Raw genomic sequence first — 111,848 nt, 5'->3', positions numbered from 1 at the left:
GGTGCCGAGCGCCTCGATGCGGAACCTGCCGTCCGCATCGACAAGATCGGGGATACGCTCGGGCGGTAGCGCCGGCGGCACCTCTGCAAGCGCGATGTGCAGTCCCACGCCAAGCGTCGGCATCGTGCGCGCCCGCGCGACCGCGTCGGCGCACGCCTCGCCCGTCACCATCAGGCTGGTCGTGGTGAGGATGCCGTTACGATGCGCCTGCTCGACCGCTTCGTTGACCGGGATCGACACGCCGAAATCGTCGGCGTTGATGATGACCGTGCGCACGTTCGCGCCTCAGACCGGATCGAAGCCGTAGAATGCCGGGTCAGCGAGAACGACATCGGCTACGCGCGGCGCATTCGGTATGCCGATCCGCCGCAACAGCAACGTCATGGTCGCGCGGTCTTCCCCGCGCACCGCGCGCTCCCAATCCTCGAACAGCCCGCGTGCCGCGAGCCGTTCGTTCACCGTCATTTCCGCAGCACTCATAGCGATACCAGACCCTTACGCGGCCTCTTTGCGACGGCGCAGGAAGTCGAAGAACTCGACACCTTCACGCAGACGACGCTTCATCATATCCCAGTCGCGCAGCATTTCCCACACGATCGAGCCGATCTTGGATGGGCGGAAGTAGAACCGCTTGTAGAACTCCTCCACCTTCTCGAAGATCACCTTCGCATGCAGGTGCGGGTAGGACAATTGCGCGATCTGGTTGCCGTCGTCGGTCAATAGGCTGTTGCTGTTGTCGAACCAGCCGTTCTCGGTCGCCTGCTTGTAGAGGAAAGTGCCTGGATAGGGTGCCGCCAGCGACACCTGGATGGTGTGCGGGTTGATCTCCTTGGCGTAGTTAATCGTCTCCTCGATCGTTTCCTCCGTCTCGCCGGGCAGGCCGAGGATGAAGGTGCCGTGGATGACAATGCCGAGTTCGTGACAATCCTTGGTGAATTGCTTGGCCACGTCGACGCGCAGGCCCTTCTTGATGTTATGGAGGATCTGCTGGTTGCCGCTCTCGTAACCGACGAGCAGCAGGCGCAGTCCGTTCGCCTTGAGGATTTCCAGTGTCTTGCGCGGCACATTTGCCTTGGCATTGCAGCTCCACGTCATCGGAAAGCCGGGCTTGCCGAAGCCCAGCTCGCCGAGCGCAATGGCGATTTCCTCGACGCGCGAGTGGATGTCGGTCAACGTGTCATCGTCGAAGAAGATCTCCTTGGTCTCGGGGATGTTCTCCATGATGTACTTCACTTCCTCGACCACCTTGGCGACCGAACGGCCACGGTAGTTATGACCACCGATGGTCTGCGGCCAAAGGCAGAAGGTGCAGCGGCTCTTGCAGCCACGGCCGGTGTAGAAGCTGACGTACGGATGCTTGAGGTAGCCGCCGAAATATTTCTCGATCTGAAGGTCGCGCTTATAGATCGGCGAAACCATCGGCAGGACATCCATGTCCTCGATCATCGCGCGGTTCTTATTGTGGACGAACGAACCGTCCGGCGCGCGCCAGGTGATCCCGTCGACCTCGGCGAGCGGCTTGCCCTGCGCGATTTCGAGGATCGTGAAATCGTACTCCTCACGCGCAACGAAGTCCACGGCAGCGGTGGCGGCAAGGCTCTTGTCCGGCTCGACCGCGACCTTCGCCCCGACCAGCCCGATCAGCGCCTGCGGGTTGCGTGCGCGGATCAGTTCGGCGCACTTCACGTCCTGCGCAAAGCTCGGCGTCGAGGTGTGGAGGACGATCAGCTCCATGCCGTCGACCTCGTGCTTGATGTCGTCCCACGACTGGTCGTGCGCGGGCGCGTCGATCAGCTTCGAACCGGGCACCATCGCGGCTGGCTGCGCGAGCCAGGTCGGGTACCAGAACGACTTGACCTCGCGCTTCATCTGATAGCGCGCACCGGCGCCGCCGTCGTAACCGTCGAACGAGGGGCCTTGCAGGAAAAGCGAACGCATCATGGTGAAGTCTCCGGGGCCGCAGCGATGTGGCCGTTTGGTCTTATTCTAAGCGTAGCGCCGCGCCAATCAACCGAGCGGACGAAGAAGCTGGCGCAAAACACCGCGAATCCGAAGATGTCGCGCAACGGCAACACCCAGAGCGGCGCGGGCCGCGCACCGGCGACCCGTTCGGCCGAAATTGCGGCAAAAAGGCGGACGGCGAGCGCGGCTATGGCGAAAATGATGCCGGCTACCGGCCACCACAATGCGGCAAACAGCGCCATCGGGAGGGGAAATCCGACGATCATGCCAAGATAGGAGCAAAACGCGAGATCGCGCACCGTTACCCCCCAGCGCAACTCGTGCCGCCACAGCGCGCGCGCCGAGCGTTCGTCGAACGCGTGGCTGACCAACAGCGGCGGCATCACTACGGACAAGCCGACGCCGCGCACCGCCGCGCCGATCGCATAATCGTCCGCCAGGACGTCGGCGAAACGGGCGAAGCCACCGATCAGCGCCAGCGTGTCGCGACGCATCGCGATGGTCGAACCCATACACGGGCTGGCCAGTTGGTTGACGACACCGAAGGTCAGCCCTGGGAGGAACTGCCAGTCGGTACCGGCAGCGCCAAGGCGCGACCAGAAACCGGCATCCCCCCGCCCGTGATAGGCACAGGTGGCGATCCCGACTCCGGGCGGATCGAGCGCGGCAAGCAGTTGCGCGACATAATCCCGCCCGACCGCGATGTCGCTGTCGCTGAGCATCACCACCGGGTGGCGGATGTGCGGCTCCATGTTGACGAGGTTGGAGATCTTGCCACTCGATCCGTGGCGAGTGCCGTCCAGGATCAGGTCGATCGTCGCGTTGGGAAAGCGGCGGCGCAGCGCCTCGACCACGGCGATCGCCGGATCGTCAGCGCGTTGCACGCCGCACACCATCTGCACCGGCCCGCCGTGCGATTGCATCAGGAAGCTGGCGAGATTGTCGAACAGACGCGGCTCCGCGCCGTGGAGCGGTTTGAGGATCGTGACGCCGCCCCGCGTCGCGGCAGGCGGTACGGGACGCGCGAAGTAGCGGCGGAGCACGATCGTCGCGGCGAACGTCCAGACGATGCCGACGCCCGCCAGCGTGAGCGCCACCGATCCGACCAGTTTCGCGAGCATCGCCATGCCTGCGCCCATAGAGCCGTTTCGGATCGGTTGAAACAGCGCGAAGCGGACGTGTCGAAAACGTCATCTCTCCGTCAGGCACGGTTCACCGCCCGGGCCGTCGCCAGACCTGCCTTCCTTCCGCCACGACTTTCGGTAAAGGGGCGCGGATGGACAGCAGCGATCTGGTTCTCGTCACGGGCGTGTCGGGGTTCGTCGGCTCGGCCGTCGCGCGGCGGCTCGCGGCCGACGGGCGTCAGGTGCGCGGGCTGGTGCGCGCGAGCAGCCCGCGCGCCAATCTCGTCGATTTTCCGGGCGAGCTGGTCGAGGGTGACGCGCGCGACCTCGCAGCGATGCGCCGCGCGATGACAGGCGTGCGCCACCTATTCCACGTCGCCGCCGACTACCGCATCTGGGCGCCGGACCCGGAGGAGATCGTGCGCAACAACCTCGCCAGCACACGCAACGTGATGGAGGCGGCACGGGATGCCGGGGTGGAGCGGATCGTCTACACCAGCAGCGTCGCCACCCTCCTGCCCGACCGCGCCCGCCCGTCCGACGAAACCCGCCCGGCCACGCCCGAACAGGCGGTCGGCGCGTACAAGCGCAGCAAGGTGGTGGCGGAACGGCTGGTCGAGGCGATGGCCGCGGAGGGGCTGCCGGTGGTGATCGTCAATCCTTCCACGCCAATCGGTCCGCGCGACGTGCGGCCGACACCGACCGGGCGGATCATCGTCGAGGCGGCATCGGGCAAGATGCCGGCCTATGTCGATAGCGGGCTCAACCTCGTCCATGTCGATGACGTGGCGGACGGGCATCTGCGCGCGATGGCGAAGGGTCGCACGGCCGAGCGCTACATCCTCGGCGGGCAGGACGTGTCGCTCGGCATGATGCTGGGCGAGATCGCCGCGTTGTTCGGGCGTAAGGCCCCAACCGTGGCGCTGCCGCGTGGGCCGCTGTATCCGCTGGCGTGGGCGAACGAACAGCTTGCGCGGGTGACCGGCAAGGAACCGTTCCTGACGATCGACTCGCTCAAGATGGCCGGCCACGCGATGTATTATTCCAGCGCGAAGGCCGAAGCCGAACTCGGCTACCGCGCGCGGCCGCACGTCGAAGCGCTGCGCGACGCGATCGACTGGTTCCGTCATGCCGGGATGATCCGGTGATCTGGCTGGGGTTGCTGACAGTAGCGATCTGGCTGGGTATCGCTCTCGGCCGCGACGGGTTCTGGCTGGCGCGCGAGCGGGACACTGTGCCGCTTGCCGAGCCGGCGCGCTGGCCCTCGGTAGTGGCGGTGGTGCCGGCGCGCGACGAGGCGGAAGTGATCGCGCAGTCGATCGGCAGCCTCGTTACGCAGGACTATCCCGGCGACTTCCGTATCATTCTGGTCGATGACGGCAGCAGCGACAACACCGCCAACATCGCGCGCGCCGCCGCGACGCGGCCGGGGCGGCTGACGATCCTGCCCGGTGCGCCGCTCGCAAGCGGCTGGACGGGCAAATTATGGGCGGTGTCGCAAGGCATCGCGGCAGCGGGCGAAGCCGATTACCTGCTGCTGACCGACGCGGATATCGCGCATGACGCGGACACGCTGCGCAGCCTCGTCGCGCGCGCGACCGGAGACCGCCGCGTGCTGGTGTCGCTGATGGCGCGGCTGCGCTGCGTCAGCCTGGCCGAGCGTGCGCTGATCCCGGCCTTCGTGTGGTTCTTCCAGATGCTGTACCCGTTCAGCACGGTGAACCGGCGTGGCCGTGGCCTCGGCGGGGCGGCGGGCGGCGTGATGCTGGTCGAGCGTGCCGCGCTGGAGGCCGCCGGCGGGATCGCGGCGGTGCGAGGCGCGCTGATCGACGATTGCGCATTCGGTGCGCTAATGAAGCGGCATGGCGACATCTGGCTCGGGTTGACCAGCCGGTCGCGCAGCGTGCGGGTGTACGACACGACCGCATCGGTCGCCGCGATGATCTCGCGATCGGCCTATGCGCAGTTGCGCTATTCGCCGGTGTTGCTCGTCGGCACCACACTTGCCCTTGCGCTCACCTATCTCGCGCCGCCATTGCTTGCGGTGTTCGCACGCGGCTATGCGCAGGCGCTTGGGTTAACCGCTTGGATTTCGATGGCGATCCTGTTTCAACCAATGCTGCGTTTCTACCGCCGTTCGCCCGCATGGGGATTGACGCTGCCAGCGATCGCGAGCTTCTACGCGGCCTGCACCCTGCTCTCGGCGTGGCAGCACGCGCGTGGACGTGGCGGCATGTGGAAGGGCCGCGCACAGGCGGATCTGCACGCATGACTGCGGCCGCCGAACTCGCCTCAGGCAAGGGGCATAAGGACGAGAACTTCCCCGTCGCCTCCGTGCTGCTCAAGAAGGAACATCGCGCGCCGATCATGGCGTTCTACCGTTTCGCCCGCGCCGCCGACGACGTGGCCGACAATCCGAGCGCGAGCGCCGACGAGAAGCTGACGCTGCTCGCCGCGATGCGGGCGACCGTGACGGGGACGAGCGATGCCGATGCGCCGTCGGCAGCCCTGCGTGACGTCATGGCGGCGCGCGGACTCGATCCGGTCCATGCGCTCGATCTGCTCACCGCGTTCGAACGCGACTGCACGATCGAACGCTACCAGACGTGGGACGATCTGATCGACTATTGCCGCTATTCGGCGATGCCGGTCGGTCGCTACGTGCTCGACGTGCATGGCGAAGATCGCAGCCTGTGGCCAGCGAACGACGCGCTGTGTGCAGCCTTGCAGATCATCAATCACCTGCAGGATTGCGGAAAGGACTATCGCACGATCGGACGGGTGTACGTACCGCTCGCCGCGTTGTCCGGGCGCGGCGGCGATGTGACCGATCTCGGGCGGGACGCCTCTACCCCTGCCCTGCATGGCACGATCGTCGATCTTGGCGACAGAACGCTAGACCTGCTGGCGCGATCCGCGCCGTTCGCGCGCGGCATCCGCGACCGGCGGCTCGGCATGGAGGTGGCGATCATCCAGCGGCTCGCGGAGGACCTCACACGGCGTGTGAAGACGCGCGATCCGCTTGCCGAACGCGTGCACCACACCAAAAGCGAGGCGGCGCGGCTCGCCGCCAGCGCGGCGATCGGCTATTGGATCAAGCGCGCATGAACGCCAAGAACACTCCCGCTTCGCTGCAATCGCAAGTGTCCGGCAGCAGCTTCTACGCCGGCATGCGCGTGCTGCCCAAGTCCGAGCGCGAGGCGATGTACGCGGTCTATGCCTTCTGCCGCGCGGTCGACGATATCGCCGACGACCAGCAGGGCGACCGCGCCAGCCGCGCCGTCGCTCTGGAGCAATGGCGCGCGGATATCGCCGCGCTCTATGCCGGGCGCGACCCCGGGCAGGCGGTGATCGTGGCGGAGGCGGTGCGCCGGTTCGACTTGCAACAGGCCGACTTCCTCGCGGTGATCGACGGCATGGCGATGGATGTCGAAGCCGACCTGCGCTGGGTACCGTTCGAGACGCTCGATCTCTATTGCGACCGGGTGGCCTCGGCGGTGGGGCGGCTGTCGGTCAACATCTTCGGGATGGAGCGGGAAACCGGCGTAAAGCTGTCGCACCATCTCGGCCGGGCGCTGCAATTTACCAACATTCTGCGTGATATAGACGAGGATGCCGCCATCGGTCGCGTCTATCTGGCGGGCGAGCATCTCACCGCCGCCGGCATCCCTTTCACCACCCCGCTGCAGGTGGTGAACGATGCTCACATCGACGCCGCGTGCCGGCCGCTAGCGACGCTCGCGCACGGCCATTATACGGAGGCGAACGCGATCCTTGCCAAGCGCCCGCGCGGACACCTGATCGCACCGCGCCTGATGGCGGCGGTCTACGCCCCGATGCTGACGCGGATGGAGCAGACCGGTTGGACGCCGCCGCGCACGCGCATCCGCACCAACAAGCCCGCGCTGATCCTCACCGCGTTGCGGCTTTGGATGTTCCGGTGAGCCGCCGCGCCCGCGTGATCGGCGCCGGCATGGCGGGGCTGTCGGCGGCGGTCGAGCTGACGCGCGCCGGGTTCGACGTGACGGTGTCGGACGGCGCGGCGCAGGCAGGCGGGCGTTGCCGCAGTTACCACGACCCACAACTCGACCGGGTGATCGACAACGGCAACCACCTCGTCCTGTCGGGCAACGCGGCGGTGTCGGGTTACCTCGGCACGATCGGCGCGAGCGAGCGGCTGGCCGGGCCGGACCAGGCCGAATTCGCCTTTGCCGACCGCCGCACCGGCGAGCGATGGCGCTTCCGTCCAAGCAAAGGGCGGCTGCCGTGGTGGATCTTTTCAAAGGCACGGCGTGTGCCCGGCACGCGCGCGACCGACTATTTGCGTCTCGCCGCGCTGACCCGGGCAGCCCCGGGCCAGACCGTCGCCGACCGTACCGACACGCATGGCGTGCTGTGGGATCGGCTGCTCGAACCGGTGCTGCTTGCCGCGCTCAACACCGCGCCCGCGGAGGGCGACGCGACGCTGACCGCCGCGATCATCAACCAGACGCTCGGGCGCGGTGGCCACGCAATGCGCCCGCGGATCGCCGAGCCGACGCTTGCCGCCGCCTTCGTCGATCCCGCGCTCGATTGGCTCGCGCGTAACCACACCAGCGTCACGCTGAAGCAGCGCCTGCGTACGCTCCGTTTCGAGAACGATCGCGTGGTCGCGCTCGATTTCGGCGGCGGCGCGGAGGCGGTCGCATCGGACGAGACGGTCATCCTGGCGGTGCCACCGTGGATCGCGGAAATGCTCGTGCCGGGCCTGAGCGTGCCCGACGATTACCGTGCGATCGTCAACGCGCACTTCGCCTATGTGCCACCCGCCGGCGCGACGCCGATGATCGGCGTGATCGGCGGCGCGGCGGAGTGGATTTTTGCCTTTTCGGACCGCCTGTCGGTGACGGTGAGTGCGGCCGATCACATGATCGACACCGATCGCGCCGAACTCGCCGCCGCGTTCTGGGCAGACATCGCCGCGATCCATCACCTTCCGCCCGAACTGCCCCGGTGGCAGATCGTGAAGGAAAAACGCGCCACCTTCGCCGCGACACCGCAGCAGGAACGCCGCCGCCCACCTGCGGCGACACGCTGGCGTAACCTGTTCCTCGCCGGCGACTGGACGCAGACCGGCCTGCCCTCCACCATCGAGGGCGCGCTGCAATCCGGCGTGACTGCCGCGCGCTTGGCGCAAGCCGCGCGGCTGATATAGGCGCACATCATGGCTACCATGTTAGAAACGCCCGACCTCGTAACGCTTGCGGACCGCGCCACCAACCGCGCGGCGGAGGCACTTGCCGCCGCGCAGAAGCCGGACGGGCATTGGGTATTCGAGCTTGAGGCCGACGCGACGATCCCGGCCGAATACGTGCTGCTGCGCCACTATCTCGGCGAGCCGCGCGCGGTCGATCTCGAGGCGAAGATCGGCCGTTACCTGCGCCGTATCCAGGGGGCGCATCACGGCTGGCCACTGTTCCACGGCGGCGCGTTCGACGTCAGCGCGACCATCAAGGCCTATTACGCGCTGAAGATGATCGGCGACGACGTTGACGCGCCGCATATGGCGTCGGCGCGGGCCGCGATCCTGGCGGCGGGCGGTGCGGAGGCGGCCAACGTATTCACGCGCATTCAGCTTGCGCTGTTCGGGGCCGGACCGTGGTCGGCGGTTCCTACCCTGCCGGTCGAACTGATCCTGCTGCCACGCTGGTTTCCGGTGCATCTGTCAAAGATGTCGTACTGGGCGCGCACCGTTATCGTTCCCCTGCTGGTCCTGTCGGTGAAGCGGCCGCTGGCGCGCAACCCGCGCGGTATAAAGGTCGACGAACTCTACACCGGCACGCCAAAGCCCCCGGAGAGCAAGGCCGCCGAGACCAAGCGGGTATGGACGGCGTTCTTCAACGGGCTCGACGTGGTGCTGAAGGGTGTCGACCGGCTCTGGCCGAAGCGCACGCGCGAGCGCGCCATCCAGACCTGTGTCGATTTCACCGTCGAGCGGCTGAACGGTGAGGATGGTCTCGGCGCGATCTACCCGGCGATGGCGAACAGCGTCATGATGTTCGATTGCCTCGGCTATCCGGAGGACCATCCGCACCGTGCAATCGCGCGGCAGTCGGTCGAGAAGCTGCTCGTGGTGAAGGACGACGAGGCGTATTGCCAGCCGTGCGTCTCCCCGGTGTGGGATACGGCACTTGCCGCGCACGCGATGCTGGAGGCGGGCGGCGTGGAGAACGAGGCGCGTGCCGATGCGGCGCTGGAATGGCTGCGGCCGTTACAGGTGCTCGACGTGAAGGGCGATTGGGCGGATGTGCGGCCGGACGTCCGTCCGGGCGGCTGGGCGTTCCAGTACAACAACGCGCATTACCCCGATCTCGACGATACCGCCGTGGTGGTGATGGCGATGGACCGGGCCGCTGCGCGTTCCGGCGCGGATTACCGCATGGCGGTGGATCGCGCCGTCGAGTGGACGGTCGGCTTGCAAAGCAAGGGTGGCGGCTGGGGCGCGTTCGACGCCGACAACCACCATCATTATCTCAACAACATCCCCTTTGCGGATCACGGCGCGCTGCTCGACCCGCCGACCAGCGACGTGTCGGCGCGGGTGGTGTCGATGCTCGGCCAGCTGGGTGAACCGCTCGACACGCCACGCATGGCCGAGGCGCTCGACTTTCTGGAGCGCGAACAGATGCCGGACGGGAGCTGGTTCGGGCGCTGGGGGGTGAACTACATCTACGGCACATGGTCGGTGCTGTGCGCGCTCAATGCCGCCGGCGTGGACCCGCAATCGGCGATGGTGCGCAAGGCGGTGGCGTGGCTGGTCGCGATCCAGAACGGGGATGGCGGCTGGGGCGAGGACTGCGACAGTTACGATCTTGCCTACCGGGGCCACAGCCCTGCCCCGTCCACCGCATCGCAGACCGGCTGGGCATTGCTCGCGCTGATGGCGGCGGGTGAGGTCGACGGTGCAGCGGTGGATCGCGGCGTGCGCTACCTCGCGGAGACGCAGGACGCGGACGGTCTGTGGGGACAGGAGATGTATACCGGCGGTGGTTTCCCGCGCGTGTTTTACCTGCGCTACCACGGCTACCCCAAGTATTTCCCGCTGTGGGCGCTGGCGCGGTACCGCAATCTGAAGCGCTCCAACCAACGGCGCGTGTCGGTGGGGATGTGACGCTGCTCGTCGCCTGCGGGCTGACGCGCGAGGCGGCGATCATCCGACGGGTCGGTGTGATCCCGATCGCAGGTGGCGGCGATCCCGCGCGGCTTGAGGCGCTACTCGAAGACGCGATCGCCACCTTTGGGCCATTCTCAGGCGTGGTGTCGAGCGGGGTTGCGGGCGGGCTCGACCCGGCGTTGCGGCCGGGGGACGTGGTGATCGGTACGCTCGCCGCCTCCGGATCCGGCGATGACCGGGAGAGCACGTTGGTGCAAGCGCTATGCGCGCGTCTGCCCGGGGCGCATTTCGGCACGATTGCAGGTAGCGACACGATCGCCGCCACGCTCGACCAGAAGCGCGCACTTCGTAGCAGCACCGGGGCGATCGCCGTCGATATGGAATCGCACATCGCCGCGCGCGTGGCGGCGCGTCATGCGCTGCCGTTCGCGATCATCCGCGCGATCTCCGACGGTGCCGACCATGTCCTGCCGCCCGCCGCGCTGGTGGGCATGAAGCCCGATGGCGGCATGGCGCTTGGCAAGGTGCTGGCGTCGCTTGCGCGGCGCCCCACGCAGTTGCGCGCGCTGATCCGTACCGGACGAGATGCCGGGCGGTCGTTCAGCGCGCTATCGCGGAGCTGGGCGGCGCTGGGTGATGTCGAAGGAGAAGAGCGGGATCGGGCTTAGCGCCGCCCCGTCATCGTTCGGCACTTTTGGGAACCGGCCAATCCCAACCGATCGGCAAGACGGCGGCCCGCCCCCTGAAGGGGCGGGCCGTCGCTATCAGGCGACCTTCTGCACCCGCTTGAAGCCGGTCGGGTCCGCCGCCTGGATCTTCGCCAACTCACGCTCGACGTGGCTCGAGTGGACGTCCTCGGCAGGACGGGCACGCGACAGATCGATATCGGGCGCCATCGGGCCTTCGGTGCGGATGCCCTTGCGGCCGACGTTGAACATCGCGAGCGGATTGCGGATCGATTCGCTTGCCGCCGTGCCCTCGAAGCCGCAGTGCACCATGCAGTTCGAGCATTTTTCGTACTTGCCGACGCCGTACTGATCCCAGTCGGTACCTTCCATCAGCTCCGAGAAGGTCGGCACATAGCCTTCGCCGACGAGGTAGCAGGGCTTCTGCCAGCCGAACACGGTGCGCAGCGGCATCGACCACGGCGTGCATTCGTAGGAGCGGTTGCCGGCAAGGAAATCGAGGAACAGCGGCGAGTTGGTGAAGGTCCAAGCCTTGCCGCCGTCACCGCGCCGAAACACGTCACGGAAGAAGGTCTTGGTGCGTTCGCGGGTCAGGAAGTGCTCCTGGTCCGCAGCGCGCTCGTAGGAATATCCAGGCGACAGCGTGATCTCGACGCCACGCTTTTCCATCTCGTCGAAGAACGACGCGAGTCGTGCCGGGTCGGCGCCGTCGAACACCGTGCAGTTGACCTGCACGCGGAAGCCCTTCGATTTCGCCAGTTCGATCGCCTCGACCGCGACCTCGTAGGTGCCATCCTGATCGACCGCGTGATCGTGCATGCCCTTGTCGCCATCAAGATGGATCGACCAGGTAAAGAAGTTTGACGGCTTGTAGTCGTTGATCTTCTTCTTGAGCAGCAGTGCGTTAGTGCACAGGATCACGAACTTTTTCTTCGCGATATAGCCTTCGACGATGCGCGGCATGTCGCGATGCAGCAGCGGCTCGCCGCCGGCGATCGAGACGGCGGGCGCACCGCAGTCGTCGATCGCCTCCATGCACTGCTCGTAGCTCAGGCGCTGGTTGAGGATCGCGTCAGGATAGTCGATCTTGCCGCAGCCGGGGCAGGCAAGGTTGCAGCGCAGCAGCGGCTCCAGCATCAGCACGAGCGGATATTTACCCCCGCCAATGTGCTTGCGCAGCGTATAGCTGCCGATGCGGGCGAGCGCGGGAAGCGGAAGGCTCATATATCGTGTCCTAGTTCGCCATCGCGGGGCGGCTGGCGGTAGTCTTCGGCCCTCTTAGCTCACGCGGCAGGGCAAATTCCAGTGTCTCTTCGATCCCGTCGAGCTGGCTGACCTCGACCGGGCCGATCCGGCGCAGCGCGGCGATCACATCGTCGACCAGTTCGTCGGGCGCGGACGCACCGGCGGTGAGGCCGATCGTCTGCACGCCATCGAACCACGCCGGGTCAATCGCGCTGCCATCCGCGACGAGATAACTCGGCAGGCCTTCATCCATGCCGAGATCGCGCAGTCGGCTGGAGTTAGAGCTGTTCTCCGCCCCCACCACCAGCAGCAGATCGACCACACGGCACAGATCGCGCACCGCAGTCTGCCGATTCTGCGTGGCGTAGCAGATCTCCGACACATCGGGGCCGATCAGGTTGCGGAAGCGCGCCTTCAACGCCGCGATGATCGAGCGGGTGTCATCCACGCTCAGCGTCGTCTGGGTAATATAGGCGATCTCGGCATCGTCGGGCAGATCCAGATCCGCTACCGCCGCCGCCGAGGATACGAGGTGCACCGGCGCATCGACCTGCCCGACGGTGCCGACCACCTCGGCATGGCCCTCGTGCCCGATAAGGACGAGCGTGCGGCCGGATTTGGCATAGCGCCTGCCCTGCATGTGAACTTTGGTGACGAGCGGGCACGTCGCATCAAGCACCGGCAAACCGCGCGCGGCTGCCTCCTCCTCGACCGTTCGCGCGACGCCGTGCGCGCTGAACACCGTCATCGCGCCGGCGGGAACCTCCGACAGTTCCTCGACGAACACCGCGCCCTTGCGGCGCAACGTGTCGACGACATGCTTGTTGTGCACGATTTCGTGACGCACGTAGATCGGTGCGCCGAACCGGTCGATCGCCCGTTCGACGATCTCGATCGCCCGTACTACGCCCGCACAAAATCCGCGCGGGTTCGCCAAGATTACGCGCAAGGCGCCGTCCTTTCCGTATCGATCGGTTCCGACAAGGCCGTGCCCAAACTGTGACCCGGTGTCGTTGCCGCCGTTAGTGATTGCATATGTGTACGTGTGGTCGAAAATTGAAGCGGAAAAAGGGCAGGCCCGTAACGACCGGGCGCCGTGTGGCCGTTCAGCCACGCGTCAGCGGTTTGTGCTAATGGCCTGTCGCTGATAACGGCGGCCCTTACGATCGGCCACCGCGGCCCTATCTAATTCCCCGAACGTGATGGAGTTTCCGATGCTTGCCACGACCCGCCTCCTTGGCCTGGCGGCGCTGCTCGCCGTAGCCCCGCTTGCCGCGCCCGCGGCTGCGCAGACCGCCGATCCGGCCGGCGCACCGATCCAGGCGCTCGATGACGGGCTGCTCGCGATCATGAAAGGCGGCAAGGCGATGGGCTTCGCCGGCCGTGCGGCAAAGATCGGCCCGGTGGTGGACCGCGCGTTCGATATCCCGCTGATGACCCGGCTGTCGATCGGTTCAGCGTGGACGACGACCGCACCTGCCGATCAGGCGGCGCTGGTCGCGGCGATCCGCAAGCTGACGATCGCGCAATATGCCGGCAATTTCGACGGCTGGTCGGGCGAAAGCTTCAAAATCGCGCCGGCCGTCGAGACGCGCGGCAGCGACAAGCTGGTGCGCACCACCTTGGAGCCGAAGACGGGCAGTCCGACCGCGATCGCCTACCGCTTGCGCCAGAGCGGCGGCCAGTGGAAGATCATCGACGTGTATTACCAGAACTCGGTAAGCCAGCTCGCCACCCGCCGGTCCGATTTCGCCAGCGTGCTCGCCCGTGGCGGCGCAAAGGCGTTGGTTGCGCACCTCGACCAGCTTTCCGCCAAAGCGGCACGCTGATCCGCATGCGGGGTTTCGGGGGGGCGAGCGCGTTTGCGCTCGCGGCATCGTTGATGATGCCGACGATGGTGATGGCACAACAACAGGCGGCGGCACCGGTCGCGCGGATGATCGCGCCCACGCCGCTGGCGCCGGCGGCGGCATCCGCGACGGTCAAGCCCGCCGGTAGCGGGCATTTCAAGGGCGATCCGCTCGAGAAGCTCAACCGCAAGCTGTTCTCGGTGCATCAGTTTTTCGACCATTTGCTGTTTCGCCCGCTCGCCATGGCGTACAAGACGATCATCCCCAAGATCATGCGCAGCGGCATCCGTCACGTCTTCTCGAACATCGGCGAGCCGGTGGTGTTCGTGAACGACGTGCTGCAATTAAAGCCTAAGCGCGCGGTGCGGACGCTGGGTCGGTTCGCGATCAACTCTACGATGGGTGTCGGCGGGCTGGTCGATGTTGCCAAGACCAAAGGCTTCGACCTGCCACATCATTCCAACGGCTTCGGCAACACGCTGGGCCGCTATGGGGTCGGCCCGGGGCCGTATCTGTTCCTGCCCTTCATCGGGCCGAGCGACTTCCGCGACATCGGCAGCGCGCCGGTGGACGGCGCCGTACTGCCGCTGGCGATTGGTTTCCCGTTCGATCGGGCGGAATATCAGATCCCGGCCGGCGTAGTGGTCGGGCTTGATATGCGCGCAGAGGCGGACGGAGACCTGAAGGCGCTGCTCGGCGGTGCGGTCGACCCCTATGCGACGCTGCGGTCCGCGTTCCTCCAGACGCGTGCGGCGGAGGTGTATGCGATCCGGCATGGCGACGGCGCAGGCGCGACACCGCTAGAAGATCCGCTGGCCGATCCCGCCGGCGCGGCCGCGCAACCTTCCGCGGCGATGAGCGACCCGCTGACAGACCCCGCCGCCCCGGCCCCGGTTGGCGAGACGCAACCATCCACCGCGTCGCAGTTGAGCGATCCGCTCGCCGATCCGGCAGCCGCACCCGCGCCGACCACCACTCCCGAGCCCAAAGCGGCCCCGGCGACCGCGCTGGACGACCCATTAACTGATCCGGCGGCGGCTTCGGCAAAGCCATAGCGGCGAGCCGACCGGCATGGGTGGCGTGCTACACCCGCTGCCGCACCACCTTGCGGGGCGGTCCCAGCAAGGCCGGCTCGAAGATCAGCGCGCACACCAAGGTCCAGGCGAGTGAGATCATCAGGATCTTGCCCATGCTCGCGGTGCCGGGATGGTGCGACAGCCACAGGCTGCCGAACGCGCTGCCGGTGGCGAGCGCGCTGAACAGCACCGCCCGCGCCAGGCTCGATTGCAGCAGGTCGGTCGCGCCTGCCCGCCACGCCATCACGAAATAGATGTGAAACGCAACGCCGACGCCGAACAGCAGCGGAAAGGCGATGATGTTGGCAAAGTTGATCGGCTGACCAATCAGCACGCAACTGCCGAGCGTGAGAAAGCCGGACAGCACCACCGGGGCGAGCGTGAACGCCACCTCGCGCACATCGCGCAGCACGACGAACAGCAGGCCGCTGACCAGCACCAGCGCGAGGATACCCGCCTCCACGAACGCCCATGCCACCGTGCCCGCCGCCTCCTGCGTCGCGACCGGCAGGCCCGAGGCGGACGGGGCGACCGCACGCACCGCCTTGGTGAAACGACGCAGCACGGCGTTGTCGTTGCTGTCGCCGCGCGGGAACACCTGGATCAGCGCACGGCCATCCTTGGCGATCCAGTTGCCGGCGATCTCCGGCGGCAAGGTCGCGCGTGTGACGGGTTCCGCCTGAAGCAGCGCGCGCACCTGATCGAGCATGACGTTGAGCGGCGTCACCAGCACCTCGCGCGCACGCGCGCGGGCCGGCGCAGCGGCACTTGCGAGCAGCGCGAAGGCATTGGCGAGGTGTCGCGCGTCCTGCGCCGGTCGATCGGCCGCCGTACCCGCAACCTTGCGCAACTGCGCGGCAGTGGCGTCGAGCGCGGCGACGTTCTCCGCATCGGACGGCGCCGGCGCCATGTCGAACGGGTTGATCGTCGGATCGAGCAACAGCGACGCATCCTGAATCGCGGCGAGCTTCTGCGGCTGATCCTCCGGCACGAAGCCGTCGACCGTCACGGCCTCCGCCACCTCCGGCAGCTTGGACAGCTTAGCCGTCATCGCCTTCGCCGCATCGGGGTTGGGCGCGAGCAGGTTGATCGTGTTGGGCGTGCGCAGCGGATCATGCATCAAATCCGCGAGCGCCCGCATCGCTGGGCCGTTGGGATCGCGCAGGTGGAGCGGGTTGAAGTCAAACCGGACGAACGGCAGCAGCGCGATGCTCACCAGCATCGACACTGCAAACGCCCACAACACCGCCTTGCGATGCGTGTGGAGCCAGCGGTCCAGCGGTGCTGCCTCGCGGAAGCCGACCTCACGGCGCGGTGCACCGGGCTTCATCACCGTGAGCAACGCCGGCAGCAGGGTAATCGCCAGCACCAGCGCGATGATCATGCCGATCCCGGCGATGATACCGAGTTCGGAAATGCCGATGTAATCGGTCGGCAGGAACGCCCCGAAGCCGAGGAACACCGCCCCTGCCGCCAGCGCGAGCGGCGCAGCGAGCGCGGTCGCGGCGCGGCGCAGCGCCTCGGGCGTGTCATGCCCATCGAGCCGTTCGGCATTGAAACGCACGCTGATCTGGATGCCGAAATCCACCCCCAGCCCGACGAACAGCGGGATGAACGCGACCGAGATCAGGTTGAGCGTGCCGACCGCGAGCAAACCGGCGGCGGTGGTGATGACCAGGCCGGCAATGATCGTCACCACGATCGCCGCGACGATCTTCACCGATCGCGTCGCCAGCCACAGCGTCAGCAGCATCGCGACGCCCATGACAAGGCCGACGAAGCCGATATTCTCCTCCAGCGTGGCGAACTCCTCATCCGCCAGCGGCACCTCACCGGTGGTGCGCACCGATACGCCGTGCGCGGCGTCGAGGCCGAGCTTTGCCGCCTGCTGCTCGATCGCGGCGACCGCATCCTCGCCCGGCTGAAGCGCGCCATAGTCGAGCTTCGGTTGTGCGAGGATTAGGCGACGACGCGGGGCCGCCGTGCCGCCCATCATGTCCTGCCAGGAGAAATACGCGGGTTTGCCGGCGAGCGTTCTGTCCAACGCATCGGCCAGCGTCCGCATCGGCGTGTCGAAATCGGCGAGCTTGGCGCTACCCTGCTCCACGCCCAGCAATGCTGTCGAGAACGCACCCGCGATGCCACGCAGTGAGGGGTCGCGCGCCAGCGGGCCAAGCAGCGGTTGCGCCTTGATGAGTGAGTCGGTCGTGCCCTTCACCTCGGCGACCGAGCCGAACATCAGCCCTTCCTTGGCGAAATAGGGGCCGCCGTCCGGGCGCTGTACACGGCGGAAATGGGTGTTGTCCGCAGCCAGCGCATCCGACAGCTTCGCCGCGCCCGCCTCGGCGAGTTCGGGAGTCTTGCCGTCGACAATCACCAGCAGCACGTCGGTCAGGTTCGGGAAGGCGGCGTCGACCGCCTTTTCGTTCTGCCGCCATTGCACCTTGGGCGAGATCAACGCCGCCGTGTCGGTCGTCATTGAGAACCCGCCCGCCGCATAGGCAAGCGCAACGGCGGTCAGCACCAGACATGCCAAAGCGGCGACGATCGGCCGCCGCACGCTGGCCGAAACCAGCCGCAGGATGAACGCCGCGATCAACGCCGTGCGTCGCCGCCGATGAAGTACCGCAGATTGAACTTGATAGTCTGGTCAGCGCCGGTCGCATCGAACACCGCGTCGCTCCATTTCGGCGGAGCAAGCTTGATCCGCGCATCGTTCGAAAAACCGACTCCCTCCTTAGGCACGCCGAACAGCGCACGGTCGAGCTTGCCATTGCCGTTCTCGTCAAGGAATGCCTGAACCGCATAGCGGCCGGCCGGCAGCCCGTTGACCGTCACCACCGTCATGCCGGGCCGGGCCGGCGCCTCGGCTTTAAGCGGGCAGGTCTTCAGAAACTGCGCCTCGGTGCAGACGTAGATGTGCACGCGACCCTGCGCGGTGCGGACGTTGCCGACCTCGACGCGCAGCGTGCCCGTTGTGGTCGCGGTCGCGCCACCACGCGCCAAGACCGGGGCGCTTGCCAGTGCCGCCATCATCATCACCGCCGCGATACGCAGCGGCGCACTTGCCAAAAACGGGGTCACGTTCAATCCTGTTCCACGTGTATGTCAAAGCGCTCGCGCCTGGCGCATCCGCGATGAACCGGTCGTGTATCGTCGCGAGCCCAGCGGTCCAGCAATTTCGACCAATCTGGCGCAGGCGCACGGAAAACCTTGGTTTCCTGAGCGAGCCTGCGGATGTTCAGCGCTCTGCCTGATCAGACCTTAACCGTTAACTCACCTTTTTTTGGTTTGGTGCGCGCAACTTGGGGAGATACCGATGCGCGACCTGCCAGCGACCACGATCATGTCCCACCCTATCGATCTGCGAGTCCACGACTTCGCACGCGACACCGGCGCGGCAATCGCAATTGAATCGACGGCTGGCGCACTCAGCTACGCCGAACTCGATGCGCGCGCGACCAGACTGGCGGGCGCGCTTGCGGCGCACGGTGTGGTTGCGGGTGATACGGTCGCGGTGTGCCTGCCGCGATCGGCGGATCAGATCATTGCGTTGCTGGCGGCATGGTATGCCGGGGCGGCGTATCTCCCGCTCGATCCAGCGTGGCCCGAGGCGCGGCTTGCCAGCTTTGTCGAGCGTGCCGGCTGCGCGGCGGTGATCGGCTCGGCAATCGGTACGATCGCGCCGGATGCGGCGGCCGACTTCTCGCCGCTGCCGGCGGGCGACCTCGCCTATGTGATCTTCACCTCCGGCTCGACCGGCGAACCGAAAGCGGTCGAGGTCGGACACGACAACCTTGCCGCCCTGGTCGACTGGCATCACGATGCCTTCGCGATTCGCGCGGGGACGCGCACCGCGCACCTCGCCGGCCTCGGCTTCGACGCAGCGGCCTGGGAGGTGTGGCCCACGCTGGCGGTGGGCGGTACGCTCTGTCTTGCGGATGATGCGGTGCGGCTCGATCCCCATGCTCTGCGCGACTGGCTGGTGCGCGAGCGGGTTGAGGTCGCGTTCGCGCCGACCGCGCTTGCCGAGCCGCTGGTCGGCATGGATTGGCCCGCCGACACGCGCTTGCGCATGCTGCTGACCGGCGCGGACAAGCTGACGGTGCGGCCGAAGCCGGGCCAGCCGTTCACGTTCGTCAACAACTATGGCCCGACTGAATGCACCGTCGTGGCCACTTCGGGCGTGGTCTTGCCGGACGGCGAAGGCCTGCCATCGATCGGCAAGGCGATCGCCGGCACCACCATCCACCTGCTCGATCCAGGCGGTGAGGATGTGATGCCGGGTTCACCGGGCGAAGTCTGCATCGGCGGCGCGCAGGTCGCGCGCGGCTATCGCGGCGACGTGGCGATGACCGAGGCGCGCTTCGTCGAGCATTCGCATTACGGCCGGCTCTACCGCACCGGCGATCTCGCGCTTCAGCTTGAGAACGGCGAATATGCCTTCCTCGGCCGGGTCGACGGTCAGGTGAAGGTGCGCGGTCACCGCATTGAACCCGCCGAAGTCGCCGCCGCGCTGCATCGCCTGCCCGAGGTCGCCGCCGCTCACGTGGTGGTGCGCGAGGGCGAACTGGTCGCTTACGTCACCCTCAACGGTGACAGCACGGGCGGCGCCCTGCGCGCCGCACTGGGCGAAACCTTGCCGGATTACATGGTGCCCGCACACTTCGCCCGGCTCGACGCAATGCCGCTCACGCCAAACGGCAAGATCGACGTACGCGCCCTGCCCGATCCCAGCACCGTCGCTCTGGCGGAAAGCGCAGGTGGCCGCGCACCAGAGACGCCGACCGAACTGCGCCTGTTCGAGATCGTCAGCATCGTGCTCGGCCACCGCGATTTCGGCGTGGACGACGATTTCTTCCTGCTCGGCGGGCATTCGTTGCTCGGCACGCAGGTCATCATCCGCGCGCGCGACGCGTTCGGCATCGACCTGTCGCTGTTCCACCTGTTCGAGGCAGCGACCGTCGCCAAGCTGTCGCACGTGGTCGAGACGCTGATCTTCGCCAAGATCGAAGCGATGAGCGACGACGAAATCCAGAGGCTGTCGGCCTGATGGCGACGCGCCCCGTCTCCGATCCGTCGCTCAGCCTGTTCCGGCTGCTCGATCCGGCCGTGCTGGCCGATCCCTATCCGCTGTACGCGCGGTTGCGGACCGAGGACCCGGTCTATTGGGATCCGTATCTGCATAGCTGGGTGGTGACGCGCTACAGCGACGTGCATGCGGTGCTGCACAAATTCTCGGCGGATCGCACGCCCTCGCCCGACATGATGCGCGCGCTCGGGCTCGGCTCGATCGAGCCGATCGCGGCGGTGATGGTCAAGCAGATGCTGTTCCTCGATCCGCCGAACCACACCATCCTGCGCAAACTGTGCTCGACCGCGTTCACGCCGCGCCGGGTGGAAGCGCTGGAGGAGCGCGTGCTGTCGGTCGCCAACCGGCTGATCGACGCGGCTCTGGCGAAGGGCGAGATGGACGTGATGGCCGATTTCGCCGAGCCGTTTCCCTCAATCGTTTTCGCGCATCTGATGGGCGTGCCGGAGGAGGACCACCTTCAACTGAAACGCTGGTCGGCAGACTACGCGCAGATGCTCGGCAATTTCTCGCACAATCCTGACGGGATCGCGCAGGTGTTGAAAAGCACCGCTGACATGATCGCCTATTTCCAGCACGCGATCCATTCGGGCAGCCTCAACGACGGACTCGTCAAGTCGCTGGTCGAGGCGGAGATCGACGGTCAGAAGCTGACCGAGGAGGAGGTGATCGCCAATGCCATCGTCACGATGGTGGGGGGCCAGGAAACCACCACCAACCTGATCGGTTGCGGTCTGCTCACACTGCTACGGCAGCCGGGGAAGCTCGCCGAACTGCGCGACCGGCCCGAGATCATGGACAGCGCGGTCGAGGAACTGCTGCGCTATGAAAGCCCGTCGCAGCACACCTCGCGCATCGTTACCGAGGACACGCTGATGGGTGGCAAGCTCCTTCGCAAGGGCCAGCCGGTGATGGCGGTGATGGCCGCCGCCAACCGCGATCCCGAACGCTTCGCCGATCCCGACGCGCTGGATTTCGAGCGTAAGGACAACCGCCACATGGCGTTCGGTTGGGCGGCGCACTTCTGCTTCGGCGCGCCGCTCGCGCGAATGGAGGGGCGGATTGCATTTCGCCTGCTGCTCGACCGCCTGACCGACCTGTCGTTGCCCGAGCAAAAGCTCGCCTGGCGCGAGAACCTTGGCCTGCGCGGCCTAAAGTCACTGGGGGTGACATTCGGATGAACATGCTCGTCAAACTCGATGCCGCCCAGGCGCGCCGCGACCTGCTCGCGCAGATGCTTGCGGGACGCGCCGCACAGTCGCACGCGCCCGAGCCGATCCGCCCGCGTGATCCGGCCCGTACCATTCCGCTCACCGCCGAGCAGAACCAGCTGTGGCTTCACGCGCAGATGGCGCCGGAGATGCCGCTCTACAACGAGTCGATCACGATTCATCGGTTTGGGCGGTACGATCACACCGCAATGGAACGCGCGCTGACCGAGGTGGTGCGGCGCCATGCGATCTGGCGCTCGGCGATCGTTGAGATCGACGGGGATTACGTGATGCAGGTCGCTCCATCGGAGCATATCAGCCTCGCGATCCTAGACATCAGCCATTTTCCCGAAGCTGAACGTGAAGGGGAGGCCGTACGCCTTGCGACGGAAGACGCGCGCGCGCCGATCGCGTCCGACCAGGCGCCACTGTTCCGCGCCCGCGTGGTGAAGCTGAGCGAGGCCGAACACCGGCTTTACCTGACGCTGCACCACGTCATCTTCGATGGCGTATCGATCTACAAGACCCTGGTGCCCGAACTCGCCGCGCTGGTCGACGCATATGAGGCTGGCCTCCCCTCGCCGCTAGCCGAACCGACGTTGCAGTATGCCGACTATGCGGTGTGGCAGGCGGATCGCGAGCAGGGCGAGGACTACAAACGCCAGCTCGATTTCTGGCGCACGCAACTTGCCGCACCGATACCGCGCCTCGAAGTCGTCGGCGACCGTCCCCGCGCGGCGCTGCCGACGCACGCCGGTTCGATGGAGGTGTTCGAACTCGACACGCCGCTGGTCGAACGACTCAAGGAGATCGCGAGAGCGGAGAACGCGACGCTCTATTCGGTGCTGCTCGCCGGCTACAAGGCGATGCTGTTCCGCTATACGGGCGACGAGGACATCATCGTCGGCGGCGTCACCGACACGCGGCGGCGGCCCGAGTTGCAGCCGCTGATGGGCTATTTCCTCAACACCATGGCGATCCGCAGCCACCCGCTCGGGTCCACGCCGTTCCGCGCGTACCTCGCCGAAGTGAAGCGCAGCGTGATCGGCGCGCTCGGGGCGAGCGACATCCCGTTCGACAAACTGGTCCGCGCACTCGACATCAAGCGTGGCACCGGTACGCATCCGCTGTTCAACACCTTGTTCTCGATCGAGCCACCGGTCGATCCGTTTCCGACCGGCTGGGACCTGACGCAGATGGACGTGACCGTCGGCGCGGCGAAGTACGATCTGTACCTCGAACTCGACGAGCGCCCCGAAGGGGGCATGGCCGGGCGCTTCCTCTATTCGAGCGAATTGTTCGAACCCGCCACGATCCGCCGCATGGCCGATCATTGGATCCGCCTGCTCGAAGGTGTCGCTGCCGATCCGGAGACGCCGCTCGCGAAGCTGCCGATGCTGGCGGCGGACGAGCAGGACCGCCTCGCCGCAGACTGGAACCAGACGACGCGCGATCTGCCGTACGCGAGCGTGGTGGGTTGGGTCACCGCCAGAGCCGCCGCCGAACCCGACACGGTGGTGATCGAACAGTCTGGCGAAGGCTGGACCTACGCCGAACTCGCCGCGCGTTCCGACGCGATCGCGGCAGAGCTCATCTCGCGCGGCGTGAAGCCGGGTGCGCTGGTCGGACTGTCGCTCGAACGCACGCCGTACATGATCGCGGCGATGCTCGGCGTGCTGAAAGCGGGCGTGGCGTATTTGCCGCTCGATCCCGGCTTCCCGCAGGCACGTCTCGCGATGATCGTGGAGAGTGCCGAACCGGTGCTGATCCTGGTCGAACCCAGCACCGAACACGCGCTGCCGCAGGGTGCGGTGCCGCTGGTCCGTCTCGATCGCCACTGGCCGCACCGCGCTTACACCGCTCCCGCGATTGACGCGGAGGCGCCTGCCTATGTGCTGTACACTTCGGGATCGACCGGCAAGCCCAAGGGGGTCGAGATCCCGCACGCCGCGCTCGTCAACTTCCTTGTCGGCATGGAGGACAGCCTCGGCCTGCCGCCGCGCCAGTCGATCCTCGCCATCACCACCTTGTCGTTCGACATCGCCGAACTGGAAATCTGGCTGCCGCTCGTCACCGGTGGCAAGGTCCATCTCGCCACGCGCGAAACCGCCAGCGACATGATCGCACTCGCCGAGGACGTCGCGCGTTTGAACCCCGACGTTCTTCAGGCCACCCCCGCCACCTGGCGCGGGTTGATCGAGGCGGGCTGGCGAGGGTCGCCCACGCTGACCGCACTGTGTGGCGGCGAGAAGCTGCCCCGTTCGCTCGCCGACCAACTGCTGCCGCGCGTCGGCGCATTGTGGAACATGTATGGCCCGACCGAGACGACGATCTGGTCGACCGTGGCCAAGGTCGCGCGTGCCGGTCCGATCACGATCGGCCGACCAATCGCCAACACCACGATTCGCATCCTCGACCAGAACGGCAACGACCGTCCGCTTGGCGCGGTTGGCGAATTGTGCATCGGCGGGCGCGGCGTCGCGATCGGCTATCGCGGCCGGCCTGACCTCACCGCGGCCAAGTTTATCGATCATGATGGTGAACGGCTTTACAAGACCGGTGACCTTGCGCGCTGGCGCCCGGACGGAGCGCTGGAATGTCTCGGCCGCACCGATAACGAGGAAAAAATCCGCGGCTTCCGCATCGCCATCGAGGAGGTCGAGGGTGCGCTCGCGGCGCTGCCCGGCATCGCGGCGGCGGTGGTAAAGGCATGGCCAGATCCGAGCGGCGAACGGGCTTTGTGCGGCTATCTGGTCGGCACGGGCGAGGTGGCGGAATGGCGCGAGCAGCTATCCGCCACCCTGCCCGATTATATGATCCCCACTCGCTTCATGGTGTTGCCGGAACTGCCGCAAACCCCGAACGGCAAAGTCGACCGTCACGCGCTGCCCGAACCGGGCAAGGCATCGGTGACCGATCATGCCCCGCTCGAGACGCCCGCGCAGGAGAAGCTCGCCGCGATCTGGAGCGACGTACTCAAGGCCGAGGTCACCTCGCGCAATGCGGACTTCTTCGATCTCGGCGGCCATTCGCTGCTGATCGCGCGGCTGATCCGCCGCATCGACAAGGATTATGGCGTCAAGCTGCCGATGGCGGCGCTGTTCCAGGCACCGCGCCTTGCCGACATGGCGGAGATCATCGCGAGCGGTAAAGGTGTCGACAATCCGGCCGTCGCACCGATTCAGCCGAACGGCACGCAACCGCCGATCCTGTGGCTGGACGGCGGCTCGACCTTCCGTCCACTCGCCGAGCGGCTCGGGCCTGACCAGCCGTTCTACGGCGTGTCGACGGCGGCGGTGATCGAGGCGGCCGGCGGCACCCCCGAGAAGGATTTCCGCAAGACCGCCGATCTCATCATCGCGGCGCTGCGCCAGATCCAGCCGAGCGGACCGTACCGGATCGGCGGCTGGTGCACCTCGGGCATTCTCGCCTATGCGGTGGCGACGCAGCTCGAGGCGGCGGGTGACGAGGTGCGGCTGCTGATGCTCGCCCACCCGTTCCACCCGGTACGTGCGCGGCAACTGGGCGCGACACGGTTCTTTCTCAGCAAGTTCAAATACCACCTCGACAAGACCTTCGCGCAGCCCAAGGGCGAGCGCTGGCACTATTTCGTCGATCGCCTGCGCGGCCTGTCCGACGCGGCGGCGCTGGCGGGCGGGCGCGAGGCGGTGTTGCAGCCGAAGATCCAGTCCGCGCTCGATCACTCCGCCAGCCATTACACGCCGCCGGCGTACAACGGCGACGTGATCCTGTTCCAGCCCGACGATCACCCCGGCGTGCTCGATTTCGTCGAGGACTGGCGCGCGCAGGTGCGTGGCCAGTTCGACGCGCACATCGTGCCCGGCGGGCACCGCACCATGCTGGAGGGCACCAACGTCGACGTGTTCGCCGATCTGCTGCGCGCCCGCCTTGCCCGCGCCAATGCAGAGGCAGCACGTCAGCGCAGCGCCTGACGCGGGTGACGGCGGCAGAGGTCTACGTCGGCAGCCTCGACCTGCCAGACACGGAGGTCGAGCAGCTTACGCTGTTGCTCTCACCCGAAGAGCGCGCCCGCGCCGCCCGCTTCGCCTTCGCGCGAGACCGGCGGCGCTTCGTGGTGCGCCGCGCGCGCCTGCGGCAGACACTGGCGCGCGAGACCGGCGTCGCGGCGGAGCGGATCAGGTACATCGAGAACGGCTATGGCAAGCCGGCGCTACCCGGCGGCGGCCCCTACTTCAGCACCTCACATTCGCACGAGCTATGGGCTGTTGCCGTGTCGGGGCAAGACCTCGGCGTTGATCTGGAACGTCATCAACCCGGTCTCGACTGGCGCGATCTCGCCGCCGGGCTGTTCCGCGCCGACGAACGCGCCGCGCTCGACGCGCTCGCGCCGGGCGAACGACTGCGCGGCTTCTTCGACTGCTGGTCGCGCAAGGAGGCCTTTGTGAAGGCCATCGGCAAGGGCCTCTCCTACCCGCTCGATGCGTTCGCCGTCTCGGTCATGCGCGAGGCGCGGTTGCTGTTCGGGGCGGAGGGATGGAGCGTCGCGGACTTGACGCTGGCGGAAGGCTATTCAGCGGCGCTTGTGGTCGCAGGCGAGGTAACCGTGAACGTCACGATCCAGGCTTGACGGCAGGTCTGCCGTAAACGCGGGTGCCGTCATGCCACTGCCCCGCGTCGCGCGATCAGGTTGGCGAACTCCCCGATGATCGGACGTGCCACCACCAGCACTAGGCCGCCGTAGACCGCCACGCCGACCGCAACCAGGATCGCGAGTGTCGGCAGCGGCGCAATCCCCGCGATCAGTTCCGACACCGCCAGCACCGCCGCCGCCATGCCCGCCGAGGCGATCGCCGCCGGCATCACTGCACGCAGCAGCGCCCGCGCCGACGTCCCGATCACCGGCATCGAAAACGCCGCCGTCAACATCATGTGGATGGGGGCACCGATCACCCAACTCCACGCCATGCCGACCGCGCCATAGCGCACGCCGATGGCGAAACCGATCGGCATGATGAGCGCCCCCACCGCAGCACCCCACACCTGCAGGCGCGGATGGCCAAGCGCGGTGGTCGCCGGCGCGAACAGCACCTGCACCGTCAGGAACGGCATCGCTACCGCCAGCAAACGCACAATCGGCGTGGCGTCATCCCACTTCGGCCCGAGCACGACATCGACAAACGGCCCCGCCACCAGCGCCAGCCCGACGTAGAACGGCAGCGCACCGAACATGATGAGCCGCACCGATTTCACGAATGCGTGACCGGTCGTCTCGCGATCCCCTTGGAGTCGCGCATAGGCCGAGAACGCGACGTCGTTAAGCGGCGGCACGAACTTGCTCGTGACGATCTGCGCGAGGAACAGCGCCTCCGCGTATAGCCCAAGGTGGCGCGCATCGAGCGAGCGGCCGCCAATCACGATGTCACTCTGCGTCTGGAACAGCCATAAAAGCGAGCTCAGCAACATCGCGCCGCCAAACCACACCACGCCGCCCGCGCCCTTCAGCCGGAACGTCGGCAAAACCCCCAGCCGCGCCGCCAGCGTCATGCCGAGCGCGCGCGACCAGATCACGCACATCGGCGCGATCACCAGCGTCCACACCCCAAACCCTGCCAGCGCACACCCCAATGATGTGCCCGCGCCGATCAGCGCCGAGACGAGGTTCACCTTCGCCTGCACCTTGTAGTTGAGCTGCCGACTCAGCAGCGCACTCGGCAACGCCACGAACGGCGTGGCGAGGTACAGCGCGGCCTGCGCGGTCAGCAGCTGCGCCACCATGGGGGTGTGGAAATATTGTGCAGCCAGCGGCGCGATCAGCACCTGCGCCAGCGCGATGCCGCCGTTCAGCAGCACCAGGATGCCGAACACCTGCCGAATCAGCGTTTTGGTGAGTTCGGGCGTGCGGATCAGCGAGGCGGTGAATTCCTGCCCATTGAGTAGACTGAGGAACACCAGCACGCTCTGCGTCATCGCGAACAGGCCGTAATCGCGCGGATCGAGGATGCGGATGACGAAGAACGTCGCCGCCCACATGATAAGCTGCGCGATCACCTGACTGCCCGACCGCCAGGCTATCGCCTGCACGATCTGCGTCGCGAAGCTCTTTTCCACCGTTATCTCGGACATAGAATTCATCGGCTTAAGGCTCGCATGCGTAACGATGCGACCGTAGCGCCGGGGAAGTGGAGGAAGGATGAAGGAACTGCGGCAGAACCACATTTTTCGCTCGCAGCAGAGCCACTTGCGGCGAATGGTCGGGGAGACAGGATTCGAACCTGCGACATCCTGCTCCCAAAGCAGGCGCGCTACCAGACTGCGCCACTCCCCGACGCGAAGCGCGTCCTTAGGGATGCGCTTCGTCAAGGGCAAGTGTTGATCGTAGCGATCAGAACGGCAGCTTGAAGCCCGGCGGCAGCGGAATGCCGCTTGTCATCTTCGACATCGCTTCGCCGGAGGCGGCATCGGCCTTCGCGCGCGCATCGTTGAAGGCGGCGACGACGAGATCCTCAAGCATCTGCTTTTCCGCCGGCACGAGCAGCGAATCGTCGATCGACAAGCCCATGATGCGGCCCTTGGCGGAGGCACGCACCTTGACCAGACCGCCGCCGGCGGCACCTTCCACCTCGACCTGGTCGAGGCCAGCCTGCGCTTTTTCGAGTTCGGCCTGAACGTTTTGCGCCATGGCCATGATGTCTTCGAGATTGTTCATGCTTCGCTCCGTTGCAGGGATATGATGCGGTCGAGCTCCTCTTCGGGAAACTCGGCACCGGGGAAGGCTTCAAACGCGGCGGCCACGACCGGGGTTGCGAGGATCGCGGCGCGACGCGCTTCCTTGGCTGCGAGGTCCCGCTCCTTCAACGTCGGCGCGCCGGGCACGTTGTCGGTGGTGATCTTCCATACTTTGCCGGTCAGCCGCTTCAGTTCGACATTGAGGTCGCGCACGAAATCGGCCGAAATCGGGCGGGCGGAACTCAGCACCACCTCCGGCGCGGCATACAGTACCACGCTGGCGTGCGCATAGACGCCGTAGCCGAGCGCCTGCTGCCCGTTGTCGTCGAGATAGTGGCGTAGCGCGGCGATCGTCGCCGGCAGTGCGTCTTCCGCCACCGGGGCCGCGATAGCAGCGGGTGCCGGCGCCGGTAGAGGCGTCGCCGAAACGCGGCCCTCTGCCAGCATCTTCGCCAGTTCGCCCGGATCGGGCAGCGTGGAGGCATGGACGAGTCGCAGCAACGCCATTTCGCACGCCTCGATCGGCAGCGCGGCGCGACCGACCTCCTCATGCGCCTTGAGCAGCAATTGCCACAGCCGGTGCAGCGCCGCGAACGACAGCCTGCTCGCCCAGTCGGCAAGTGCTGCGCGTTCTTCGACCGACTGCCCGGCGTCTACGGAGGCGCCGAGCTTCACCAATGTCGTGCCGTGCACCGTCTCGAGGAGGGCACGTAGCACGCTGAGCGGGTCGACGCCGAGATCGTACTGGCGGCGTAAGGCGGCAAGCGCGCCTGCCCCGTCGCTCGCCAGCAGCAGCGCGAACAGACTGCGGGTGGCACCACGATCGGACAGGCCGAGCATGTCGCGCACGGCATCGGCGCGGACACCGCCGCCCTCCTGTCCGGCATGCGCGATCGCCTGATCGAGAATCGACAAACCGTCGCGCGCCGACCCCTCCGCCGCGCGCGCGATCAGCCCGAGCGCCTCCGGCTCCGCCTCGAACCCTTCGGCCTGCGTGACATAGGCGAAGTGCTCGGCCAGCTTCTCGGCCGGGATGCGGCGCAAGTCGAAACGCTGGCAGCGCGACAGCACCGTCACCGGCACCTTGTTCACCTCGGTGGTGGCGAACAGGAACTTCACATGCGCGGGCGGCTCCTCCAGCGTCTTCAACAGCGCGTTGAAGGCGTTCTTGGACAGCATGTGCACTTCGTCGACGATGTAGATCTTGAACCGCGCCGACACCGCCGCATAGCGCGCCGCGTCGATGATCTCGCGCACGTCGTCCACGCCGGTGTGGCTGGCAGCGTCCATCTCGATCACGTCGATGTGGCGCCCCTCCGCAATCGCGCGGCACGGCTCGCACACCCCGCAGGGGTCGATGGTCGGGCCGCCCTGCCCGTCCGGGCCGATGCAGTTGAGCGCCTTGGCGATCAGCCGCGCGGTCGAGGTCTTGCCCACTCCGCGCACACCGGTCATCAGGAAGGCGTGTGCGAGCCGGTCACGCTTGATCGCGTTGCCGAGCGTCTGCACCATCGCGTCCTGGCCGATCAGCTCGGCGAACGTCTGCGGCCGGTATTTGCGCGCGAGCACGCGGTATGCCTCGGGCTTGGGCGTGGCTTGCGGCTGCGGCGGTTCACCGAGATCGAAGGAGTCGGACATCGGCTCTATTTAGGGGCGGCCGCGCGTGTTGTCGAAGGAATGGTTCACCGGTGCGTTGTGCTGAGCGAGACCGGCGGAGTGAGAACATAGTTCGCTCACGAGCATGAACCCGGGAAGCCTTGAAGCCGGAAGACAATCGCGAGGATCTGGTAGCGGACAAAGCCACTGTCGTCGTTCGGCGCTTTAGCGCCGCCGACCGGGCGCGCCGCGATTGTGCGCCACAGCTTTACTGCGACTTGTGCAGTGCGAGGTGGGAGCCGGAACGACCCGTAGCGAAATCGTTGTGGCTGCTGCCTTCCGGCCCTGACCAAGTTGGCGACGACCACGTCCGCCCGACTCCCGCGGCGCATATGCCGGGGTCGGGCGGAGAGATCAAGCCCGCGTCAGCGGCGGACGCGCACCATCTTGCAGACGCGCTTGACATGGTGGCCCTGACGAACCGTTTTGCAGACCTTTTTGGAATGCCAGCCGTGGGGAGCGGCAAGCGCGGGCAGCGGGGCGAGCGAGGCAGCCGCGACGCACACGGCGGCAGCGAGGGCAGTGATCTTCATATCGGTTCCTTATTTTCGAGCCGTGCGGCGGAGCACTCCTGGATCGCCGAGCTTGCGCTCAGACGATCCAAGCCGGGCGCCGCTGTGTTACCAGCGAACCGTGCGGCAGACGCGGACCTTGTGGTGACCACGCCACTTCCAGTTGCACACGCGGCGGGTATGATGTCGGTTCCAACCGTGATGGCGTTCGCTGTGGCGCACGACGGTACGCGTCACGACGCGGTCGTGATGCTGCGCGGACGCAGCGACCGGGGCGAGCGTCGCGGCGGCGGCGAGGCATGCCGAGAGGATCAGCTTCATTTTCACAGGGTTCGCTCCTTTAATACCTTGAGGGCACGGGAGCGTAATGATCACCGACCCTGCATGTTCCGCGATTGCGCCGGAATTCTGATCGTGATGGCACGTTCGAGTCGGATTTGACAGGCGAGCCGACTGTGGCGCGTGGCGCCACTGGCTAGGTCCAGCAAATCCTCTTCGTTCTCACTCGCCGGTGGTAAGTTGGCAAAATCGGCGGCATCGACGATGACGTGGCAAGTCGAGCACGCCATCTGCCCCTCGCACGTCCCTTCGAGCGGCTGACCGGCATTTTGCGCGACTTCGAGCAACCGGTCGCCCGGCTGCGCCTGCGCCGTACTACGCGAATTGTCGGCGGCGATGAACGTAACGCAGATCATGCCGCGACGCTTTGCGCGTCGGCGGCGGCGATGATGCGATCGGTGGCGTCGATCAGGTCGGCCTCCTTGGTATAGCGGCCGAAGCCGATGCGGATACTGGTACGAGCCTGCGTGTCCGTAAGGCCGATCGCGCGCAGCACGTGGCTTGACCGGCCCGATCCGCTTGCGCAGGCCGAGCCGGCGGAAAAGGCGATGTCACGCAGCTGAGACATCAGTCGCGCCACGTCCAGCCCGTCTCGTCGCACGTTGAGGTTGCCCTTGTAGCGATGCTCAGCCGAGCCGTTGAGTGTCCACCCTCCGGCGGCGAATCGATCGAGCGCGACGTCGAACAGCCGACCGGCATGGGCGGTGTCCTGCGCATACCGGTCCTGCGCAAGCCGCGCGGCGACGCCAAAGCCGACACATAACGCCGGGGAGAGCGTACCGGATCGCCCGCCTTCCTCCTGGCCGCCGCCGTGCAGCAGCGGCGTCAGCACGATGCCATCGCGAATCCACAAGGCGCCGACCCCTTTCGGACCATGTAGCTTGTGCGCCGATATCGCGATCAGATCGCAGCCATGGGGTAACGGGACACGCCCGAAGCCCTGCACCGCATCGCACAGCATGACCGCACCCGCCGCCTTTGCCCGCGCGGCAAGAGCGGCGATCGGCTGGATGGTGCCGATCTCGTTATTGACCAGCATCGCCGCTACCAGTCCGGTCCCGGATGCGGCCACATGATCAGGTTCCACTCGCCCGTCGCGGTTCACCGGCAGCACCAACGCCTCGCGTCCGCCGCAGCGTACCGCCTCCACCGTATCCAGCACCGCCGCATGCTCGCTCGCCAGCGTGACGATGCCACCGCATGTGCCCTTGATCGCCCAATTGAGCGCCTCGGTCGCACCGCTGGTGAAGACGACGCGCCCGCCCGGCGGCAGCAGAGCGGCCACCTGCGCGCGCGCGACTTCCACCGCCGCCTTGGCCCTGCGTCCGCCCGCGTGCGCGGAGTGCGGATTGGCAAAGTCGTCGCGCAGCCACGGCACCATCGCCTCGAACGCTTCGGGCGCAAGCGGTGTGGTCGCCTGATAATCGAGGTAGATCACGCCGCGAACCTGCCCATGCCGCGCGCGATGCTGCGCCACTCCGCAATAAAGCGGTCGACATCCGCCTCCGTCGCTGCCCGACCGAAGCTGACGCGGATCACCTCACGGCTCGCATCCGTATCCCAGCCCATCGCGGTCAGAACGTGGCTTGGCTTCATGCTGCCCGACGAGCACGCGCTCCCCGCCGACACTGCAATGCCGGCCATGTCGAAGCGTATCAACTGGGTCGCCGCCGCCGCGCCATGCATCCGGTACGATCCGATTGCGGGATGTCTGACCGCGCCAGCCGCGACGATTTCGCCACCGGAGCGCGCGATCGCATCGTCCAGCCGGGAGCGCAGGGCAGCAAGCCGCCCGACCGGTTCCGGCACTGCCAGCGCCGCCGCATAGCCAAGTGCGCCCGGCAGATTCTCCGTCCCGGCGCGATAGCCCCGCTCCTGCCCGCCGACCGGGGACAGTGTGGCCAAGTCGCGAACCAGCAACGCGCCGATCCCCGGCGGACCGCCACGCTTGTGCGCCGAGATCGCGATGAAGTCGGCCAAGCCCGCGAGGTCCGGATCGACGCCCGCAGGCATTTGCGCCGCGTCGACCAGCAGCAGCCCGCCCGCTGCATGAACGATTGAGGCGATCTCGGCGAGGGGCTGGCGCACGCCGGTTTCGCTGTTGGCCCATTGCACCGCCACCAGCCCCGGCGTCGCCAGCGACATCGCCAGCGCGGCGCAGTCGATGACGCCATCGGGTCCGACCGGCACAAATTCCGCACACGGCGCGGCGCGGATCGCTGCGTCATGCTCGGTCGCGCCGATCACCCGTCGCTCGATCACCGAGCGGCCGAGCGCGATCGCCAGTGATTCGCTTGCACCGCTGGTCAACAGCACCTCGCCGCGCCAGTCATAGGCGGCCGCGATCTCACGGCGTGCCCGCTCTAGCGCCGCCCGCGCCGCGCGGCCCTCGGCATGCGGAGACGACGGGTTCGCCCAATGCGCCATGCCGGCGGCGACAGCGTCCCGCGCCTCCGGCAGCATCGGCGTAGTGGCGGCATGATCAAGATAGAGACGGTCGGCCAATCGGGCTCCGGTTCACAATGATTGCGCCTGCGCGCGCTGTGCCTATATAGCGCGCAACTTCCGCGTGTCCTTACGCGCCCCAATTATTTGTCAGCAGGTTCGATGCCAGAAGTCATTTTCCCCGGCCCCGATGGTCGTCTCGAAGGCCGTTTCTCCCCTGCGCCGCGTCCTCGCGCGCCGGTCGCGATGATCCTGCATCCGCACCCGACGGCGGGCGGCACGATGAACAATCGCATTGTGCAGGAACTATACAAGACGTTCCAGCGGCGCGGCTTTGCGACACTGCGGTTCAATTTTCGCGGCGTCGGGAAGAGCCAGGGGACGTTCGACAACGGCGTCGGCGAACTGTCCGACGCGGCGAGCGCGCTCGATTGGGTGCAGAGCTTCCACCCCGAAGCCTCGACCACCTGGATCGCCGGCTTCAGCTTCGGCGCGTGGATCGGCATGCAATTGCTGATGCGCCGTCCAGAGATCCGCGGCTTTATTTCGGTGGCACCGCCGGCCAACATGTATGACTTCACGTTCCTGGCGCCGTGCCCGGCCAGTGGCATCATCATTCAGGGCGAGAACGACGAGGTCTCGCCGCCGGCCGCCACGCAGAAGCTGGTCGACAAGCTGCGCACGCAGAAGCACATCACCATCCACCACGACACCATCCCGAAGGCGAACCACTTCTTCGAACATGAGATGCCCGACCTGATGGGCAGCGTGGACAAATATCTCGATATGCGGCTCGACCCTAACTCACCCATAAGGTGAGTTAGGAGCAGCGGATTAGCGAAGCTGATCCGCGCCCGCGCCGTCGAGCCGGCCGGCGGCGCTCCAGCGCCGACCGACGGCAGGGGCTTCGCCCAGGCCGCGCCACTCTGGTCAATCGCGCCCCGCCAGCACGCGCCCATATGCCGCCAGATCCACGTTCCCGCCGGACAGCACCACCAGCATCCCCGCCACCGGCGTCACCCTGCCGGCAAGCAGCGCCGCCAGCGCCACCGCGCCGCCCGGCTCCACCACCAGCCGCAGCCGCTCCGCTGCCCAGCGTTGCGCGACCCGGATCTCCGCCTCACTCACCGCCAGCCCCTCGACGCCGCGCCCGGACAGGACGTCGAACGTCAGCGGCGACACGCGCAGCGTCTGAAGCGAATCGCACGCGGTCGGCGGCGGCGCTTTGCCGACCGGCTCGATCCACCCCGCCTCCAGACTGCGCCGCATATCGTCCCAGCCCTCCGGCTCGACAACGGTGATCTCGGCATCGGGCAGCGCGAGCGTGATGCCCGCCGCCAGCCCGCCGCCTCCGCACGGCACGACCGCCTGTGTTACCGCTCCGAGCCCATGTTCCGCCATCTGCGCCGCAGCCTCGATACCCGCGCTGCCCTGCCCTTCGATAATCCACGGATCGTCGAAACTCGGCACCAGTACCGCCCCTCGTGCTTCGGCGAGTCGTGCCGCGATCGTCTCGCGACTCTCGCTCGCGCGGTCGTAGCTGACAATCTCCGCCCCGAGCGCGAGCGTACCCTCGCGCTTAGACCTGGGTGCATCGGCGGGCATCACGATCGTCGCCGGCATGCCGAGCCGTTTCGCCGCCCACGCCACGCCCTGCGCATGGTTGCCCGAGGAAAACGCCACCACCCCGCGCAGACGCTGATCCGCATCGATCGCGGTCAGTCGGTGCCATGCGCCGCGCACTTTGAACGCACCCACCGGCTGCAGCGATTCGGCTTTGAAAGCGATCGGAACACCCTGAAAATCCGCTATAAAGAGGGGCGTCGGCGGCACGATCGCCGCCATCTTCGCTGCGGCATCTCGCACCCCTGCGCGGGTCGGTTGTCGTAAAATCGTCACACTCTGTCTCCGACCAATCAAAACCGCTTTACATCCGAAAACGTCGATCCTATCTCGCGCTTCCGCTGCCCCATGGGACTTCCAACCGCAAGGCAGCTTTTTTCGTCTTGTCTCACGACATTGGAGGTCCCTTGAGTTGCACAAGCATCATCGCGCGCTGGGGTTAGCGACCACCATTTCGACCACCGTCACCGGTGTCGATATCGCTAAGCACGGGCCGGTTCAGCCGGTCACGCTCGTTCGTCCGCACGCCGCATCGCGTGCCGCTCGCTTCTTCGTCGAGAAGTTTCCGGGTCGCTCTATGTATGCGGTGAAGGCGAACCCTTCGCCCGAACTCCTGCAGATTCTGTGGGACAGTGGCATCACGCAGTACGACGTTGCCTCGATCGCCGAGGTCCGGCTCGTCGCGCGTACGCTTCCGGAAGCGACCCTGTGCTTCATGCACCCGGTCAAGGCCGAGGAAGGGATTGCGGAGGCGTATTTCACGCACGGCGTCCGCACCTTCTCGCTCGATTCGACCGAGGAATTGGACAAGATCGTCCGCGCGACACGAGGGGCGGAAGACCTCACGTTGTGCGTTCGGTTGCGCGTGTCGTCGGAACATTCGAAGCTTAGCCTCGCGTCCAAATTCGGTGCCGCTCCTGGCGAGACGAAGGAACTGCTGTTCCGCACCCGTCAGGTCGCCGACGCGCTCGGCATCTGCTTCCACGTCGGCAGCCAGGCGATGACCCCGGAAGCCTATGCCAATGCGATGGAGCGCGTGCGCGCGGCGATCGTCGAGGCGGCGGTGACGGTCGACGTGATCGACGTTGGTGGTGGTTTTCCCTCGTCCTATCCGGGCATGGAACCGCCGCCGCTGGAGCGTTATTTCGAGACGATCCACCGCGCGTTCGAATCGCTGCCGGTCAGTTATTCGGCCGAACTGTGGGCGGAGCCGGGCCGTGCGTTGTGCGCGGAGTACAGCTCGATTCTGGTGCGCGTCGAAAAGCGCCGTGGTGACGAACTGTACATCAACGACGGCGCCTATGGCGCGCTGTTCGATGCGGCGCATATCGACTGGCGTTTCCCGACCCAGCTCCTGCGCGAGCCGGATAGCCATGCCAAGCTGATGCCGTTCAGCTTCTACGGGCCGACCTGCGACGACATGGATTACATGGCGGGGCCGTTCTACTTGCCCGCCGATACCAAGGCGGGCGATTACTTCGAGATCGGCATGCTCGGCGCGTATGGCTCGGCGATGCGGACCGCGTTCAACGGGTTCGGATCGGACGAGACGGTGATCGTCGGGGATGAACCGATGGTGTCGCTGTACGGCGAGGACGAAGCAGAGGTCGCCTCGAACGTCGTGAAGCTGTAACAGGCTTTTCATAGACTTAATCGGTTAGGGGCGGCGCGCTTCGGCGTGCCGCCTCCACATGGGTTTCCGCGTCCCCTTACAACGACGGCGGTGCATGAGACGATTGGGAGTCCCCATGACCGAACCACTCAACACCAACCGCAAGGCCGAGCTGCTTTCGACCACGGTCGAGCATATCGACATCACCAAGTTCGACGCGCGTCCGATCGTCGATGCGATGAAAAAGATGAGCTTCACCAGCCGCGACCTCGGCCGCGCGACCGACATCTACAACCAGATGCTGGCCGATCCGGATTGCTCGATCTTCCTCGTCATCGCCGGTTCGACGTCGGCGGGCGGCTGCATGGACCTGTACGCGGAACTGCTGCGCAACAACATGATCGACGGCATCGTCGCGACCGGCGCGTCGATCGTCGACATGGATTTCTTCGAGGGCCTCGGTCACAAGCATTACCAGGCGCTGGAAGTGCCGGACGACGACACGCTGCGTTCGTTGCTGATCGACCGCATCTACGACACGTACATCGACGAGGAACAGCTCCAGCACGTCGACCACACGATTTTCGAAATCGCCGAGACGCTGGAGCCGCGCCCGTATTCGAGCCGCGAGTTCATCCGTGAGATGGGCAAGTACCTTGTCGAGAACGGCAAGAAGGACAACAGCCTCGTCAAGCTCGCCTATGAGCATGACGTGCCGATCTTTTGCCCGGCGTTCGTCGACTCCTCGGCTGGCTTCGGTCTCGTCAAGCATCAGGTCGACTCGGTGAAAGCCGGCAAGCCGTACATGGTGCTCGACGCGATCGCCGACTTTCGCGAGCTGACCGAGATCAAGATCAAGGCGGGTGTCACCGGCCTGCTGATGATTGGCGGCGGCGTGCCGAAGAACTTCATCCAGGACACAGTGGTGTGCGCCGAGATCCTCGGTCACGACGACGTGCAGGTCCACAAATATGCGGTGCAGATCACCGTCGCGGACGTGCGTGACGGTGCGTGTTCTTCCTCGACGCTTCAGGAAGCCGCCTCGTGGGGCAAGGTCAACACCGCAATCGAGCAGATGGTGTTCGCCGAAGCCGGTTCGGTGATGCCGCTGCTGGCGTCCGACGCCTATCATCGCGGGCTGTGGAAGGATCGCGTAAAGCGGCGCTGGGGCGCATCCTTCGATTAACAGGAACGCCATGTTCGGTTAATCTGCATTGCTTCATGAAACCTAAGACGGCTGCGGACGTTTCGCAGCCGTCATTAGTTTCTAGGGAGCAGTAAACATGCGTAAGATCGTCCTCTCGCTGACCACCGCGTCGATCCTGGCGTCGGCCGCCATCGTGCCGACCGCAGCGGATGCGCGCCGGTATCATCACCGCCGTACCTATTATCAGGATTGCCGCCGTTCGTCGGGCACGACCGGCGCGCTGGCCGGCGGTGCTGGCGGCGCAGTGCTGGGCAACGTGCTCGGCGGTGGCGTGCTTGGCACGGTGGCCGGCGGTGTCGGCGGTGCGCTGCTCGGCCGTCACCTCGACAAGAAGCACGACGCCGCGCAGAACCGCCGCAACGGCTGCTGAGTCCAGCGGACTGGCCGGCGCAAAACATCGTCGGCGTCCGACATCATGGGCTTTGCCCATGATGTCGGACTAGCGGCCTTCTACCCGAACAGCCGAGCCATGCTGCGTTCGAGCATCACCAGCTGCCATAACGTCCGGCCGTGTTCCGCCCGGCCCGCGCGATGATCCGCCGCAATCTTCTCGATCGCCCGCGCGTCGAACCATCCACTACCGATTAACGTGCGCGAGCGTGACAGCGCCGCCGCTTCATTCGCCAGCGCACCCCTGAACCACGCGCTGATTGGCGTGACGAACCCCATCTTCGGCCGGTACAACGTATCCTTCGGCAAATACCGCTCCATCGCCTTTTTCATCAGCCATTTGCCCTGCCCGCCCCGCAGCCGCATGTCCACCGGCAAGGTTGCGGCGAACTCAACCAGTTTGTAGTCGAGCAGCGGTTCGCGCGCCTCCAGGCTGACCGCCATGCTGGTGCGGTCCGCCTTGGTCAGGATGTCACCCGGCAACCAATGTTGGAAATCGGCATATTGCGCCCTATCCAACGCGTCGCGCGCCGGTGCGTCACGCATCGAGCGGACGTAACGATCCTCCGCGCGGTGCCCACCCAGCGCAAGGCGCGCCGCGTTGGTCAGCAGCGCCGCGCGCAATGCCGGCGCCGTCACGCCAACCGAACGCGCGTAGCCTTCTGCGCCATCCTCGGCGAGTGCGAGCAGCGTCGTCTTGGCGCGCAACTGGCGCGGCGCCCAGTCCGCCTTGGGGTAATGCCGCCCGAGCGTCCCGAATACACGCGACCGCAGCGACGCCGGCAACAGCGCGCGCACGCGTTCCTCCGCCGCCTGGAACTTGTAGCGTCGATAGCCCGCAAACGCCTCATCCGCGCCGTCACCCGATAACGCCACAGTCACCGTCTCCCGCGCCAGTTCGCACACCCGGTAGGTGGCGAGCGCGGAAGCATCCGCGAACGGCTCGTCGAACGAGGCAACCAGCGTATCGATCAGCGAGAAGTCCTGCGGCGATACGATCCGTTCGCGATGTTCGGTGGCGAACCGCCTGGCGATCACATCCGCGTAAGACCGCTCGTCCAGCCCCGCCTCGTCAAAGCCGATCGTGCAGGTTTTCACCGCACGCGGCGAGGCTTCCGCCATCAACGCGACCACCGCCGAACTGTCTACTCCCCCCGACAGGAACGCGCCGAGCGGCACGTCGGCGACCATCCGCATCGTCACAGCGGCACGCATCCGCTCGACCAATTCCTCCTCCAGCGCCTTACGGCTGCCGGTGGCGCGGCGCGTAAAGTCCACATCCCACCAGCGCGACGGCGCGTGGACCGGCTTGCCACGCTCGAGCAACAGGAAATGACCAGCCGGCAGCTTCTTCACGCCCGCGACCAGACAGGTGTCGTCCGGGACGTAGCCGAACGCGAGATAATCCTCGATCGCGGTAATCTGCGGCACGCGCCGCAGCAGCGGATGCGCAAGCAGCCCCTTCAGCTCGGACGCGAACGCCACCGCGCCGTCGGGCAGCTCGACATAATGGAGCGGCTTAACGCCCATGCGGTCGCGCGCCATGAACAGGGTCTGGCGCGCGGCATCGTGGATCGCGAACGCAAACATGCCGTTCAGCCGGTCCAGCATCGCCGGGCCCCACGCTGCCCAGCCGTGCAGCAGCACCTCGGTATCGCCGGAGGTGAGGAACCGCGCGCCCTTTGCCTGCAACTCTGCGCGCAGTTCGGCGAAGTTGTAGATTTCGCCGTTATAGGTGACGGTGAGCGCGCCGTCCGCGCTGCGCATCGGCTGCGGACTGCCGGCGATGTCGATGATCGAGAGCCGGCGATGGCCCAGCCCGACACCGGGCGCGGTCCACACCTCGCCGCCGTCCGGCCCACGATGCGCCTGCACGTCGGTCATCGCGCGCACCCGCGCCGGATCGACCGGCTTGGGCATAGTGGCGTAGAAGATGCCGGCGATCCCGCACATCTAGCGTGGCATCCCGGCGGCGCGATCCGCCACCGCGTCGATCGGACCAAGCGCGGCCAGGAACCGCGCCATCGCCGCCCGAGCGTCTCGCCCCGGTAGCACTTCGGCCGAGACATGCACCGCCACCGCGCGCTGCGGCCCGCCGAGCAGTTTGGCCTGCAGCGTCGCCAGCTTCTGCCGGGCGCCGCTGTGCGTGACGATATCACCGACCCGGTACCAGGTTGCGATCAACCGCTCGACCGGGCCGGGCGCGGTGACGTGGATCATCGAGCCACCATCCAGATCGGGCAGGTTCTCGATCCGCACCCACACGTCATCCTCGCGCAATGCGCCGACGCCGAACGAGACGATTTCCTTGCCCTCATGCTGCGACCCATACACGGCTATCGCAAGATCGACAGCGTCGCCGCTCGCATCGGCGTAACGCCCGATCAGATAATGGTCCGCACCCGGATAGTTCGGTGCCCAGGGCGCCCGCACGCTCATCGATACGCGGTGCCAGCCCGGCACGTCGGGCAGCGCAATCCGCGCGGGCAGGACTTGCGCACGATTGGCGATGGCCGCGCTCCACGCCGGGAACACCGCGACCGACACCAGCACCAACGCCGCCGCAAGCCAAGCATCCAACCGAAAGCGTGGCACCGCTTGCAGCGTGCCCGCATCGAACACGGGCGCATCGGGCGCACGATCGAACCAGCGCCAACCGATGGCGATCACCGCCGCCATCACCAGCCCGAAAAAGATCCAGCCATACATGATATGATCGAACCCCGTCGCGCGTTCGACCGAGGTCAGGTACGCGGCGTAGATCGTCCCGAACGCGCGCAGGCCGTTGGCGATCACCGGCACGATCAGCGCAACGACCATGAACACCGCGCGCCTGCTCCACGACACGAAGCAGACGTTGGCGACCAGCGTACCGTAAGCGATCATCGCGATCACGAACTTCGCGCCCGAGCACGCCTCCGCCACCTCGAAATACCCGTTCGGGATGGTGATGAGCACGCCATCGACCTGCGCCGGCACGCCGAACAGGTGCAGCATCGGCATCGTCATCGCGACCGTCACGGTCTGGAGCGGCCCCTCCATCCCCTCGCCGAACGGCACGAGGAATACCGCATAGCACAGCGGAAACAGTAGCCCGCGCGCCACATTCGGCCCGAGCAGCGTCACCACCGCCCCTTGCAACATCATCACCAGTCCAAGCTGCCGCGCCAGTGCGACGCCGCCGGCATCGCCGAGCAACCAGCCGATCCCGCCACATGCGACGATCACCAGCCCAGGCGCCCAGCCGACCGGAGTCAGCTTCGCAAGATCGCCGCGCCGCGCCCAGACGAGCCAAGCGAGTACGGGTGCGATGAACAGGCAATGGCCGAACGTCGTGCTGGTCCACCACAGATGCACCAGCGTCAGCACATCGTGCCAGAACGTCGCGACGATCACCACCGCCACGCCGGCCAGCACCGCGAGGTGACGGCGCCACGCCGCCTGCACCGGGCTAGCGGCCGGCGCAAAGCCGGTGGAGGGAACAACGTATGTCACGCCGCCTGCCGCGCCCCACCCGCAACGACGGTGTCGAGCGGAGCGAGGCATGCCGCCCAGCTATAGCGTCGCTGAACCTGCGCGCGCGCCGCCTGGCCCAGCGCGGCGGCGGCGTCGCGATCGGCTAGCAGCGCGCTCACCGCTCCGGCGATCGCGCTCGCGTCCGAGCCGACCCGGATCGTGCCGGCATGTGCGATACCCTCCGCGGCGGGCACCGAGGCGACCACGGGCCGCGCCATCGCCATCGCCTCCAGCACCTTGTTCTGGATGCCGCGCGCGAGTTTCAGCGGCGCGACCACCACGCTCGAGGCGGCAAGCCAGCCGCGCACGTCCGCCACCTCCCCCGTCACGATCACGCCGGGGAGTTTGGCAAGCGCCTTCACAGCCTGAGCCGGCGCACGACCAACGATCGCGAAATGTGCCTGCGGGTGCTGGGCGCGGATCTGCGGCAGGATCGCCTGAGCGAACCACGTGACTGCTTCGATATTCGGGCGGTAATCCATCTGGCCGGTGAAGACGATCACCTCGTCCGGAGCGTCCGCCCGCGCGAAATCGGCTGCCGGATCGAATACCTGCGTGTTGATGCCGTTCTCGATCGCCATCACGCGGTCCGCTCCGGTTTCGGTCCGGAACAGCGCGGCTTCGGCGGTGCTGACGAACAGGCTGGCATCGACGCGCTCCGCGATGCTGCGCTCGAACGCCTGCAGCATTTTGGCTTCACGCGCCATCATCCAACGTGAGGGGCCACGCGCGGCGGCAGCGTAATCGGCGAACTTCGCCGAATCCATATCGACGAAATCCATCACCACGCGCCGGGGCAACGCCGGCGGCAGATACTGCGCCATCTGACCCGAGAACACGTAGATCGTGTCAACCGCATGCCGCGCCATAATGTCCGCCACCGCGTCGCGTATGCCAGCATCGTCGAACGCGGTCAGCGACACCGGGCGATGCTGGAGCAGCGCTTCGCCTACCGCGCGCCAGCGGGGTTTGCCGCGCCATAGCACCTTGCATTCACCCGTCAGCCACGCGGGCGGCCCCGCCTCCAGGTCACGCGCGTCGTCTGCGAACGCGACGAGGTGGACGCGCGCATGGCCGCACAGATGCTGGAGGACGTGGAAAGCCCGGATCTTGTCACCACGATCCGGCGGATACGGCACACGGTGTGCTAAAAACAGGATGTCGCTCATACGTCAGCCCACCGCTCAGCCAAGCCCCTTGGCAATATGCGGACCGATCATGTTCGCAAGTCGCAAGGGGAGCTTCTTCCATAGGTCGACTTGCAGCCGGTATTTCGGGCTGAGCGGGTTGATCTCGCGCGGAGTCTCGCCAGGTTTCACACGCTTCGCATAGCGCAGCGGCACGCCCTCAAAACCCCAATTCTTCTTGAACGCAGCCGGCCCGGTGCCGACCTTCGATCGCCCGAAGTCGAACGTGGCGCACCCACGTGCGCGGGCATGGCTCATCAGCGCGAAGTACATCCGGTCGTTGGCCCGCAGCGCGCGGGCTTCGACCGTGCCGCCGCCCCAATAAGGATAGACGATACCCCCATGATATAGCGACAGCACGCTCGCCACCGGCTTACCGGCGGAGCGGATCGTCAGAATATCCGCATCATCGCCGAACGCGTCCAGCACGCACGCGAACAGCTTTGCCGGGAACACCGGCGTGCCTAGATTGCGGACCGACTCCGCGTAGACCGCATAATGCGCCTCGCGGTCGGCCTTGCCGCTCCCGACCGACACGTCGAGATCGGGCGCAAGCGCCTTGCGCACCTCGGCCCGCTGTTTGCGCGGGATGGCCATCAGTTCGGCCTCGTCCGACACCGCGAGTGGGCGGGTGAAGCCGAGATACGCGCCTTCCTCCGCAATCCAGTCGCCGCCCGGCACAACGCCGCCGCGCAGTTCGAGGCTCGAAACGCCAAGCTTCAGCGCCAGCGCCCAGCCGGCTTCCGCCAGCACACCTGCCGCCGTATCGTTGCTGGCGAGGATGCCGCCACCCACAGCGAAGCCGTTCGAGACCAACGCCCGCCCGAACAGACGCGAACGGATTTCGGTCATCGGCAGCACGCCCTCGATCCCGCCGTCGGCACGTTCGACGATCAGCGTGTGGCTGCGCTGCCCGCACCCTCGCGCCACCGCAAGGCTCCACGCCGGCAGGTGGAATGGCGTACCGCCCGCCTGCCCGCGTACGAATTCGCTGATCCGCTCACAGTCGCCGGCGATGCTCAGATCGGCGGCGCGCAGCCCGAGCGGGGGCGACAACAACGGCACGGTCACGCAGGCACCGTCAGATCCGCCACGACACGGTCCATCCGGTCCCAGCGATGCGCACGGATCAGCCCGCGCAGCTTGCCCGCCATCGCGCCGAGCCGGCTGTAATGCCGCAACCGAGACTTGAGTGGCGCCGCCGCGACGCGCGGCTGACCGGTGTCAATCTCCCACGGGTGGAAGTAGAACACCGCCGGCTGGCCGTCGGCCGACACTTGCCGCACTGCATGGTTGGTCAACGCCGCCGGGAACAACCGGAAGAAGCCACCGCCGGTCGCCATCCGCCGCTGGCCGAACTCGGCCACCGTCACCGGCACCTCGACCAACCCCGCGTCCGCGACCGGCCGGAAGGCGTAGCGCGGCGCTTCGGGCCATCCGTAATGATCGTGCCTGAGCGGCGCAACGCTCGACGAGTAAGCATAGCCTTCCTCGGCAAGGATCGGGTGCGCCCAGGGCGTGCGCTTGTCGATCGAGAAGCTCGGCGCGCGGTAGCCGGTGATGGCGACACCCCCGGCATCCTCCAGCGTCTTCTGTGCGCGCACGATATCGGCGCGGAACTGATCGGCGGTCATCGTGAACACGCGGGTGTGCGCCCAGCCGTGGCTGGCGAGTTCATGCCCGCCCGCGACGATCCGGCGGATCAACGCGGGGTGCCGCTCCGCCACCCAGCCGAGCGTGAAGAAGGTGGCCTTCACCCCGCTTTCGGCGAACAGCGCCAGCACCGCATCGGTATTGTATTCGACCCGCGATTCCAGCCGGTCCCAGTCGGCGGGCGCGATGACTCGCTCGAACGCGCCGACCTGGAACCACTCCTCGATATCGACCGACAGCGCGTGCCGCATGACGTCAGCGCAAATCGCGGCGGAGGCCGGCCATGTCATGCGAGCCTTCGCCTTCCACCCAATCAACCAGCAGCGTCAGGACGCGCCGCAACGCCGCGTCCTGCTCCTCCACGCGCGCCTCCAGCGATGCGATGCGCGCGCGGCCGGCGGGGTCGCCCGCCGATGAAGCCTCCAGCGCCTCCTCGACCTGCGTCTCCAGAACGGCAAGTCGCGCCTTTGTCGCAGGCGGAAGATCGCTCGGGCGCGCGGCGAGTTGCGCCATCGCCGCTTCAAGCGATCCGAGATGATCCGTCACCGCGGGATCGGTTTGCACCGGCCGGCCCGCCACCTCGTCAAGCCGCGCCTCCAGCGCGGCAAGCTGCGCCTCGGTTGCCGGATCGACCTCCGGCCGACGCGCGGCAAGCGCCTCGAACCGTTCCTCCAACGACCCAAGCCGCGCCTCGATCGCCGGGATCGCCATGTCAGCGGCAAGCTGTTCAAACCGAGCTTCCAGCACTCCCAACCGCTCGCGGGCGGCGTTGTCAGCCTCCGGGATGCGGGCGGCGGTCTGCTCGATCGCCGTGCCCAGCGTGATGAGATCCTCGCGGAACATCTGGTCGACATCCGCAACCACGCCGGCGATCTGATCGGTCCGCGCCTCGACCGAGGCAATTCGCTCAGGCAAGGCCGGATCCAGCTTCGGTACCTGCTCGACCCGCGCCTCCAGCGAGGTCAACCGTGCGAGGATGCCACGATCGACACGCGGCCCGGCCGACACGTTATCCAGCCGCGACTCGATGGAGGCGATCGCCTGCATCAGCGACTGGTCCGCACCGGGCTCGTCAGCACGCGATTCAAGCGATTCGATCCGCGCCAGCAAGGCTGGATCGGGTAACGCGTCCATCGGTCGGATCGGGCGAACCACAGCCGATTGCGGCTGCGCAGATGCTTTCTGGGCGACTGGCGCCGGCGCAGGCGTTTCAGCCGGCGTGTCGTTGGAAATATCGGCCAGCACCGTATTCACCACCTCTGCGTCAATCGTATCGAGCTGCTCGATCGCACCGAACATCAGCACCCGACCGGCCAACTGATTGAGCCGGCGCGGCACGCCGTCCGAGCCGGCGTACAGCGCGGCAAACGCATTATCGGTGAAATGCGGGCGCCCGGTCCACCCCACCACACCGAGCCGGTGGATCATGTACGGCGCGACTTCCTCGCGCTCCATCGGGTCGAGGTGATGCGTCGCGATCACGCGCTGGCGGAGCTGTTCAAGCCGGTCCGAGCCATGCAACCGTTCACGGAACTCGGGTTGGCCGAGCAGGAAGATCTGCAGCAGCGCGTGCCCTCCCGCCTGGAAGTTCGACAGCATCCGCAATTCTTCAAGCGCGGACACCGGCAGCGCCTGCGCCTCGTCGACGATCAGCAGCGTGCGCCGTCCGCTACGCGCGGTCGCGTGCAGGCCGCGTTCAATCGCGGTGAGCAACTGCGCCTTTGTCATGCCGTCGGTGTGCAGATCGAGTCCGTTGCCGACCATGCGGAGCAGATCGTCCGCCTCGATCTGGGTGGAGACAATCTTGATCGCCTGCAAGCGGTCGCGATCGACCGTTGCCATCAGGTGGCCGACCAAAGTCGTCTTGCCCGCGCCGACATCGCCAGTGATGACGATGAAGCCTTCGCCCTGACTGAGGCCATAGCCGAGATACGCCATCGCCTTGCGGTGCGTGGCGGTCTCGTACCAGAAACGCGGATCGGGCGTGAGCTGGAACGGTCGCCCGTTCAGTCCGTAATGGTCGTCGTACATGCCACTCGTCCTCAGAAACTGTACCGCATGCCGACCTGACCCTGCGCGGAGGTCTGGTCGCGAAGGCCCTGCTGGCTGAAATTGTAGAGCCCGGCGGTCGCGCTCGCGCCCAACCGTCCGAAGCTGCGGTAGTAACTTACGGTTGCGCCCTCGCTGTAGATGCCGCGCGAGCCGACGATCCCCGACTTATAGTAGTTCGCGATGATATCCGCGTTGATGCTCGACACCGGATCGAGCGTCAGGCCGACATAGGCTTGCGCGTAATAGCTGTCGTCCTCGACGCCGTCGACGGTGAAGCCCTCACCCTCGGGGGCGTAGAAACGGCGGTTGGCATAGCCCGCGCCGACGCCGTAGCTGATCGGGCCGCGGCTGGCCGACAGGATCGCATCGACGCCGCGTGCGCGATACGCAGAGGTCGAAATCGACTGGAGCGCACCGTTCAGGCAGCCACCCGCCGAGTTGCCGGTGCTGAAGGTACAGCCGCCGAACTGCTGGCCGAACGCATCGCGCTGCGTGATGAACGTCGTCGGCAAGCGGCCGATCCCGTCCTGAAGCTGGCGCCCGAACGTGGTGACGCCGTCGTACACCCCGATCTGCAGGCTGACCGAACGCGTCGGCGCGTAGGAGAACGATCCGGTGTAGATCGTGCCGCCATAGCGGCGGCCGACATTCGCGGTCAGCAGCGTGCGCGGCGATGGCCGCCAGATCACGCCCGCGTCGTAAATCAGCCCGTCCGTCTCGTACGCGATCCGGCGCGGCGAGGCTTCGTTGGTGACGAAGCGCCCGTTGCGATCGGTCACGACGTTGCCCGCCGCGTCCAGCAACGCATCCTTCTGCGTGACCTTGATGTTTTCGTATCCTGCGCCGGCGCGTACCGCCAGCGTCCGCGTGACCGGCAGAACCACGTCACCGCGCGCGTATTTGCCCTCGTAACGCTGACGAAGCTGGTTCTGCGTGTCGCGTTCGTATGCACCGCTGACCGTCACGCCGACCGGCAGGACCTCACCCGCCTTGACGCCAGCGGAGGCGGTGACGACGTGGCTCTGCTCGCTATCGAAGGTGTCGAGCTTCGGCGCACCCGGTGCGACCAACGTCGCACCCGGCGTCTCCACCTTGGTATAGCCGTAGCGATAGGCCGCGTTGAGCTGCACCGGGCCGGCATTGGTGGCCACGGTCGGCCCGGCATAAACCGAATAGACTTGGCTGATGTTGTCGTTATCGGCGGCGAGGTTGATCGGCGCGGCACCACGGATGTCGTTCCGCGTCCGCACCGCCAGCGCGCCGCCCTCGAGGCTCACCCCCGGCGCCACCCGCACGTTGGCGCGAGCAAGGCCGCTGTGGACGTCATTATCGCCGATGTCCTTGTTCCAGGCGATGCGCCGTTCGTAGCGGTAGCTCACCTGCACGTCGGTGCGCGTGGTGTGGATGTTGGCATCCACACCGGCCGCGATCGTGGAATAGGTCAGCACGTCGTTGTTGGTGAGATCGGCGTCGACCGTCTGCGCAAGCTCGATATACGGCGTGATAGATTTCGACCGCTGCGCCTGTGCAGGGATCGCGATGAGCGCGGCGCAGGCCGCGCCGCTCAGCAGCAGAGCCTTCATTTGCTTTCCTCCTGCCCGTAATAGCTGCCGAAACGGCGGCCGCCGGGCGCATAGCTGACCGCATTGAGCAACAGCTGAATTTCCTCGCACCCGTCGAGCAGCGCGACCGCCTCACGCAAGTCGCTTTCCACCGTCCTGTCGGCGCGCACCACCATCACCGTCTGTCCGACATGATGCGCCAGCACGGCGGCGGGCGACGCCGCCAGCACTGGCGGCGAATCGAAGATCAGCACGCGGCGCGGATCGGCGGCAAGCAGCCGGGCGATCAGCTTGGCGGTTCGTGCGCTGCCGAGCAGTTCGGTGTCGTTATGCGATTTGGTGCCGGCGGGCAGCACGCTTAACTGCGCGATATCAGTGCGCACCACGCAGTCTTCGATATCTACTGCCGGATCAGCGAGCGCGTCGAGTAGACCCATGCTCTCGGCAATGCCGAGCCGCGCCATCACGTCGGGCTTGGCGAAGTCCGCGTCAACGAGGATCACCTCGACCTCACGCTCCGCCGCCATCGAAATCGCGAGGTTGACCGCGCAATAGGTCTTGCCGTCGTTCGGCTTTGCCGAACAGACGAGGATCGTGCGCGATTTGTCCGCATCGGCGGCGCGAAGGCTGCGCGCGGTGACCATCAACTGCCGCTTGACCAGCCGGAACTCCTCGGCGAGCGCGCCGACCGGCGCGTCCGGTACTAGCAGCCCCTTGGCGGCAAGCATTGCGCGGTCGATCACCGCGACAGCACCCCTAACGGCCGGGGGCGTGAACACCGGTGTTTCCGCCACGACCGGCTCGACCACCTTCAGCGGCACCGGCGCGGGCGCGTCGTCCACCGGCGGCAGCGGGTTTCGTGCGCGCAGTTCGGCGTTGAAATCGTACACCTTGGCGGCACGCTCGATCAGCGAACCGCCCGTCTTGCGAGGCGTAAGGTCGTTCATGCCGCAAGTCCTCGCTGGAGCATCTCGACGCCGAGCAACGCCACCCAGGCGACCACCAGGGCCGCCGCACCGCCGCCAAAATAGCCAAGCTGTCGCCGCCGCTGTGCGATCTGCGCCTTTGTCACCGCTTCGCCGATCGACCCGATCACAGTGAGGCCGGTCGCCGCCTCCAGCCGCTTCGCGGTCGGGAAGGTGGTCTGCACCTGCGTCATCGCGAACGCCGCACCGCCACCCACCGCCAGCGCCGCGATCAGCACACCGGTCAGCAACAGCGGACGATTGGGCGAGGTCGGCACGCGCGGTGCGCTCGGCTGGTCGAGCACGCTGAACTTGATCTGATCGGTCTGCGACTGCGCCTGCCCGCGTAAGCGCACGTCCTCGCGGTCGGAGAGCAGCTTGTCGTAGCTGTCTTTCAGCACCTGATAGTCACGCTCGATCTGCGACTGTTCCTGCATTTGCGAAGAGTCACCGGTCAGCTTCGCGCTGATCGCGTCGATATCACCCTGCAACTGCCGCTTGCGGCTGAGCGCAGCGGCGACCTGCGCCTGCTTGTCAGCCTGATTGGACTTCAACTGAAGATACAGCGGGTTGGATGCACCTGCGCCCGCGCCCGTGCCGCCGACCAGCGGCTCGTTGCGCGCCGCCGCCTGCGCCGCCGCCAACTGGCTTTTCAGCGCGACCACGTCCGGGTGCTGTTCGGTATAACCCCGCGCCCGCGCATCGGCGAGTTGGCCCTGGATCGCCGCCAGTCGGGCGCGCGCCGGCCCGGCGCTACCCGCGCTCGCCGCCGCGCCGGGCACGCTCGCCGGCGTGCCCGCCATCTGGCCATTCACCACCGCGAGGCTCGACTGCGCCGCTGCCAGATCGCTGTCGACCTGCGACATCTGCGCACGCGCCGCCGCCAGCCGGTCCGCGATCGATCCGGTACCGGGCAGCGAACCGAGGAACTGGTTCTGGAACGCCTCGCGCTTTGTCTCGGCATCCTGAAGCTGCTTCTGCTTCTGCGCGAGCTGCTGGTCGAGGAATTGCAGGGTCGAGGTGGTCTCGGCCTTGTCACCGGAAAGGTTCTGTTCGACGAACAGGTCGAGCAGCTTCTGCACCACCTGCCGTGCGATCCTGGGGCTGCGCTGCGCGACCGAAATGGTAAAGGTATTGTCCTGCTCAGAGGTGATCTTCACCGCCTGCTGGAGCGCCGCCACCCTGTCCGCCACATCCTTGTCGGTCGCGACGGTGTTGGCGAGATCGGTGCCGCGCACGACCTTTTCGAGATTGTCGGCAGAGGTCAGCGTCTGGCGAACCGTGTCGAGGTCCTTCTGCTGGTCGGCGGGCGTGATGCCCACCGCCGCCGGCAGGATCGTCTGCATCTGAGCGAACACGCGCGCGGTCGATTCGTAGCTGCTTGGAATCTGCGCCACGAACAACCAGCCGACCACCGCCACGCCCCATGCCACGCCAAGCGCAAGCCAGCGCCGCATCCAGATCGAATGGATCGCGATCCGCAGTTCGTCAAAGAGACCGTTCACTCGGCGCGCCCCCTCAGAACATGCTCTCAGGAATGATGATGACGTCGCCCGGCTCCAGCCGAACGTTCGCCTTCGAATCACCGTTCTTCAGCAGGTTGGACAGCTTGACGTTATACTCGACCTGCTTGCCGGTGGTGCGGTCGTAGCGGACGAGCTTGGCACGGTTGCCCGCCGCATATTCGCTTAGTCCCCCCACCGCGATCATCGCGTCGAGCAGCGTCATGTTCGCGCGGTACGGGATCGATGCGGGCTTTGCGGTGGCACCAACGATACGGACCTGTTGGCTGAACGTGCCTGAGAAATTCTCTACGATGACGGAGACGATAGGGTCCTTGATGTATTCGCCAAGCGCAATCTTCATGTCGTCCGCGAGCATCGCCGGCGTCTTGCCGACGGCGGGCATGTCGTTGATGAGCGGCGTGGTGATCCGGCCATCGGGACGCACCTGCACCTTCGCCGACAGTTCGGGGTTGCGCCACACGAAGATGTTGAGCTGGTCGAGCGGGCCGATGACATATTCCTCGCCCGGCTGCTCCTGCGTCGCGACGAAGGCGGCGGGCGGCAATTGCGTGCCACCGCCAGTCGCGCAGCCATTCAGCGCCAACGCGATCCCGCTGGTCGTCATCAAGCCCTTGAGAAGCCCCGAGTTACGCATTCACCAAACTCCCTGCTGCTACATCCTGTACGCGTGTGTCTTGCGTGCAGGCTCGCGGCGATGGTCTGGCTATGCCTGTGGAGAGGTGAAGATTGCGTTAGGAACGTCCGGGACGCCCGCCAGGATTTCGCGCGGGGCCGCATGGCCGAGGAACCCGGCGGGGCTGGCCGACAGCCCGTACGCCCCCGCCATGAACACCGCGATGAGATCGCCCGGCCCAGCCCGCGCGATCCCCACCCGGTCGGCCAGCCGGTCGAGCGGCGTGCAAAGCGGGCCAACCACGCTGGCAACCTCGCGCGACGTATCGGCGGCGGCAGTCGCCACGCCGACCGGATAGTTGCGGCGCACCACCGTGCCGAGGTTGCCGGTCGCGGCAAGCTGGTGGTTCATGCCGCCATCGGTGACGATGAAGGTCTCGCCCCGGCTCACCTTGCGATCGACCACGCGCGTCAGATACACGCCCGCCTCTCCGACCAGCCAGCGCCCGAGTTCCATCGCGAAACGTGCGCCCGCCAGCACCGCTGGCAAGTCCGCCAGCCGCGCGCACAGCGCCGCGCCGACACTCTCGATATCGAGCGGCACCTCGCCCGGGAAGTACGGGATGCCGAACCCGCCGCCCAGATTGACCAGCGGCGGCGTAACGCCGACCTGCTCGCTAAGCCGCGCCGCCAGCGCCAGCGTCTCCGCCTGCGTTTCGATGATCGCGCCTTCGTCGAGCGCCTGCGAGCCGGCGAAGATATGCCACCCGCGCCAATCCGCGCCCGCCTCGATCACCTCGCTGGCAACGGCGGCGGCGCGATCGGCGTCGATCCCGAACGGCGACGCGCGCCCGCCCATCCGCATCCCCGATCCGCGCAGCTCGATCTCCGGGTTCACCCGCACGGCAAGGCGCGGCACGACGCCAAGCATATCACCGATCGCGATCGCCCGCGCCGCCTCACCTTCGGATTCGAGGTTGATCGTCACGCCGGCGCGGATCGCCGCCTCGATCTCGTCGCGACGCTTGCCCGGCCCGGCGAAGCTCACCGCCGCGCCCCATTTCAGCCCGGCGATCCGCGCCAGTTCCCCAGCCGAAGCAACATCGAAGCCATCGACCAGCGGCGCCATTGCCTCAAGCAGCGGCGCAAACGGATTGGCCTTGATCGCGTAATGCAGATCGACGTGCGGGAACGCCGCGCGAAACCGCGCGATCCGTCGCGCGATCGCGGCGAAATCATAGACGAACAGCGGCGTATCGCCAGCCGCCTCCGCCCACGCTTCCGCGCTGCGTCCGGCAATCGTCAGCGGCATGCCGGCATAGTCGGCAGGTATCGTCCCCATCGGCTTCATGCCGTCACCTCGCGGCGCAACGTCGCGCGGTCAAGTTTGCCGTTGGCGTTGAGCGGGAGCGTCGCGCGCCATTCATAGCGCGCCGGTTGCATGAAGCTCGGCAACTCCCGCCGCAGCCGCTCGCGCAACGCCGCCTCCGCGCTGCCGGCATCGCCGATCGCCCGCGCCACCACAACGATCGTCTGCCCGAGCCGGGCATCGGGTACGCCCATCGCCACCGCCTCGCCTGCCTCACCACCGCGCAGCACAGCATCCTCGATCTCGGTCGGGCTGATGCGGTTGCCCGCGCTTTTTATCATCTCGTCGTCACGCCCAACGAAGCGGAACAGCCCGTCCGCGCCCTCGAACACGGTATCGCCCGACCACACCGCCATCCCGCCGCTCGCCGTCCAATCCGGCGCGGGGCGGAAGCGTGCAGCGGTGCGCTCCGGGTCCTGCCAATAACCTTGCGCGACAAGCGGCCCGGCATGAACCAGCTCGCCCGGGGCATTCAGCGCGGCGCGCGTCCCGTCGGCGGCTACCGCCATCACCTCTGCAAACGGGATCGCCCGGCCGATCGCGTCCGGGTGGGCGTCGACCAGATCGGGCGCGAGGTAGGTCGATCGGAAGGCCTCGGTCAGTCCGTACATCGGGTACAAATCCGCGTTGGGGAAGCGCGCGCGAAGCCCGGCGATGATCGGGCGGGTCAGCGCACCGCCCGAATTGGTCAGCCGCCGCAGCCGCGCCGCAGTCTCCGCCGGCCACTCGGCGTCGAGCAACTGTACCCACAGCGGCGGTACCCCCGCCAGCGTCGTCGCCTCCATCCGCTCGACCGCCTTCACCACATCGCGCGCGGTGAGGTAATCGAGCGGGGCGACGCTCGCCCCCGCCGCCCAGGTCGAGAACAACTGGTTCTGACCGTAATCGAAGCTCAGCGGCAGCACGGCGAGCACGCGATCCTCCGGCGAGATCTTCAGATAATGCGCCACGCTGATCGCGCCCAACCACAGGTTGGCGTGGCTGAGCATTACCCCCTTGGGTTTGCCGGTAGACCCGGAGGTATAGAGGATCGCCGCCAGCGTACTCGGATCGGATCGCGATGGCGGCAGGACGTCATCGCCGACGATCTCCTCCTCCAGTACGATCCGGCAACCCGGCGGCATATCGCCCGGCTCCAGCGTGGCGGCGCGCGGGGCTTGCGTCACCAGCACCGATGCGCCGCTATCGGCGAGGATGTGCGAGACCTGCCCGCGTTTCAGCACGGGATTGATCGGCACATGCACCAATCCGCCACGCGGCACCGCGAGCGGCAGCACGCACGCGGTCGCGGTCTTGGGCAGCCAACTCGCCACCCGGCCGCCCTTGCCCACCGCCTTGGCGAGCCACGCGGCGATTGCGCCGGTGCGCGCTTCCAGGTCGGCATAGCGAAGCGTCTCATCGCGTAAGGCGAGTGCCACCGCCCCCGCACCTCCAAGCGCAGGCAAAGTGTCGATCGGACGTGGCACGGGATCGAGCGCGATCATCCACCCCTGATAGCCGAGCCTGCTGCGCTGTGAAGAGGTTGCGGCTCGCGCCACCCTTGGCAGACGGCTTGGCTTTCTCTAACCCGCCTGCAAAAGCAGGATGACGGGGCGTACAGTGCTGCCAAATGATACTTACATTGTCGAAACCACCGTGCGCGGCGTGTTGCGCGATGTGTTGGGACTGAGCGACGCGCGCGCCGCCGAACTGCGTGACGAGACGCCGCTGTTCGGCGCGATGCCGGAATTGGACTCGATGGCGGTGGCGGGCGTGCTGACGGAAATGGAGGAGCGGCTCGGCATCCTGATCGACGACGACGAGGTCGATGGCGAGATGCTGGAGACCTTCGGCGCGCTGGTGCGCTTTGCGACGGACAAGGTGCCGCAGTGACGGTGGCGCGGACGCGGGCGCGCTAGCGGCGGTGGCCGTGGTCTCCCGCCCACTCTCGCGCACGCGCGCGCGGTGATCGACCACTACGACTGGCGCGGCGGCCGCGAGGCGATGCTGCGCTTCGGCCCCGATACGGGTCCGCTGGCGATCATCGCAATGCCGCTGTTCGAGGAGGCCAACCGCCTGCGCGCGTTCGCGGTTGGCCTGTGCCGGGCGCTTGCCGCGCGCGGGGTGGCGAGTGCGCTGCCCGACCTGCCGGGCCAAGGTGAAAGCCTGTTGCCAACCGAAGACGCCCGGTTCGAAGACTGGCGCGCCGCCTTCGCCGCCGCCGCGGTGCAGGTCGGTCGCAGCGTGCACGGCGTAGCGCTGCGCAGCGGCGCGGTCGTGGATGTCGAGGCGGCGCTGGTGAGCCGCTGGCGGCTTGCGCCGATCGCAGGCGCGGCGGTGCTGGCCGAGCTGCGGCGCGCGACGACAACGGGCGCGCGGGCGCGTGGCGAGACAGTCGCGGTGAGGATCGACGCAGACACCGACGCGCCGATACTCCTCGCCGGCAACCGTATCGCGCTTTCGCTGTTCGGCGCGCTGGCGGATGATGATGCGGTTGCGGCCACCGTCGGCGTGCCGCTGCGCACGCTCCGGCTGGCCAGCGACCCGCTGCCTGCCGATCGCAAGGTTGAAGGCGCGCCGTTGTGGCGGCGGGCGGAACCGGGCAACGACCTGGCGCTTGCCGCGCTACTCGCAGACGACATTGCCGAATGGATCACGCGATGCGGCGGCTGATCGCCTTTGCCTGTGCGGGCGAGCGATTGCTCGGCACGCTGGATAAGGCCAGCGGCGAAACCGGCCTGCTGATCGTCTCCGGCGGCAATGAGGTGCGCAGTGGCGCGCATCGGGGTATGGCTCTGCTAGCCCAGCGTTTGGCGAAGGCGGGGGTGCCGGTTTTCCGATTTGACCGGCGCGGCGTAGGCGACTCCAGTGGCGAGAACAGCGGCTTTCTGAGTGCCGCGCCCGACATCGCAGCGGCGGCGGCGACCTTCACGGCGGAGACCGGCCTGCGCCGGCTGGTGGCCTTCGGCAACTGCGATGCAGCGACCGCGCTGGCGCTGTTCGGCGAGTGTGCGGGCATCGACCGGCTGATCCTCGCCAATCCCTGGGTGACTGCAGGCGGCGGCGATCTGCCGCCCGCCGCCGCGATCCGGGCACGCTACGCGGCAGCGCTACGTACGCCGAAGGAGTGGCTACGGCTCGCTACCGGAGGGGTAAGCCTGGGCAAAGTCGCGAAAGGTTTGCGCAAAGTTGCGCGAGCCCCCGCGCCCGAAGAAGGGGCTTTGGCTGCCCGACTGATCGCCGCGCTGCATGGCTGGGGGGCGCGCAGCGCCATCCTGCTGGCACGCGGCGATGCGACCGCGATCGCGTACAGGCATGCGACCAAGGATGCCGGGCTGATTGCGCCGGTCGCGATGCTGGACAGCGCGTCGCACAGCTTCGCTTTGCCGGGCGACGACGACTGGCTGCTGGAGCAGATCCTCGCGGCATTGTGATGTTTGCCGCCGCACAGTACGCGGCGACGAAGCGGGGCTTTACTCTGCCGCTTCGGCCAGCTTGAAATCCTGCTCCGCCAGGAAGCGTTCCGCGTCGAGCGCGGCCATGCAGCCGCTGCCCGCCGCCGTCACCGCCTGGCGGTAATGCTTGTCCATCACGTCGCCGCAGGCGAACACGCCGGGGACGTTGGTCTTGGTCGTGCCGGTCTCGACCGTGATGTAATGATCCTCGTCGAGCGCGATGTGGCCCCGGAACAGCTCGGTCGCCGGATGGTGGCCGATCGCGACGAAACCGCCGTCCACATCGAGCCGCGACAGTTCGCCCGTCACCGTATCGCGTAGCTGCAGCGCGACGAGACCCGCGGTGCCGCCGCCGTCGACGAACTCGGCGACTTCCTTGTTCCACAGCACCGTCACGCCCTTGTGCGCGAACAGCCGCTCCTGAAGGATTTTTTCCGCACGGAAATGGTCGCGGCGGTGGATGATCGTCACGTCGGGCGAATGGTTGGTGAGGTACAACGCCTCCTCGACCGCAGTGTTGCCACCACCGATCACTGCGACCTTCTTGCCGCGATAGAAGAAGCCGTCGCAGGTCGCGCAGGCGCTGACGCCCTTGCCCTTCAGCGCCTCCTCGCTATCGAGGCCGAGCCACTTGGCCTGCGCGCCGGTGGCTATGACGAGCGTGTCGCCCTCGTACACGTCGCCGCCGTCACCGATCAGACGGAACGGGCGCTGCGACACGTCGACTTCGACGACGGTGTCGTACATCAGCCGGGTGCCGACATGCTCGGCCTGCTTCTGCATCTGCTCCATCAGCCATGGACCCTGGATCACGTCCGCGAAGCCGGGGTAATTCTCGACATCGGTGGTGGTCATCAACTGGCCGCCGGGCTGGATGCCCTGCACGAGGATCGGTTTCATGCCGGCACGCGCGCCGTAGATGGCGGCGGTGAGGCCGGCCGGGCCGGAGCCGAGAATCAACATGCGGGTGGTATGGGTGGTCATGAACGGCTTCCAGCTTGGGCTTTGCGGGCGATGCTATTGAGGCAAGCGCCGGGGATTGCAACATGGGTGTGGTGGGGCGCCAGCGCAAACGTGGGCGGGCGAGGATTGGGTTTGTGGAGATAAGCTTGAGCTTTGGCGCTCAGCACCGCGCCCGTTTACCCGCATACCATAAGTCGACCCGGCCTTGGCCGAGAAAGGGATACGTTGCCGCCGGGCTTGGTTGACGACAAGCGCGCCACGATCGCTACAACGTACGGGCACAGCAAGGGCCAGCATTGATGACACATCCCACCCTTCTCGGCGCAATTATCGCCGGTGGTGCGTCGAGCCGCTTCGGCAGCGACAAGGCGCTCGCGCTGTTCGGCGGGCAGCCGCTGATCGCGCATGCGCAGGCGGCGCTGGAGCCGTTGGTCGGCGCGATAGTGGTGTGCGGGCGGGCTTGGGGCGGACTGCCGATGCTCGCCGATGTGCCGGTGGCGGGGCTTGGCCCGCTCGGCGGGATCGCCGCCGCGCTCGGCCATGCCCGCGCCGAGGGCTTCGACCATGTGCTGACGATCGGGTGCGACATGCCGGAGGTGCCGGACGCGCTGCTCGACACCCTGATCGCCGCCGCGCCGGCCTATTGCGCGGATGCGCCGATCCTGGGCTGCTGGCCGGTTGCGGCGGCGGGTGGGCTGGCGGAGCGGCTGGGCGGATACACGACTGGCGTGAAGGACGGCGCACTGTCGATCCGCCGCTGGGCCGAGTCGATCGGGGCGACGGCGGTGCCCGCGCCCGGCCCTTTACGCAACGTCAACACGCCGGCGGACCTGCCGGCATGACCGCGCGCACCGAAACCGTGCTCGTGCTCGGCCGCGACGGCGCCCACACGGCAAGCCGGGAGATTGCGGTGGAGACCCCGGTCGCGATCGAGATCAACGGCATCGGCTATGCGGTGCTGATGGCGACGCCGGACGCGCTCGCCGATCTCGCCACCGGGTTCCTGCTGACCGAGCGGCTGATTGATTCGATCGCCGACCTGCTCGATCTCGATCCGTTCGAGACGCCCTCCGGCTGGATCGTCCGCGCCACCGTCACGCAGCGGTGCGCGGGCCGCATCCACGACCGCGTACGCCACCGCACCAGCGAGACGGCGTGCGGGCTGTGCGGCGTGTCCGGGCTGGAACAGGTGGTCCGCTCGGTCGCGCGGCCCGCCCCCGCCCCGCACACCGACGTCGCCGCGCTGTTCGCCGCGCTGGAGGCGATCCGCGCGCATCAGCCGCTTACCGCCCGCACCGGCGCGCTGCACGCCGCCGCGTGGTGCGACGACGCGGGCATGGTGCGGGTGGCACGCGAGGATGTCGGGCGGCACAATGCGCTCGACAAGCTGATCGGCGCGTGTGCGGGTGAGGATATCGCGGCGGGGTTCCTGCTCGTCACCTCGCGGATCAGCTTCGAGATGGTCGACAAGGCGTTGGTGGCGGGCGCGGCGCTGCTGGTTGGTATCTCCGCGCCGACCGCACTGGCGGTGGATCGCGCACGCGCGCACGGGCTCAGCCTGATCGCGCTGGCGCGGCGGGATGCGATGCTGGTGCTGAACGATCCGCATCGGGCCTTCGCGGCGCGGATATAGGTCCGAATGGTAGCGAAGGAGGGACTTGAACCCCCGACCCCAGGATTATGATTCCCGTGCTCTAACCAGCTGAGCTACTTCGCCCTGCCATTCGGAGGCGCGCCTATATGTGCCGGAAACCGCGCGGTCAAGTAAACATGTGACGGGATAGCGGTTCCCATGGCCCGCCACGGTAATACCAGCTCGCCAGACCGGCGATCGCCACGGTGCGCGGCCGGAATTCCGCCTCCAGCGTGTGCAGCAGCGCCTTCGCCTGTGCGGGCGGCACCTTGTTCTGGATGGTGACGTGCGGACGCCAGCCGGCCTTGTCCTGCGGCATCAGCAGGGCTGCGAACGCATCGGCAAGACCGGCGCGAATCGCCAATAGCGCCGGGCTTTCGATGCGGAACGCGACGCCGCCGCCGAGCGACATCAGGCCACCGACTCGCGCGTCCGGCGCCGGCACGCCGCGCGTTTCGGCCGACAGACGCTGCTTCAGCTCCGCCGCGATAGCGGGCGGCAGATGGTGGAACATCGTCAGATGGGCGGCGAGGTGGTTGCGCTCGGGCGGGAAGTGCTGCCGACGCAGGCCGTCGAAGAACGCTGCGTCGGTCTTTCCGAACAGCGCCGTGACGATGATTGGCGCAGGCTCGGTCAAATCTCCAGCTGACTGCCGAGTTCGACGACGCGGTTGGTCGGCAGGCGAAAGAACTCCATCGCACTTTCGGCATTACGTAACAGCCACGCGAACAACTTCTCGCGCCAGATCATCATGCCCGGGCGCGACGATGGCAGCAGTGTCTGCCGGGCGAGGAAGAAGCTCGTGTCCATCATGCGGAACTCGGCGCCGCAGCGATGCACGTTGGCCAGCGCGACCGGCACGTCCGGCTCCTCGATGAAGCCATACTTCAGCACCATGCGGTGGAAGCCGTGGTCGAGATCCTCGAGGTAGCAGCGCTGCCCTTCCGCCACATACGGTTCATCGACGATCTTCACCGTCAGCAGCACGATACGCTCGTGCAGCACCTTGTTGTGCTTGAGGTTATGGAGCAGCGCGTGCGGCACACCTTCCGGCGTGGAGGTCATGAACACGGCCGTGCCGGGCACGCGCGTGGCGGCACTGGCGGCGGACTGGATGAACACCTTGATCGGCATTGCCCCCTCCCGCATCCGCGCGATCATCAACTGACGGCCCTTCGACCAGGTCGTCAGGATCGTGAAGATGATGAAGCCAGCGAGCAGCGGGAACCAGCCGCCGGACACGATCTTGGTAAGATTGGCCGTAAAGTACGCGCCATCCACCAGAAAGAACACCGCCAGCAGTGGCGCCGCCGCCCAGATTGACCAGTTCCACAACCGCCTCAACACCACCACCAGCAGGCAGGTGTCGATCAGCATCGCACCCGTAACCGCGATACCGTAAGCGGCGGTGAGGTTTGACGAACTGCGGAAGAACGCGACCAGCAGCAGCACCATGGTCAGCAGCAGCCAGTTGATGAGCGGGATGTAGATCTGCCCCGCCGTCTGCGCATTGGTGTGTTCGATGCGCAGGCGCGGCATAAAACCGAGCTGGATCGCCTGCTGGGTGACGGAGAACGCGCCGGAGATCACCGCCTGGCTGGCGATCATCGCCGCCGCCGTCGCGATCAGCACGAGCGGGAGTTCCCAGCCGGCCGGGGCGAGTTTGTAGAATGGGCTCTCCAACGCGCCCGCGTCACGGAACAGCAGCGCGCCCTGCCCCATGTAGTTGAGCATTAGCGCCGGCAGCACGAAGAACATCCACGACACGCGGATCGGGTTGCGCCCGAAATGCCCCATGTCGGCATAGAGCGCCTCCGCGCCCGTCACCGCCAGCACGACCGAACCCAGCGCGAGAAACGCACGCAGCGGATCGTGGACGAAGAACAAGGCGGCGTAATGCGGTGACAATGCCCACAGCACGCCCGGCGTCTTGACGATGCTGGCGATGCCGAGCGCGGCGATCACCACGAAGTACAGCAGCATCACGGGTCCGAAGAACAGCCCGATCTTGGCAGTGCCCTTGGACTGGATGACGAACAGCGCGATGATGATGAGCCCCGACAGCGGCAGCACCAGATGCGACAGGCTTGGCTGCGCGACGGCGAGCCCCTCTACCGCGCCGAGCACGGTAACGGCCGGCGTTATCATGCTGTCGCCGTAGAACAGCGCAGTCGCGAATACGCCGAGCAATACGATACCGCGAGACCAGCGGATCTGCTTCACGCGGCCCGAAATCAGCGCGAGCAGGGCGAGACTGCCGCCCTCACCCTTGTTGTCGGCGCGCATGATGATGGTGACGTACTGGATCGTTACGACCAGCAGCATCGACCAGAAGATCAGGCTGCAAACACCCATGATGTGGAACGCGTCCACGTCGAGCTTGTGGTGTCCGGCGAACGTCTCGCGAAACGCGTAGAGCGGACTTGTGCCGATGTCGCCGAACACAACCCCGATCGCGCCGAGCGCGAGCTTTGGAAGGCCCTCACCACCATGCGCGGCGTGGCCGGACGTCGTGGAATCGACTCCAGCGGGCGCGGGATCGGCCGCGCTGATCAGGTTTGTGCTCACGGGAGGGCTATTCTTGCCCGGAAATCAACGATGTATGTCATATGTAGACCGAATGCGCCCCTGTGATCCACAGCGGCAGGCCACTAGCATGGCGCCAATGCCCTCGCAATCCAACATGTGGGGATGTGCCGGAACGGATCAAGTACTCGCAAAGGCGCGTCCCAGCGTGAGGATCGCCGCGACATGGCGCGCGGCGATCGCGGCGGTATCCGCGCCGTAGCCGCCACCGACCGTGCTGGCGAGCGGGATGCCGCGTGCGATGGCGAGATCCGCAACCAAACGGTCGCGCGCGATCAGGCCAGGTTCGGTCAGCGCGAGGCGGCCCAACCGATCGCCGCCAAACGGATCGACCCCGGCCTGATAGAGGATCAATCCGGGCCGCACGCTGTCGAGCATGGGCGCAAGGCTGTCCGCCAGCGCGGTGAGATACGCGTCGTCGCCGGTGCCATCGGCGAGCGGCACGTCGAGCGTTGACCGCGCCTTGCGGACGGGAAAGTTCTTCTCCGCATGGATCGAATAGGTGGCGATCTCGGGCCGTCCCGCGCACAGTGAGGCGGTGCCGTCGCCCTGATGCACGTCGCAATCAACCACGATCACCCGCTCGACGGTGCCCTCCTCCACCAGTCGCACCGCCGCCACCGCGAGGTCGTTGAGCACGCAATAGCCGGCGCCAGTGCCGGCCAACGCGTGGTGGCTGCCGCCGGCGGTGTTGGCGGCGAAGCCGTGCTCAAGCGCGAGCTGGCCTGCGAGCCACGTACCCCCGACGACCCGTTGCGAGCGTTCTGCGACACCCTCGCTTACCGCGAAGCCAATGCGGCGCTCCTTGTCGGGCGGCACACGTGCCTCCAGTACCTCGGCAACGTAATCCGCGTCATGCACCGCCTCCAGCCAGACGCGCGGGATGCGGTCGGGTTCGTGCCAGACGATCTCCTCCCCCTCGGCACGCAGCAAATCGCGGACGAGGCCGTTCTTGCTGAGCTGACTGGGGCTGCGCACATGCGCGGCCGAAACATAGGCGGGATGGTGGACGACATTGATCACGCTGCCTAGGTAAGGTCGCGGCGGCCCGACCGCAAAGCACCGGCTGATGGAGCCTTATCCGTGGAAGTGTTCGTCCGACCCGATGTGCGTGCCTTCCTCGCCTTCCTGAACGCGGCACCCGGTCCGCGCATGCACGAAATGGACGCCGCGCGGGCGCGGCAATCGCTGCGCGCGATCAAGGATATCGCCGATCTGCCGCTGGGACCACTCGGCGCGATCATCGACGTGACCATACCCGGACTGGCCGGCGCTCTGCCGGCGCGGCTGTTCGATGCGCGGGCAGAGCGAGATGCCGGGCCGATGGTGGTGTTCTTCCACGGCGGCGGGTTCGTGATCGGTGATCTCGACACGCACGCCAGCTTTTGCGCGGAGATGGCGCGGGCGCTCGACCTGCCGGTGCTTGCCGTCGATTACCGGCTCGCGCCGGAGCATCCGTGGCCGTCCGCGCCGCAAGATTGCGTCGCGGCCGCGCATTGGGCGGCAAGCGCTCCGAAGCTTCTGCCGCGAACCGTCACCAGCCTCGTGCTGTGCGGCGACAGCGCGGGCGGCAATCTCGCCATCGTCACCGCCATGGCGCTGCGCGATACGCCTGCTGCCGTGCCTGTGATCGCACACCTGCTGTTCTACCCGGCGACGGACGGCACGCGCGACTATCCCAGCCTGATCGACTTCGAGAGCGGCTATCTGCTCGACCGGGCAAGTCTCGCATGGTTCCGGGACGCCTACCGCGCCGACCAGCATGACCTGCGCGCCTCCCCGCTCGCCGGCGTGTCTGCCGGCATGCCGCCGGCGGTTATTCTCACCGCCGGGCTCGATCCGATCCGTGACCAAGGCCGCGCCTATGCCGCCGCGCTGGCACAAGCGGGTGTGCCGGTGACGTTCCGCGAGGCGGCCGGGATGGTGCACGGCTTCGTCACGCTACGACAGGCGCTTCCCTCTGCGGTAGCGGACTGCGCCGGCGCATTAGAGGCGGCAAAGACAATGATTGCGGAACACACAAGCCCCCGAGCATAAGACGGCTGACTTTTTCACGAGAGCGGGCGCACCATGACCGACACGACCAATATCTATTCGCTGCCCTATCGCCCCTGCGCCGGGCTGATGATCCTGAACCGTGACGGCAAGGTGTTCGTCGGCCAGCGCAAGGACGCCAGCGTCGAGGCGTGGCAGATGCCGCAGGGCGGGATCGACCCCGGCGAGGATGCCGAAACGGCGGCGTTGCGCGAGTTGGGCGAGGAAACCGGCATCACGCCCGACAAGGTTTCGCTGATCGCGGTCGGCCCACGTGAACTGAGCTATGATCTGCCGCCCGATCTCGTCGGCAAGGTGTGGAAGGGCAAATGGCGCGGGCAGCGCCAGCGCTGGTTCCTGTACCGCTTTCACGGCGAGGATAGCGACGTGAACATCGCCACCGAACATGAAGAGTTCATCGCCTGGCGCTGGATCGATCCTGCGGATCTGCCGGTGCTGATCGTGCCCTTCAAGAAGGCGTTGTACGAAGAGATTCTGGAGATGTTCGCCGGGCATCTCGGCTGATGCGGCAAGCGGACCCGGCGCTACGACGGCCTCATTTTCGCCACAGCGTGGCGGATGCTAAGGCACGTCGATGCTTCCTCCGGTGATCCTCATCGCGGCGCCCGTTCCGGAGCCGTCGCCAGTCCCGGCGACTGCCCCGCCCACTGCCTCTCCCTCGACGGCGAAAAACGAGCAGCCTATCCCGCCGCAGTTGAAGGCGATGCTCGACGCGGCGATCGCGTCGGGCAACGAGAACGACATCACCATCATCTCGAAATACGCGTCGAACGCGGCGCCCGAGGCGGCGAAGACGATCAAGGCCTCCGTCGATGGCTGGCGCAAGGCGCGTGAGGCGAAGCGGGTCGAGACGATCGTCGAGGCCGGGCCGCTCGACCTGTGGAAAGGCAGCGTGCAGCTTGGCGGCTACGCGACCACGGGCAACACCAACGATCTCGGCGTGAGCGCGGCGGTGAAGCTCAGCCGCGAGACGTTGCGGTGGAAGCACACTGTAAACGTCGCGGTCGACTACAAGCAGAGCAGCGGCGTCATCAGCCGCGAGCATTACCTCGCGTCGTACGAGCCGAACTACAAGTTCTCGGAGCGCGGCTATATCTACGGCACCGGCAGTTACGAAAGCGACCGGTTCCTCGGCTATTACGACCGCTATGCGACGTCGGTCGGTGCCGGCTATGGCGTCGTGCGCGCGTCCAACGTCAAACTCGATCTCGAAGTCGGGCCAGCATATCGGCGCACGTCGTTCACCGATGAAACGGAGGAGAACAGCTTCGCCGCGCGTGGATCGATGGATTTCAACCTGAAGCTCAACCGCGCGATCTCGATCACGCAGGCGGCATCGGCCTATCTCCAGCGGATCAACAGCACGGTGAGCAGCACGACCGCAATCAACGCCAAGCTGTTCGGGCCGTTGTCGGCGAAACTCTCCTACGCCGTACAGTATGAAAGCACGCCGCCGGAAGGTCGCGTGAATACGGATACGTCGAGCACCGCGTCGATCGTGTACAGTTTCTGACCGCGGTAGTCGCCCCGCCCGCCTTCTCCGATCTGGAGCGGGTGGAGTAACGCCTGAACCCGCGCTAGGCTGGCGCGATGAACACCCTTTCCACCTCGGAGCAAGCGACAATCGCCCGGATCGGCGAGACGCCGGTGCTTGCATTGACCGAGCGTTGGGCGGCGATCAACTCCGGTACGCGCAATCTCAGTGGCCTCGCGGCGGTGGCGGGTGAACTCGCCGATGCGTTCGCCGTGCTGCCGGGCACGCTGGTGCTTGCCGACCCCGCGCCTGCCGAGACAGTGCTGGCGGACGGCAGCGTCGCGGCGCTCGATCACGGGCGGCACCTGCATCTGGCGGTGCGGCCCGATGCGCCAGTGCAGATGCTGCTGACCGGGCATATGGACACGGTGTTTCCGGCTGATCACCCGTTCCAGGCCTTGCGCTGGCAAGAGGATGGCAGCCTCAGCGGGCCCGGCGTGGCCGACATGAAGGGCGGCCTTGCGGTGATGCTGGCGGCGCTATCCGCCATCGAAGCGAGCCCGCTGGCCGCGCGGATCGGCTACGAGGTGCTGATCGGATCGGATGAGGAGACCGGCTCGTTTTCGTCCGCGCCGCTGATCGCACGCGCCGCACGCGGCAAAGTGGCGGCGCTGACCTACGAACCGGCGCTGCCCGACGGTACGCTGGCGGGTGCGCGCGGCGGCACCGGCAATTTTTCCATCGTGGTACGCGGACGCAGCGCACATGCGGGGCGCAACCCCGACGATGGCCGCAACGCCGTTCTTGCCGCTGCCGCAGTGGCGCTCAGGCTGGCAGAGGCTCGCTCGCCGCGCCTGTCGGTAAACCCGGCGCGGATCGAGGGCGGTGGACCGAACAACGTGGTGCCCAATCTTGCCATCCTGCGCGTCAACTTTCGTCCAGCCGATCTTGGCGAGATCGAGCGCGCGCGGGCCCATATCGATGCCACCGTCAGCGCCACCGCAGCGGCGCATGATGTCGCGATCAGCGTACACGGCGGCTTCAATCGCCCGCCCAAGCCGATCGACGCGGGCGCGGCGCGGCTGTTCGGTGTCGTCAAGCAGGCCGGTGCCGACCTCGGCCTCGACATCGCCTGGCGTGACACCGGCGGCGTGTGCGACGGCAACAATATCGCGGCATGCGGCGTACCCGTCGTCGATACGATGGGCGTGCGCGGCGGCGCGATCCATTCCGACCGGGAATTCCTCATCCCCGACAGCCTTACCGAGCGCGCCGCGCTGTCGGCGCTCACCATCCTGCGCATTGCCGAGAAAGGAAGCCTGTGAGTTTTCGCATCCGCGCCGCGCGCGACGAGGATCTTCAACCGCTCTATGAGATGGCGAAGCTGACCGGCGGCGGCTTTACCAACCTGCCGCCCGACCGACGCTCGCTCAAGGCGAAGCTCGACAAGAGTCACGCCGCCTTCGCCAGCAACGGCGGCACCCTGGCCGACGAACTGTTCGTGCTGGTGCTGGAAAACACCGCCACCGGCGAGGTGCGCGGCACCTGCCAGATCTTCACGCACGTCGGGCAGCACTACCCGTTCTACAGCTACCGGATGGGCACGCTGACCCAGCACAGCAAGGAGCTTGGCCGCACCTTCCGCGCCGACCAGTTGAGCCTCACCACCGATCTGGAGGGGTGTAGCGAGGTCGGCGGGCTGTTCCTGCACCCGGGGGAGCGCGCCGGTGGTCTGGGTATGCTGCTCGCCCGCAGCCGCTACATGTTCATTGCGCAGCACCGCGCGCGCTTTGCCGACCGCATCCTTGCCGAGTTGCGCGGTGTGATCGATGAGGCGGGCGGCTCGCCGTTCTGGGACGGGCTGGCGGGGCGGTTCTTCGGCATGAATTTCCAGGATGCCGACCAGTTCAATGCGATCCACGGCCACCAGTTCATTGCCGACCTGTTTCCCAAACACCCGATCTACGTCGCGATGCTGCCCGAACAGGCCCGCGCCGCGATCGGCCTGCCCCATCCCTCCGGCCGCGCGGCAATGCGGATGCTGGAGATGGAGGGCTTCGCGTTCGACAAATACGTCGACATCTTCGACGGCGGCCCGACCATGACCGCGCCGACCGACACGGTGAAGACGATCGCCAACGCCCGCCCCGCCCGCCTGCTTACGGTCGACGACGATGGCGGCCAGGCCGCGCTGGTCGCGTGCGGGCGACTGGGTGACTTCCGCTGCGCCTACGGCAAGGTGCGTGCCGCCGGCGACGGGGTGGTGATCGACCGGGACTGTGCGACTGGTCTCGGTGCGATCGACGGTGACGATCTCGCCTGGGTGGCGCGCTACTGATGCTTAAAGAGATCAACTTCGACGGGCTGATCGGCCCGAGCCACAATTTCGCCGGACTCAGCCCCGGCAATCTCGCCGCGACGGCAAGTGCCGGCACGCCGTCGCACCCGCGCAAGGCCGCGCTGGAGGGGATCGCCAAGATGCGCGCGAACCTCGCGCTTGGGCTGACGCAAGGCGTGTTCGTGCCGCTCGCCCGCCCGGATCACCGCTGGCTGGAAAGTCTGTCGGTCGATTTTACAACTGCTGCGCCGCATCTACAGGCGCAGGCGCTGTCCGCCTCGGCGATGTGGGCGGCCAATGCCGCGACCGTCTCTCCCGCCCCCGACACGGCGGACGGCAGATGTCACCTCTCCGCCGCCAATCTGGTGACGATGCCGCATCGCAGCCACGAATGGCCGGGCACGCTCGCACAGTTGCGCCTCGCTTTCGCAGACCCTGCCTTCGTGGTGCACGGGCCGGTGCTCGCTCCGTTCGGGGACGAGGGTGCCGCCAATCACATGCGCCTGTGCGCGCACCACGGCGCACCCGGTGTCGAAGTGTTCGTCTACGGCGTGCCCGGCGGCCCATACCCCGCGCGCCAGCATCCGGAAGCGAGCGCGGCGGTGGCGCGCGCGCATGGCCTCGCGCCCGAACGAACGCTGTTCGTGCAGCAATCCGACGAGGCGATCGCGGCCGGCGCCTTCCACAATGACGTGGTGGCGGTCGCGAACGAGCGCGTGCTCTTCACCCACGAACATGCCTTCGCCGACCGCGCCGGCTTCTACGCGAATTTGCGCGCACGTCTGCCGGAGGTCGAGATCGTCGAAGTGCCTGCCGCCGAGGTGAGCCTTGCCGATGCGATCTCATCCTACCTGTTCAACGCGCAACTTGTAACGCCACCGGAAGGGGGCATGACGCTGATCGTCCCGCGTGAGGCGGTCAGCAACCTGACGGTGCGCGCGTACCTGCGCGCGATGCTGGCGGGCAACGGCCCGATCCGGCGTGTTGCGGTGGTGGATGTGCGGCAGTCGATGGCGAACGGCGGCGGACCGGCCTGCCTACGGCTGCGCGTGGTCGCTGATCCGGCGACGGTGGACCCGCGCTTTCTGGTCGACACCGCGCGGCTCGATCTGATTGAGCGCATCGTCACGCAGCATTGGCCCGAGGAGATCGGCCACGATGCGATCGGCGACCCGACGCTGATGGCGGCGATCGAAGCTGCGCGGCGCGCGTTGCTGGAGGGGCTCGACCTTGTCGAGTTAATTGACACGTAACCATGTTCGTTAAGCCCAAGCCACGCGAATCTGCGACTGGCCCGTCCTTTGCTTAAGCTCATGCCATGTTGCACAAAATCTCCCGCCTGTTCGTCATCAAGAACAAGTTCGAGGCTTTCATGGTCATCTACGGCCTTGGCCTCGGTTCGGTCGAGCGCGGCGTGCACTACGTCGAGCAATATCATGGCAGCGTCGGCGGCTGGATGCTGTTCGCGGTCTGCCCGGTGGCGGTGTTCATGGCAGGCGCACGCATCCTCGACTCGGTCGAGCGTAACGACTGGCGGTGACTGCTGCCGATCGGCGCGGAAGTGCCGTCTCGTTACGCCTGACCGCTCGGCATCGCCGCCCTGACCCTCCTTGCACTCCCCACCAGAGCTTGGTCAGATGATGCCAACGATCCGCGACGGCACAGCTTGGAGGATTGCGAGATCAAGCCGTTGCAGTTCCGCGTACGGATCGAAGCCGAGGGCGTCGTCCTACTTCCGTCATCGATGATGACGCCGAGCGCAAATGCGTGCTGAAGATGGTCAACGATGACTTGCGCGGGCAGGTCGCGCTCACCGGCGGCATGGACACCCGGCGGCGCGTGACGCGCCGCCGAAATCATCAAGAAAGAAGTGGTGCACCCGGAGCGATTCGAACGCCCGACCCTCAGATTCGTAGTCTTATGGTCGCTAACGTAGTTCTGCGCGACTCGCCAGTTTTTCTGCGATCCTTCTTGGTACCTTGATCCCGGTGTTTCCTTGATGTTCCCGCACTATCCCGCTACGGTGATTGCTAGGTGCTTGCTGAAGCGGGTCTGAAATGCCGTCTGGAAAGATCACAAAAAAATCGGTCGACGGCGTTCTGGCAGGCACGGCTGACGTTTTCCTGTGGGATGATGAGTTGAAAGGCTTCGGCCTGAAGGTGACGCCTAGGAACGCCCGCTCCTACATCTATCAGTATCGGCTCGGCGGTCGCGGCACGAAGACCAAGCGCTGGACGATCGGCAGCCACGGCAGCCCCTGGACGGCGACGACAGCGCGCACGGAAGCTGAACGGCTGGCGAAGCTCGTCGGTCAAGGCATGGACCCTGTGGAGGACGCCAAGAAGCAGGCGCGCGACGCTGTCACGCTGGAGTTCGGCGCCTACCTCGACACCTTCAGAGACGGCTATCTGAAGACGGAATGGGGTTCGTCGTGGGAGCAGGCCTACCGCCAGTTGGAGATGCATCTCCTGCCGTCATTCAAGGGCATGCTGCTGCTGGCGATCGGAAAGCCGGAGATCAACGCGGTATTCGACAAGTTGAAGGCACGCCCTGCCCTCGCACGGAATGTCTGGGCCGGGCTTAGCAAGCTGATGAATTGGGCGACAAAGCAACGCGGCGACTTGGCACTTAACGTCATGGCGTCGATGGACCCGCCGTCCGGGGCTACCGCCCGGAAGCGCGTTCTGACAGAAGACGAGATCTTGGCGATGTGGCGGGCGACCCATGCGCTTGCACAACCCTTTGGATCGTTCGTCCGCCTGCTACTGATCACCCTCCAGCGCCGAAACGAGGTGGCGGGTATCCGGTGGAAGGAAATCAGCCATAATGAAGGCATCTGGTGCCTGCCAGGTGAGCGGGCGAAGAACGGGCTGGATCACCTTGTCCCCCTGTCCTCGCTTGCCACCGCCGAGTTCGACAGCCTCGGCTGGAAGCATCGCGGACTAGCTTTCACAACGACCGGCGAGACCGCGATCAGCGGCTTCAGCAAGATCAAGGCGCGCCTAGACGGCTTGATGCTGACCGAACTACAGAAGATCGAGATTGAACGCGCCGAAGCCGCTAGCGAAGCGCCGCACGAAATAACGCTGGCCCCTTGGCGATTGCACGATCTGCGCAGGACTGGCACGACCCGCATGCAACGCTTGGGTTTCCCGATTGAGGTGACCGAGCGCGTCATCAATCATCATCAGGGTGGGTCTGTGGCGGGCCTTCGCGGCATCTACAACTTGTACGAATATCTGGACGAGAAGACCCGCGCTCTTCAAGCGTGGGCGGACTGGCTCGATCAACTCATCAATGGCGCAAAGCCCGCGCCGAACGTCGTTCCGATCTCGGCAGCCGCCGGATCGTGAGCAGGCGGGGCGGATAGGGTAGCTCCCGAACGGCCGGTTTCCGCCCGGCCTTCCGCCCCGTTTCACCTAGCGGACGCTCTGCGGAGGGCGATGTGAACCATTGGAAAGACGTGAGGGCGCGTCAGATTATACCGGTCGGATACCTAGCGATACCCGAAGTGTTCGAGATCATCGGACGTCATCACCTCGGGGCGACCGGCGGTTGGACGGGCGAGGAGATTTTATACGAAGATCTTGGCCCCGCTTTCGCGCGACCGAAAGATGTGTTCGAAGGGACCAGCGATCGCATCAAGGACGCTTCTCTGTACAATCGGCACGTCGCTCAGGTGCTCGATCTACTCGGACACCCCGGTGCGCTGCATCTGACGATAACGAATGCCCAGTGGGTCACCGCCACAGATCGTTGGCGTCGATGGGAGACGGCCCGGTCTCCGATTGTTCAACGGCGTGACGCGATATTCTACATCATGCATCGCCTTGGAATGTCGCCCTCCAAAGACAAGGGCTTGGGCTATTGCTTCACCCTGTCGACCGGCGACGTTCGTGAGCTGGACACGAGGCACTGGAATTGCAGCTTTGACGTGGCATGTGATCGGTTCGAGCGTGCAGCGCTATGCGGGAAGGCAGAGTACAAGATGCACCGCCCAGATCCTTGGCGGGGCGGGCGCGACTACTTCGAGCATTTCGTCATGCCAATCTTTGTCGATCAAGCTAATCTCGCTGCTGTCATCTCACATATCCCGGTTTTCGATGGTGACCACGCGCTTGCTGTTGCGCAGGAGCCCTCCCTTCATGTCGTAGAAAAGTTTCTCGCTCGCAATGCGGCGTCATCCCCTCCTCCCTCTGCGGTCGCAGCATCAAAAGCTCAACAGCCGTCCGCAGCAGCACCGAAACCGAGATGGAACGAGGGTACTATGACGCGGGCAATTTTAAGGTGGGCAGATCAAACTCAAAGTCGTGATCGCGATCGTGCTTGGCGCGAACATTTCAAGGGCATGACAGCCGAGCACGGCTGGGATAATCGCAACTTCCGTGATCACTGGTCAATTGCGCTCGGATCGGCGGGTCAGCCAGGTCGGCCGAAATCCGCGCGGTAATCCGCGCAGAAAATGGGTGCTATCCGCGCACGCGGAAATATCACGCGCATTTCACGCTTTGCAAAATCCCTCTCGTACCCCGGCAATCCCGCCGGACGGGAGGTGATATGAAACCGCTGCTTGACCCGGAACCCGCTGCGCCGCTTATCGGCGCGACCACAAAAACCTTGGCCAATTGGCGCTGCCTCGGCCTAGGGCCGAAGTTCATTCGCGTCGGCCGTAAGGTCAAGTACGACCCGGACGACATCGCCGAGTGGCGCAACGCACGGCGCGTCGGCAGCACTTCCGAACCGGTCGCCGCGTGAGCGTTGATGGCAACCGCAACGGCTGGGGCGCCGAAGCCCTGTAAGCAGAAAGGCCGCCCTGTGGCGGGGCGGCCTCTCACGAATTTCAACAGCAGCAACGACATCGCGAATAGCACGCACAATCTCCGTCTTCAACGACTTCGTTTGGTCGGCATCATTGGTCACCGCGCCAGCGTGCTCGCGTCTCTCGCTTGGGGAGAAGCGGCATGAGCGCTATCACTTCCCTAAGCCGTTGGGTCGCTCGTGCCATTGTGATCGAACAGCTCAACCCCTCGCAGTGGCACGCGACCGTGCAAGGTTGGGATGTGCCGCCAGGCTCGCTTGAGAGCCACGGCACCGGCGTCAACAACTTCGATAGCGCGATGTCGGACGCGTTTATGATCGCCGAACTCACGGGCTTGCCGGTTCTCATTCATGCCTTCGGCGAACCGTTCCAGGCGCCGCGCGAGGCAATATCATGAGCGCGCTCATGTCCGCCGCCGCACAGCACGTAGTGGCGCCGTTAGTAGGCTTCCAAGCCCTACTCCAGCGCTGCCGCAACGCCACCGACCGCAAACGCCTGGTGCTGACCGCATGGGAGTGCGGCGCGCTCGATCGCCACGAGACGGGTCTGCTTGTCACCGCCAATCAGTTGGAGACGGCGTGATGGCGAACAACAACAATGCCTACATCGTCCTGAGGCACGTCGATGGGCCACGCTGGTGCGTGGTTCGTCGATGCCTACGGCAGGGCAATCAAATATTCGCCGGCCGCATCGCTACGGCGCGTCCATATGAAGCGGCGCGGCAGACGGCGGTTCAAGCCGCCAAGGTTGAGCGGCTCGCTCTCGGTATCGAGACGAACCGCACGCGCCTCCGTCGCTTCGACCCCAAACTCGACATGCAGGAGCCGCGCACATGAGCGGCCAGGTCCTATCCTTCCCGTCGCGCGGCAACGCCGACCGCGGGACCATTCACGTGTGGGGTGATCGCGTGGACGGCTTCCAGGTGAGCCACGAAAGCGCGTCCGGCAATAGCTGGGGCGAGATCCTGGATTTCCGTTCTGGCGCCGATGCGATCACAGCCGCCCACACGCTCAACCGCAATCAGTATCAGGGCAGGTGCGAAGTGCTCGTGATCGATGCGGCGTTGCAGGACGCGTGCCCTGGTGTCGGACTGCCCTCACTGCCGGGGGATTTCTGATGCTGATGGATCCATATGCCGACTATGATCGGCAGCATGAAAGCCGCCGCGTGATCGACATGCCACGCATCTGCGCTGACATTCGGGATCGCTTCCCGGTGTCCGGCGTGGCGTCGAAAGCAGGCGTCAAGCTGCACCGGGCGGGCAACGAGTGGAAGGGGTGCTGTCCCTTCCATCAGGATCGCACCCCCAGCTTCACGATCTACGCCAATGATCGCCGGGCGCATTGCTTCGGCTGCGGGTGGTCCGGCGACGTGCTTGACTTCGTGCAGCAGGCTTACGGCGTAAAACTGCGAGAGGCGATTGGCATCCTCGACGGCGGCGCGCTTGCCGAGCTTGAACAGCAGCGCGCCCCGGCCAAGCCGAAAACCGATATGCGTCCGATTGCGCAGCGGATCGTGAACGGCTCGGCCGCGATCGAGGGGACGCCAGCCGAGGCTTACCTGCGATCACGCGGAATTACGATGCCGCTGCCGCATACGCTTCGGTTCGCTCGCCTCGCGCCGCCTAAGATTGAAGGCAACGGCCTCTTGGCGGCGAACGGGCCGGGTCTGCTGCCTGCGCTAATCGCCATCGTCACCAATCCGGCCGGCGCGCTGCTCGGTTTGCAGCGCACCTACCTTACCCAGGATGGGCGCAAGGCGGCCACCACGCCGACCGACACCGACCGCAAGCCGAAGGTGAAGTACAGCCTCGGCAACGTGGTTGGCGGATCGATCCAGCTTGGGCCGCCCGCCGCCAGCATGCTTGTCACCGAGGGTCTCGAGGATGGGTTGACCCTAGCTCAGGCACTCGGGCGATCGGTCTGGGTCGCGGCCGGCACGTCCATGATGCCGCAGATGACGTTCGGCGACGTGACGAAGGCGATCGTGATCGGCGCGGATGGGGATGCCGCGGGCAAGGTTGCCGCTGACAAGGCAGCGGAGGCATTCTGCGCCGCTGGGCTAGCGGTCAGGATCATGCGTCCGGCGCCGTCGCACAAGGACTTCAATGCCGAACTGATGGCGGTGAAATCATGAGGGCGGCGATCGCGCAGTCGCGCTTCGATGCTGCCGAACCGTTCGTGCCTAAGGCAGCCGCAGAACCCGTAAAGATTACTGCCAGCCCGTTCCGCTGGCCTGATCATCGCAGCCTACCTCGTCGTCCTTGGGTTTGGGGCCGCTGGCTGCTGCTCAGTACCGTCTCCGCTATCGTCGCACCTGGCGGCGTCGGCAAGTCGTCGTTCGTGGCGTCGATGCTGCTGTCGCTCGCTAGCGGGCGGCAGGACATTCTCGGCAAGACCGTATGGGCTGGCCCGAAGCGCGTCTGGTATTGGAACCTCGAGGATGGGCTTGCCGAGCTGGAGATGCAGCTTGTCGCCGCCGCGATGTTCCACCGCGTCACGCAGGAGCAATGCGGGGATCGTATCTACCTTGATAGCGGTCCTGAGGGTGCCGAGCTGCGGATCGCGGTCGAGGATCGAGACGGCTACCGAATTGCCATTCCGGTAGTCGAAGCCTTGGTCGCGGAACTGCTTACCCGCAAAATCGACGTGCTGGTCATTGATCCGTTCGTGTCGTCGCATGGCGTCGGCGAGAACGACAACGGCGCTATCGACGCAGTGGTTAAGACGTGGGCGAGCATCGCCAAGCGGGCCGGCTGCGCGATCGTCCTCGTTCACCACTCCAAGAAGCTCGGCAACGACAAAGTGACCGCCGAGTCTTCGCGCGGCGCCAGTGCGCTTGTCTCTGCCGCGCGTGTAACGCTGGTGCTCAACCGCATGGATGTCAGCGAGGCGAGCAGGCTCGGTATCGCGGAGGATCACGAACGCCGCCGCATCTTCAGCGTGCAGGACGATAAGGCGAACCGTGCACCCGCCGAGGACGCGCAGTGGTTCCGGCTCGCGTCGCAGGACGTGGCGAATGCATGCGGCCCTGATGATCCTTACGGGCAGGATGGTGACAGTGTCGGTGTCGTGACCCGGTGGACGCCGCCCGATCCGTTCGAAGGTGTGTCCGTCGATCACCTCTACCGCGTCCAGACCGTGGTGGCTTCGGGCGAGTGGAAAGAAAGCAGCCAAGCGAAGAACTGGGTGGGTCGTGCTGTCGCCGATGTGTTCGGGATCAGCGCCGATCCGACGGCGAAGGCCGATCGCGCCCGCATCAATGCTCTGCTTCGGACGTGGTTCGCGAATGGGGCTCTGGTTGTGGTCGAGCAACGGGACTCCGACCGCCGCGAAGCAAAGAAATTTGTGCAGGTCGGGACGTGGGCGGTCGAGAGCGCCCAACCTCCGCAAGGTTGGGCGGGGCAAGGTTGTGCAGGTGGTGCACCGGAAGCGCCCAGCCCAACCTGCCCCCCTTTAGGGGCAGGGGTTGGGCGGGGCGGGGCACGGGCGTCTGCGAAGGTTGGGCAGAATACAGGTGGGGCACCCGCGCCACGCGTCGTCTTCCCCGCCGGCAACCCGGTGTTCCGCCCGATCCTGGCCCCCGGCGAAACCGGCGATGATGTGGAGTTCCGAAATTGACCGAACCGCGTAACCCTCGCGAAAATACGCGCGGCAAACCGTTCGAACCCGGCAACCCTGGCAAGCCCAAAGGCGCCCGCTCGCGGGTGACCCTCGCCATTGAGGCGCTGCTGGAGGGGCAACACGAGGCGCTGACGCAGGCCGCCATCGACAAGGCGCTTGAAGGCGACACGGTCGCGCTACGCTTGTGCCTCGACCGTCTAGCGCCGGCACGGAAAGATGCCCCAATCACGATTACGCTTCCGCCGGTCACCAGCGCAGCCGACACGGTAGCGGCATCATCGGCAGTCCTAGCCGCAGTGGCAGGTGGCGAGTGCACACCTGATGAGGGTGGCCGTGTTCTCGCCCTGCTGACCGCTCACCGCGCGATTGTCGAAGCTGGCGACCTCGAACGCAGGATCGCTGCACTGGAGGAGAAGGCATGACGTACAACAACAACACAAACCCGAATGAACAACGCCAAGGAGACACGAAGATGGTTGCAGGACTGAACAGGGAACGCCGCGTTGCGGTGCTGGAGACGATAAAGGCTGATCGCAATCGTGGTCCGGTCTTCATTCAGATGATCGCGGCGCAGACCGGCGAAACCAGCGACGAGGCAGTAGCGCGCTATGTCGCCGAGCATGGTCCGTTGCCGGAAGTTGACGATGATCAAGTGAATGCTCTGGTCCTGATCCCGGTCGAACCAGTTGGAGAAGTAGCATGAACCCGCTCGGCAAGCGCCTGACGGCACTGGAACACGCACAGCCAAGCGCGACACCACGATGGTATTGTCTCCGCCGCTACGAGGATGAAAGCGAGGCTGATGCCGTTGCCGCCTATGAAGCCGAGAACGGGCCGATCGGCGATGGCAACGTCGTCATGCGCGTAATCGTCAGCAAACCGGGCACGAGGGCGGCTTTATAAAAAAGCGGGCCGCACCTCCCGGCGGCGGCCCGCTTTGACGCCACTGGCGTCATCAACCCGAGGGGAGTCGAACCCCTGTCCTCCCCCTTGCGAAAGGGGCGCTCATCCAGCCGAGTTCCGGGATCACAAGGTCTCCTAGATGGTGCCGCCCCCGATCGGTTCAAGCGGTTTCTGGTTCGCCGTGCCGCTCCCTGTCCGTTGCTCGACCGACCCGCCATATGCCGCGCTCGATCACCGCCTTCACCACGTCAAGATCATCGGAGCTCGGCATCAATCCTTGGCCGCCTCCGCACCCTTGTATGCGCATCGGCTCGCTGTTGCCCGAGCAGATTGAAAACTGCGACGAATGCAGGGTTGATGTTGCCCAACTTTCCCCATGCATAGATCGCGCTTTTCAGTGGATCATGGGTCTTCGCCTTTACGGCCGAGCTACGATGCAGGATCAACTCCGCTTTCGCCGTCAGTTCGCAGGCGCTGAACAGGTTGTCGACGGCGGGGCCTTCCAGCGACCGTTGGACGCAGGCGATTGCCGCCGCGTGGTATTGATTGGCGAGCCTCAACATATCAGCCGCTTTCGCGCGACCAGACTGAAAGTTGAAGTCGATCAGCCAGCCGTCGCCGCGTCGGATGATCGTCAAGTGTCCGCAATCCAGGTCAGCATCGTCCAGCTCGTAGCGCTGGGCTTCGGCGAGATCGGACAGCATCACCTGCTCGCCCTTCTCGACCGCGCGTTGTGCGACGACCAGCATCACGCCTGTCAACTCGTCGTTCAGGCGGATACGGTTCTCGCCCTCAGGCGGAAACAACACCTGAGCGGCATACAGCGCAAAATCGTCCGCCAAGAGCCCAGCTGCCGCCCGCCGCTCTATTTCCGGATTGAACCATAGCTCGAACGCTTGAGCCAGCAGGCGCTCGCCCATCTGCTTTCGATCCGCCTCCGTCATCGGCTGACGCTCGGCGTGGACGTTCATGAACGGGGGTAGTCGTCGAGCCCCAAACGCACGACGCCGTCCCAGGTGGAAGTGCCATCCTCCCCAACGGGATGCATGGGATGGGCGAGTCTCCATAGGAAAGCAGCCCGCGCTGCAGACTCGGCGTTCGCTTCAAGCCATTGGCGTATGTCTGAGACTGTAGGACGCTCGATTCCTGTCTCGCGCGCTACGAGTTCGCCGGTCGCGGTGAATCGCTCCTCGCCCAACGCGGTCTCGCGTGACATGATGTGTTCCAACGGGCGCTCCATCGTTTTCCCTTTCATTCATCAGAAGCTGAATCTCGTTAAATCCGAAAGCGAAACTTAGGTTCTTCTGTTGTAAGGGGCTGGAAGAAGTACATACCCTCGCCATACATTTGGGTGTAACTCCAAGCCATACCGCAGCGCCGGATCGTATCTAGGAAGTCGCGATATGTGATCTCGGCATACATCCAGATCGCGATTTCATTGGCAACAAGGGCGATCCGCTGGTCGGGGCTGACTTCGACCGTATAAGACAGATCGATCCCTTCAACCTCGCCGGGCGTGATCACCATGTTCTGATCGCATTGGTAGCTCCGAGAGAAGTTGGGCTCACCGGGCAGTGTAGCTCCCAGGAAGTGCCCAACCCGCACTAACTCAAGACGCGCGACGCTGCGACCGTGGTTGCGAAGCGCCAGTTCAGTGATTGCGCCGAAACGATCAGGAATGTCGTCAATAACCTGCCCGCCATAGGAACCGTTCTCCGGCACTGCTTCGCCAACGTGAAGCATGTTGCCGAGCTCGCCCGTTATTAACGGGAGCTCGATCCACATTGCCGCGCGAGCACTAAGATCGGCAGCATCAGCGCTTCGTCGCGCAGCGTTCGCCGCGCGCCAAGACACGACCCAAAGTGGAATCGTAACGAGCGCTGCGACTGTCGTTCCGATCGCGCTGACCCATTCCGGACTGAGCCAGCTCACGTGATGGACACCTCCGCTAAAGATGCCGTCGCACGATCGGCCTGCACCCGCGTAAGCGTCGCATGGGGATAATCGGTGGCCAGCAGCTCCGTGACTGCTGCCTCGAGATCCTCGCTAGCGCGCAATCCGAGAATAACACGCTGCACCGCATCGCGTGGAAAATCGACAAGATGAATTGTGTCAGTACCCACCGTTAGCGTCTTCGATGCCTGATTAGCCTTCACGTATAGCCGCCATTCTCGTTCGTATGCCCAGTCTTCCTGCTTCGACATGAAAGCCGCGTAGACGTCATCCATGACCTCCGCGATTTTTCCGTCGAAATAGGTGATCTTGTGCAGACCCTGCCGCTCGCCGTCGTCACCACGGCGGAAGAACGGACTTGTCGTATCGAAGGCGATGACGAAGCCGGTCGAATTGCCGGCGTAATGCGCCCACATGGGGGAGCTATCGAAGCGTTCCGTTAGAGATAGGCAAATTAGATCGCTGCCAAGTTTTACGAGAAGATCGTCCATGGCCTTCGGCGAATTCATCGTCGGGAACACCGCGTCCTTCAGCACCATACCGAGCATGTCCCGCATGCTGGTCTCCAAGTCTCCCCCAACGGTGGCGCTGAAAAATTGCTTCACGGCTGCCACCGACATGCCGGCGAGGGGCGTCTCTTTCAGTGCATCAGCAATAGTTTCATCGATGTTGAGCGCCGTGGCCTGTTCAGCGAACAGGTTTTGCATCTTCGGCCCGGCAAGCAGCTCGAAAGTTTGACGCACTTCGAAAATGTCGTTGGTGTTCAAGGGCGGGGTGAAGCGAATGTTTGCGTTGCGAAGCACGTCGACGCGCTCAGCCGCGACATACTTATACACGACCGCGGAAGGCGCCGGGCGCGCGTCGATTTCATATATGTCGTCAAGCATCGGCAACTGTGTCCTCTAATTGTCCAGCGACGCGGGCACTTCACTGCCCGCTTTCCATCTGTGGCCGCCCCGGCGGTTGCAAGCGGTTTTCTTGAGGTTCTGACATGTAGTCGGATGCTGCCAGGCCTCCGGCGACTGCGTCCACTCGGCGGTCAGAGTCGTCGAGGCACAGCCCCTCGCTGATCGCGGCGATGCAGCCGGCTTAGGTGGCCAGCTTCTCGCGCACGATAGCCCGGCGGGCTGCTGCCAGGATGACGATGATGGAGACTACCAGCACCAAGTTCGCCAACAGAGATAACATCAACATGCCGGCTCCTCGATCCGCCCCATCGGAGTTCTTGCCGAAACTGCCTAATTTGACGCCGATCATCTACGACGAAATACGCGCTTGGCTCGCTAACTACACCCTGATATGACTTTCTGACGCGCCCAGCCCGCTATTGCGAGCAGCCGGTTTCGACCAACTCGAACCTAGGCAGGCGCCATGCACAACACCTCGCAGACTCATACGATAGATTCCGAATTTCAGCTATTCACTGAAGCTGCATCCGGTTCGCCTGAGGCTTACGTGGCGCTTGCCGAGTGGGCCGCAGGCGCTGGCGATGCGGGCAACATCCGCGCCGTCGTCGCAGATGAAGCAGCGGCAAGCTTGCGGGCGTTCGCTGCCTGCCTGAAGGATGAGCATGCAGCTTTCCCTCTAGGCAGGATGTTCGACGGAGCCACCGATGACGAGCTGGTCGACATTCGACTGCTCTATCGTTCAGCAGCCAAGGGCAACGTTTCCGCCCTGATCTCGCTCGTCAACATGTCACTCGATCTAACCACAGTTGGTGTGGTCGACACGCTGATCGGCCTTAGCAACGCAGAGGTTTTCGGGCGGCTGGGCGCGTCGACCGGAGACCCAGAGGCGACCCGCTTGTTAATCGCCACCCTCGCCCACCGCTCCGACTATGAGGAGCAAGCAGGACAGTTCCCCGCCGCCCAGTATCTGCGGATGCAGGCGGTCGACTTCGCCGCAGTGCTTCACGATTCGAATGACGCGGGTATGCAGCTTTGGGCCGAACACGCTCTCCGAATACTAATCCCTACCATCGGCGATGACGGCTTGGTCCAATTGGCAACCGAGCATCCTCTCCTCATCTCCTTCATGTTGCCACGGGGGAACGCCTGATGGCCGTCGGCATGTTCGCCAACCCTGGCAAGCGGCTTACTAATCCGTCGGCAGATCCGTTCACGTCGATGCCCTATGCGCCTGCGCTCGCTGCGCCGTTGTCTAGTCCCGCGCCGACCAGGCTTGAGCAACTCAGTTCGTTTGGGCTGCCAAGCCAGGGGCAAGCTGGAAGCGCTATGTTGGGCATGAACGGCGGCGTCGCCAGCCCAGCCCAAGCGCCAACCAGCGACTTCGCATATCACTCGATCGACGACGGGGCGGCACTCCCCGCGATGAGCCAGGGGCCGCTCGCGTTCACGACCCCACACATTAAGCCGCACTCCTTCGACAAGGGCGGCGCTTTCCAGCAGATCGCGGGCGTCCTCGGCCCGGCGATGTTGGCGATGAGCGCGGGCGCCGGCAACCAGGGTTCGGCGATGATGCTCCAAAGCATCTTGCAGAGCCGCCGCGACGCACAGGAGAGGCAGCGCGAACTGTCCTACCGCGCGCAGCAGCTACAGGATCAGCGGTCCACCTGGCTGATGGAGCAGGATTATAGGCGCACGCACCCCGCGCTCGATGAGTTTGACCAGTCAGCGATTCGAGCTGGCATCATGCCGGGCACGCCAGAATATGCCGCTGCGTCCAAAACCGCGTTCCAGAACAAGACCGATCCCTTCCGCGCTATCCCATACAGCGGCCCTGAGGGCGAAGGCCTGATCTTCAAGCGTCCGAGCGAGCTGGGTGCGGCGTCCGCTCCTGCTGCCACCGGCGCACGCACTCCGTCCTCAGCTGCCATTGCCGCTCTTGCTGCGCATCCAGAGAAGGCGGCAGAGTTCGACGCCTATTACGGTGCGGGCGCCTCCAAGCAGTATATGAATGGAGGTGCGGTCCCCGGCGGGGCCGGCAGCTTTCCCCTCTACCCCGCACGCCGTTAGCGTGATTCAGTCGATGGAGAGCAACGGGCGCGCTGGCGCGATCGGGCCTCAAACGAAGTGGGGAACGGCTAAAGGGTCGATGCAACTGCTCGATGGCACCGCCAAAGGCATGGCCGACAAGCTGGGCCTGCCCTGGCGTCCTGAATTGATGACCGGCCGGACTTCGGAGGCTGCGGCATACCAGAAGACGCTCGGTGCTGCGTACTTCCATGAAGGACTGGAGAAGACCGGCAACTACTATGACGCCGCACGCTACTACCACGGCGGCCCGAACCGCGCCCTGTGGGGTCCAAAGACCGAGGCATACGCGCACCACTTCATTTCGCAGATCGGGGGCTGACGGTGGCCGACAAGAACTTCTTCGAGCAATTCGATACGCCCGGTGCGCCGAACGGCGTTATCATCACCAAGCCGACGACTGCGAAAAGCGCGTACGAAACGGCCATCGCGCAGGCTCAGGCAAATAATGCGCCGGCCATTCAGGCGGCTGACGCACGGATAAAGAATGCGCAGGCGGCAGAGCTTGAGCGCAAGAATGCCGAAGCTGCTGCGGATGCGGCTGCTGCGGCCATGAAGCCGACCGGCAAGATGCGTATCGAGGATGTGCCAGCCGCCGCACGTCCGATCGTCAGCGCCATGCTCGCCGGAAACCTGCCTGTAGGGGCGCGGTCCGTCACGTCTCCGCAGATGCTGCCGTATCTGCAAATGGCGATCAACGTCGATCCGAACTTCAGCGCCGCGACGTTCCCGGCGCGTGCTGCCGCGACGAAGCAGCTAGCCGACATGAAGTCGACGGGCGGATACCTCACCTCGCTCGCTGCCAACATCGATCATTCCCGCGAGGAAGAAACGGCGATCCAGCGCCTCAACAATCCCGGCGGATGGTATGGCCGCATGGGTGGCGCCGCCCTGCATAACTGGCTCTACAATCAAGGCGGACCTGCGGGGGCACAGTTCGATCAGGCAAACCGCGTCTATTCCGGCGAACAGGTCAAAAGCATCGTCGGGAACGTTGGCTCGGCTGGTGGCGGTAGCGCCCTTGCTGATCGCCAGGACGCCGAAAAGGCGATCTCGGCTTCCATGCCAATCGACGCTCAGCGCGCGGCGCTCCGCACCGGTGCGATGCAAAATTACCAGAAATTCCGCGATGCTGATCAGGCGTTCATCCGGACGATGGGGACGCACATCCCAAACGCGCTGTCTCAGGAACAAGCGGCGCAGCTTCTCCATCTCATGCGCATGCAGGAGGATGGCACCGAGGGGCCGATCCCCAAAGACATTGATCCCGCTTTCGTGGCGCTGGCAACTGGTGGCCGCAACACCCCGCCCCCTGGCGCCGGTTCGACGCCGCACGACCCTAACGGCTTTGATCCCGGCGCGAATGGCGGTGGCGGCAATGTTGGCGTCGCAACCGGTGGCAGCAAGACGGTGTATGATCAGGGCAACTCCGCCATGATCGATCGCCTGATCCGCGCCGGTGCGACGCCTGCGCAGATCAACGCCGCGCTGCCGCCCGGCACAACGCCCGTGGACGCACCAAAGGTTCTCAGTTGGCAGCGTTACCTCAAACAGCATCCTGACTATCGCGGCAGCACCGGCCAAAGCACCCACGAAGAGCCGACATCGTTCCTAAACCGGGTCGCTGGCTCTGGTCCATCGGCCGCAGTCATGGGTGCCGTGAACGGCGCGACGGCGGGCTTCTCCGATGAGATCGGGGCAGGCATTGGCGCGCTCGCAGGCGGCAATTACAGCCAGATTCGCGATGACCTCGATGCGCGCAAGAAGGCGCTAGCCAAAGCGCACCCCTATGCCGACATCCTCGGCAACGTTGTCGGTGGTGCAGGCGCGCTTGCCCTTCCAGGCGCTGCGATCGCTCGTGCGGGCACGGCTGGAATCCTGGCCCCCGCCGCCATTGCGCTTGATAGCGGCTATGGAGCTCTCTACGGCGCAGGAGAGAACAACCAGAACCGTCTAGGTGGCGCGATCTTTGGCGGCGTCCTTGGCGGTCTCACCGGCGTTGGCGGGCGCGGCGTCGGCGCGGCGGCGGGGCTGTTCGGTCGCTCGCGTGCGGGACAAGTCATCGGGCAAAAGTTCGGCGATCTTACCGGACACGGCTACACGCCCCCGCCGCCTGCGCTCGGCCCCGCTGAGCGTGCCGCCTATAGCGCGGCAGATAAGGCTGGCATCTCCGGCATTCAGGCGCAGCTCTCCGAGGCGCAGCGGCTGAGCCTACCGATGTCTCTGGCGGACACGACACCCGAGCTGACGAGCCTCGCGGGCGCAGCGGTGCGCCGCTCCCCGACGGCCGCTAAGTATGCCAAAGACGTGCTGGAGCCTCGTTCGCTCGCTCAGGTCGATCGCTTCGGACACGCGGTCATTCGCGACCTTGGCCCCACAGCGAACGTCCCGCAGCTTAGCCAAGACTTAATGACGCAGGCTAGAACCGCAGCGGGTCCGCTGTACGATCGCGCTTACGCACAGCCTACCGTCAGCACGCCCGAGATTGATTCGCTGCTCGCCACGCCGTTCGGGCGCGATGCGCTCGCGCGCGCCAAGACCATCATCGCCAACGAGCGCGGATCTCCTACTGAGCTGGGCATCACCCAAGATGCAGCCGGCAATCCGGTTCTCAATCCGCAGCCGGGTGCCGCCATCTCGCGCTCGCTCATGGCCCGACAGGAACTCGACGCCGCTCAGGCCACATACCGTGCCGATCGCTCGCCCTCGACGGTGGCGCTGGTCGAGAAAGCGCGTGAAGAGCTGCGCCAGGCTCAACTCGCGGTCAGCATGTCTCCAGACCCGAATGCCGTTGCCAGCGCGCCGGGCTATCACACTAAGGCGCTCGATTACGTCAAGCAGGGCATGGATGACGTGATCGAGCAGAGCCGGGACCAATTCGGCAGACTGCAAATGACCCCGGCGCTCAGGGCGCAGAACGACGTCAAGAGCAGCCTGCTCAACGAGATGGATCGGCTGAACCCGCATTATGGTGACGCACGCGCCGCCTACGCTGGGCCGATGCAATCGCGTGATGCGCTTGCGCTTGGCGGCGATGCCGCAAAGATGGACCCGCAGGAATTGGCGCTCGGCGTGTCGGGCAAGACGCCGGAACAGCTTGGCCAGGTGCAGCTTGGCTATCGCAGCGCGTTGACCGGACAGGCCGACAGTATGCGGTTCCAGCGCAACCCGTTCGATGCCATCCTAAATACGCCAGATGCGGAAAGTCGCCTCGCGACGGTATATCCGGGCAATCCCGGAAATGCGAACCTGCTGCGTCAGCGCGACCTTGAAGCGCGACTCGCGCAAACGAACAGCGAGGTTCTGAGCGGATCGCCGACCGCCAAGCGAGGCATTGCGGATCGGGCGTTCGACTTGGCGGCAGGCCCGACGCTGGCGATGGACGCAAGCATGATGGCGATGGGTCATCATGCCCCGCTCACGACTATGGCGTTGTTCGGCGCCAAGGGGCTGAAATCAGCCTACGAGCGATATGGACAACGCTTGTCCGTGGCCAAGGCCGACGATCTCGCTCCGCTCCTGATCAACACTGATCCGAACGCCTCTGCGATGACGCTGAACGCTATCGCTGCTCGGCAGCAGGCGTATTTCGACGCGGTGCAGGCATCGCGTCGGAAGGTGCAGGTGCCAACGGGGATGTTTGCGGCGGCGGCAGGAGCGCAGATGGTGCGGTAGTATCGGCGCCCGGTCGCGGCAGCCGGTAATTCAGCAGCAGTGTGTATCCGACCGCAAACAGGATCATCATGAAAGCCAGATAGCCAAGCAGCATCCGGCGTTCGAAAATCGAGGCGCGATCAACAAGGCGCCCCTTGCCGTCCCGCACCATCACGATCTCAGTACGCGCACGTTTTCGCTCAAAATAGCCGAAGATAAGCGACTGGCTAAGGGCCGCGCCCGTAGAGGCTGCGATGATAGAAGCGAAGATCACGCCGGCTAGTTACAGCCTTCAAGGACCTTCGCCAACCATTGACGGTGCAGACGCTGCCTGTACGCTTAATCTGTTAACGCTGGTATTTTGCGCGGGGAAGATAGCAATGCGTTGGAGGGGTTGGTTTAGGCTTTGGGTCGTTGCGTCACTGCTCGTTGTGCCCGTCATCGCGTTCACCATCGCACGCTCGGATATGGCGACATGGGAGAGGCTGAATGCTTCCGCTGATCAGATATGTGCCGACCAGGAAGCAAACCTTGCCACCCATCCCGACGCACTCCGATGCGAGCATATGATGGGGTCGGATCAGACAGTCTTTCAGCGCGAGCATACGACTCCTGCCCTCTACCGGGGCGAGGCACTTCTCGTGGGTTTCGTTGCTGACCTGTAGGGTGCCTGTTGTCGTTGCAACCCCAGCATCGTACGCTCTACGCTGATAGCGACGGCTAAGGGCTGGCGCGACTGTCATGCGGGGGCGCAATGATCTGGATGAATTGGTTGGCACAGGCAGTTGCGGTCGGAGCCTCGCCACCGGCTGCGGGGCTTGAACTACACCTTGTTTGCCGCGGGGTCGGCGAGCGCAAGGTCGTCAATAGCGCGTCGGCGCTCGGCTTCGGTTCGAATGGGAATTCGTTCAGCGCGTTCGGCACGCGGACCAGCCACAAAGATTTCGAAGACCAGTTTGATTTCAACATTGTCGGCGGCGTGGCAATGGCGCGGGTCCCCCGTCGTTTCTTACCGCCCGCGCATGGCGGGGACGGCGGCTGGTTCAGCGTGAAAGACCTCGTGGTGGGTGACGATTACATCACGGGTAAGGTGATGGTAAACCTGATCAATCACCCGAATGTCCGGCTTGATCGGCGGACCGGCACGGTGTCGCTGGACGGGAAAGTCGGGTCCTATTCGGGTGAATGCCAGAAGGTCGATCCGACTGCGCGCGCATTTTGAAGGTCGCTCGTGATGACAATTCGCGGTCAGTCAGGCGATTGATGCGCGTTGTTATCGACACGAACAGCTTAGAGACACCAGAGCTTGAGCTGTTCCTAGAGGCCGATGTCAAAAATTCGGCCGTTTTACCCGAGCACACTATTGCCGAGATATTCAAGCCGAGAAGTCTGGATGCGGTCTTCGCCGCCTATTCAGTCTTAAGTCGCTATCCGCGGCAAGTGCTCGTCTTGCGTACGAACAGATATGTGTCTGCGGTTGATGCCCGATTAGCAGCGATCTCCAACAGATTTATCGATCGAGACGTTACCCGATCCTTTCCCAAGTTTTGCGAAGCGATAGCGGCGGCGCAACGCGGCGACGTCGGAATGCGAAAGCAGTTGGCTAAACGCCGAGGCTGGGCACAGGAGAGGGTCGATAGGGCAGAGATCGCGTTCGGCGATCAGGCGGAAACTTTGGCCCAGCTCCGAGACCAGTTCAGCCCGGACGACCTGCGCCGCATGGGGGCGGGAGAAACCATCTCGCAGTCGGCCCGCATTCTGATCTTACAAATGATTCATGCCGTCGCCACAGATCTGGCCCTGGGTCATCCTGCCAAGTTCCGCCTGCCCGACCCACCCGCACAGTACTACCATTTCACATGGCGTTACGCCCTCTGCCACCTCATCCAACTTCTCGGTCTGGTGAAAAACGGGGCGACGCGTCGCGCTCCGGCGAAAGCTCGCAACGACCATTTTGACAACGTGTTCGCGACGTTCGGTTCGTATTTCAACGGCGTTATGAGCTGGGACAAAGATGTGCTCGAGACGCATGCCGCAGCGCGAGCTATCCTTGACTCGCTGGGGGTTCGGCTTGCGGAAGACTACATTGAAAGTGGGTATATTTTGGATCGGCTAGCCGAGCTCGAGGCGGTTGGGAAGGGCGGTACTGAGAATCACCGTGTGTAACCGAAAGGGCAGCAACTTTCAGCCCGTACAATCGAGAGACTGCATCAACCCTATCGTGCTGATGGCAAATTGGGGGACGGTAGGCGGCGGCAAATAGCTGCGTGTCGGAAGTCGCCCAAAAAACGACATTGAGCGGCTCAGCAGGATTGACCCGAATGGATCTCTGCGCACCGGTGGCGCCGTTGCCCCCGACACGCCATATTCGACCCATGAACCCCGACAACATTTTCTACCGCACCGCCGTGTGGATTATTCCCTTGGTGATCGCGATCGTCTTCCACGAAGTCGCCCACGGTTGGGTCGCGAAATGGCTGGGCGACCCGACGGCCTCCGAGCGCCGGCGTCTAACCTTCAATCCTATCCGCCATGTCGATCCGGTCGGCACCATCATCCTGCCCTTGAGTCTCGCCATCGCAGGTGCGCCGGTATTCGGCTGGGCGAAGCCGGTGCCGGTAATCGCGCAGCGGCTGCGCAACCCGCGCTTGGGGATGGTGCTGGTGGCGCTCGCCGGGCCGGGAATGAACCTTGCACTGGCGGCCCTCGCCGCGATTGCGCTGGGATTCGCCGGCGCGGCCGTAAGCGGATCCTCGCCCCCCGGCGTCACCGCCTTCCTGCTCGCCAACCTCTTTAACTTCCTGCTCGTCAACGTCTTCTTGGCGCTGTTCAACCTGCTGCCGCTGCCGCCGTTCGACGGCGGCCATGTGGTTGAAGGCATCCTGCCGCGGCGACTGGCCTATCATTATGCCAAGCTTGGCCGGTTCGGTATCCTGCTCGTGATCGGGCTGCTGGTGCTACTGCCGATGGCGCTTCCACAGGCCAACATCGTCGAGCGTCTAGTTGGACCGCCCGCCGAAGCGGTGATCCAGCTGTTCCTGAGGCTTGCCCGCTCGATCGGTTGACCCCCTGGGGACCACCACGACCGTCACCGCCGCGGCGGGCCCAAGCTGCCGAACCGTTCACCACCACCTTCAGACATTGCGCCTACCCGTTGCCGAGGTAACTTGAGCGCATGTGCAATCTTTACACACTGCGGCTGTCGGCCGCGGAACTCGCCGAGCATTTCGGCAGGGTCGAAGCGGCGGCATCGAACGCTGGCGAGGAAGTTTACCCCGGCGCGCCCGGTCTGGTGATCCGCGAGGACGACGGCCGACGCATCATGCAATCGATGACGTGGGGCTTTCCGCTGCGCTTGAAGACCATGCCACCGACCGCGAAGCCGAAGCCCGTCAACAACATCGCCGACCTCGCCAAGCCGATGTGGAAGGGTCTGGCCGCGAAGCCTCAATGGCGGTGCCTGATCCCGCTCACCGCCTTCGCGGAAGCCGAGGGGCCGAAAGGCGCCAAAACGCGGACGTGGTTTAGCGTGGTCGATCAGCCGGTGTTTGCCTGGGCGGGGCTATGGCGTGACAGCGCCGAGTGGGGGCCGGTCTATTCCGGCGTCATGACCGACTGCAATGAGGCAATCCGGCCGGTGCATGACCGCATGCCAGTGCTGCTGCACGCCGACGAGTGGGACCAGTGGTTGCACGGCAGCTACGATGATGCGCTGACGTTCCAGGCGCGATGCTTTCCGGATCACCTGGTCGCCATGGAGCGGACGAGCGAACCTTGGGTGAAGCGGAAGACTTTTCGTGAGTCTCCGCAGCTGATCTGAACCTGTGGAGGCGGCGGGAAGCTCAGCAACACTCGCCTCAGCGATGCTAGCGGCGAAGGGTCAGTAATGCATCCCCCGGTGGCATTATAGACAAAACCTCGATTCGGCCTGGGCCATCTCCATCGAGCGTGATGTTGCCGATGACCTCGTATTCCGCCATTTCCATTGGCTCAGGATCGTAGGCGTGACTAGTTACTATGAAATATTGGCTCAAAGTTCGATCTCTGGGGACAAACCGCCACTCTACGTTGCCATTCTTACGCTCAATGCGCTCGAACTCGCCGACCAACCTCAGCGCAGCAATTTGTCCGACCGGTGCCTCGGCAACCTCGCGCGGTGGGTGGTCTGAAGCTCTTAGGTCTGGAAGCCAATCTTGATCTTCGTCATCAACATGCGAGCGATCATCATCATCGTCATGATCTGCAAAGCGATCGTGATCCATCAAGGACGCCGCCTCGTAACCGGGCATATCGCTCTTGATGCGCTTATAGTAGGGAACGTCATCTCGCTTGATAGTGACGACCTTATCCCCGTAGCGAAACTCGACTTTTTGCGCGCCATCTCCGCTCATCACTTCGGCGATCGTTGCAGCCACGGCGTTAGGCTGAGGGCTGGGGTCGCGGGTCATGTCCTTTAGACTGATGAGGAACGCGGGCACCGCCATAAGCGCGCTCAAACCACCCACTGCAACGCCAGCGACTCCTAGCCGCAGTTCCACACTTCCATGGTGGATCGCGCCCACCAACAACACAGCGTGCGGCCCGGCAAAGCCGCGATTGCGCACCTCGTTCTCGATCGCTTCCAAGAGAGCAGCGAGACGGCCCCGCTCGATCATCTCATTTGTGTCGATATGGAGATCGAAGCTGAGGTGCGGGATCGGGATCACGTGTGCGAAACTGCACCATGATTAGGTTCTGAGCAAGCCAAGTGAACTAACACATCTATCAAGCGAAGCGGATCTATGACCGAAACCGGCTGACCGCCCGTTTCCACTCACGCTCGTCCGGCATCAGCAGGCTCGTTACAGTCGGCGCTTCCCGCCCCACAATCACCGCAACGCCGCGTTGACCGCAGCTTATGCAGCGCAGACGCTCGGGCACATAGTCAAGGTGAGTCGGCCACCGTCGCCGCTGAAACAGCCACCATAGCGCAGCGGCGTGGAATACGGCCTCGCGCCCGCAGGGGCATCGCGCCTTGATCGTCCGATGGAATGCCGCCGCTTCGAACAGCGTCGTCGGCACCTGACCGCCATCGGCGTCGTAGCGGCCCACGTCACGCAACCGCGCGCAGCTTCGGGCGGCGTGCGTCTGGCGCGGCGGTAAGCCCGAGACCCGGCAATGTTTCCTCGCGAACAACGCGGATCATTGCCGTTGGCCAAGCGGGAAACACCGCGCGGGCCTTTGCCGAAAGCAGCGTGATCGCCGGTAGGTCCATGAGGTGCATCACATCGTAGCCGCACCACAGCTCGGGCGGAATGCGTCCGAGGCGATATGCGTCCGCCACTACCAACACGACGGCCGGATGGACCGCGCGCTGTCCTGCAATGAACCGCGCTAGACACATTGGCCGCTGACGCTTCAGCTTGTCGTCGTACTCGCCGCCATCAGTGGCCTGGAGGATGCGGTTGCCCTCGATCTCGCCCATGTGGATCGTCCAGCCGCCGTAGGGCTGGGTCCGCTTCTTGATCGGCCAGCGATGAGCCAGCCAATTCACCTTCTCAATCGCGTCCACAGCTGTCAGGCGTGTGCGGGCGTCATTGTGAACAGCGAAGGCTGGTCTGCGCGATCCACCAGCACAGCGCGTGCCTGCTGAGCGGCGCCAACCGCCTGACGATAGTGCACCGTCTTGAACCGCTCGGCGTCATCGAAACCGACCGGCGTCCATTCCTCGCTTGGATAGCAGGCGTCATAAATCACGCGCGCAGCCGCACGCAGTTGCAGATCGTGCTGCATCCCAAGCTCCATCAATGTCGGTTCGCCATGCCGGCGTAGGCCGATAGCTACGCGCAAGCCGAACCGATTCGCAAGAACATTGCAGGAACATTCATCGTGTGCGATGCCCGTTATGGTGAGACGCAGGAGTCGCAGATGACCGATTATGAGGATGAGCAGCAGGCGCCGGCGATGCCGTTCGGACGATGGTTGCTGACGCAGCGAGATCGTGGTGACTGGGTAGACGGCATCGCCGATGCTGCTCGCGCCGATCGCACCTTCCCCAAGAACGGCGATCCTGAGGCTGTTCGCGCGCACCTGCGAAGCCAGCAGGCTGACGGTGATGCCTTCGCCGCGATTGATGACGCCGAAAGCGACTTGATGGCGATCTGACATGGCGCCAACCGTCACCACCGCCCCGTTCACCTGTATCGTCACCCGCGTCCATGATGGCGATGGCCCGCTATGGTGCCGATCGGGTCAGAAGATCCGCGTGGCCGGCATCCAGGCGCCGGACTTTACCAGCGCAGAACCATGCCGCCGGCCGGACTGTCGCCGGGCGAACTACAAGTGTGACGATCGTGCGGCGGCCCGGTCGCAGCAGATCGTCTCGCGCCTGGTGCTAGGTAAGCGGCTCACCTGCTTGCCAATGGGGACGAGCTACAAGCGTGTTGTAGCGCGGTGCACTCTTCCGGATGGACGATCGTTGTCATGCGCCACGATCGCCGCCGGGGCGGCTATCCGCTGGGATAAATACTGGCGACAATACCGCATGGGTGATTGCCGCTAACGACATCCCTGATCGGCGCTATCGCCCGTAATACTTTTGATTAAGGCGCTCCCTCAAAGGGATAGGCAGAGTATCGGAGTCATCCTCTACCGGTTCCGCAGCCTGTGCCAGCATGCCGGCGCTTCGCAGAACCCGAAGCGCCGCAAGAGGAAGCTCTTTCAGCGGGACCGTCCGCAGAGCCTGTATGAGGTCGATCGCTAGTTCAATCGTGTCTTGCAACACATCCATCGCATTGTCGGCAGCTACCCGTTCCGCTTCGGCAGCAACGCGTTCCTCACGCGCGGCGATCCGATCCAGCGCGGCGTCACGCCGTTCCATTTGCGCCGCCTCCTCAGCGGCGGCGACGGCGGCCCGGGCGGTGTTGATGTCCGGCCAAGCCCGCTTGGCCACCTCTTCGCGCAGGCGGAATCGAGCTTCAGCCGCCGCAACCCGCGACTCGCGATCTTTGATGTCCATTTTGGTCTGCTCCTGTTGTGCGAGTTCTTCTGCTAATCTCGCGGACAAGCGCCGCGCGCCCTGCTCCGCCGATGCGGCTGCATCAGCAGCTTCGATCGACGCCTTCTTGGCAGCGTCGAGTTCTTCCAACTCGGCAGCATAGGGCCGGTACTTCGCGCCGCCGCCAGGCCGCCCGCGCCTTAGTCCAAGGGGCGCCATAGCCTCGGCGTAGGCGTCGTGCGCTCGCTGGTATTCGCCAGGGCCACTGATGACGCGCCCGTTGAGCGTCCAGGCAATGCCCCGCTCGGGCCAGCGCTTGAAGACCTTTTGAACGAGCCCAACGAGCACCACGTGCAGGTGCGGGGTGTGCTCGTCGACGTGCAGCACCATGGACGCAATGCGGTTCTCGCCCCAATGCTTGCAAGCAAAGCGATAGGCAGTGCCGATCCAACAACCCAACCGGGATTGGGCATCGTTTCCAGCGCCTGCGACGAAGAAGCTACGAGTAGCGGTCAAGATGACTTCGTGGGCGATACAGGCGTTCTTCCTGAGCTGCGCCGGATCAATGCCATGCTGACGAAGCAACTGCTTCACGTCGTTGACCAGATCGCCGCTTCCGCAGATATGAGCCGGTGACGGCGCATGCGGATCACAATGCGGTTCGGGGAACGCGCGCGTGTTGTGGGAACTGATGGCGCTCAGCCGCGACCAGGACTTTACCGGCCCCCGATTATCAAAGGTCAAGATACCAAAGGGCTCCATCGCGACTACCTCCTGTTCGCGATATATTGTCGAGCTGTGCCCTTTCTTACGCAACCACCCCCCTAAAATATTGTTGCGCGTGATAAAACGCCTTCAAATTTCAGGGGCATTGCTGCGAATTCGCTAAGCCTAGTAGCGATTTGGATGATTTATGTAACTGAGCATTGGAATGAAAGCCGCGCAGGCCAGTTCGAAGCACAGCGCACGCGCTGCGTCCTCACGGCAGATAACCTCTGCGGACGACCGATAAACCCAGCGGTTATTTGCGCCGCAGAACGTCCCACAGAATGCGTCGTACAGCCTCTGGTCTGGATGGCTTCGGATCAGCTTGCCGCTCGATCCACTCATCAAGCGCCGCCAGCAGTTCCGGCAGCATTCGCACCCCGATCAGTGTCCCGATGCCAGTCGGCTTAGGGCCACGTTTCTTTGTTATCAGAGTTTCTTGATCATCCATAGAAACTCTGATATCAGAGTCGCAGGCCGAGGGAAAGTTGGAGCTTTCCCCCGGCCCTAACCGCAACACCTGGATAAGAGGTGATAGGCTATGAACACCATAACAGCCGACGTGCGTCCGGCCAAGATCGCGCACTTACCGACGTCTGCTTCGATCTATTCCCCTGCTCCAAGCCCGACAGCTTGGGACGCAGCTTTGTCCGCCTGCCGCAGCTCGCAGGCGGCGATCGAAGCCATGAAAGAAAGTGACGGTGCCGTCGACGACGCATTCGCCGAGCACTCCCGTGCAATCGACCGGCTCATCATTACACCCGCGCCCAATCAGGGCGCGATGCTGACGAAGATCGAGTATCTGGCCAGCGCTCACGGGGCGTTCGCGATCGAAGCGACAATGCTCGGAGCTTTGGCTGCCGATGCCCGCCGCCTGCTGGCGGAGGGCTGATCCGATGACTGTACATACTAGCCGCCGCGCCATACTCGGCACCGCCATTCTTGCTATGCCGGTTGTTGCTGGTGCGTCGTGCATCGCACTCCCCCGCCCTCTTAGCGAAGATTGGGACCGCCTCGTCGCGTCCTATCGGCAGAAGCGAGCAGCTTCCAACGCTGCATCCGACGCGGATGATGAAGCTACCGCTCGGTTTCACGCAGCGTGCGAGAGCCTCCCACCGGAGCCGCAAAAGCCCAGCTCTGGACTTCCAAAAGACATCAGCATGATGACCATTGCCGAGATCAAGGCAAGTGCCGACGCCCCGAAGCACGTGGCAGCGTGGGCCTGCTACGAGCGCGATCACGCTGCGTGGAAGATAGAGTGGGACGCGCTGCGGCGCGAGATCGAAGGTCCGGCGGAAGATCACGCCTCAGAGGCGCTCGATGCATACTGCGAAGCCTTCGACGCCGTCGTCGCCTACGCTGTGAGAACGCCGCAGCAGCTTTGCGAGAAGATCGAGATCATCGCTAGCGATTACGCAGGCTTTGAAGTTCCGTTGGAACGCTTGGCTGCCATCCTCGCTGATGTCCGCCGCCTCTCGAAGCTGGAGGCATGAGCATGGAACAAGCAACCTCCACCTCTTCGCTGATCGCGGCGCTACACGCCCGCTACGAAGCCGCGCAGGCCGAGTGCCACGCTGTCGATCTGGCCGAGACGAGCGCTCGCCGCCAGTCTGAAGATGCCGCCGACTGCTATCGCAATGCCTGCAAGACACTGATGCAGGAGGCTGACGCGTTGCGAGACGCCATTCTTCATCAAGTGCCGGATACCTGGTCGGAAGCTCTGATCCTTCAATTCCACATCCTCTGCGCGCACGATCAGCGCATCAACGAGGATGCGCCAGACGATGCCGGTGCCGCACTGGTGCAGCTCGCCATCAACACGCTGTTCGACTTCATGTGCGCCGAGGTGAGAACCGATGTGGCGCAAATTGGGGCCGCCATCGCTGAGACGGCCGCCCGCATCTCGCGTGCCCGCCGTCTCCGCACCGGCGTGGTGGAGTCATGATGATGACGACCATTAACCCCGACGCGGCCATAATCGCGGCATGGGAACGCCGTCAGACGGCATACGCGGCTTACAACGCGCTGCCGATCGAGAACGAACCCGTGATCGACGGCTACGGCCCCGGCGAGGCTGAGCTTTGGGCGGTGATCGACGCGGCCGAGGCCGAAATCCGCAGCGCCACCGCCGCCACCACACGCGGTGCAATGATCCAGCTATCGTGCGCCGTCTTTCACAGCCTGACGCAGCAGAGCGACGTTGATGCGTACGAACGTGGCGACCTCGCTGCTATAGAGGCTGGCGAGCATGGGCCGTGCGACTGGAGCGGCCGGCTTGCCCTCGCTGCCCTGCGGTCGCTTATGGTGATGGAGGCAGCAGGATGCTGAACCCCATCCAACCGCAGCTCCGCTTCGACCCGCAGCTATGGCTCTCCGCCTTCGCCGAAATTGGCGGCGGCTATGCGCTCATGTCCGGCCGACGGCTCGCCTTCCTTGTCGACGGTTGCGACGGCGAGCCTCTCACCAGCGTCATGGCGCAGATCGTCGGTAAGCCTGACCGGCAGGAGGCGATCAAGACGGTGATTGAGCGCCGGCAGAATGGAGAGCCCGCATGAGCGCGTGGATCATCCCGTTCCCGGGGGATCGCGTGCACCGCAGCCGCGACCTGATTGACACCCTCGCCAAGCTGGAGATGTGCGACGAGTACGAAGCGTCGGACAACCCGGCGAAGCGTTCGGTGGCGCCTTCGATGCGAGCCTACTGGGAGGGCAAGTTCGCCGAACTCGGCGGCGTGCCAGCGCACCTGCTCAAGCATGACGTGCCTGATAAGGAGAACGCGTGATGGCATCGCGCGTCACCCCCCTGCACGAGCCGAAGGGCGCCGATCGGATCGCCTGGCGTCGTTCGCGACGCCGAGCGTGGAAGCGGCCGGATCAATCCGGCTCGACCGCAGCCGTGTTCGCCCTGATGCCCTCGCTATCCCGCGCTGAGCTGGCCCGGCTCACGCAGCAGATGATCGACCGCATGGACGAGATCGAAGGAGATCCCGACCTCGAACACCTCCGCGAGGATGACGAAGACACCCAAGACGCTGAACAGGAGCAGGCCTACGAATAATCCCGCGAAGCAGGTGCTGGCACCCGGTCAGCTACCGCAACATCGACCCGTCGCCCGCCACACGCGGACGGCGGGTTTCGCGCGTGTGCATAGGTTTGAGGACAGCAACGCGCTCGCCGCCGAGCATGGTCAGGAGTTCTGGCTACCGATCTACCGCCGCGCCTTCCCGACGCTCATGTCGGCCGTCGCGATCCAGCAAGACGGCTGGGCGCAGCGGGCAGGAATTGACCGTCTGCTGACGCTGGCGTGCGGGCGGACGTTTACCGTTGATGAGAAGATCCGCACCGAGGACTGGCCTGACGTCCTGCTGGAGCGCTGGTCGGACGAAGCGCGCCGCAAGCCTGGTTGGGTACAGAAGCCGCTGGCCTGCGATTTCGTGGCCTATGCGTATGCGCCAGCGGGAACGTGCGTGCTGCTTCCAGTGCCGGCGTTGCAGCGTGCATGGCGCCAACACGGGCGGCAGTGGGCTGGGCTGTATGGCGTTCGGCGCGCGGTGAACGCCGGTTATACGTCGGTCAGCGTGCCGGTGCCACGGGGCGTGCTGATGCAGGCTATCGTCGAAGCAATGTTCGTCTCGTGATCAACAGCGATAATTCGCGCCGCGCGAATTTCCTTCATTGCCCGGTAGTGAGTGCAGGCCTATATCATCGGTGCCGGGAGTGCGTCATCTAGCACGTTGAGGCTACGGCTTCACCCGGCGTCTAATCTAGAACCGTTCCCCGCCAGCCTTGTTTAGGAAAGCGCGCTATTCCGTAGCCGTCGATTTGCCCCGTATTGGACGATCGGAATGACGGCCGAAGGCGATCAAACCACGTTCGATCATTGTGCGCTTGCGCGCGCCAAATCGCACCCGCCACCATATCGACGAGCTGAACGCCAATGCTCATGTGCGAAGGCGAAAAGAACAATCCTTCAATGAAGTTCGCGTATTTGGAGCTGTATCGGCCACTGTCCTGCACCAATCTCTCATGACGCTGCCGCATACTGTCATCATCACCTTTACCTCTATGATCAGCAACAATGAGACCGTAAGTATCTCGCCCGCTATTCCTCGTGACGTCTTGAAGGAAATATTGAAATCGCTCGGTCACCGGTTTGTAGGTCATGAAGTAAAGGTCGTCTTGGCTGTTGCAATTACCCAATCCGTACGCTGTGGAGCTCTCCGATGAACAAGCGATGATCTTGCAGGATTTAGCTTCGGTTATGATCCCAAAAACACGGTCCCGGAACTCGTTCTTCTTCGCGGGATCCCACTCGAGCATCGGGTTGTCGGCATCGCGATTACTTGGAGCGAAGAAGCGCCACTTCACCTCACCGCGATAGCCGCTAGCTCGTTTCAAGCCGGTGAGCTTATCCCGCATTCCAGGCCATCGGTCCTCGGGTATAACCAAGCCTGCAATGACAAAATAACCTTGCTGGGCTGCCTCTGGCTTCGGAGGCGTTCCACTTTCATCGATGAAGAGCAAATGCATTCTGCTTACGGCTTTCTCGATAATATCATGCAATCACCGTCCGTCTTGGCACGCGGTGCGCATGCCACCCCTACTTGGGTTTCAGCCTTCGCTGAGCCGTTTCGTAGCGGCCTCGATGTGATCGCGAACTGCTTTGTCGACGGCCTCCCGAGCATTGGCAATAATCCGATCCACAGAACCACCCCAGTCCACTTTGTACCATCGACGAGTAATCTCCCGGCCCTCATCAGCGAACGCGTTCCAATCTGTTCGCATATGCTGCGTCAGCAGTTCGAAGACGTAGCAACGTTCGAGGCTGGGCGCGCAACTAAGAACAAGCTCAATTTGCTGAAGAGTTCTGTATTTTGGCGTAAGGGTAAGTTTAAATTGCGCACGATCAAGCCTACAATTAAGCCTTAGATCTAGGCTCTCCGTCCAGTCAGGATTCATCGCGGCCATAAGGCCCATAGTTGCTGTCGCCCAAGCGTGATCAGTCCGCCTCTTGGTTTTCACCTCCGCAGTAACCATCCTATCCGGCCGAACTTCTCGAGACAGCACGCGGACGATAAAATCTCGTGTTGCGGGTTCGTTGAAGTCGTTATGCTCGATCGTGGCCGCATCAAAAAAGTTGGTAAAATCGCTTTCGTTGAAAGCGGCGACCAAACCGTCAAACAACGCGGCTGTTAGAGCCTTCGCGTCGTCGACTGTCCCCATTTGCTCCTCAGCAGCCTCGAGCAACTGCTTTGGCGTCAGGGGAGGAAGCACCTGAACAGCGCCATATTCGTCTTGATCATCAGTCTCGCTTACATCGTGGCCCTCGTCATCATGATTAGCCCACTTTGTCTTAAGTTCCGTTCGGAAGTCGGAGAGCTTCGCTGCGTCATCTACGAAGACCTCGCGACCGGTACCTTGACTGACAAAGAACGGCGTTTGATCATCATTCCCGAGAAAGTCGTCCCGTAACGTATTAACAAGATCTGTATAGTATACGGCACCCTCGGTCTTTCTTACACTTGCCTCAAGAAAAGCTCTTGTAAATTCGCTGAGAACGTCTCCGCCTTGCGATGTTTGATCGTCAAGTGATGACGAAAACTGGAGAACGTTCCTTAATCCCTCTTTTTTTACGGGCTTCAAAGCCTGTATATCTTTCACCAAGAGCGCTCCAGAGAAGCACGCGTCAACAACCATTACTAATGTTTCCGGCGTAGCGGCTCTAAGTATGTCTATTAAATCATTCTGGGATACGCCCGTAGCGTTCGGCCGTCTGCCGTCGTAATCGGTGCCGCAGTAAAAAAGTTCGCTAGCGACCTGATCACCGTGCCCGGAGAAGTAGAAGAATATTTCGTCATGCCGAGTATCTTCCGGCAAGGCCTCCCTTAGCGCGTTGCGGATGCCATCTGCATCAGCGTTTACGTGCGCATGAACTTTATCAAAACGACCAGTCGCCTCGAGTAGAGCCTGCATGGCCGCCACGTCGTGCGCGCAACATTCCAGATGGTTCTCGCGCTCATAAACAGCGTTACCGATCAAAACCGCTACTGATGACATGCGAATCCCCGTCTTTCCCAAAGCATACGGCTAAGTGACAGCGTTTGACATGCTTCGGCGCGAAACATTGGATTGTTGCGCGATCTCAGCGATCCTCAAGCGCCCCACTCAGGCCCATCCTCATCCGGCTGGAAGCCGTGCGGGTCATACGGCTCCGACCTTCGGGCGGGCCGAGGTGTACGGGGTAGCGCCGGAGGCTTCTCCGACACCGGCGGCAAGATCGGCATGCCACCACCGAACCGCACACGGATGAACGCCGACCCGCCATCGATGCCCTGGAAGATTGCCACCACGTCCTCACCCCGGCCCATCCGCAAGCCGACGTACGGCGCGCGCTCAGCGTTGATGTATCCGATCTGCACGCCATTCGGGCTGAAGACTGCGATCGCGTTCGGGTCGTGCTTGTTCTTCGGCTCTGGCACCAGCTCGATCGGCGCGCCCGGCGGCGTCATCATCGCCTCGGACCGGCGGTTGCTGCCGTTCTCGTTTGGAAAGTCGATGCCAACGACGGCGAGGGTCAGTTCCTGCATGCTTGCGTATGCTTAGTCATCGTTACCAACGATGCACCCAGTCGCGATCAAAGGATCTGCGTGATAGAATGTACAAGAGTATCTATGATGCAGCCCATTGGCGTCTTCGAATTGCGCCGCGCCGACTACCATCAAACCAAAATCTTCACGCTTAAAGGCGTCATAGACTTGCTGCGTTACTACGTCGTTTCCGGTGAGAGTGACTCCATTGCGCCCTCCAATAGAAAGTATGTGTGCATTCGGAAGTGTGGAATATGATACTGTGGCAATGTCGGGAATGTCAGCCTCCTTCCGAAAGCTCGCAGCGGCTTTCACAAATACATTGCTTATTGGGTTACGTCCGGTATTTACAATAGTAACATTCACTTTGTATCTATGACCCACACCAAGATCCTGCAGCCCTTCGTTCACAAGAGCAGCATCGCCTGAATTAGCTAACTTCAAGCTACTACGCGCAACGTTGACGTTGTTTTTTACAGCGTCAGTTTGCTGCTCGATAGCGATAGATGAATTGGTCGTTGCTTGCGCAGCAGCCGCTGTCGCATCCGCCTGCCTTATCAAAGCCGTTTGCTGTTTAGCCATTGACTTGGCAATGGATGCCATCTGGCTAATTGCAGCCGCCGTGTCTTTTCCGTTTTCGGCATTCGACTGCAAGGTGATCCAGATCGTGATCGCGACGCCGACCACACCCAACACCCCCACTATGAAAACTAACCAATCATAGAGATCGCGGTACGGCTTGCCCGAGGCTTCTTGCTTAGCGTCAGCTTTCCGTTTCCGTCTACGGTACGGTGCACTAGATACGGGGCGGTGTGGTGGTCTCAAATCACCGCTCCAACGTAGCGGCAGGGAAGCAGCACAACACCACGCCGTTCAGTAGGCATTTGTCCAGCATCTATCACGCGCCCAAGGTATCGAGACATCAAGGTGGGAAACACCGTTAGAAATGCGTTCTGGCAAGCTTGTCACCGAAAACCGTACCGAAGTCTATGAGACCAAAGAGCATCAGCGGCACGAGGCCGCCGCCGCAACCGCGTAAGTTTTCACAAGAGAGTTCCCAAAGCCCCATAGGCCGACGCAAATAGCGGCGGCCAAAATATTCAGTGCTTACCCGGTGATTGTTAGCACGAAAAAGCCGGACCATTTCTGGCCCGGCTTTCGCCCACATTTCTGTGGAAAATCAATGGTGCACCCGGAGCGATTCGAACGCCCGACCCTCAGATTCGTAGTCTGATGCTCTATCCAGCTGAGCTACGGGTGCGCTGGGAGGTCGCCTTTACGACCGCTTTTTGGGTCGCGCAAGTGCGTTGCGCGATTCTTTTGTGGAGAATACAGCAAGCGCCATGAAAAATCGTCTCGTGCTCTCCGCTTCGATGCTGTCGGCCGCCCTGCTGTCGACCGGTTGCGTCGAGCAGCGCGTATCGCGCTATCCCTCGCTGCAACCGCGCCCGATCGAACGGCGCAGCAATGCCGAGCCGGTCGCCGCGGCGTCGGCTTCGGCGGTACCGGACCCGAGCCTCGATGCGACGCTTGTTACCTATGCCAAGACACTTGCCACCACCGACACCGGCTTTACGCCCGCCGCCGACACGGCGGAGCGGGCGGTACGCGCGGCGCGCGGCGATACGCCGGGTGGCGAGCGCTGGATCACGGCGCAGACCGCGCTCGCCAAGCTGGACAGCTTTCGCGCGGCGACGTCGAGCGCGGTAACCGACCTCGATGAACTGGCGATCGGCCGCGCGCGTGACGCAAAGCCGCCCTACCCCGCGCTCGAAGCCCTGCACGCCCGCGGCGAGGCGCAGCTTACCGCAGAGGTCGACCGGATCGCAGCAATCCAGGCGATGCTGCCCGGCAAGTAACGCACCGGTGCGATTCGATCAGGGCCGCTCGACTGCGTAGGTGACCGTCGCGCGGCGCGGGTCATCCGCGGCAAACTTGGGATGCTCGAAGTCGAGCGCTGCGGTGTGGACCATGCCGAGCCGGACCATCAAAGCGCGGCTGGCGGCGTTCTGCGCGGCGGTGATCGCGACGATGCGCGGTGCGTCGTGGTTGGCCCACCCCCAAGCGACGCTCGCCGCCGCCGCTTCGTGCCCGAAGCCGTGCCGCCAGTGATCGGCTGCCAGCATCCAGCCGACTTCGAGTTCGCCCGCGATCGGCGTGTCCTCGGCACCGGGCTTCAGCCCGCAAAAGCCGATTACCGCGCCATCTTCCTTGCGTAGCGTCGTCCAGAAGCCGACGCCGTGGGTGGCACGGTACGCTTCGTGCCGAGCGATGGTCGCGGCGCTCTCCGCCGGCGACTTGACCGGGGCAAGATCCGCCATGACGCGAGGCTCACTCCACATCGCGTGCAGAGCCGCCGTATCGCCCGGTTGCGGCGGCCGCAGGATCAGGCGGGCCGTTTCGATCATCCGCCAAGCAGCCGCGCCGCGTGCAGCGCGTGGTAGGTCAGCACGCCCGAGCAACCGGCACGCTTGAACGCCATCAGCGTTTCCAGCACCACCGCATCGCGCTCCGCCACGCCCGCCGCGACCGCAGCCTCGATCATCGCATACTCGCCGGATACCTGATAGGCGAACACCGGGACCTGGAACTCGGTTTTCACGCGCAGGATGATGTCGAGATACGGCAGGCCGGGCTTGACCATCACGCTGTCCGCGCCCTCGGCGAGATCGAGCGCAACCTCGCGCAGCGCCTCCTCGGCATTGGCCGAGTCCATCTGATAGGTCTTCTTGTCGCCCTTCAGCAGCCCGCGCGAGCCGACCGCATCGCGGAACGGCCCGTAAAAGCCGCTCGCGTATTTCGCGGCATACGACATGATCTGCACGTTGACGCGCCCCTCGCCCTCCAGCGCATCGCGAATCTGGCCGATGCGGCCGTCCATCATGTCGGATGGCGCAATGATGTCCGCCCCCGCCGCCGCCTGGTTGAGCGCCTGCGCGACCAGCATCTCGGCGGTGGTGTCATTCACCACATAGCCGGCATCGTCGACCAGCCCGTCATGACCGTGCGCGGTATAGGGATCGAGTGCGACATCGGTCAGCACGCCAACCTCCGGCACCGCGTCCTTCAATGCGCGGGTTGCGCGGCACATCAGATTGTCAGGGTTGAGCGCCTCGCGGCCGTTCTCGCTGCGCAGATGCGGCGGCGTGTTGGGAAAGAGCGCAATGCAGGCGATCCCCGCGTCCCGGGCCTCTTTCGCGCGCGCGACGATGCCGTCGATCGACCAGCGCGAGACACCCGGCAGCGTCGCGATCGGCTGCTCGACGCCCTCCCCTTCGGCGATGAACAGCGGCCAGATCAGGTCGGCGGGGGTCAGCACCGTTTCGGCATGGAGGCGGCGGCTCCACGCGGTCGAGCGGGTGCGACGGAGGCGAAGTGCAGGATAGTGGCTCATGCCTGCACAGATGCGCCCTCAGCCGCTCGGGTGCAACCGCCCGGCCGGTTCGGAGGTGGCACGGACGCTTTCCTTGGCGGTTTCGCCATGCTCGGGCACCGCCATCACCTGCGATCGCCAGCCGCCACGCAGGAAGTACCAGGCGGCCAAAGCCAGCGACACCACCGAGCTGAGCGGAAACGCCCACCACAAAGCATCCGCGCCGAGCAACGGCCGTCCCAGCGAGGCGATGCCGATACGGAACGGGATCAGCGAGACGATCAGGATCACCAGCGGCGCCAGCGTCGCGCCATTCGCCCGCACCGTCGCGAACAATACCATCGTCGCGCCGAACAGCAGGAACGTCCAGCTCGCGATCAGCTGGATATGCCGCGCGATCGGAATCGCCGGGCTGGTACTGGCGACGAACAGGCTCATGACCGGCCGATCGAACAGGATGATCGCGGCGATCACGACCAAAGTGATAATCGAATTGTAGACGATGCCGGACCGCGTAATCCGGCTTACCCGATCCCACAACCCCGCGCCGATGTTCTGCGCGACCATGCTGCTCACCGCCGCGCCGATCGCCATTGCCGGCATCTGGATGTAATTCCACAGCTGTTGCGACACCGCATAGGCGGCCGCCGTCTCCACCCCCTGCCGGTTGACCAGCCCGATCATGGTGAGGCCCGATACCGACATTACCAGCATCTGCGCGGCCATCGGCACGCCCTTGGTCACGATGATCCGCACCAGCGCGAGGTCGGGGATGAGATAGCGCAACTCGGCACCTCGCAGCCGGATCGGCAGATCCCGCGCGTAGACGTAGACGACGAGGCCAACCGCCGACACCGCCGACGCAATCAGTGTTGCGGTCGCCGCGCCGGCGATGCCCATCTGCGGGAACGGCCCGATACCGCGAATCAGCAGCGGGTTGAGCCCCGCGTCGATGCAGGCGCTCAGCACCATGAACCACATCGGCGTGATCGCGTCGCCTGTGCCGCGCAACCCCATCTGGATCAGCAGGCCGAGCATCGACAGCGGTAGCCCCAAGAAGATCACGCGCAGGTAGATCAGCGCCATCGCCTGCGCATCGCCCGGCGTCGCCATCACGTGCAGAATTTCGGGCGCGAACACGTAGCCGAGCGTGGCAACCACAAAGGCCGCGATCACGACCAGCCCCACCGCCGACCCGAACGCCCGCCGCGCCGCCTCGACGTCGTGCCGCCCCATCGACTGCCCGACCAGGATCGACGCGGCCATGCCGAAGCCGAACACCGCGCCGAAGGTGAGGAACATCACGATCGTCGCGTTGGACGTCGCCGCCAGCGCGCTTTCACCGAGGAAGCGCCCGACCCAGATCGAGTTGATCGACCCATTCAGCGTTTGCAGGATGTTCGATGCGAGTGTCGGCAACGCGAAGGCGAGCAGCGTCCAGCCGATCGGCCCGGTCGTCAGGTCCCGGCCCCGTCCGTTCGGTGGTTGTGCCAAGCGTGCATCCCCTCGTTCTTCAAGCTCGTGGATAGGCGGGCGCGGGGACCGGGGATAGAGGGCGCGGCGACAAGTCCGGCCCGTGGCATGCGTCCTGCCGCCCGCTCCGTTCGTTTCGAGCGACAAGCCGCACATGCGCCGCAAAGCGTCTAGACATCGCTCGACCGGAACGGGTGGTAGCGGTGGGCGCGACTTACCCGAGCCGCGCCAGCGCCGCGCCGAGCCGCTCCGCGTCGGCCGCTTTCTCGGCATGGTCCGCGCGCGCCTTCTCGACCGCCTCTGGCTTGGCACGCTCGACGAAGCTCGCATTGCCAAGCCGTCCGGCCAGCGCATCCCGCTCCTTCTCCGCCGCCGCAATGCCCTTGGTGAGCCGCGCGCGTTCGGCATCAAGGTCGATCACGCCGGCAAGCGGCAGGACAAAGGTCGCTTCGTCGATCACCACCTGTGCCGCACCACCGGCGGGCGCTTCACCCTCGGCCACGTCAATCCGTGCGAGCCGGGCAATCACCGCCTGCTGCCGCGCGATCCGCGCCTGTGTCTCCGCGCCCGCATCGCGGACGTGGAACGGCATCCGCGTACCCGGCGGGATGTTGAGTTCGGTCCGCGCCGCGCGCACTTCGCTCACCAGCCGGATCAGCCAGTCGATCTCGCGCCGCGCCTCCGGATCGATCGCGCGCGCATCCGCCATCGGCCAGTGCGCGACGATCAGTTCGCTCTCACGGGCGCCGGTCTTCGACCACAACTCCTCAGTGATGAACGGCATAAACGGGTGAAGCAGCACGAGGATCTGGTCGAGCACCCAGCCCGCCATCGCGCGCGTTTCATCCGCCTCCGCACCGCTCGCGGGCGCGTCCATCTGGCCGAGCAGCGGCTTGATGAGTTCGATGTACCAGTCGCAGAACCGGCTCCATGCGAACTGATAAATCGCGTTTGCCGCGCCGTCGAAGCGGTAATCGGCGAGCGCGAGATCGACCGCCTGCACCGTTTCGATCGTTTCGGCGATGATCCATTTGTTGACTGCGAGGACAGCGGCGGGCGCCTCCAGCGTGGTGCTCGCAACGATCCCGTTCGCCTGACAGAAGCGCGCGGCGTTCCACAGCTTGGTCGCGAAGTTGCGATAGCCCTCGACGCGCTTCTCATCCATCTTGATGTCGCGGCCCTGGCTTTCCATCGCCGCCATGAAGAAGCGCAGAGCATCCGCGCCGTAGCGGTCGATCAGCCCAAGCGGATTGACGACATTGCCCTTCGACTTGGACATCTTCTGCCCGTCCGCCGCCCGGACGAGGCCGTGCAGGTAGAGCGTCTTGAACGGCACATCCTTCATGAAGTGCAGACCTTGCATCATCATGCGTGCGTTCCAGAAGAACAGGATATCGAAGCCGGAGATCAGCACGTCATTGGGGTAGCGACCGTGGAGCGTCGGGTTCGTGTCGTCCGGCCAGCCCATCGTCGCGAACGGCCACAGCGCTGAAGAAAACCATGTGTCAAGAACGTCAGAATCTTGCGTGAGTGTAACGCCCTCCGGCGCCCGAGCGCGTGCTTCCGCTTCGGTTAGCGCAACATAGACCTTGCCGTCATCGCCGAACCACGCTGGGATGCGGTGCCCCCACCACAGTTGCCGGCTGACGCACCACGGCTGGATGTTCTCCATCCAGTTGAAGAACGTCTTTTCCCATGTCTTCGGCACGATCCTGATCGCGCCCGAGCGCACCGCCTCGATCGCGGGCTTCGCCAGCGTCGCAGCATCGACATACCATTGGTCGGTCAGCCACGGCTCGATCACCACGCCCGAGCGGTCGCCATACGGCGTTTGGATGGTACGCGGTTCAAAGTCGTGCTCCGCGTCCTCCTTGTCGAGATGCGTGACGAGGAAGCCCAGTTCCTTCATCCGCGCGACCACCAGTTCGCGCGCACCGTCGACCTTGTCCTTGCGAAAGCGGTGCAGCCCGAGGAATTCAGCCGGTACCAGGCCATCGACGGTCTGTACGACGTTGGCGGCGGCATCGAGCATGTTGAGCATGTCGCGCGCCTCGATGCCGGCACGCTTGCCGACCTCAAAATCATTGAAATCATGCCCCGGCGTGATCTTCACCGCGCCCGAGCCCAGTTCGGGATCGGCATGGTCGTCCGCGATGATCTGGATACGTCGCCCGGTGATCGGCTGCTCGATGAACTTGCCGATCACGGACTGATAGCGCGGATCGGCGGCGTTCACCGCAACCCGCATATCAGCGAGCATCGTCTCGGGCCGGGTCGTGGCGACGACGATATGGTCGCGCCCGTCCGCGAGGCGAACACCGTCGGCAAGCGGGTAGCGGAAATGCCAGAACCCGCCCTTGATCTCTCGCGTCTCGACCTCGAGGTCGGAGATGGCGGTGCCAAGGCCCGGGTCCCAGTTCACCAGCCGCTTGTCGCGGTACAGCAACCCCTCCTTGTGAAGATCGACGAACACCTTGAGGACGGCCTTGGAAAAGCCCTCGTCCATGGTGAAGCGCTCATTCTTCCAGTCCATCGAACAGCCGAGCCGCCGCAACTGCTGCGTGATCTCGCCGCCGCTCTCTGCCTTCCAGTCCCACACCTTGGCGACGAAATCCTCGCGAGCAAAATCGGTGCGCTTCTGGCCGTGCTGTGCCATCTGCCGCTCGACCACCATCTGCGTGGCGATGCCGGCATGGTCGGTGCCGACCACCCAAAGCGCATCCTTGCCCTTCAACCGGGCATGCCGCGCAAGGATATCCTGCAACGTATTGTCGAGCGCATGGCCGATGTGCAGCGAGCCCGTCACGTTGGGCGGCGGGTTGACGATTGTCCACGGCTCCGCACCGGGGCGATCGGGGCGGAACAGGCCGTTCGCCTCCCAATGCGCGTACCAGCGCTGCTCGAGTTCGGCGGGGTCGAAGGTTTTGGGAAGTTCGCTCATGCCCCGCGTTTACCGCCGCACGAGCAAATGAAAAGGGCGGCGCGTTGCCGCACCGCCCTTGCTATCGCTTTGTCAGTCCCGATCAGACCGCATCGTGCGGCACCGTCTTGGGTTGCGGCGCGGGCGCAGGCGCCTTCGCCGGGGTGGGTGCGGTGCTGAATCTCGCGGCATGGGCGCAATCGCCGGTGCTTTGCGAAACCACCTTCGGCTGCGCGTTGCCGTAGGAGGTCATCTGGTAGCTCTGCGTACAGCCGCCACTCTTCCCGTCACCGCCGCTACTGTACGAGGTGTACGAATAGCTGACCGCGCCGCCGTTCGGCAGCGCCTTCACCGCCGACTGATCGAGCTTGCCGTTAGTCGGCACCGCCGCAGTCTGCATCGCCGCGACGTGCTGCAGCATCTCGGCCTGCTGGCGATCGAAATCGGCGAACATCTGGTCGAAGCCGGCGAATGCCACGCGCGGATCGATCAGCGCGACCGGCACCGCCTGAGATACGGGCACCAGTTCGACCTTGGGTGCCACGTCGCCAAAATAGCGGACGTGCGCGACCGAACCGTCGGGCAGGTCGATGTTCATCACGTGCATCGATCGCTCGGCAGCAAACGCGCTGCCCGCGAGCGCCACCGTGCCGACTCCGGCCAGCGCGATTTTCGAGAACAGGTTCATGGCTGTCTCCTCAGCATGTTGAACAACGGTGGCAAATGTATCCGGCCAAGCTGAACCGCAGATGAAAGCAACCTCTCCTCTGCCCGTGCATTGAGGCGATGACACCCGCATGCAAGGATCACCGGATGCACACAGAATATGCCGTTCTGGCTTGGGGCTGCGTGCTGGCGCTAGTTCACATCTTCGCCGCATCGACCGTGCGCACAGCGCAATACGGCACCGCCTGGAACGCCGGCAACCGCGACACGGATATGCCGCCGCCAACGCCGATGGTCGGCCGGTTGATGCGCGCACAGGGCAATTTCTTCGAGACGTTCCCACTGGTGATCGCGCTGGTGGCGCTGCTCGGTCTGGCCGGCATTCACACGCGCTGGACCGCAGCGGGGTCGGTGGTGTGGCTGGTCGCGCGGGTGGCGTATCTGCCGATCTATGCGGCCGGGATCACCTATGTGCGCTCGCTCGTGTTCCTCGTCAGCCTGGCCGGCATTATGATGATGCTGTGGCCGTTGTTGCTCGCGACGCTATGAGTGCCGTGTAGGACCGGCGCCAACTAAAGCCGGAATATCGGAACTTGGCACGGCGGCTTGGCTGACGCCATGTCAGCAATACGCTTCCGGTCCACGGGCTGCTTTCGCCGTTCGCAACGCGAAGCCGTTTTCTTGATGACCGTAGTGCCTCAACAAGAGGCCCGCCCTGCCCGTGCGAACGACACCGGCAGGCGAGAACCGCACGATCACCGCCCTTGGCTGGTGATCCGCGCGATTTCCTTTGCGACCATCTGCTCGACCATGGCGGGGAGATGCGAATCGAGCCACTCACGCAACATCGGTTTCAACATCTCGCGTACCATCCCTTCGAGCGTGTCGGACCCGGACACCTCCGGCTTGACGACAAGGCGTGACAGCGCGTCCAGCGGTCCACGCGTCGCGGTTTCGGCACCGCGCGACAACAAAGGTTCCGCCGATGTCGGCTGAGGTGCTTGCTTGGGCATATCCTGCGCGGGTGCTTCCGATCTCGCCTGGGCAAGTGCATCGGCGAACTGCACCGGTTCGGGTTCGGGCGTGTTCATCTTGGGCCGAGTCGCGGGCATTGCTTCCTCCGCTTCGTCTTGATCGTCATAATCGACGGGATCGCTGAGTTCGAGCACTTCACGCGGCTGAGTCAGCGGCAATGGGCGTCCACCGGCGGCACGGTTCGGCCGGCGCAACCGCCCGGCGCTCACATCCCCCTCTTCGGCGATGATACGCTTGATCGAAGACAGAATGTCCTCCATCGATGGTTCTGCGCTGATATCACCCATCGCGATCAACCTTTTTGCCCCCGCACTATGGTTAACGTTTTCTGACCGTGCTGTTTCCCTGATTTGTAGCAGTGCTGTCAACTGGTGTATCGAGAAACGGGTCAAGTGGCTTCGTCACAATCGCGGTTTGGGGGAGGGTCGCGGCGGTCGAGGTCGCAACCGGCTTCGGCGCCGGCGCGGGCGCCCAGTCCCAAATGGTGTGGCTGACGCGCTTGTAGTTCAGCGTCGGGTCGTACAGCGCCCCGCCGTCCAGCCCAAGGTCGCGCGATTCGGCCTTGCCCATCGCCGCCAGCAACGAGAAACCGGCGACGTACGCATCACGTTGCGCCGAGACGAGCGTGATCTGGGAGTTCAGCAGCTCCTGCTCGGCATTGAGGATGTCGAGAATGGTGCGGCTGCCCACGCTGTTTTCAGCGCGCACACCCTCCAGCGACAGCTTGTTGGCGTTTACCGCTGTCTCGCTGGACGCGATCACCTCTAGCGAGGATTTCCACACGGCATAGGCCGACCGAGTCTGAGCGATCACGTTACGCTCGACCTCGGTAACTTGCTCTATCGCCTGCCCGCGGCGCGCCTGCGCCTGACGGATCTGCGCGGTCGGACCGCCGCCCTGATACAACGGAAGGCTGAGTTGCAGCCCGAGCGCAGCAGACTTGCCGCTCTGCGAGATACCGAATTGCGTCGCGGAGCCGAGCGATCCAAAATAATCGTAATATGTCCCGCTCGCCACCGCGTTCAGGCGTGGCAGGCGCTGCGCAGCGGCGGTACCGACGTCATAGACGCTGGCGTCACGGCTTTTCTGCGCCGACAGCAAGGCCGGATTGTCCTTAAGCGCGACGTCAACCGCCGCTTCAGGATCAGTCGGCAAGTTGGGAAGCACCGGTGGCTGCTCGAGCCCGACCGGGGCGGTGCCGACGTAGCGGATGTAATTCTCGCGGCTGGAGATCAGCTGCGCCTGTGCGCTCTGCAACTGGCTGCGTGCGAGCGCCAGTCGCGCCTCCGACTGCGCGACGTCGGTGCGGGTTAGGTCCCCGACCTGGAACCGGTCGCGACTCGCCTGAAGGTTAACGTCGAGAACGTGCACGTTCTGCGCATTGAGCGCCACGATTGCCTCGTCGCGCAGCACGTCCATGAACGCCCCGACGACGGAGCTGAAAACGCTCGCTTCGGTGTCGCGCAGGCTCAGCCGGCCGGCATCGACTCGCGTCTTGGCCGCCTTGATCGAGTTGCGCACCGCCCCGCCGGCATAGATCGGCACCGACACCTGCGGCTGCACATTGAGCTGCCGCGCCGGATTGGAGAGGGTATTCGCGTTGTTGTAAACGTTTTCGTTATACTGCGCGTTGATGCTCGCCGATGGCAGCCCCTGCGCGCGTGCGATCGGCACGTTCTCGTCGATCGCGCGGACGTTGGCGCGATCGGCCGTCAGTGTCGGGTTCGTGTTATATGCCTCGACAAGCGCCTCGCGCAGCGTCTTCGCGCTCGCGGGAGCGGCGGCGAGCAGAATGCTCGCGCCGGCAAGATACAATCCATATCGCATTGCCGGCGCAGCGCCCTTTTAGAAAGAGAAGGTTTTAGGCTTCGAGAACCCCGGCAGCGCCACGCACTCGATATCGGCGAATCCGACCAAGCCGAAACCACCGGCGGTGCGACGACCCGAGCTGAGCCGCGTCACGCCACGATCGATGATGCCTGCCACCGCACGGCCACCTGGATGAACCTGCGAAACCAGCGCCTCAGGCACCTGCTCTACCGAACCGTCGATGATCAGCACGTCGTAAGGTGCCCCGGCGGCATGCCCCGCTTCTAAAGGCCCCTCCACCAGCGTCACCGATGCCATACCCGCAAGCGCCGCCCGCGCCATCGACGCGAGGCCGGCGTCACTCTCGACCGCGACCACCGATGCGACCAACTGCGCCAGCACCGCTGCGGTGTAGCCACCCGCCGCACCGATCAGCAGCACCCGGTCGGTCGGCTGCAGATACGCTTCCGTCAGCAGGCGGCCGGTCGCGATCGGCACGTTCTGAAAGCGGCCGTGACCAAGCGGCACCGCGGTGTCGCGATAGGCCAACTCAGCAGCGCCAGCGGGCAGATATGCTTCACGCAGCACCCGATCCATTGCCGCCACCACGCGCGGATCGTTGACCGCGTTGGGCCGCAACTGGCTCGCGACCATCGCGTGACGCATCGCCTCCAGATCCGTATGGCCGATACTGGGCTTGGAAAGAGTGGGCTGAGATGCGGTCGAAGTCATAGTCACCCCTGTGGCACGACTGTGTTGATCGTGCAATACACTTAATCTGACTGCCGCTTGTATCGCGCACATGCGACCTCGCCAAGCGGCGCACGCATTTTTCGTAACAGCGGTTGACTTGCCCGCCGGCTCCGCGCATCTGGCCGCCTCTCGGCCCGATGGCGGAGTGGTGACGCAGAGGACTGCAAATCCTTGCACCCGGGTTCGATTCCCGGTCGGGCCTCCACTCTCAACGACCTGCATTTCGCGACTCGCGCGCTTCCAGCACCGCGACGAGCGGCAGGTCGGCGGGCGGCATCGGCAAGTCACGCAAGCCGGCGGGACGACGCCAGACCAGCGCGTCCGCGTCCAGCGCCGACGGTACGCCTACCCAGCGTTCGCAGCCGTATAACAAAAGCACCAGCTTTCGCGCACCTGCCGGCACGCTGGTAAAGGCCAGCGGCGCAAGATCTGCTACCGTGACCGTGATGCCCAGCTCCTCCCGCAGTTCGCGCGCCAATGCCGCTTCGGGGGCTTCGCCGGGTTCGACCTTTCCGCCGGGAAACTCCCATAGTCCCGCATGGGCCTTCCCAGCCGGACGACGTTGCATCAAGACACGCCCGTCCGCCTCGATCAGCGCTGCCGCGACCACCAGAAGAACGCCGGCTTCGTCCACATCAACCACGCCCTTCGCCTTTCCTTAAGATTGCCTTGCTATCCCCACGACGGGATTTTCCGCTCCGGGGCAAGAAGCATGTTCGCCAAGCTGATCA

General features: G+C 65.0%; 115 protein-coding genes, 5 tRNA genes and 1 other RNA gene (2 of these 121 running past the window's edge). 61 read left to right on the top strand and 60 right to left on the bottom strand.

What is annotated here, in order from left to right; genetic code table 11:
• The 4 genes in view from hpnK to hpnI are tightly spaced (at most 15 nt apart) and all read right to left on the bottom strand, a layout consistent with a single transcriptional unit that may run on beyond the window.
• Positions 1 to 276, bottom strand: the 5' end (the start) of a protein-coding gene (gene hpnK / locus OXR00_RS01435; protein ID WP_267386246.1) for a hopanoid biosynthesis-associated protein HpnK. The gene continues 549 nt to the left of window position 1, outside the view; 276 of the gene's 825 nt are visible here — the first part of the coding sequence; the start codon lies at positions 274 to 276; the stop codon falls past the left edge of the window.
• A 9-nt stretch (positions 277 to 285) separates the two neighbouring features.
• Positions 286 to 480: a hypothetical protein gene (locus OXR00_RS01430; protein WP_267386245.1), complete on the bottom strand. Its 195-nt coding sequence runs from the start codon at positions 478 to 480 to the stop codon at positions 286 to 288.
• A 15-nt stretch (positions 481 to 495) separates the two neighbouring features.
• Positions 496 to 1,941: a hopanoid biosynthesis associated radical SAM protein HpnJ gene (gene hpnJ, locus OXR00_RS01425; protein ID WP_242146138.1), complete on the bottom strand. Its 1,446-nt coding sequence runs from the start codon at positions 1,939 to 1,941 to the stop codon at positions 496 to 498.
• A complete protein-coding gene (gene hpnI, locus OXR00_RS01420; RefSeq protein WP_267386244.1) occupies positions 1,938 to 3,089 on the bottom strand; it encodes a bacteriohopanetetrol glucosamine biosynthesis glycosyltransferase HpnI in 1,152 nt (383 codons plus the stop codon). Before hpnI ends, hpnJ begins: the two co-directional genes overlap by 4 nt.
• Before the next feature lie 149 nt (positions 3,090 to 3,238).
• On the opposite strand from hpnI, the gene hpnA reads away from it, so the two are divergent.
• The 7 genes from hpnA to OXR00_RS01385 are packed head-to-tail and all read left to right on the top strand — an operon-like array spanning position 3,239 to position 10,907.
• Complete coding sequence (hpnA, locus tag OXR00_RS01415; RefSeq protein WP_267386243.1) at positions 3,239 to 4,234, top strand: hopanoid-associated sugar epimerase; 996 nt, start codon at positions 3,239 to 3,241, stop codon at positions 4,232 to 4,234.
• Complete coding sequence (locus tag OXR00_RS01410; RefSeq protein WP_267386242.1) at positions 4,231 to 5,358, top strand: glycosyltransferase; 1,128 nt, start codon at positions 4,231 to 4,233, stop codon at positions 5,356 to 5,358. The genes hpnA and OXR00_RS01410 overlap by 4 nt, the downstream gene beginning before the upstream one ends.
• Positions 5,355 to 6,194: a squalene synthase HpnC gene (hpnC, locus tag OXR00_RS01405; RefSeq protein ID WP_267386241.1), complete on the top strand. Its 840-nt coding sequence runs from the start codon at positions 5,355 to 5,357 to the stop codon at positions 6,192 to 6,194. The genes OXR00_RS01410 and hpnC overlap by 4 nt, the downstream gene beginning before the upstream one ends.
• Positions 6,191 to 7,030, top strand: coding sequence for a presqualene diphosphate synthase HpnD (gene hpnD, locus OXR00_RS01400; protein WP_267386240.1), 840 nt, complete (start codon positions 6,191 to 6,193; stop codon positions 7,028 to 7,030). Before hpnC ends, hpnD begins: the two co-directional genes overlap by 4 nt.
• Positions 7,027 to 8,280, top strand: a complete 1,254-nt coding sequence (gene hpnE / locus OXR00_RS01395) for a hydroxysqualene dehydroxylase HpnE (RefSeq protein WP_267386239.1) — start codon at positions 7,027 to 7,029, stop codon at positions 8,278 to 8,280. Before hpnD ends, hpnE begins: the two co-directional genes overlap by 4 nt.
• A gap of 9 nt (positions 8,281 to 8,289) precedes the next feature.
• The gene (gene shc / locus OXR00_RS01390; protein WP_267386238.1) at positions 8,290 to 10,236 is read left to right on the top strand and encodes a squalene--hopene cyclase; all 1,947 of its coding nucleotides are present in this window, start codon (positions 8,290 to 8,292) and stop codon (positions 10,234 to 10,236) included.
• A complete protein-coding gene (locus tag OXR00_RS01385; RefSeq protein ID WP_267386237.1) occupies positions 10,233 to 10,907 on the top strand; it encodes a phosphorylase in 675 nt (224 codons plus the stop codon). The genes shc and OXR00_RS01385 overlap by 4 nt, the downstream gene beginning before the upstream one ends.
• A gap of 96 nt (positions 10,908 to 11,003) precedes the next feature.
• On the opposite strand, the gene hpnH is transcribed toward OXR00_RS01385, so the two are convergent.
• Both hpnH and ispH read right to left on the bottom strand, forming a co-directional pair.
• Positions 11,004 to 12,149, bottom strand: a complete 1,146-nt coding sequence (gene hpnH / locus OXR00_RS01380) for an adenosyl-hopene transferase HpnH (protein ID WP_267386236.1) — start codon at positions 12,147 to 12,149, stop codon at positions 11,004 to 11,006.
• A 10-nt stretch (positions 12,150 to 12,159) separates the two neighbouring features.
• The gene (gene ispH, locus OXR00_RS01375; protein WP_242146129.1) at positions 12,160 to 13,119 is read right to left on the bottom strand and encodes a 4-hydroxy-3-methylbut-2-enyl diphosphate reductase; all 960 of its coding nucleotides are present in this window, start codon (positions 13,117 to 13,119) and stop codon (positions 12,160 to 12,162) included.
• A gap of 265 nt (positions 13,120 to 13,384) precedes the next feature.
• On the opposite strand from ispH, the gene OXR00_RS01370 reads away from it, so the two are divergent.
• Complete coding sequence (locus tag OXR00_RS01370) at positions 13,385 to 13,999, top strand: ABC transporter substrate-binding protein (protein ID WP_242146128.1); 615 nt, start codon at positions 13,385 to 13,387, stop codon at positions 13,997 to 13,999.
• Between the two features lie 5 nt (positions 14,000 to 14,004).
• Positions 14,005 to 15,075, top strand: coding sequence for a VacJ family lipoprotein (locus tag OXR00_RS01365; protein WP_267386235.1), 1,071 nt, complete (start codon positions 14,005 to 14,007; stop codon positions 15,073 to 15,075).
• A 28-nt stretch (positions 15,076 to 15,103) separates the two neighbouring features.
• Here OXR00_RS01365 and OXR00_RS01360 read toward each other — a convergent pair whose 3' ends face one another.
• Together OXR00_RS01360 and OXR00_RS01355 are read right to left on the bottom strand one after the other, a co-directional pair.
• A complete protein-coding gene (locus OXR00_RS01360; RefSeq protein ID WP_267386234.1) occupies positions 15,104 to 17,695 on the bottom strand; it encodes an MMPL family transporter in 2,592 nt (863 codons plus the stop codon).
• The gene (locus OXR00_RS01355) at positions 17,692 to 18,180 is read right to left on the bottom strand and encodes a DUF2141 domain-containing protein (RefSeq protein ID WP_267386233.1); all 489 of its coding nucleotides are present in this window, start codon (positions 18,178 to 18,180) and stop codon (positions 17,692 to 17,694) included. The genes OXR00_RS01360 and OXR00_RS01355 overlap by 4 nt, the downstream gene beginning before the upstream one ends.
• Positions 18,181 to 18,415: 235 nt before the next feature.
• Between OXR00_RS01355 and OXR00_RS01350 the strand changes: the two genes are divergently transcribed.
• The 4 genes from OXR00_RS01350 to OXR00_RS01335 are packed head-to-tail and all read left to right on the top strand — an operon-like array spanning position 18,416 to position 26,008.
• Positions 18,416 to 20,149: a non-ribosomal peptide synthetase gene (locus tag OXR00_RS01350; RefSeq protein WP_267386232.1), complete on the top strand. Its 1,734-nt coding sequence runs from the start codon at positions 18,416 to 18,418 to the stop codon at positions 20,147 to 20,149.
• Complete coding sequence (locus tag OXR00_RS01345) at positions 20,149 to 21,369, top strand: cytochrome P450 (protein WP_267386231.1); 1,221 nt, start codon at positions 20,149 to 20,151, stop codon at positions 21,367 to 21,369. The genes OXR00_RS01350 and OXR00_RS01345 overlap by 1 nt, the downstream gene beginning before the upstream one ends.
• On the top strand, positions 21,366 to 25,352 hold the full coding sequence (locus tag OXR00_RS01340) for an amino acid adenylation domain-containing protein (RefSeq protein WP_267386230.1): 3,987 nt from the start codon (positions 21,366 to 21,368) through the stop codon (positions 25,350 to 25,352). Before OXR00_RS01345 ends, OXR00_RS01340 begins: the two co-directional genes overlap by 4 nt.
• Before the next feature lie 5 nt (positions 25,353 to 25,357).
• Positions 25,358 to 26,008 (top strand): 4'-phosphopantetheinyl transferase superfamily protein, encoded by a 651-nt coding sequence (locus OXR00_RS01335; protein ID WP_267386228.1) that lies wholly within the window; start codon positions 25,358 to 25,360, stop codon positions 26,006 to 26,008.
• Between the two features lie 29 nt (positions 26,009 to 26,037).
• Here OXR00_RS01335 and OXR00_RS01330 read toward each other — a convergent pair whose 3' ends face one another.
• The 10 genes from OXR00_RS01330 to OXR00_RS01285 form a co-directional block, all read right to left on the bottom strand.
• A complete protein-coding gene (locus OXR00_RS01330) occupies positions 26,038 to 27,504 on the bottom strand; it encodes a lipopolysaccharide biosynthesis protein (protein WP_267386226.1) in 1,467 nt (488 codons plus the stop codon).
• A gap of 125 nt (positions 27,505 to 27,629) precedes the next feature.
• Positions 27,630 to 27,706 (bottom strand) — tRNA-Pro (locus OXR00_RS01325).
• Between the two features lie 57 nt (positions 27,707 to 27,763).
• Complete coding sequence (locus OXR00_RS01320; protein ID WP_267386224.1) at positions 27,764 to 28,087, bottom strand: YbaB/EbfC family nucleoid-associated protein; 324 nt, start codon at positions 28,085 to 28,087, stop codon at positions 27,764 to 27,766.
• Positions 28,084 to 29,745: a DNA polymerase III subunit gamma/tau gene (locus tag OXR00_RS01315; RefSeq protein WP_267386223.1), complete on the bottom strand. Its 1,662-nt coding sequence runs from the start codon at positions 29,743 to 29,745 to the stop codon at positions 28,084 to 28,086. The genes OXR00_RS01320 and OXR00_RS01315 overlap by 4 nt, the downstream gene beginning before the upstream one ends.
• 246 nt (positions 29,746 to 29,991) lie before the next feature.
• An RNA gene (ffs, locus tag OXR00_RS01310) (signal recognition particle sRNA small type) lies at positions 29,992 to 30,089 on the bottom strand.
• Between the two features lie 39 nt (positions 30,090 to 30,128).
• A complete protein-coding gene (locus OXR00_RS01305; RefSeq protein WP_242146103.1) occupies positions 30,129 to 30,296 on the bottom strand; it encodes a hypothetical protein in 168 nt (55 codons plus the stop codon).
• Positions 30,297 to 30,383: 87 nt separating this feature from the next.
• Positions 30,384 to 30,596 (bottom strand): hypothetical protein, encoded by a 213-nt coding sequence (locus OXR00_RS01300; protein ID WP_242146102.1) that lies wholly within the window; start codon positions 30,594 to 30,596, stop codon positions 30,384 to 30,386.
• A 50-nt stretch (positions 30,597 to 30,646) separates the two neighbouring features.
• The gene (locus OXR00_RS01295) at positions 30,647 to 30,970 is read right to left on the bottom strand and encodes a 2Fe-2S iron-sulfur cluster-binding protein (protein WP_267386222.1); all 324 of its coding nucleotides are present in this window, start codon (positions 30,968 to 30,970) and stop codon (positions 30,647 to 30,649) included.
• Complete coding sequence (locus OXR00_RS01290; protein WP_267386220.1) at positions 30,967 to 32,052, bottom strand: cysteine desulfurase family protein; 1,086 nt, start codon at positions 32,050 to 32,052, stop codon at positions 30,967 to 30,969. The genes OXR00_RS01295 and OXR00_RS01290 overlap by 4 nt, the downstream gene beginning before the upstream one ends.
• Positions 32,049 to 33,119 (bottom strand): aminotransferase class V-fold PLP-dependent enzyme, encoded by a 1,071-nt coding sequence (locus tag OXR00_RS01285; protein WP_267386219.1) that lies wholly within the window; start codon positions 33,117 to 33,119, stop codon positions 32,049 to 32,051. The genes OXR00_RS01290 and OXR00_RS01285 overlap by 4 nt, the downstream gene beginning before the upstream one ends.
• A 102-nt stretch (positions 33,120 to 33,221) precedes the next feature.
• On the opposite strand from OXR00_RS01285, the gene OXR00_RS01280 reads away from it, so the two are divergent.
• Entirely contained in the window at positions 33,222 to 33,878 is a 657-nt protein-coding gene (locus tag OXR00_RS01280; RefSeq protein WP_242146099.1) for an alpha/beta hydrolase, read from the top strand.
• Positions 33,879 to 33,989: 111 nt separating this feature from the next.
• On the opposite strand, the gene OXR00_RS01275 is transcribed toward OXR00_RS01280, so the two are convergent.
• Positions 33,990 to 34,904 carry a threonine/serine dehydratase gene (locus tag OXR00_RS01275; RefSeq protein ID WP_267387110.1) on the bottom strand — a complete coding sequence of 305 codons (915 nt, stop codon included), beginning with the start codon at positions 34,902 to 34,904 and terminating at the stop codon, positions 33,990 to 33,992.
• 190 nt (positions 34,905 to 35,094) lie between these two features.
• Between OXR00_RS01275 and OXR00_RS01270 the strand changes: the two genes are divergently transcribed.
• From OXR00_RS01270 to OXR00_RS01260, 3 genes are all read left to right on the top strand, one after another.
• Entirely contained in the window at positions 35,095 to 36,315 is a 1,221-nt protein-coding gene (locus OXR00_RS01270) for a type III PLP-dependent enzyme (RefSeq protein WP_267386218.1), read from the top strand.
• A 115-nt stretch (positions 36,316 to 36,430) separates the two neighbouring features.
• Positions 36,431 to 37,480 (top strand): deoxyhypusine synthase, encoded by a 1,050-nt coding sequence (locus OXR00_RS01265; protein ID WP_267386217.1) that lies wholly within the window; start codon positions 36,431 to 36,433, stop codon positions 37,478 to 37,480.
• A 97-nt stretch (positions 37,481 to 37,577) separates the two neighbouring features.
• Positions 37,578 to 37,871 (top strand): hypothetical protein, encoded by a 294-nt coding sequence (locus OXR00_RS01260; RefSeq protein ID WP_242146096.1) that lies wholly within the window; start codon positions 37,578 to 37,580, stop codon positions 37,869 to 37,871.
• Between the two features lie 80 nt (positions 37,872 to 37,951).
• Here the strand turns inward: OXR00_RS01260 and OXR00_RS01255 are convergent, their stop codons facing one another.
• From OXR00_RS01255 to OXR00_RS01200, 12 genes are all read right to left on the bottom strand, one after another.
• Complete coding sequence (locus OXR00_RS01255; protein ID WP_267386216.1) at positions 37,952 to 39,844, bottom strand: XrtA/PEP-CTERM system amidotransferase; 1,893 nt, start codon at positions 39,842 to 39,844, stop codon at positions 37,952 to 37,954.
• The gene (gene xrtA, locus OXR00_RS01250) at positions 39,845 to 41,386 is read right to left on the bottom strand and encodes an exosortase A (protein WP_267386214.1); all 1,542 of its coding nucleotides are present in this window, start codon (positions 41,384 to 41,386) and stop codon (positions 39,845 to 39,847) included.
• Positions 41,383 to 42,576, bottom strand: a complete 1,194-nt coding sequence (locus tag OXR00_RS01245) for a TIGR03087 family PEP-CTERM/XrtA system glycosyltransferase (protein WP_267386213.1) — start codon at positions 42,574 to 42,576, stop codon at positions 41,383 to 41,385. Before OXR00_RS01245 ends, xrtA begins: the two co-directional genes overlap by 4 nt.
• Positions 42,577 to 42,591: 15 nt before the next feature.
• On the bottom strand, positions 42,592 to 43,665 hold the full coding sequence (locus OXR00_RS01240) for a FemAB family XrtA/PEP-CTERM system-associated protein (protein ID WP_267386212.1): 1,074 nt from the start codon (positions 43,663 to 43,665) through the stop codon (positions 42,592 to 42,594).
• Positions 43,662 to 44,498, bottom strand: a complete 837-nt coding sequence (locus OXR00_RS01235; protein ID WP_267387109.1) for an XrtA system polysaccharide deacetylase — start codon at positions 44,496 to 44,498, stop codon at positions 43,662 to 43,664. The genes OXR00_RS01240 and OXR00_RS01235 overlap by 4 nt, the downstream gene beginning before the upstream one ends.
• Positions 44,499 to 44,502: 4 nt before the next feature.
• Entirely contained in the window at positions 44,503 to 46,278 is a 1,776-nt protein-coding gene (locus OXR00_RS01230; RefSeq protein WP_267386210.1) for an XrtA/PEP-CTERM system-associated ATPase, read from the bottom strand.
• A gap of 11 nt (positions 46,279 to 46,289) precedes the next feature.
• Positions 46,290 to 47,882, bottom strand: a complete 1,593-nt coding sequence (locus OXR00_RS01225) for a hypothetical protein (RefSeq protein WP_267386208.1) — start codon at positions 47,880 to 47,882, stop codon at positions 46,290 to 46,292.
• Entirely contained in the window at positions 47,879 to 48,808 is a 930-nt protein-coding gene (locus OXR00_RS01220) for an AAA family ATPase (RefSeq protein ID WP_267386207.1), read from the bottom strand. Before OXR00_RS01220 ends, OXR00_RS01225 begins: the two co-directional genes overlap by 4 nt.
• Positions 48,805 to 50,331: an XrtA system polysaccharide chain length determinant gene (locus OXR00_RS01215; RefSeq protein ID WP_267386206.1), complete on the bottom strand. Its 1,527-nt coding sequence runs from the start codon at positions 50,329 to 50,331 to the stop codon at positions 48,805 to 48,807. Before OXR00_RS01215 ends, OXR00_RS01220 begins: the two co-directional genes overlap by 4 nt.
• 13 nt (positions 50,332 to 50,344) lie before the next feature.
• Positions 50,345 to 50,986, bottom strand: coding sequence for an XrtA/PEP-CTERM system exopolysaccharide export protein (locus OXR00_RS01210; RefSeq protein WP_242146086.1), 642 nt, complete (start codon positions 50,984 to 50,986; stop codon positions 50,345 to 50,347).
• Positions 50,987 to 51,055: 69 nt separating this feature from the next.
• Positions 51,056 to 52,315, bottom strand: coding sequence for a pyridoxal-dependent decarboxylase, exosortase A system-associated (locus tag OXR00_RS01205; protein WP_267386205.1), 1,260 nt, complete (start codon positions 52,313 to 52,315; stop codon positions 51,056 to 51,058).
• Positions 52,312 to 53,817 (bottom strand): acyl-CoA ligase (AMP-forming), exosortase A system-associated, encoded by a 1,506-nt coding sequence (locus tag OXR00_RS01200; RefSeq protein WP_267386204.1) that lies wholly within the window; start codon positions 53,815 to 53,817, stop codon positions 52,312 to 52,314. Before OXR00_RS01200 ends, OXR00_RS01205 begins: the two co-directional genes overlap by 4 nt.
• 100 nt (positions 53,818 to 53,917) lie before the next feature.
• Between OXR00_RS01200 and OXR00_RS01195 the strand changes: the two genes are divergently transcribed.
• The 3 genes from OXR00_RS01195 (at position 53,918) to OXR00_RS01185 (ending at position 55,746) form a co-directional block, all read left to right on the top strand.
• Entirely contained in the window at positions 53,918 to 54,205 is a 288-nt protein-coding gene (locus tag OXR00_RS01195) for a phosphopantetheine-binding protein (protein WP_267386202.1), read from the top strand.
• A gap of 72 nt (positions 54,206 to 54,277) precedes the next feature.
• A complete protein-coding gene (locus tag OXR00_RS01190; RefSeq protein ID WP_267386201.1) occupies positions 54,278 to 54,985 on the top strand; it encodes a hypothetical protein in 708 nt (235 codons plus the stop codon).
• Positions 54,973 to 55,746: a hydrolase 1, exosortase A system-associated gene (locus tag OXR00_RS01185; protein WP_267386200.1), complete on the top strand. Its 774-nt coding sequence runs from the start codon at positions 54,973 to 54,975 to the stop codon at positions 55,744 to 55,746. The genes OXR00_RS01190 and OXR00_RS01185 overlap by 13 nt, the downstream gene beginning before the upstream one ends.
• 39 nt (positions 55,747 to 55,785) lie before the next feature.
• Here the strand turns inward: OXR00_RS01185 and trxB are convergent, their stop codons facing one another.
• Positions 55,786 to 56,751 (bottom strand): thioredoxin-disulfide reductase, encoded by a 966-nt coding sequence (trxB, locus tag OXR00_RS01180; protein WP_267386199.1) that lies wholly within the window; start codon positions 56,749 to 56,751, stop codon positions 55,786 to 55,788.
• Between the two features lie 278 nt (positions 56,752 to 57,029).
• Here trxB and OXR00_RS01175 point away from each other — a divergent pair, with 278 nt between their 5' ends.
• Positions 57,030 to 57,572, top strand: a complete 543-nt coding sequence (locus OXR00_RS01175) for a molybdenum cofactor guanylyltransferase (RefSeq protein ID WP_267386198.1) — start codon at positions 57,030 to 57,032, stop codon at positions 57,570 to 57,572.
• The gene (gene fdhD / locus OXR00_RS01170; RefSeq protein WP_267386197.1) at positions 57,569 to 58,363 is read left to right on the top strand and encodes a formate dehydrogenase accessory sulfurtransferase FdhD; all 795 of its coding nucleotides are present in this window, start codon (positions 57,569 to 57,571) and stop codon (positions 58,361 to 58,363) included. Before OXR00_RS01175 ends, fdhD begins: the two co-directional genes overlap by 4 nt.
• A gap of 7 nt (positions 58,364 to 58,370) precedes the next feature.
• On the opposite strand, the gene OXR00_RS01165 is transcribed toward fdhD, so the two are convergent.
• The 4 genes from OXR00_RS01165 to OXR00_RS01150 all read right to left on the bottom strand — a co-directional run bounded on the left by OXR00_RS01165 (position 58,371) and on the right by OXR00_RS01150 (position 61,972).
• Positions 58,371 to 58,447, bottom strand: a tRNA-Met gene (locus OXR00_RS01165).
• Between the two features lie 43 nt (positions 58,448 to 58,490).
• Positions 58,491 to 59,000, bottom strand: coding sequence for a 2'-5' RNA ligase family protein (locus OXR00_RS01160; protein WP_267386196.1), 510 nt, complete (start codon positions 58,998 to 59,000; stop codon positions 58,491 to 58,493).
• On the bottom strand, positions 58,997 to 60,931 hold the full coding sequence (locus tag OXR00_RS01155; protein ID WP_267386195.1) for a potassium transporter Kup: 1,935 nt from the start codon (positions 60,929 to 60,931) through the stop codon (positions 58,997 to 58,999). The genes OXR00_RS01160 and OXR00_RS01155 overlap by 4 nt, the downstream gene beginning before the upstream one ends.
• 138 nt (positions 60,932 to 61,069) lie before the next feature.
• Positions 61,070 to 61,972: a histone deacetylase gene (locus tag OXR00_RS01150; RefSeq protein WP_267386194.1), complete on the bottom strand. Its 903-nt coding sequence runs from the start codon at positions 61,970 to 61,972 to the stop codon at positions 61,070 to 61,072.
• Positions 61,973 to 62,101: 129 nt separating this feature from the next.
• Between OXR00_RS01150 and OXR00_RS01145 the strand changes: the two genes are divergently transcribed.
• The 19 genes from OXR00_RS01145 to OXR00_RS01055 all read left to right on the top strand — a co-directional run bounded on the left by OXR00_RS01145 (position 62,102) and on the right by OXR00_RS01055 (position 76,161).
• Entirely contained in the window at positions 62,102 to 62,986 is an 885-nt protein-coding gene (locus tag OXR00_RS01145; protein ID WP_346731981.1) for an alpha/beta hydrolase, read from the top strand.
• Positions 62,987 to 63,019: 33 nt separating this feature from the next.
• Positions 63,020 to 63,508 (top strand): RNA pyrophosphohydrolase, encoded by a 489-nt coding sequence (locus OXR00_RS01140; protein ID WP_267386191.1) that lies wholly within the window; start codon positions 63,020 to 63,022, stop codon positions 63,506 to 63,508.
• Positions 63,509 to 63,578: 70 nt separating this feature from the next.
• Positions 63,579 to 64,517 carry a DUF481 domain-containing protein gene (locus tag OXR00_RS01135; protein WP_267386189.1) on the top strand — a complete coding sequence of 313 codons (939 nt, stop codon included), beginning with the start codon at positions 63,579 to 63,581 and terminating at the stop codon, positions 64,515 to 64,517.
• A 77-nt stretch (positions 64,518 to 64,594) separates the two neighbouring features.
• Positions 64,595 to 65,803 (top strand): hydrolase, encoded by a 1,209-nt coding sequence (locus OXR00_RS01130; RefSeq protein ID WP_267386187.1) that lies wholly within the window; start codon positions 64,595 to 64,597, stop codon positions 65,801 to 65,803.
• On the top strand, positions 65,800 to 66,816 hold the full coding sequence (locus OXR00_RS01125) for an arginine N-succinyltransferase (RefSeq protein WP_267386185.1): 1,017 nt from the start codon (positions 65,800 to 65,802) through the stop codon (positions 66,814 to 66,816). The genes OXR00_RS01130 and OXR00_RS01125 overlap by 4 nt, the downstream gene beginning before the upstream one ends.
• A complete protein-coding gene (locus tag OXR00_RS01120; RefSeq protein WP_267386183.1) occupies positions 66,816 to 68,069 on the top strand; it encodes an N-succinylarginine dihydrolase in 1,254 nt (417 codons plus the stop codon). The genes OXR00_RS01125 and OXR00_RS01120 overlap by 1 nt, the downstream gene beginning before the upstream one ends.
• A 65-nt stretch (positions 68,070 to 68,134) precedes the next feature.
• Positions 68,135 to 68,356: a hypothetical protein gene (locus tag OXR00_RS01115; protein WP_242146069.1), complete on the top strand. Its 222-nt coding sequence runs from the start codon at positions 68,135 to 68,137 to the stop codon at positions 68,354 to 68,356.
• A 517-nt stretch (positions 68,357 to 68,873) separates the two neighbouring features.
• A complete protein-coding gene (locus OXR00_RS01110) occupies positions 68,874 to 70,169 on the top strand; it encodes a site-specific integrase (protein WP_267386182.1) in 1,296 nt (431 codons plus the stop codon).
• A 158-nt stretch (positions 70,170 to 70,327) separates the two neighbouring features.
• Positions 70,328 to 71,266, top strand: coding sequence for a hypothetical protein (locus OXR00_RS01105; RefSeq protein ID WP_267386181.1), 939 nt, complete (start codon positions 70,328 to 70,330; stop codon positions 71,264 to 71,266).
• A gap of 107 nt (positions 71,267 to 71,373) precedes the next feature.
• Positions 71,374 to 71,571, top strand: a complete 198-nt coding sequence (locus OXR00_RS01100) for a DNA-binding protein (protein WP_267386179.1) — start codon at positions 71,374 to 71,376, stop codon at positions 71,569 to 71,571.
• 206 nt (positions 71,572 to 71,777) lie between these two features.
• A complete protein-coding gene (locus tag OXR00_RS01095; RefSeq protein ID WP_267386178.1) occupies positions 71,778 to 72,032 on the top strand; it encodes a hypothetical protein in 255 nt (84 codons plus the stop codon).
• On the top strand, positions 72,029 to 72,217 hold the full coding sequence (locus tag OXR00_RS01090; RefSeq protein ID WP_267386177.1) for a hypothetical protein: 189 nt from the start codon (positions 72,029 to 72,031) through the stop codon (positions 72,215 to 72,217). Before OXR00_RS01095 ends, OXR00_RS01090 begins: the two co-directional genes overlap by 4 nt.
• Positions 72,217 to 72,471, top strand: a complete 255-nt coding sequence (locus OXR00_RS01085) for a hypothetical protein (RefSeq protein WP_267386176.1) — start codon at positions 72,217 to 72,219, stop codon at positions 72,469 to 72,471. Before OXR00_RS01090 ends, OXR00_RS01085 begins: the two co-directional genes overlap by 1 nt.
• Positions 72,468 to 72,752: a hypothetical protein gene (locus OXR00_RS01080; protein ID WP_267386175.1), complete on the top strand. Its 285-nt coding sequence runs from the start codon at positions 72,468 to 72,470 to the stop codon at positions 72,750 to 72,752. Before OXR00_RS01085 ends, OXR00_RS01080 begins: the two co-directional genes overlap by 4 nt.
• Positions 72,752 to 73,771, top strand: a complete 1,020-nt coding sequence (locus OXR00_RS01075) for a CHC2 zinc finger domain-containing protein (protein WP_267386174.1) — start codon at positions 72,752 to 72,754, stop codon at positions 73,769 to 73,771. The genes OXR00_RS01080 and OXR00_RS01075 overlap by 1 nt, the downstream gene beginning before the upstream one ends.
• Positions 73,768 to 75,255 carry an AAA family ATPase gene (locus OXR00_RS01070; RefSeq protein ID WP_267386173.1) on the top strand — a complete coding sequence of 496 codons (1,488 nt, stop codon included), beginning with the start codon at positions 73,768 to 73,770 and terminating at the stop codon, positions 75,253 to 75,255. The genes OXR00_RS01075 and OXR00_RS01070 overlap by 4 nt, the downstream gene beginning before the upstream one ends.
• Entirely contained in the window at positions 75,252 to 75,680 is a 429-nt protein-coding gene (locus OXR00_RS01065; protein ID WP_267386172.1) for a hypothetical protein, read from the top strand. The genes OXR00_RS01070 and OXR00_RS01065 overlap by 4 nt, the downstream gene beginning before the upstream one ends.
• On the top strand, positions 75,677 to 75,961 hold the full coding sequence (locus OXR00_RS01060; RefSeq protein WP_267386171.1) for a hypothetical protein: 285 nt from the start codon (positions 75,677 to 75,679) through the stop codon (positions 75,959 to 75,961). Before OXR00_RS01065 ends, OXR00_RS01060 begins: the two co-directional genes overlap by 4 nt.
• On the top strand, positions 75,958 to 76,161 hold the full coding sequence (locus OXR00_RS01055; protein WP_267386169.1) for a hypothetical protein: 204 nt from the start codon (positions 75,958 to 75,960) through the stop codon (positions 76,159 to 76,161). Before OXR00_RS01060 ends, OXR00_RS01055 begins: the two co-directional genes overlap by 4 nt.
• A gap of 52 nt (positions 76,162 to 76,213) precedes the next feature.
• On the opposite strand, the gene OXR00_RS01050 is transcribed toward OXR00_RS01055, so the two are convergent.
• The 5 genes from OXR00_RS01050 to OXR00_RS01030 all read right to left on the bottom strand — a co-directional run bounded on the left by OXR00_RS01050 (position 76,214) and on the right by OXR00_RS01030 (position 79,371).
• A tRNA-Ala gene (locus OXR00_RS01050) sits at positions 76,214 to 76,287 on the bottom strand.
• Between the two features lie 128 nt (positions 76,288 to 76,415).
• On the bottom strand, positions 76,416 to 77,132 hold the full coding sequence (locus OXR00_RS01045) for a hypothetical protein (protein WP_267386168.1): 717 nt from the start codon (positions 77,130 to 77,132) through the stop codon (positions 76,416 to 76,418).
• A gap of 304 nt (positions 77,133 to 77,436) precedes the next feature.
• Positions 77,437 to 78,093, bottom strand: a complete 657-nt coding sequence (locus tag OXR00_RS01040; RefSeq protein WP_267386167.1) for a hypothetical protein — start codon at positions 78,091 to 78,093, stop codon at positions 77,437 to 77,439.
• Complete coding sequence (locus OXR00_RS01035; RefSeq protein WP_267386166.1) at positions 78,090 to 79,001, bottom strand: DUF2971 domain-containing protein; 912 nt, start codon at positions 78,999 to 79,001, stop codon at positions 78,090 to 78,092. The genes OXR00_RS01040 and OXR00_RS01035 overlap by 4 nt, the downstream gene beginning before the upstream one ends.
• A gap of 202 nt (positions 79,002 to 79,203) precedes the next feature.
• Positions 79,204 to 79,371, bottom strand: coding sequence for a hypothetical protein (locus OXR00_RS01030; RefSeq protein ID WP_267386165.1), 168 nt, complete (start codon positions 79,369 to 79,371; stop codon positions 79,204 to 79,206).
• 114 nt (positions 79,372 to 79,485) lie between these two features.
• Here OXR00_RS01030 and OXR00_RS01025 point away from each other — a divergent pair, with 114 nt between their 5' ends.
• The 8 genes from OXR00_RS01025 to OXR00_RS00990 all read left to right on the top strand — a co-directional run bounded on the left by OXR00_RS01025 (position 79,486) and on the right by OXR00_RS00990 (position 88,581).
• A complete protein-coding gene (locus tag OXR00_RS01025; RefSeq protein ID WP_267386164.1) occupies positions 79,486 to 80,172 on the top strand; it encodes a hypothetical protein in 687 nt (228 codons plus the stop codon).
• Positions 80,172 to 81,089, top strand: a complete 918-nt coding sequence (locus OXR00_RS01020; protein WP_267386163.1) for a hypothetical protein — start codon at positions 80,172 to 80,174, stop codon at positions 81,087 to 81,089. The genes OXR00_RS01025 and OXR00_RS01020 overlap by 1 nt, the downstream gene beginning before the upstream one ends.
• A gap of 79 nt (positions 81,090 to 81,168) precedes the next feature.
• On the top strand, positions 81,169 to 81,429 hold the full coding sequence (locus tag OXR00_RS01015) for a hypothetical protein (protein WP_267386162.1): 261 nt from the start codon (positions 81,169 to 81,171) through the stop codon (positions 81,427 to 81,429).
• Between the two features lie 2 nt (positions 81,430 to 81,431).
• Complete coding sequence (locus OXR00_RS01010; protein WP_267386161.1) at positions 81,432 to 84,782, top strand: hypothetical protein; 3,351 nt, start codon at positions 81,432 to 81,434, stop codon at positions 84,780 to 84,782.
• Positions 84,783 to 85,515: 733 nt separating this feature from the next.
• Complete coding sequence (locus OXR00_RS01005) at positions 85,516 to 85,983, top strand: hypothetical protein (protein ID WP_267386160.1); 468 nt, start codon at positions 85,516 to 85,518, stop codon at positions 85,981 to 85,983.
• A gap of 41 nt (positions 85,984 to 86,024) precedes the next feature.
• Entirely contained in the window at positions 86,025 to 86,927 is a 903-nt protein-coding gene (locus tag OXR00_RS01000) for a hypothetical protein (RefSeq protein WP_267386159.1), read from the top strand.
• Positions 86,928 to 87,136: 209 nt separating this feature from the next.
• Positions 87,137 to 87,826: a site-2 protease family protein gene (locus OXR00_RS00995; protein ID WP_267386158.1), complete on the top strand. Its 690-nt coding sequence runs from the start codon at positions 87,137 to 87,139 to the stop codon at positions 87,824 to 87,826.
• 110 nt (positions 87,827 to 87,936) lie between these two features.
• On the top strand, positions 87,937 to 88,581 hold the full coding sequence (locus tag OXR00_RS00990; RefSeq protein WP_267386157.1) for an SOS response-associated peptidase family protein: 645 nt from the start codon (positions 87,937 to 87,939) through the stop codon (positions 88,579 to 88,581).
• 46 nt (positions 88,582 to 88,627) lie between these two features.
• Here OXR00_RS00990 and OXR00_RS00985 read toward each other — a convergent pair whose 3' ends face one another.
• The 5 genes from OXR00_RS00985 to OXR00_RS00965 form a co-directional block, all read right to left on the bottom strand.
• Positions 88,628 to 89,467, bottom strand: a complete 840-nt coding sequence (locus OXR00_RS00985; protein ID WP_267386156.1) for a hypothetical protein — start codon at positions 89,465 to 89,467, stop codon at positions 88,628 to 88,630.
• A gap of 386 nt (positions 89,468 to 89,853) precedes the next feature.
• Complete coding sequence (locus OXR00_RS00980; RefSeq protein WP_267386155.1) at positions 89,854 to 90,294, bottom strand: hypothetical protein; 441 nt, start codon at positions 90,292 to 90,294, stop codon at positions 89,854 to 89,856.
• A 23-nt stretch (positions 90,295 to 90,317) separates the two neighbouring features.
• The gene (locus tag OXR00_RS00975; RefSeq protein ID WP_267387108.1) at positions 90,318 to 90,533 is read right to left on the bottom strand and encodes a hypothetical protein; all 216 of its coding nucleotides are present in this window, start codon (positions 90,531 to 90,533) and stop codon (positions 90,318 to 90,320) included.
• A 787-nt stretch (positions 90,534 to 91,320) separates the two neighbouring features.
• Positions 91,321 to 92,499, bottom strand: coding sequence for a plasmid recombination protein (locus tag OXR00_RS00970; protein ID WP_267386154.1), 1,179 nt, complete (start codon positions 92,497 to 92,499; stop codon positions 91,321 to 91,323).
• A 259-nt stretch (positions 92,500 to 92,758) separates the two neighbouring features.
• Complete coding sequence (locus OXR00_RS00965) at positions 92,759 to 92,953, bottom strand: hypothetical protein (RefSeq protein ID WP_267386153.1); 195 nt, start codon at positions 92,951 to 92,953, stop codon at positions 92,759 to 92,761.
• A gap of 195 nt (positions 92,954 to 93,148) precedes the next feature.
• Between OXR00_RS00965 and OXR00_RS00960 the strand changes: the two genes are divergently transcribed.
• The 8 genes from OXR00_RS00960 (at position 93,149) to OXR00_RS00925 (ending at position 96,139) form a co-directional block, all read left to right on the top strand.
• Positions 93,149 to 93,394, top strand: coding sequence for a hypothetical protein (locus OXR00_RS00960; protein ID WP_267386152.1), 246 nt, complete (start codon positions 93,149 to 93,151; stop codon positions 93,392 to 93,394).
• Positions 93,395 to 93,662: 268 nt separating this feature from the next.
• A complete protein-coding gene (locus OXR00_RS00955) occupies positions 93,663 to 93,995 on the top strand; it encodes a hypothetical protein (RefSeq protein ID WP_267386150.1) in 333 nt (110 codons plus the stop codon).
• 2 nt (positions 93,996 to 93,997) lie between these two features.
• Entirely contained in the window at positions 93,998 to 94,447 is a 450-nt protein-coding gene (locus OXR00_RS00950; RefSeq protein WP_267386149.1) for a hypothetical protein, read from the top strand.
• On the top strand, positions 94,447 to 94,830 hold the full coding sequence (locus tag OXR00_RS00945) for a hypothetical protein (protein WP_267386148.1): 384 nt from the start codon (positions 94,447 to 94,449) through the stop codon (positions 94,828 to 94,830). The genes OXR00_RS00950 and OXR00_RS00945 overlap by 1 nt, the downstream gene beginning before the upstream one ends.
• On the top strand, positions 94,824 to 95,057 hold the full coding sequence (locus tag OXR00_RS00940) for a hypothetical protein (protein WP_267386147.1): 234 nt from the start codon (positions 94,824 to 94,826) through the stop codon (positions 95,055 to 95,057). Before OXR00_RS00945 ends, OXR00_RS00940 begins: the two co-directional genes overlap by 7 nt.
• The gene (locus OXR00_RS00935) at positions 95,054 to 95,284 is read left to right on the top strand and encodes a hypothetical protein (RefSeq protein WP_267386146.1); all 231 of its coding nucleotides are present in this window, start codon (positions 95,054 to 95,056) and stop codon (positions 95,282 to 95,284) included. Before OXR00_RS00940 ends, OXR00_RS00935 begins: the two co-directional genes overlap by 4 nt.
• The gene (locus tag OXR00_RS00930; RefSeq protein WP_267386145.1) at positions 95,284 to 95,559 is read left to right on the top strand and encodes a hypothetical protein; all 276 of its coding nucleotides are present in this window, start codon (positions 95,284 to 95,286) and stop codon (positions 95,557 to 95,559) included. Before OXR00_RS00935 ends, OXR00_RS00930 begins: the two co-directional genes overlap by 1 nt.
• 85 nt (positions 95,560 to 95,644) lie before the next feature.
• Positions 95,645 to 96,139 carry a hypothetical protein gene (locus OXR00_RS00925; protein WP_267386144.1) on the top strand — a complete coding sequence of 165 codons (495 nt, stop codon included), beginning with the start codon at positions 95,645 to 95,647 and terminating at the stop codon, positions 96,137 to 96,139.
• A gap of 121 nt (positions 96,140 to 96,260) precedes the next feature.
• On the opposite strand, the gene OXR00_RS00920 is transcribed toward OXR00_RS00925, so the two are convergent.
• The 5 genes from OXR00_RS00920 to OXR00_RS00900 all read right to left on the bottom strand — a co-directional run bounded on the left by OXR00_RS00920 (position 96,261) and on the right by OXR00_RS00900 (position 100,349).
• On the bottom strand, positions 96,261 to 97,064 hold the full coding sequence (locus OXR00_RS00920; protein WP_267386143.1) for a DUF3800 domain-containing protein: 804 nt from the start codon (positions 97,062 to 97,064) through the stop codon (positions 96,261 to 96,263).
• Positions 97,065 to 97,112: 48 nt separating this feature from the next.
• Positions 97,113 to 98,558: a caspase family protein gene (locus OXR00_RS00915; RefSeq protein ID WP_267386142.1), complete on the bottom strand. Its 1,446-nt coding sequence runs from the start codon at positions 98,556 to 98,558 to the stop codon at positions 97,113 to 97,115.
• Between the two features lie 95 nt (positions 98,559 to 98,653).
• The gene (locus tag OXR00_RS00910) at positions 98,654 to 99,088 is read right to left on the bottom strand and encodes an HIRAN domain-containing protein (RefSeq protein WP_267386141.1); all 435 of its coding nucleotides are present in this window, start codon (positions 99,086 to 99,088) and stop codon (positions 98,654 to 98,656) included.
• A gap of 12 nt (positions 99,089 to 99,100) precedes the next feature.
• On the bottom strand, positions 99,101 to 99,781 hold the full coding sequence (locus OXR00_RS00905; RefSeq protein WP_267386140.1) for a hypothetical protein: 681 nt from the start codon (positions 99,779 to 99,781) through the stop codon (positions 99,101 to 99,103).
• A 491-nt stretch (positions 99,782 to 100,272) separates the two neighbouring features.
• Positions 100,273 to 100,349, bottom strand: a tRNA-Arg gene (locus tag OXR00_RS00900).
• A gap of 82 nt (positions 100,350 to 100,431) precedes the next feature.
• Between OXR00_RS00900 and OXR00_RS00895 the strand changes: the two genes are divergently transcribed.
• Positions 100,432 to 100,947 (top strand): hypothetical protein, encoded by a 516-nt coding sequence (locus OXR00_RS00895; RefSeq protein WP_267386139.1) that lies wholly within the window; start codon positions 100,432 to 100,434, stop codon positions 100,945 to 100,947.
• A gap of 18 nt (positions 100,948 to 100,965) precedes the next feature.
• Here OXR00_RS00895 and OXR00_RS00890 read toward each other — a convergent pair whose 3' ends face one another.
• The 5 genes from OXR00_RS00890 to OXR00_RS00870 form a co-directional block, all read right to left on the bottom strand.
• Positions 100,966 to 101,496 (bottom strand): GNAT family N-acetyltransferase, encoded by a 531-nt coding sequence (locus OXR00_RS00890; protein ID WP_267386138.1) that lies wholly within the window; start codon positions 101,494 to 101,496, stop codon positions 100,966 to 100,968.
• Positions 101,493 to 102,482 (bottom strand): porphobilinogen synthase, encoded by a 990-nt coding sequence (gene hemB, locus OXR00_RS00885; RefSeq protein WP_267386137.1) that lies wholly within the window; start codon positions 102,480 to 102,482, stop codon positions 101,493 to 101,495. The genes OXR00_RS00890 and hemB overlap by 4 nt, the downstream gene beginning before the upstream one ends.
• Positions 102,483 to 102,500: 18 nt before the next feature.
• Entirely contained in the window at positions 102,501 to 103,955 is a 1,455-nt protein-coding gene (locus OXR00_RS00880; protein WP_267386136.1) for an MATE family efflux transporter, read from the bottom strand.
• A gap of 193 nt (positions 103,956 to 104,148) precedes the next feature.
• Positions 104,149 to 106,875: a valine--tRNA ligase gene (locus OXR00_RS00875; protein ID WP_267386135.1), complete on the bottom strand. Its 2,727-nt coding sequence runs from the start codon at positions 106,873 to 106,875 to the stop codon at positions 104,149 to 104,151.
• Positions 106,876 to 106,957: 82 nt separating this feature from the next.
• Positions 106,958 to 107,542 (bottom strand): hypothetical protein, encoded by a 585-nt coding sequence (locus OXR00_RS00870; RefSeq protein WP_267386134.1) that lies wholly within the window; start codon positions 107,540 to 107,542, stop codon positions 106,958 to 106,960.
• Between the two features lie 125 nt (positions 107,543 to 107,667).
• Between OXR00_RS00870 and OXR00_RS00865 the strand changes: the two genes are divergently transcribed.
• The gene (locus OXR00_RS00865) at positions 107,668 to 108,069 is read left to right on the top strand and encodes an MAPEG family protein (protein ID WP_267386133.1); all 402 of its coding nucleotides are present in this window, start codon (positions 107,668 to 107,670) and stop codon (positions 108,067 to 108,069) included.
• Positions 108,070 to 108,275: 206 nt separating this feature from the next.
• Here OXR00_RS00865 and OXR00_RS00860 read toward each other — a convergent pair whose 3' ends face one another.
• From OXR00_RS00860 to OXR00_RS00850, 3 genes are read right to left on the bottom strand one after another with little or no spacing between them, the layout of a single operon-like run.
• A complete protein-coding gene (locus tag OXR00_RS00860; RefSeq protein ID WP_346731973.1) occupies positions 108,276 to 108,947 on the bottom strand; it encodes a DUF2497 domain-containing protein in 672 nt (223 codons plus the stop codon).
• Positions 108,874 to 110,382: a TolC family outer membrane protein gene (locus OXR00_RS00855; protein WP_267386132.1), complete on the bottom strand. Its 1,509-nt coding sequence runs from the start codon at positions 110,380 to 110,382 to the stop codon at positions 108,874 to 108,876. The genes OXR00_RS00860 and OXR00_RS00855 overlap by 74 nt, the downstream gene beginning before the upstream one ends.
• 18 nt (positions 110,383 to 110,400) lie before the next feature.
• On the bottom strand, positions 110,401 to 111,096 hold the full coding sequence (locus tag OXR00_RS00850; RefSeq protein WP_267386131.1) for a protein-L-isoaspartate O-methyltransferase: 696 nt from the start codon (positions 111,094 to 111,096) through the stop codon (positions 110,401 to 110,403).
• Between the two features lie 152 nt (positions 111,097 to 111,248).
• Here OXR00_RS00850 and OXR00_RS00845 point away from each other — a divergent pair.
• Positions 111,249 to 111,322 (top strand) — tRNA-Cys (locus OXR00_RS00845).
• Between the two features lie 3 nt (positions 111,323 to 111,325).
• Here the strand turns inward: OXR00_RS00845 and OXR00_RS00840 are convergent.
• Complete coding sequence (locus OXR00_RS00840; protein WP_267387106.1) at positions 111,326 to 111,751, bottom strand: (deoxy)nucleoside triphosphate pyrophosphohydrolase; 426 nt, start codon at positions 111,749 to 111,751, stop codon at positions 111,326 to 111,328.
• A 78-nt stretch (positions 111,752 to 111,829) separates the two neighbouring features.
• Between OXR00_RS00840 and OXR00_RS00835 the strand changes: the two genes are divergently transcribed.
• Positions 111,830 to 111,848, top strand: partial view of a Flp family type IVb pilin gene (locus tag OXR00_RS00835; RefSeq protein ID WP_242146059.1) — the 5' end (the start) only. It continues 167 nt past the right edge of the window; the window shows 19 of its 186 coding nt (coding positions 1-19); it begins with the start codon at positions 111,830 to 111,832; its stop codon lies beyond the right edge, outside the window.

Source organism: Sphingomonas sp. GC_Shp_3 (genome assembly GCF_026540945.1).
Lineage (GTDB): Bacteria > Pseudomonadota > Alphaproteobacteria > Sphingomonadales > Sphingomonadaceae > Sphingomonas.
Note: the sequence above shows the minus strand (reverse complement) of the source record. Positions and strands in the feature narration are given on the sequence as shown.

What these genes read in the sequence shown, in the direction of transcription:
- OXR00_RS01430 (WP_267386245.1), bottom strand. Translation starts at nt 480, where the DNA reads ATGAGTGCTGCGGAAATGACGGTGAACGAACGGCTCGCGGCACGCGGG.
- hpnJ (WP_242146138.1), bottom strand. Translation starts at nt 1,941, where the DNA reads ATGATGCGTTCGCTTTTCCTGCAAGGCCCCTCGTTCGACGGTTACGAC.
- hpnI (WP_267386244.1), bottom strand. Translation starts at nt 3,089, where the DNA reads ATGGCGATGCTCGCGAAACTGGTCGGATCGGTGGCGCTCACGCTGGCG.
- hpnA (WP_267386243.1), top strand. Translation starts at nt 3,239, where the DNA reads ATGGACAGCAGCGATCTGGTTCTCGTCACGGGCGTGTCGGGGTTCGTC.
- hpnC (WP_267386241.1), top strand. Translation starts at nt 5,355, where the DNA reads ATGACTGCGGCCGCCGAACTCGCCTCAGGCAAGGGGCATAAGGACGAG.
- hpnD (WP_267386240.1), top strand. Translation starts at nt 6,191, where the DNA reads ATGAACGCCAAGAACACTCCCGCTTCGCTGCAATCGCAAGTGTCCGGC.
- shc (WP_267386238.1), top strand. Translation starts at nt 8,290, where the DNA reads ATGGCTACCATGTTAGAAACGCCCGACCTCGTAACGCTTGCGGACCGC.
- hpnH (WP_267386236.1), bottom strand. Translation starts at nt 12,149, where the DNA reads ATGAGCCTTCCGCTTCCCGCGCTCGCCCGCATCGGCAGCTATACGCTG.
- OXR00_RS01370 (WP_242146128.1), top strand. Translation starts at nt 13,385, where the DNA reads ATGCTTGCCACGACCCGCCTCCTTGGCCTGGCGGCGCTGCTCGCCGTA.
- OXR00_RS01365 (WP_267386235.1), top strand. Translation starts at nt 14,005, where the DNA reads ATGCGGGGTTTCGGGGGGGCGAGCGCGTTTGCGCTCGCGGCATCGTTG.
- OXR00_RS01350 (WP_267386232.1), top strand. Translation starts at nt 18,416, where the DNA reads ATGCGCGACCTGCCAGCGACCACGATCATGTCCCACCCTATCGATCTG.
- OXR00_RS01345 (WP_267386231.1), top strand. Translation starts at nt 20,149, where the DNA reads ATGGCGACGCGCCCCGTCTCCGATCCGTCGCTCAGCCTGTTCCGGCTG.
- OXR00_RS01340 (WP_267386230.1), top strand. Translation starts at nt 21,366, where the DNA reads ATGAACATGCTCGTCAAACTCGATGCCGCCCAGGCGCGCCGCGACCTG.
- OXR00_RS01330 (WP_267386226.1), bottom strand. Translation starts at nt 27,504, where the DNA reads ATGTCCGAGATAACGGTGGAAAAGAGCTTCGCGACGCAGATCGTGCAG.
- OXR00_RS01320 (WP_267386224.1), bottom strand. Translation starts at nt 28,087, where the DNA reads ATGAACAATCTCGAAGACATCATGGCCATGGCGCAAAACGTTCAGGCC.
- OXR00_RS01315 (WP_267386223.1), bottom strand. Translation starts at nt 29,745, where the DNA reads ATGTCCGACTCCTTCGATCTCGGTGAACCGCCGCAGCCGCAAGCCACG.
- OXR00_RS01305 (WP_242146103.1), bottom strand. Translation starts at nt 30,296, where the DNA reads ATGAAGATCACTGCCCTCGCTGCCGCCGTGTGCGTCGCGGCTGCCTCG.
- OXR00_RS01300 (WP_242146102.1), bottom strand. Translation starts at nt 30,596, where the DNA reads ATGAAGCTGATCCTCTCGGCATGCCTCGCCGCCGCCGCGACGCTCGCC.
- OXR00_RS01295 (WP_267386222.1), bottom strand. Translation starts at nt 30,970, where the DNA reads ATGATCTGCGTTACGTTCATCGCCGCCGACAATTCGCGTAGTACGGCG.
- OXR00_RS01280 (WP_242146099.1), top strand. Translation starts at nt 33,222, where the DNA reads ATGCCAGAAGTCATTTTCCCCGGCCCCGATGGTCGTCTCGAAGGCCGT.
- OXR00_RS01275 (WP_267387110.1), bottom strand. Translation starts at nt 34,904, where the DNA reads ATGGCGGCGATCGTGCCGCCGACGCCCCTCTTTATAGCGGATTTTCAG.
- OXR00_RS01265 (WP_267386217.1), top strand. Translation starts at nt 36,431, where the DNA reads ATGACCGAACCACTCAACACCAACCGCAAGGCCGAGCTGCTTTCGACC.
- OXR00_RS01260 (WP_242146096.1), top strand. Translation starts at nt 37,578, where the DNA reads ATGCGTAAGATCGTCCTCTCGCTGACCACCGCGTCGATCCTGGCGTCG.
- OXR00_RS01255 (WP_267386216.1), bottom strand. Translation starts at nt 39,844, where the DNA reads ATGTGCGGGATCGCCGGCATCTTCTACGCCACTATGCCCAAGCCGGTC.
- OXR00_RS01245 (WP_267386213.1), bottom strand. Translation starts at nt 42,576, where the DNA reads ATGAGCGACATCCTGTTTTTAGCACACCGTGTGCCGTATCCGCCGGAT.
- OXR00_RS01235 (WP_267387109.1), bottom strand. Translation starts at nt 44,498, where the DNA reads ATGCGGCACGCGCTGTCGGTCGATATCGAGGAGTGGTTCCAGGTCGGC.
- OXR00_RS01230 (WP_267386210.1), bottom strand. Translation starts at nt 46,278, where the DNA reads ATGTACGACGACCATTACGGACTGAACGGGCGACCGTTCCAGCTCACG.
- OXR00_RS01225 (WP_267386208.1), bottom strand. Translation starts at nt 47,882, where the DNA reads ATGAAGGCTCTGCTGCTGAGCGGCGCGGCCTGCGCCGCGCTCATCGCG.
- OXR00_RS01220 (WP_267386207.1), bottom strand. Translation starts at nt 48,808, where the DNA reads ATGAACGACCTTACGCCTCGCAAGACGGGCGGTTCGCTGATCGAGCGT.
- OXR00_RS01210 (WP_242146086.1), bottom strand. Translation starts at nt 50,986, where the DNA reads ATGCGTAACTCGGGGCTTCTCAAGGGCTTGATGACGACCAGCGGGATC.
- OXR00_RS01205 (WP_267386205.1), bottom strand. Translation starts at nt 52,315, where the DNA reads ATGAAGCCGATGGGGACGATACCTGCCGACTATGCCGGCATGCCGCTG.
- OXR00_RS01200 (WP_267386204.1), bottom strand. Translation starts at nt 53,817, where the DNA reads ATGATCGCGCTCGATCCCGTGCCACGTCCGATCGACACTTTGCCTGCG.
- OXR00_RS01195 (WP_267386202.1), top strand. Translation starts at nt 53,918, where the DNA reads ATGACGGGGCGTACAGTGCTGCCAAATGATACTTACATTGTCGAAACC.
- OXR00_RS01185 (WP_267386200.1), top strand. Translation starts at nt 54,973, where the DNA reads ATGCGGCGGCTGATCGCCTTTGCCTGTGCGGGCGAGCGATTGCTCGGC.
- trxB (WP_267386199.1), bottom strand. Translation starts at nt 56,751, where the DNA reads ATGACCACCCATACCACCCGCATGTTGATTCTCGGCTCCGGCCCGGCC.
- OXR00_RS01175 (WP_267386198.1), top strand. Translation starts at nt 57,030, where the DNA reads ATGACACATCCCACCCTTCTCGGCGCAATTATCGCCGGTGGTGCGTCG.
- fdhD (WP_267386197.1), top strand. Translation starts at nt 57,569, where the DNA reads ATGACCGCGCGCACCGAAACCGTGCTCGTGCTCGGCCGCGACGGCGCC.
- OXR00_RS01145 (WP_346731981.1), top strand. Translation starts at nt 62,102, where the DNA reads ATGCACGAAATGGACGCCGCGCGGGCGCGGCAATCGCTGCGCGCGATC.
- OXR00_RS01140 (WP_267386191.1), top strand. Translation starts at nt 63,020, where the DNA reads ATGACCGACACGACCAATATCTATTCGCTGCCCTATCGCCCCTGCGCC.
- OXR00_RS01135 (WP_267386189.1), top strand. Translation starts at nt 63,579, where the DNA reads ATGCTTCCTCCGGTGATCCTCATCGCGGCGCCCGTTCCGGAGCCGTCG.
- OXR00_RS01130 (WP_267386187.1), top strand. Translation starts at nt 64,595, where the DNA reads ATGAACACCCTTTCCACCTCGGAGCAAGCGACAATCGCCCGGATCGGC.
- OXR00_RS01120 (WP_267386183.1), top strand. Translation starts at nt 66,816, where the DNA reads ATGCTTAAAGAGATCAACTTCGACGGGCTGATCGGCCCGAGCCACAAT.
- OXR00_RS01115 (WP_242146069.1), top strand. Translation starts at nt 68,135, where the DNA reads ATGTTGCACAAAATCTCCCGCCTGTTCGTCATCAAGAACAAGTTCGAG.
- OXR00_RS01110 (WP_267386182.1), top strand. Translation starts at nt 68,874, where the DNA reads ATGCCGTCTGGAAAGATCACAAAAAAATCGGTCGACGGCGTTCTGGCA.
- OXR00_RS01100 (WP_267386179.1), top strand. Translation starts at nt 71,374, where the DNA reads ATGAAACCGCTGCTTGACCCGGAACCCGCTGCGCCGCTTATCGGCGCG.
- OXR00_RS01095 (WP_267386178.1), top strand. Translation starts at nt 71,778, where the DNA reads ATGAGCGCTATCACTTCCCTAAGCCGTTGGGTCGCTCGTGCCATTGTG.
- OXR00_RS01090 (WP_267386177.1), top strand. Translation starts at nt 72,029, where the DNA reads ATGAGCGCGCTCATGTCCGCCGCCGCACAGCACGTAGTGGCGCCGTTA.
- OXR00_RS01085 (WP_267386176.1), top strand. Translation starts at nt 72,217, where the DNA reads ATGGCGAACAACAACAATGCCTACATCGTCCTGAGGCACGTCGATGGG.
- OXR00_RS01080 (WP_267386175.1), top strand. Translation starts at nt 72,468, where the DNA reads ATGAGCGGCCAGGTCCTATCCTTCCCGTCGCGCGGCAACGCCGACCGC.
- OXR00_RS01075 (WP_267386174.1), top strand. Translation starts at nt 72,752, where the DNA reads ATGCTGATGGATCCATATGCCGACTATGATCGGCAGCATGAAAGCCGC.
- OXR00_RS01070 (WP_267386173.1), top strand. Translation starts at nt 73,768, where the DNA reads ATGAGGGCGGCGATCGCGCAGTCGCGCTTCGATGCTGCCGAACCGTTC.
- OXR00_RS01060 (WP_267386171.1), top strand. Translation starts at nt 75,677, where the DNA reads ATGACGTACAACAACAACACAAACCCGAATGAACAACGCCAAGGAGAC.
- OXR00_RS01055 (WP_267386169.1), top strand. Translation starts at nt 75,958, where the DNA reads ATGAACCCGCTCGGCAAGCGCCTGACGGCACTGGAACACGCACAGCCA.
- OXR00_RS01045 (WP_267386168.1), bottom strand. Translation starts at nt 77,132, where the DNA reads ATGAACGTCCACGCCGAGCGTCAGCCGATGACGGAGGCGGATCGAAAG.
- OXR00_RS01035 (WP_267386166.1), bottom strand. Translation starts at nt 79,001, where the DNA reads ATGCTTGACGACATATATGAAATCGACGCGCGCCCGGCGCCTTCCGCG.
- OXR00_RS01030 (WP_267386165.1), bottom strand. Translation starts at nt 79,371, where the DNA reads ATGATCGGCGTCAAATTAGGCAGTTTCGGCAAGAACTCCGATGGGGCG.
- OXR00_RS01025 (WP_267386164.1), top strand. Translation starts at nt 79,486, where the DNA reads ATGCACAACACCTCGCAGACTCATACGATAGATTCCGAATTTCAGCTA.
- OXR00_RS01020 (WP_267386163.1), top strand. Translation starts at nt 80,172, where the DNA reads ATGGCCGTCGGCATGTTCGCCAACCCTGGCAAGCGGCTTACTAATCCG.
- OXR00_RS01015 (WP_267386162.1), top strand. Translation starts at nt 81,169, where the DNA reads ATGCAACTGCTCGATGGCACCGCCAAAGGCATGGCCGACAAGCTGGGC.
- OXR00_RS01005 (WP_267386160.1), top strand. Translation starts at nt 85,516, where the DNA reads ATGATCTGGATGAATTGGTTGGCACAGGCAGTTGCGGTCGGAGCCTCG.
- OXR00_RS01000 (WP_267386159.1), top strand. Translation starts at nt 86,025, where the DNA reads ATGCGCGTTGTTATCGACACGAACAGCTTAGAGACACCAGAGCTTGAG.
- OXR00_RS00995 (WP_267386158.1), top strand. Translation starts at nt 87,137, where the DNA reads ATGAACCCCGACAACATTTTCTACCGCACCGCCGTGTGGATTATTCCC.
- OXR00_RS00990 (WP_267386157.1), top strand. Translation starts at nt 87,937, where the DNA reads ATGTGCAATCTTTACACACTGCGGCTGTCGGCCGCGGAACTCGCCGAG.
- OXR00_RS00975 (WP_267387108.1), bottom strand. Translation starts at nt 90,533, where the DNA reads ATGCAGCACGATCTGCAACTGCGTGCGGCTGCGCGCGTGATTTATGAC.
- OXR00_RS00970 (WP_267386154.1), bottom strand. Translation starts at nt 92,499, where the DNA reads ATGGAGCCCTTTGGTATCTTGACCTTTGATAATCGGGGGCCGGTAAAG.
- OXR00_RS00965 (WP_267386153.1), bottom strand. Translation starts at nt 92,953, where the DNA reads ATGGATGATCAAGAAACTCTGATAACAAAGAAACGTGGCCCTAAGCCG.
- OXR00_RS00955 (WP_267386150.1), top strand. Translation starts at nt 93,663, where the DNA reads ATGATGACCATTGCCGAGATCAAGGCAAGTGCCGACGCCCCGAAGCAC.
- OXR00_RS00950 (WP_267386149.1), top strand. Translation starts at nt 93,998, where the DNA reads ATGGAACAAGCAACCTCCACCTCTTCGCTGATCGCGGCGCTACACGCC.
- OXR00_RS00945 (WP_267386148.1), top strand. Translation starts at nt 94,447, where the DNA reads ATGATGACGACCATTAACCCCGACGCGGCCATAATCGCGGCATGGGAA.
- OXR00_RS00940 (WP_267386147.1), top strand. Translation starts at nt 94,824, where the DNA reads ATGCTGAACCCCATCCAACCGCAGCTCCGCTTCGACCCGCAGCTATGG.
- OXR00_RS00935 (WP_267386146.1), top strand. Translation starts at nt 95,054, where the DNA reads ATGAGCGCGTGGATCATCCCGTTCCCGGGGGATCGCGTGCACCGCAGC.
- OXR00_RS00930 (WP_267386145.1), top strand. Translation starts at nt 95,284, where the DNA reads ATGGCATCGCGCGTCACCCCCCTGCACGAGCCGAAGGGCGCCGATCGG.
- OXR00_RS00915 (WP_267386142.1), bottom strand. Translation starts at nt 98,558, where the DNA reads ATGTCATCAGTAGCGGTTTTGATCGGTAACGCTGTTTATGAGCGCGAG.
- OXR00_RS00910 (WP_267386141.1), bottom strand. Translation starts at nt 99,088, where the DNA reads ATGCAGGAACTGACCCTCGCCGTCGTTGGCATCGACTTTCCAAACGAG.
- OXR00_RS00895 (WP_267386139.1), top strand. Translation starts at nt 100,432, where the DNA reads ATGAAAAATCGTCTCGTGCTCTCCGCTTCGATGCTGTCGGCCGCCCTG.
- OXR00_RS00890 (WP_267386138.1), bottom strand. Translation starts at nt 101,496, where the DNA reads ATGATCGAAACGGCCCGCCTGATCCTGCGGCCGCCGCAACCGGGCGAT.
- hemB (WP_267386137.1), bottom strand. Translation starts at nt 102,482, where the DNA reads ATGAGCCACTATCCTGCACTTCGCCTCCGTCGCACCCGCTCGACCGCG.
- OXR00_RS00875 (WP_267386135.1), bottom strand. Translation starts at nt 106,875, where the DNA reads ATGAGCGAACTTCCCAAAACCTTCGACCCCGCCGAACTCGAGCAGCGC.
- OXR00_RS00870 (WP_267386134.1), bottom strand. Translation starts at nt 107,542, where the DNA reads ATGAACCTGTTCTCGAAAATCGCGCTGGCCGGAGTCGGCACGGTGGCG.
- OXR00_RS00865 (WP_267386133.1), top strand. Translation starts at nt 107,668, where the DNA reads ATGCACACAGAATATGCCGTTCTGGCTTGGGGCTGCGTGCTGGCGCTA.
- OXR00_RS00855 (WP_267386132.1), bottom strand. Translation starts at nt 110,382, where the DNA reads ATGCGATATGGATTGTATCTTGCCGGCGCGAGCATTCTGCTCGCCGCC.
- OXR00_RS00850 (WP_267386131.1), bottom strand. Translation starts at nt 111,096, where the DNA reads ATGACTTCGACCGCATCTCAGCCCACTCTTTCCAAGCCCAGTATCGGC.